At 32.3% G+C, this 82,063-nt stretch carries 68 protein-coding genes; 32 read left to right on the forward strand and 36 right to left on the reverse strand.

Annotation, left to right across the window (positions count from 1 at the left end):
• Positions 1-229: 229 nt before the first annotated feature.
• The 6 genes from ACM55I_RS08980 to ACM55I_RS09005 all read right to left on the reverse strand — a co-directional run bounded on the left by ACM55I_RS08980 (position 230) and on the right by ACM55I_RS09005 (position 13,806).
• Positions 230-3,016 carry a T9SS type B sorting domain-containing protein gene (locus tag ACM55I_RS08980; RefSeq protein ID WP_416846428.1) on the reverse strand — a complete coding sequence of 929 codons (2,787 nt, stop codon included), beginning with the start codon at positions 3,014-3,016 and terminating at the stop codon, positions 230-232.
• An 82-nt stretch (positions 3,017-3,098) separates the two neighbouring features.
• Positions 3,099-7,568 (reverse strand): T9SS type B sorting domain-containing protein, encoded by a 4,470-nt coding sequence (locus tag ACM55I_RS08985; protein WP_416846429.1) that lies wholly within the window; start codon positions 7,566-7,568, stop codon positions 3,099-3,101.
• A 24-nt stretch (positions 7,569-7,592) separates the two neighbouring features.
• A complete protein-coding gene (locus ACM55I_RS08990) occupies positions 7,593-9,908 on the reverse strand; it encodes a T9SS type B sorting domain-containing protein (protein ID WP_416846430.1) in 2,316 nt (771 codons plus the stop codon).
• 15 nt (positions 9,909-9,923) lie between these two features.
• The gene (locus tag ACM55I_RS08995; RefSeq protein ID WP_416846431.1) at positions 9,924-10,760 is read right to left on the reverse strand and encodes an ABC transporter permease; all 837 of its coding nucleotides are present in this window, start codon (positions 10,758-10,760) and stop codon (positions 9,924-9,926) included.
• 4 nt (positions 10,761-10,764) lie between these two features.
• Positions 10,765-11,679 carry an ABC transporter ATP-binding protein gene (locus ACM55I_RS09000; protein WP_416846432.1) on the reverse strand — a complete coding sequence of 305 codons (915 nt, stop codon included), beginning with the start codon at positions 11,677-11,679 and terminating at the stop codon, positions 10,765-10,767.
• A gap of 222 nt (positions 11,680-11,901) precedes the next feature.
• Entirely contained in the window at positions 11,902-13,806 is a 1,905-nt protein-coding gene (locus ACM55I_RS09005; RefSeq protein ID WP_416846433.1) for a sensor histidine kinase, read from the reverse strand.
• 267 nt (positions 13,807-14,073) lie between these two features.
• On the opposite strand from ACM55I_RS09005, the gene ACM55I_RS09010 reads away from it, so the two are divergent.
• On the forward strand, positions 14,074-15,138 hold the full coding sequence (locus ACM55I_RS09010) for a hypothetical protein (protein WP_416835323.1): 1,065 nt from the start codon (positions 14,074-14,076) through the stop codon (positions 15,136-15,138).
• Between the two features lie 22 nt (positions 15,139-15,160).
• On the forward strand, positions 15,161-16,042 hold the full coding sequence (locus ACM55I_RS09015; protein ID WP_416846434.1) for a hypothetical protein: 882 nt from the start codon (positions 15,161-15,163) through the stop codon (positions 16,040-16,042).
• Here the strand turns inward: ACM55I_RS09015 and ACM55I_RS09020 are convergent.
• Positions 16,025-19,756 carry a metallophosphoesterase gene (locus tag ACM55I_RS09020; RefSeq protein ID WP_416846435.1) on the reverse strand — a complete coding sequence of 1,244 codons (3,732 nt, stop codon included), beginning with the start codon at positions 19,754-19,756 and terminating at the stop codon, positions 16,025-16,027. The two genes, ACM55I_RS09015 and ACM55I_RS09020, sit on opposite strands and share 18 nt — an antisense overlap.
• A 24-nt stretch (positions 19,757-19,780) precedes the next feature.
• Between ACM55I_RS09020 and ACM55I_RS09025 the strand changes: the two genes are divergently transcribed.
• A complete protein-coding gene (locus tag ACM55I_RS09025; RefSeq protein ID WP_416846436.1) occupies positions 19,781-20,965 on the forward strand; it encodes a Pycsar system effector family protein in 1,185 nt (394 codons plus the stop codon).
• Here ACM55I_RS09025 and ACM55I_RS09030 read toward each other — a convergent pair.
• From ACM55I_RS09030 to ACM55I_RS09070, 9 genes are all read right to left on the reverse strand, one after another.
• Positions 20,962-23,331: a GAF domain-containing protein gene (locus ACM55I_RS09030; protein ID WP_416846437.1), complete on the reverse strand. Its 2,370-nt coding sequence runs from the start codon at positions 23,329-23,331 to the stop codon at positions 20,962-20,964. The genes ACM55I_RS09025 and ACM55I_RS09030 overlap by 4 nt on opposite strands.
• 376 nt (positions 23,332-23,707) lie before the next feature.
• On the reverse strand, positions 23,708-23,947 hold the full coding sequence (locus ACM55I_RS09035) for a hypothetical protein (protein ID WP_416846438.1): 240 nt from the start codon (positions 23,945-23,947) through the stop codon (positions 23,708-23,710).
• Between the two features lie 211 nt (positions 23,948-24,158).
• Complete coding sequence (locus ACM55I_RS09040; RefSeq protein WP_416846439.1) at positions 24,159-25,217, reverse strand: nucleoid-associated protein; 1,059 nt, start codon at positions 25,215-25,217, stop codon at positions 24,159-24,161.
• A gap of 86 nt (positions 25,218-25,303) precedes the next feature.
• Positions 25,304-25,843, reverse strand: a complete 540-nt coding sequence (locus ACM55I_RS09045; RefSeq protein WP_416846440.1) for an IS1096 element passenger TnpR family protein — start codon at positions 25,841-25,843, stop codon at positions 25,304-25,306.
• Positions 25,844-25,997: 154 nt separating this feature from the next.
• Entirely contained in the window at positions 25,998-26,603 is a 606-nt protein-coding gene (locus ACM55I_RS09050; RefSeq protein WP_416846441.1) for an HPP family protein, read from the reverse strand.
• Positions 26,604-26,609: 6 nt separating this feature from the next.
• Complete coding sequence (locus tag ACM55I_RS09055) at positions 26,610-27,890, reverse strand: chloride channel protein (protein WP_416846442.1); 1,281 nt, start codon at positions 27,888-27,890, stop codon at positions 26,610-26,612.
• A gap of 184 nt (positions 27,891-28,074) precedes the next feature.
• Complete coding sequence (gloA2, locus tag ACM55I_RS09060) at positions 28,075-28,464, reverse strand: SMU1112c/YaeR family gloxylase I-like metalloprotein (protein WP_416846443.1); 390 nt, start codon at positions 28,462-28,464, stop codon at positions 28,075-28,077.
• Positions 28,465-28,476: 12 nt separating this feature from the next.
• Positions 28,477-28,737: a hypothetical protein gene (locus ACM55I_RS09065; RefSeq protein WP_416846444.1), complete on the reverse strand. Its 261-nt coding sequence runs from the start codon at positions 28,735-28,737 to the stop codon at positions 28,477-28,479.
• Positions 28,738-28,746: 9 nt separating this feature from the next.
• Entirely contained in the window at positions 28,747-29,304 is a 558-nt protein-coding gene (locus ACM55I_RS09070; protein ID WP_416846445.1) for a sugar O-acetyltransferase, read from the reverse strand.
• 138 nt (positions 29,305-29,442) lie between these two features.
• Here ACM55I_RS09070 and ACM55I_RS09075 point away from each other — a divergent pair, with 138 nt between their 5' ends.
• From ACM55I_RS09075 to ACM55I_RS09105, 7 genes are all read left to right on the forward strand, one after another.
• Complete coding sequence (locus ACM55I_RS09075; protein WP_416846446.1) at positions 29,443-31,602, forward strand: TonB-dependent receptor; 2,160 nt, start codon at positions 29,443-29,445, stop codon at positions 31,600-31,602.
• A gap of 145 nt (positions 31,603-31,747) precedes the next feature.
• Positions 31,748-32,368 (forward strand): hypothetical protein, encoded by a 621-nt coding sequence (locus ACM55I_RS09080; protein WP_416846447.1) that lies wholly within the window; start codon positions 31,748-31,750, stop codon positions 32,366-32,368.
• A gap of 28 nt (positions 32,369-32,396) precedes the next feature.
• Positions 32,397-33,752 carry a histidine kinase gene (locus ACM55I_RS09085; protein WP_416846448.1) on the forward strand — a complete coding sequence of 452 codons (1,356 nt, stop codon included), beginning with the start codon at positions 32,397-32,399 and terminating at the stop codon, positions 33,750-33,752.
• Between the two features lie 47 nt (positions 33,753-33,799).
• Positions 33,800-34,099, forward strand: coding sequence for a 2TM domain-containing protein (locus tag ACM55I_RS09090; protein WP_416846449.1), 300 nt, complete (start codon positions 33,800-33,802; stop codon positions 34,097-34,099).
• Positions 34,100-34,115: 16 nt separating this feature from the next.
• Positions 34,116-34,469, forward strand: coding sequence for a 2TM domain-containing protein (locus ACM55I_RS09095; protein WP_416846450.1), 354 nt, complete (start codon positions 34,116-34,118; stop codon positions 34,467-34,469).
• A gap of 62 nt (positions 34,470-34,531) precedes the next feature.
• Positions 34,532-36,016 (forward strand): ArnT family glycosyltransferase, encoded by a 1,485-nt coding sequence (locus tag ACM55I_RS09100; RefSeq protein ID WP_416846451.1) that lies wholly within the window; start codon positions 34,532-34,534, stop codon positions 36,014-36,016.
• A gap of 50 nt (positions 36,017-36,066) precedes the next feature.
• Complete coding sequence (locus ACM55I_RS09105) at positions 36,067-36,834, forward strand: LytR/AlgR family response regulator transcription factor (protein ID WP_416846452.1); 768 nt, start codon at positions 36,067-36,069, stop codon at positions 36,832-36,834.
• A 105-nt stretch (positions 36,835-36,939) separates the two neighbouring features.
• Here ACM55I_RS09105 and ACM55I_RS09110 read toward each other — a convergent pair whose 3' ends face one another.
• The 5 genes from ACM55I_RS09110 to ACM55I_RS09130 all read right to left on the reverse strand — a co-directional run bounded on the left by ACM55I_RS09110 (position 36,940) and on the right by ACM55I_RS09130 (position 41,327).
• Positions 36,940-37,122 (reverse strand): CsbD family protein, encoded by a 183-nt coding sequence (locus ACM55I_RS09110; RefSeq protein ID WP_416846453.1) that lies wholly within the window; start codon positions 37,120-37,122, stop codon positions 36,940-36,942.
• Positions 37,123-37,362: 240 nt separating this feature from the next.
• Complete coding sequence (locus ACM55I_RS09115) at positions 37,363-38,136, reverse strand: CDP-alcohol phosphatidyltransferase family protein (RefSeq protein WP_416846454.1); 774 nt, start codon at positions 38,134-38,136, stop codon at positions 37,363-37,365.
• Positions 38,137-38,192: 56 nt separating this feature from the next.
• Positions 38,193-39,215 (reverse strand): COX15/CtaA family protein, encoded by a 1,023-nt coding sequence (locus tag ACM55I_RS09120; protein WP_416846455.1) that lies wholly within the window; start codon positions 39,213-39,215, stop codon positions 38,193-38,195.
• Positions 39,216-39,265: 50 nt separating this feature from the next.
• Positions 39,266-40,699 (reverse strand): CCA tRNA nucleotidyltransferase, encoded by a 1,434-nt coding sequence (locus tag ACM55I_RS09125; protein ID WP_416846456.1) that lies wholly within the window; start codon positions 40,697-40,699, stop codon positions 39,266-39,268.
• Between the two features lie 67 nt (positions 40,700-40,766).
• On the reverse strand, positions 40,767-41,327 hold the full coding sequence (locus tag ACM55I_RS09130; RefSeq protein WP_416846457.1) for an L-threonylcarbamoyladenylate synthase: 561 nt from the start codon (positions 41,325-41,327) through the stop codon (positions 40,767-40,769).
• Positions 41,328-41,397: 70 nt separating this feature from the next.
• Here ACM55I_RS09130 and ACM55I_RS09135 point away from each other — a divergent pair, with 70 nt between their 5' ends.
• From ACM55I_RS09135 to ACM55I_RS09145, 3 genes are all read left to right on the forward strand, one after another.
• Positions 41,398-42,369 (forward strand): WaaS/CpsH family glycosyltransferase, encoded by a 972-nt coding sequence (locus ACM55I_RS09135; protein ID WP_416846458.1) that lies wholly within the window; start codon positions 41,398-41,400, stop codon positions 42,367-42,369.
• A gap of 86 nt (positions 42,370-42,455) precedes the next feature.
• Positions 42,456-43,568 carry a glycosyltransferase gene (locus ACM55I_RS09140; protein ID WP_416846459.1) on the forward strand — a complete coding sequence of 371 codons (1,113 nt, stop codon included), beginning with the start codon at positions 42,456-42,458 and terminating at the stop codon, positions 43,566-43,568.
• A 21-nt stretch (positions 43,569-43,589) separates the two neighbouring features.
• On the forward strand, positions 43,590-44,411 hold the full coding sequence (locus ACM55I_RS09145; protein WP_416846460.1) for a polysaccharide deacetylase family protein: 822 nt from the start codon (positions 43,590-43,592) through the stop codon (positions 44,409-44,411).
• A gap of 69 nt (positions 44,412-44,480) precedes the next feature.
• Here ACM55I_RS09145 and ACM55I_RS09150 read toward each other — a convergent pair whose 3' ends face one another.
• Positions 44,481-45,551: a glycosyltransferase family 4 protein gene (locus tag ACM55I_RS09150; protein ID WP_416846461.1), complete on the reverse strand. Its 1,071-nt coding sequence runs from the start codon at positions 45,549-45,551 to the stop codon at positions 44,481-44,483.
• Positions 45,552-45,743: 192 nt separating this feature from the next.
• On the opposite strand from ACM55I_RS09150, the gene ACM55I_RS09155 reads away from it, so the two are divergent.
• Positions 45,744-46,508, forward strand: a complete 765-nt coding sequence (locus ACM55I_RS09155) for a lipopolysaccharide kinase InaA family protein (protein WP_416846462.1) — start codon at positions 45,744-45,746, stop codon at positions 46,506-46,508.
• Here the strand turns inward: ACM55I_RS09155 and ACM55I_RS09160 are convergent.
• Genes ACM55I_RS09160 through ACM55I_RS09175 form a run of 4 tightly spaced genes read right to left on the reverse strand, consistent with a single transcriptional unit; the run spans position 46,494 to position 50,230 of the window.
• A complete protein-coding gene (locus ACM55I_RS09160) occupies positions 46,494-47,282 on the reverse strand; it encodes a glycosyltransferase family 2 protein (RefSeq protein ID WP_416846463.1) in 789 nt (262 codons plus the stop codon). The two genes, ACM55I_RS09155 and ACM55I_RS09160, sit on opposite strands and share 15 nt — an antisense overlap.
• A 31-nt stretch (positions 47,283-47,313) precedes the next feature.
• Entirely contained in the window at positions 47,314-48,378 is a 1,065-nt protein-coding gene (locus ACM55I_RS09165; protein ID WP_416846464.1) for a glycosyltransferase family 9 protein, read from the reverse strand.
• A 20-nt stretch (positions 48,379-48,398) separates the two neighbouring features.
• Positions 48,399-49,379 carry a glycosyltransferase family 2 protein gene (locus ACM55I_RS09170; RefSeq protein WP_416846465.1) on the reverse strand — a complete coding sequence of 327 codons (981 nt, stop codon included), beginning with the start codon at positions 49,377-49,379 and terminating at the stop codon, positions 48,399-48,401.
• A gap of 35 nt (positions 49,380-49,414) precedes the next feature.
• Positions 49,415-50,230 (reverse strand): 2,3,4,5-tetrahydropyridine-2,6-dicarboxylate N-succinyltransferase, encoded by an 816-nt coding sequence (locus ACM55I_RS09175; RefSeq protein ID WP_416846466.1) that lies wholly within the window; start codon positions 50,228-50,230, stop codon positions 49,415-49,417.
• A 146-nt stretch (positions 50,231-50,376) separates the two neighbouring features.
• On the opposite strand from ACM55I_RS09175, the gene ACM55I_RS09180 reads away from it, so the two are divergent.
• The 5 genes from ACM55I_RS09180 (at position 50,377) to ACM55I_RS09200 (ending at position 53,750) form a co-directional block, all read left to right on the forward strand.
• Positions 50,377-51,111: a class I SAM-dependent methyltransferase gene (locus ACM55I_RS09180; protein ID WP_416846467.1), complete on the forward strand. Its 735-nt coding sequence runs from the start codon at positions 50,377-50,379 to the stop codon at positions 51,109-51,111.
• 99 nt (positions 51,112-51,210) lie between these two features.
• Positions 51,211-51,444, forward strand: coding sequence for a hypothetical protein (locus ACM55I_RS09185; RefSeq protein ID WP_416846468.1), 234 nt, complete (start codon positions 51,211-51,213; stop codon positions 51,442-51,444).
• A complete protein-coding gene (locus ACM55I_RS09190) occupies positions 51,434-51,715 on the forward strand; it encodes a type II toxin-antitoxin system RelE/ParE family toxin (RefSeq protein WP_416846469.1) in 282 nt (93 codons plus the stop codon). Before ACM55I_RS09185 ends, ACM55I_RS09190 begins: the two co-directional genes overlap by 11 nt.
• 1 nt (position 51,716) lies before the next feature.
• Positions 51,717-52,133, forward strand: a complete 417-nt coding sequence (gene ruvX / locus ACM55I_RS09195) for a Holliday junction resolvase RuvX (protein ID WP_416846470.1) — start codon at positions 51,717-51,719, stop codon at positions 52,131-52,133.
• Positions 52,134-52,253: 120 nt separating this feature from the next.
• Positions 52,254-53,750: a malate:quinone oxidoreductase gene (locus ACM55I_RS09200; RefSeq protein WP_416846471.1), complete on the forward strand. Its 1,497-nt coding sequence runs from the start codon at positions 52,254-52,256 to the stop codon at positions 53,748-53,750.
• A gap of 62 nt (positions 53,751-53,812) precedes the next feature.
• Here the strand turns inward: ACM55I_RS09200 and ACM55I_RS09205 are convergent, their stop codons facing one another.
• The gene (locus ACM55I_RS09205; RefSeq protein WP_416846472.1) at positions 53,813-56,023 is read right to left on the reverse strand and encodes an FUSC family protein; all 2,211 of its coding nucleotides are present in this window, start codon (positions 56,021-56,023) and stop codon (positions 53,813-53,815) included.
• 196 nt (positions 56,024-56,219) lie between these two features.
• On the opposite strand from ACM55I_RS09205, the gene def reads away from it, so the two are divergent.
• From def to ACM55I_RS09225, 4 genes are all read left to right on the forward strand, one after another.
• The gene (gene def, locus ACM55I_RS09210) at positions 56,220-56,807 is read left to right on the forward strand and encodes a peptide deformylase (protein WP_416846473.1); all 588 of its coding nucleotides are present in this window, start codon (positions 56,220-56,222) and stop codon (positions 56,805-56,807) included.
• Between the two features lie 90 nt (positions 56,808-56,897).
• Entirely contained in the window at positions 56,898-57,383 is a 486-nt protein-coding gene (locus ACM55I_RS09215; RefSeq protein WP_416846474.1) for a DUF5606 family protein, read from the forward strand.
• An 82-nt stretch (positions 57,384-57,465) separates the two neighbouring features.
• A complete protein-coding gene (mazG, locus tag ACM55I_RS09220) occupies positions 57,466-58,248 on the forward strand; it encodes a nucleoside triphosphate pyrophosphohydrolase (RefSeq protein WP_416846475.1) in 783 nt (260 codons plus the stop codon).
• 179 nt (positions 58,249-58,427) lie between these two features.
• Positions 58,428-59,876: an APC family permease gene (locus tag ACM55I_RS09225; RefSeq protein WP_416846476.1), complete on the forward strand. Its 1,449-nt coding sequence runs from the start codon at positions 58,428-58,430 to the stop codon at positions 59,874-59,876.
• 1 nt (position 59,877) lies between these two features.
• On the opposite strand, the gene ACM55I_RS09230 is transcribed toward ACM55I_RS09225, so the two are convergent.
• A complete protein-coding gene (locus ACM55I_RS09230; protein WP_416846477.1) occupies positions 59,878-60,558 on the reverse strand; it encodes a Crp/Fnr family transcriptional regulator in 681 nt (226 codons plus the stop codon).
• A gap of 110 nt (positions 60,559-60,668) precedes the next feature.
• On the opposite strand from ACM55I_RS09230, the gene ACM55I_RS09235 reads away from it, so the two are divergent.
• The 8 genes from ACM55I_RS09235 (at position 60,669) to ACM55I_RS09270 (ending at position 69,434) form a co-directional block, all read left to right on the forward strand.
• Positions 60,669-63,104 (forward strand): heavy metal translocating P-type ATPase, encoded by a 2,436-nt coding sequence (locus ACM55I_RS09235; protein ID WP_416846478.1) that lies wholly within the window; start codon positions 60,669-60,671, stop codon positions 63,102-63,104.
• Between the two features lie 116 nt (positions 63,105-63,220).
• The gene (gene ccoS / locus ACM55I_RS09240; RefSeq protein ID WP_416846479.1) at positions 63,221-63,412 is read left to right on the forward strand and encodes a cbb3-type cytochrome oxidase assembly protein CcoS; all 192 of its coding nucleotides are present in this window, start codon (positions 63,221-63,223) and stop codon (positions 63,410-63,412) included.
• A gap of 68 nt (positions 63,413-63,480) precedes the next feature.
• On the forward strand, positions 63,481-65,670 hold the full coding sequence (gene ccoN, locus ACM55I_RS09245) for a cytochrome-c oxidase, cbb3-type subunit I (protein WP_416846480.1): 2,190 nt from the start codon (positions 63,481-63,483) through the stop codon (positions 65,668-65,670).
• Positions 65,671-65,675: 5 nt separating this feature from the next.
• Complete coding sequence (locus ACM55I_RS09250) at positions 65,676-65,846, forward strand: CcoQ/FixQ family Cbb3-type cytochrome c oxidase assembly chaperone (protein WP_416846481.1); 171 nt, start codon at positions 65,676-65,678, stop codon at positions 65,844-65,846.
• Between the two features lie 27 nt (positions 65,847-65,873).
• Positions 65,874-66,812: a cbb3-type cytochrome c oxidase N-terminal domain-containing protein gene (locus tag ACM55I_RS09255; RefSeq protein ID WP_416846482.1), complete on the forward strand. Its 939-nt coding sequence runs from the start codon at positions 65,874-65,876 to the stop codon at positions 66,810-66,812.
• A gap of 4 nt (positions 66,813-66,816) precedes the next feature.
• The gene (gene ccoG / locus ACM55I_RS09260) at positions 66,817-68,235 is read left to right on the forward strand and encodes a cytochrome c oxidase accessory protein CcoG (protein ID WP_416846483.1); all 1,419 of its coding nucleotides are present in this window, start codon (positions 66,817-66,819) and stop codon (positions 68,233-68,235) included.
• Between the two features lie 38 nt (positions 68,236-68,273).
• Positions 68,274-68,723, forward strand: a complete 450-nt coding sequence (locus tag ACM55I_RS09265; RefSeq protein WP_416846484.1) for a FixH family protein — start codon at positions 68,274-68,276, stop codon at positions 68,721-68,723.
• Positions 68,724-68,732: 9 nt separating this feature from the next.
• Positions 68,733-69,434: a sulfite exporter TauE/SafE family protein gene (locus ACM55I_RS09270; protein ID WP_416846485.1), complete on the forward strand. Its 702-nt coding sequence runs from the start codon at positions 68,733-68,735 to the stop codon at positions 69,432-69,434.
• A gap of 73 nt (positions 69,435-69,507) precedes the next feature.
• On the opposite strand, the gene hemN is transcribed toward ACM55I_RS09270, so the two are convergent.
• From hemN to ACM55I_RS09310, 8 genes are all read right to left on the reverse strand, one after another.
• On the reverse strand, positions 69,508-70,872 hold the full coding sequence (hemN, locus tag ACM55I_RS09275) for an oxygen-independent coproporphyrinogen III oxidase (protein WP_416846487.1): 1,365 nt from the start codon (positions 70,870-70,872) through the stop codon (positions 69,508-69,510).
• A 138-nt stretch (positions 70,873-71,010) separates the two neighbouring features.
• Positions 71,011-71,484, reverse strand: coding sequence for a hypothetical protein (locus tag ACM55I_RS09280; RefSeq protein ID WP_416846488.1), 474 nt, complete (start codon positions 71,482-71,484; stop codon positions 71,011-71,013).
• A 118-nt stretch (positions 71,485-71,602) separates the two neighbouring features.
• A complete protein-coding gene (locus ACM55I_RS09285) occupies positions 71,603-71,950 on the reverse strand; it encodes a hypothetical protein (RefSeq protein ID WP_416846489.1) in 348 nt (115 codons plus the stop codon).
• A gap of 146 nt (positions 71,951-72,096) precedes the next feature.
• A complete protein-coding gene (locus tag ACM55I_RS09290) occupies positions 72,097-74,118 on the reverse strand; it encodes a DUF349 domain-containing protein (protein ID WP_416846491.1) in 2,022 nt (673 codons plus the stop codon).
• A gap of 325 nt (positions 74,119-74,443) precedes the next feature.
• Positions 74,444-75,193: a shikimate dehydrogenase family protein gene (locus ACM55I_RS09295; RefSeq protein WP_416846492.1), complete on the reverse strand. Its 750-nt coding sequence runs from the start codon at positions 75,191-75,193 to the stop codon at positions 74,444-74,446.
• Positions 75,193-76,590, reverse strand: a complete 1,398-nt coding sequence (locus tag ACM55I_RS09300; RefSeq protein WP_416846493.1) for a tetratricopeptide repeat protein — start codon at positions 76,588-76,590, stop codon at positions 75,193-75,195. The genes ACM55I_RS09295 and ACM55I_RS09300 overlap by 1 nt, the downstream gene beginning before the upstream one ends.
• A 250-nt stretch (positions 76,591-76,840) precedes the next feature.
• A complete protein-coding gene (locus ACM55I_RS09305; protein WP_416846494.1) occupies positions 76,841-78,028 on the reverse strand; it encodes an aspartate aminotransferase family protein in 1,188 nt (395 codons plus the stop codon).
• 82 nt (positions 78,029-78,110) lie between these two features.
• Complete coding sequence (locus tag ACM55I_RS09310; RefSeq protein WP_416846495.1) at positions 78,111-79,742, reverse strand: OstA-like protein; 1,632 nt, start codon at positions 79,740-79,742, stop codon at positions 78,111-78,113.
• A gap of 273 nt (positions 79,743-80,015) precedes the next feature.
• Here ACM55I_RS09310 and ACM55I_RS09315 point away from each other — a divergent pair, with 273 nt between their 5' ends.
• Positions 80,016-81,884 (forward strand): alpha-amylase family protein, encoded by a 1,869-nt coding sequence (locus ACM55I_RS09315; RefSeq protein WP_416846496.1) that lies wholly within the window; start codon positions 80,016-80,018, stop codon positions 81,882-81,884.
• The last annotated feature ends 179 nt before the right edge of the window (positions 81,885-82,063 follow it).

Below are 82,063 nucleotides of genomic sequence, written 5' to 3' on the forward strand. Positions count from 1 at the left end.
GAATGAGGTTTAAAAACTGGCTGCATAATCGCTGATTTTGGTACTTAAAAATACGAAGAATCAAAGTAATAAACAAAAAAAACTGCCCGAAAATTACTTTTCGGACAGCCTCTTTTTTATGATTTTATTTTTGCGACAGGGACTTTTTTTTGTACTCATAAAAATGTACGAATAAATTATTCTTAACACTTACAGATTACAAATATCTAGATTGTATATGATTTTGTTCTTATCTCTTTAAACTAAAATGCCCCTTTGCTTCTCTACCATCTTCTAATTTTAAAGTGAACCAATAATCGTCAGCTGGTAATGGTTGTTTGTGAAAAGTACCATCCCAACCCGGGCTTGAAGGGGATAATTGACGAATTAATTTTCCGTATCGGTCAAAAATGTATATAACTGCATTTTTGTAAAAAGGCGTATTTATTCCTTTTAAATTCCAATAGTCATTGTATCCATCATCATTTGGAGTAAAGAATTTTGGAGCATCTAAGACGGTAAAATTTTTTGTTTTTTGACCACATCCATTATTGTTTTCGACTATTAATTCATGAAAACCACCAGGGACATTTTCAAAAATAGGGGAACTTTGAAATGGGGTTTCAGTGCCATTTTGAAAATGAATCCTGTAGCTGTAATCATTTGGATTAACAACCTCAATTATAACTTGGTTTAAGGCCTGTAAATCTTGAATTATTATGTTGTTTATTTTTGCTAAATAGGATAATGTTACAATGTATTTTCGTGTTGTTGAACAGCCTGATTTGTTTTTTACAATAACACTATATTCGCCTTCTTTGTTTACTGCTATTGTAGGAGATGTTTCACCAGTTGACCAAGAATAGCTGAAATCACTGGTGATTGCGGGTGCTAAAATTCCAGCATCTAACAGTATCGAAGGATTTGTAATTCCCTCACATAGAATTCTATTTTCTAAAACATTAATTTTTGGAGTTGGTTCTACACTAATCTCAAAATGTCCAGTTCCGTAACAACCTTCATTATTCTCAGCTCGAAGAAATATTGTTTTTGAAGTTGAAATGTAATTTTCTTCCAGTTCATTGATTCCTAATGAGGCATCATCTTCATTGGCATAAAAGAATAAGCGTACATCTGAAGGTAAATTCAATTCAGTTTTTATTAAGTTTTTTTTCTCTTTCAAATTAAACAAACCTTTTCCTTCGCCAAGATCACATTCGCGCATTGTTTCAGGTACTATTAAAATGCTTTTATTGGCATGTAAAAGAACTGATCCTATGCTATAACAAGTTGAGTTGGGTTGAGTAACTTTTGCAAATATAATTTCATCAGCAATACTGTTGCGGTAATTTACTGGAATTGACAGGGTGTTCGTATTGTCATTATCTGCATCAACAACACTATGATAGTAATATACTTCAAAATCTTTTTGTCCTAAACTAATTGGTTCATTAGCTAAAGCTAAATTAAATGTAGCTAATCCATCTGTAGGTATATTATCTTGTGTGTCGCATTGGACTAATTTATAGGGTGTCGAAAGTATTTTGGGAACATCATAAATGGTGATTGTTTTTTCAAGCGGTTCCCTGTCTTCTCCATTTACAGTTTTTATTAACGTTACTTTATAATCACCAGTTTTAGTGTAGGTATGATACGCATCTCTATTTGTAGATGTAGAACCATCTCCAAAATCCCAAAGAACGGCATCTATCTTTTCGACAGAATTGATATAAAAATGTGTTGATTGGCCGAAACAATTAAACTCATAGCTAAACGCATATAAAAATAGGGAAGTAATAAATGGAGGTAAGCCTAATTTTGCTTTTCCAATGCCTAAGTCTATTTCATTTTGTAAATAATTACAATTACTACCATCTAATTCAGGATTGTTGATTACCGATAATTTATTGCTAACATTTGCTCCGAAAGGATATCCAGAGCGATATATTTTTTCATCAAGCGCTAATTGTAATGCACCTGCAACATTTGTGGATGAGTTGATTGTGGTTTTTGACCCAATAATATTTGAGCTTTTTAAGTTAAATTGAATTAATAAGCTTCCTAAAGAAACATCATCGTTACTGAACAGATTGGTAGTTACATATAACTTTTTAGATTTTGCTGAAAATTCTAATCCATATGGATTTACTCCGTTAAGAATTGAAAATCCATTGCTTACTTTTCCTGTAACGGAATCGAAATCGAATAGCCATACGTTACCAGTGTTTCTAATTATATTATTTTTTGGACCTAAATCATCATTCTGTTTTACTGATGTATTCGCTATAGCTATTTTTTTTCCATTTGGGGATGTTTTTAAATAACCAATAGCATTTGAAAGATAACCACCAGTAGGTACATTTAATGGTGTATTAGTTTGGATAGGTTTTTTATCAACGCCTTGATTGGTTATTTTGAAGGAATAAAAAGTATTTTTGAAATGAGTAATTACCCAAAAAGAAACACCATCTCCATGTTGTACTGCTGTAATTTTTTCGGAGCATTTAAATTTTACATCTTCGTCATTATTTGTATCATAGGTTATGAGGTGTATGTTTTTTTCTTTAATAGAAATATCTCCTAAACCATTATTTAATCTTAAATCAACTAAGGAGTAGTTTAGTCCATTATTAGGAGGATCCTCATTATTTAACGGGTTGTCATCTACATTTGCAGGAAGTGGTTGATCTACTGTGAAAATATAATATAAATTGGGATTGTTCGGTTTTGGAACTATAATCGCTGATTGTGTGCTTGAGTTATGTCCCAGTAAACCATAACCATTTGGCATTATATGATGTGATTTATCATATACAATCGAACCATCTGTATAAAAAAGTAAATTTCCATTTTTATCAGAAATAGTTGCACACCCTTCGGCAGTATTCAATTGACCGTTTATTAAGGCAACAGGGCTTCCAGAATTAAAATCTAAACCAGCTCCAGCACCAAAGTACCAGTTTGCAGCTTCTTTTTGTGCAAAAGTAGGCATTGAAAAAAACAGAAGAAAAAAGATAATTAGTGTACCGTATTTCATGGTTGTTTTAAACTAACAAATATAGTTAATATGTATATAAAAAATAAATTTTAACATAAAACGTGAATATTGTTTAATATTTTCATCTCTTTAAACTAAAATGGCCTTTTGCTTCTCTTCCGTCTTCTAATTTTAGCGTATACCAGTAATCGTCTGCGGGTAAAAGAAAACCATTGAAAGTTCCATCCCATCCTTGATTTGAAGTGTTTATTTGTTGGAGAAGTTTTCCATAACGATCAAAAATATAAATAATAGAATTTTTATTGAAACGGGCATTTACTCCTTTTATATTCCAATAATCATTTTGGCCATCACCATTAGGTGTGAAAAATTTAGGAACTCCAATTACAGCAACTGATTGGCTGACTATTCCGCAGCCATTTTTATCATTAATGTATATATCATGAATTCCGGCTGAGACATTATCGAAGAAATTAGATTCTTGAAAAGGTCCAAAAGTAGTATCCATGCTATATTCGTATTGCCCTTGTCCAGTTATATTTATCGTTATAGAATTTGAATCGGATAAATCAACTATATCAATGTTAGCAATTTTAGCAACATCCGAAGCGGTTACTTTTATCGCTCGTGTTCTACTACAACCGGCAAGCGAGCTAACTTCTACGGTATAATCCCCTTCTTGATTTACATTCAAAGTCGGTGCTGTTTCGTTTGGTAAAATAACTCCATCTTTCTTCCAAACATAAGTATAATTACTTGTTGGTGAGCCGTCTTGAATTCCGGAATCTAGTTTTACAAAAAAAGTAGGAAGGTTAGAACATACCAATTCATTTTCTTCAAAATCTTCGTTTGCATCAATATTAGGTTTTGAATTTACTTTTAATGTAATTCGAGGACTTAAACCATAACAGGCATTATCAGCGGTGCTTTCCACACGAACCCAAATTTTTTGTTCATTTGGAGAACCATCATTACTATAGTTTGTAGTATTTGTAATTTCATCGCTTTCAGACAAAGCATCTGTTTCATTTTTGTAATATTTTACAGAATAGGAAGAACTTGGTATAGGAAGAATTGACTGTATATCAGTTGTTGCACTACTGAAATCAAAAGTAGAAATTCCATCAGTATCGTCATTGGTAATGCCTAAGTCATCACAATTTGAAAAAGTGCGACTGAATGTGGCTGGCATTTGAGTAGTAGAGACTGCTAAGGTAATTTGGACTGTATTATAGCATCCATTGGCATTTTCTACTCTGGTCCAAACATTCATACCACTAACTGTTGTATTTTTAAAAGCGAAAGGGTTTGAAATTAAATTTGCTGTATCAGCTGTTTCAGCTCCTGAAAGGGTGGTATAATAGGTAAAAGTTTCGGAGGCAAAATTAGAGGAGATGGCATTGTTTTTTACCGTTAAATTAAAATTAGAAAAGCCGTCAGTATCATCGTCACATTGAACAATTGTGACTGTATTAATTATTGGTAAGGCATAAACTGTCAAAGTAGTTTCGGCAGAAATTAAGCCACAAGAATTACCATTTTTTTTCAGTTTTACTCTGTATTTATATCCGTTCATTGCATTTTTTATACTTTTTAAGGAAAGGATATTCGTGGTAGCATCGCTGTAAATTGCATTATCTGAAATGGTGTTCCAAGTAGTCCCATCAGTTGAAAGTTGCCATTGGTAGGTATTTCCACCATTATCAAGTACTGTAATTGTTGTGTTTTGTAATTCACATGCTGGACTTGCTTGCGGTTGTGTAGTGATTTCAATTGGTGCAGCAATAATGTAATTGTTATTAGGGCTACTATAACCTACGCTGCTTGTAACTTTACCATTTGTATTTACTGTAACAGGATTACTTCCTAATATCCCATCATTGTTAGGATCGTTAAAACCAGCCTCAAAAACATCAAAACAAATGTCATTATCACTGTCCAAATCTATGTAGTTAAAATTTCCATCTGAATCAATATCGGCAATGGTATAATTTAATTTACCACTGTCCGGACTCGTTTCAAGTCCATCAAACAAACCATTGGTACCAAAAGAAACAGGCAAACCATCTATAATTCCGTCTTTATTGGTGTCAATAGCATTACTTCCTGATTCAACCAAGTCATAAATGCCATCATTGTCACTGTCTAAATCAAGTAAATCATATACAACAGGAAATGTATTGAAGATATCATTGTCGGTATTAATTCGAATTAGTCCTGGTTCGAAAGCATTGTCCAATCCATTTTTATTGGAATCAATCCCTGAAAAAACTTTAAAACCTTTTCCTTGTGCTTCAATGGTATCAGGAATTCCATCATTATCACTATCTAAGTCAAATAAATCTGGTATTGTGTCAGAATCTGAATCAAAGTTTTCGGTATGACTAATCATGAAAATTGCTTTATTAGCGCTTATATCGGATAGATTTGTATGGGTAAATGTAACCGAATTAGTAAGATAAGATGAAAACTGGAAACTACCCAAACCTGGGGTTAATGGTATTGTGCTTTTTAATCGAAAACGGATTTCGAAAGAAGAAAATTCAGTCACTCCACTTTCATAAATCCCATCATAATTAGTATCTACCAGCAATTGATTTTGTGGATCTGTCAATGTAATGGTTTTATTTGCTGGAACTTGTAAAATAAAATCTCCCTCAGCATTTAAGTATTCGGAAACAGCTGTAATTTGGTTTGAATTATCCTGAGCTATATAATTAATGCTAATACTTTGAGGTTTTGTTAGGTTTAAAGTGTAGGAAACTGAATTGGTTATTCCAGCAGGAACCTGTGATACAAATCCATATAATGGTTTTCCTTTAATAGTTCCACTTCCGGTTATTGTGGCATTATAATCTGAACTTGTAATCGTATTTGACTGATTTAATAAGGAGATGTTTGCTTCAAGAGCATTTGTTACGCCATCATTATCCAAATCAATATCAATGTTATTATTAGTCCCATCATTATCGGAATCTAATGGACAATCACTTACTGGAATTTTATCTGAAAAAATAGGAATTATGCTTGAACAACCCAAAATACTTCCTTTTACTTGGTAATAGCCAGGTTGAGTAGGAGTGTATGAATTTGAATTTGCACCATTAATTGGATTATCATTGAAATACCATTGAAAGGTATCATAAGACGATAAAGTGCTGATTTTTAACTTTATATTTGGAATGCATGCGGAATTGGACGCTAAAATTTTATCAGTAACAATTTCTGGTTTTGTATCAAAACCGGAATAATAACCACCATAGGTTGCAGCTCCATTAGTTCCAAAATAAGAAACATAGAGTTGCCTGTTGGATTTTACTGCAATGTTTCCCACCAAATTACTTTCAGTATATCTTACATAGTTAGGATTTCCAATAACAGCAACTGGTAGGCTAGTTATTGGGTTATTATTTATGGTTACTGTTGCTCCGGTCTCAGTAACGATATTTAAGCCGCCATTATAAAATGTATTTCCTATAGATTCAATAGATGGAATATTATCAACAATGCTAGGTGTTGCACAGTTTAAAGGTGGTACAAAAAAAAGATTTTGATTAGCTGGAGATTCGGATCCTCCAATGCTTTGATAAGCAAAAACATTTTCAGAAGTAGATACGTATAAATTTCCATTAGTAAATTTACTTCCATCAATATCGGCATATTCTCCTTTGTTAATAGTTTTAAAAAGGGTGGAGCCGTCAATGAAAATTTTGGTATTATCTATATTCGCAATCAATAAAATACGTTCTAATTCATCAGTTCCAATCCCTTTGACAAAGATGTATTCCTTTCCAGTCTTTTCGAAAGAGACAATTTGGTCAAAACCTACATCTCTTCCAGCGGGATTTCCTTGAGCGTTTAAGCTTGTACTGTTGCTACCTGCAAATGAACCAGAATTGACAACTATAGGCTTATCAGATTCGACTAAGGCACCAATCATTTTGGAGCTATTAGAAATACTATTGTTGTAATTTTCTAAAGCTAAAACATAGCTTTCATTTTTGTTTAAAGTAACTACTATTGGCCCAGTAATAGTGGCACCATTTGACAGAACTGTACCAATAGGAATATTTGAAATAGTGACTTTTGTACTGTTTTCTGTCGAAAGAATGGATGCAAAATTTAATACAGTACTATCATAAAGAGGATTTAACATGGCACCTAATCGAAACGTTTTTCCAAGAGCGCTATTTCCTTTAGATACTAATCCTCCTGCATGAACGTATGCATTTGGGTTTGGCCCTGAATTGACTCTTACACTTGTATAAATTAAATCCTCAGCTTCAATTACATAGCCTTTGTTTGTTAAAATTCCGATGGTTGTTTTTGGAGTGAATAGTTGCGTATTATCTCCTTGTCCAATGGCATAAATATAGGGATTATTGTTATTGACAACGCCTGTTATTATACTACCTCCGTTTGGCATAATTTTAAAATTGACATTTGTGCTGCTTGGAGTAGAAATATAGATATAATGATCACCTGCCAAATTTGTTCCACAGGTTAAGGGCGGGATGTAATGTGTTTTACTAAATTGGGCAAAGCAAGTAATAGATAAAAAAGTAAAAAAAAGGAGTATTATTCTTTTCATTTTATAAAAATAGGAAATTAAGGTTTATCTTTTTAATGAAAAATGTCCTTTTATAATTCTTCCATCTTCAAAGGTTAAGTTAAACCAATAATCGTCTGCCGGTAATGTATATCCATTGAAAGTTCCATTCCAACCGGAACTTATTGAACTAAGTTCTTTTAATAATTTACCATAACGATCGAAAATCGTTATTTTAGATTTTGGTAACAGATTTAGATTTTTAATTTCCCAAATATCATTAAATCCATCTCCGTTTGGAGTGAAATAACGAGGATAATCTAAAACATAAATTTTAAATGGATTGGATAAACCACAACCATTTTTATCTCGGGCATAAACTAAATAATCTCCTGCAGCAACTGCGTTGAATAACGGATTATCTTGAAAAAATGATCCGTCAAGAGAAAATTCATAATTGCCTACTCCTGTATATTTAATTAAAACTGAATTTCCGTTTCCATCAAAATCATTTATTGTTGCTCCGGTAATAACCGCAATTCCTGATGCAGATATATCAAAAGTCTTTGTTGCCATACAACCATTTATATTAGTAACTTTTACCAAATAATTGCCGGGTATAGTAACATTGATTGTGTTCGCAGTTGCTCCCGTATTCCATAAATAACTTGAAAATCCGGCATTAACAACTAAGTCTACAGAACTGCCGTTGCATAAACCAGCCTTCTCTTCTTGAAAATTTGCTGGATTAAAAGTACTCACTACAAGTGTTTCTGGAGTAATTGCATAACAATCAGAACCATTTACAATTCGGGCATAAATGATTTGTTGGTTTGCAACAGTATTATTAAAAACGTTTGACAAAGGATTTTTTTGTGCAATAGCGTCAGTTGTATTCAAATAATATTCAACAATTAATCCGGCAGGTAGTCCATTCAAAACTTGTGGTGTTACTTGTGTATTTAAGTCAAAATGATACAAACCATCTTGAGTACTATCACCATCGCAGGTCGAAATTGGATTTTGAGGGGCAATACTATTGTTTGAAATTTGAAGAGTAACTTTGGCATAGTTCGCACAACCAAAAGAATTTGTAGTTCTGGCAAAGACTATTTGGTTTATTGCCTTATTTTGATAATTTGTTGAATTCGCAATTGGATTGAGTTGCGCTTGAGCATCTGCTAAAGATTCATAATATATAATGTTGCTTAAACCAGAGGCATTGTTTTTTACCAAAGCATCAGCTCGGGTCAAATCAAAAACAGTAATTCCATCATTGTTAGCATCGCACTGTGAAAGTGTAGTGTCATTCAAAATAATTTGTGGTGTATATTCTATTCTTATTTCATCCATGGTCATGCAAGTGGCGGGAGTGAAAGTAATTTCAACTTTATAGTTACCGGTATCAGTAACTGTCAAGGACGGGCTAGTTTCACCTACTATTTCATTTGAATCTTTAAACCATTTGTAGCTATAGCTGGCAGGTAAATTAGTATTAATAGTATAGCTTTCGCCAAAACAAATTGGGTTATTCGTTGCTAAGAGTTGATCAGGTCCTAAATCTATTTTTGGAGAAAAACTACCTGCCTTTAGAAAAACAGCGGAGTCATAATATTCATTACTATCATCAGCAATTACTAATTTTATATGATAAGTTGTTCCTGCTATGACATTTGTTTGAGCATTCAAGACTATTGTTTGTGCACTATAATTCGTGGGACTTGTTGCTGAGCTGTATCCACCAAAATAGTTTTCGTTTTTTGCTGGGCAACCACCACCTACGCCAAATGGTAAAATAAGAGGATGAACATTTTGTGATGAAACAGGGGTAGAAGTGCTGGCAAGAACAGCTAAATTTTGATAATTGATTACGCTCCCTTTTTCTTTTATTAAAAATGCAAATCCATCAGAATAACGACATGGAAAATCATCTTGGTATTCATTGGAAGCAAATATATAATCGAAACTTATGAAATTAGTTAAAGGTGTAAAATCGAATTCTAAGACTGTTGCATTTACCGTTTTAATACCTAATTCTTTATCTAAATCAGTATCACCTGACCAAGCAGGATCCCCTCCTCCTTTAGTTCTTACAAATGGGCCTGTTGAATTTTGACTGCTCCAAGTACTTAAAAGCACACCTTCAGTAAACGGAAAACTACCTCCTTCATTATTAAAATAGCCATAACTATTTTGCCCAGCAGTAAATGTATCTCCAGTTGCAATTGGGTTTGAAATGTTAGCACAAGAACTATTTACTAAAACATTTTCAACAAGTTGTTGTGCCGTATAAGAGTCGTTTACTGATATAGATTGCGCCGTTGCACTAAATATAGAGCAACGAATGAAGATATAAAATAAGATTATTTTTATACATTTCATAGTGCTGTAAAGATACTACAAATCTCTATTTTTTAATAAGCGATAGGATAAGAATGTAAAAATTCCAGTCCAACATAAAACGATTATTACAGAGGAGAAATGAACACCGTAATCTTTACCGTTTTCTATTCCAATTTGGTTTCCAATAGACTTAATAATTGATAATCTGGAGAATGGTTCCACAATTAAATTAGACATGGATTCCAGTGGAAAAAATTGTGTTACATACGATGCTTTATTGCTATCCGGAAATATTTTAAAAGTTAAAATTCCTTTGGCAATACCTTCAATAATATTCCAAACTAAAAGAAAACCAAGAGCAAATGCAGAACGTTTTACTAATATTCCTAAAAATAAGCAGAAAGAGAAAAATCCAATTAATTTTATAAAATAGGCCAAAATATATTCTAAATCAGAGAAAACAATGCCGATTTCAGTATATGAGGAAAAACTAAATCCTAAAATTAATGACATTATAAACACAAAAACGGTTGATACTGCAGCAAATAAAATTATGGTCAAAAATTTTGACATAATAAATTCTTTTTTACTCATTCCGTCTATCAGATTTTGTTTTAATGTCCCGTAACTGTATTCGTTTGCCATCATTGATACAATAACGATCGCCAGGAATAATTTTAAAATAGCGGCAATATAGGTATTGAAATGCCAAATGAAAGGGAAATTAAAAATACCCATTTCGGCAAGATGAAGTTTGAAAATTCCAAGATCAAATTTGATGGAAGCAATTAATGCAATAAAGGTTAGTAGAATAAAATAAGTCAAAGTCAAGACTCGGCTAGCTTTATTTTTCCATATTTTTTGTAGTTCTATTGAGAGAAGTCGTTTCATTGTTTTAGTTTTTGATAGTTGGTTTAGAGTTATTTGTTAATTCTAAAAATTGCTCTTCCAAGCTGTTTTTTCGTTTAACCAAATGACTTAATACAATGTTTTTTTCGAAAAGAAATTGATTCAATTCCCTTGCTTCCCAATCATGTTTTAAATAAACTAAAACTTTTTCACCCTCATTTGCAATATTTTTTACAGCAGGATGCGTCTTTAAAACGAATGCCAAATTTTCATTATCATCAGCTTGTAACTCAAAAAAACCTTCATTGGTAGACATACCACCAACTAATCCAGAATATAAAATTTCTCCTTTTCTTAAAACGAGTGCATGTGTACATACTTTTTCTACTTCGTCCAATAAATGGGATGCCAGTAAAATGGTAGTTCCTTTTGCTGCAATATGTTTGATTATATCTCGAATTTGATGAATTCCTTGTGGATCTAAACCATTCGTGGGTTCATCAAGAATTAAAATCTCTGGATCATTCAGTAGGGCAGAAGCAATTGCTAAGCGTTGTTTCATTCCAAGAGAAAACGTGCTGAATTTACTGTCTTGTCGGTCTATTAAACCTACTAATTCCAGTTTTTCATTTACTTTAGTATAATTGATGCCTTTTATTTTGCAAACCAATTCTAAGTTTTCTTTTGCCGTCATATACGGATAGAAATTAGGTCTTTCAATTATGGCTCCCACTTTTTTTAACGCTTCGTGGGTTTGCATAGTGCCGCCAAACCAGCTATATTCTCCGGAAGTTTTATTAACAACATTCAAAACAATCCCTAATGTTGTTGATTTTCCGCTACCGTTTGGTCCAAGAATCCCGTAAACATTGCCTTTGTGTATTTCGAATGAAACATCTTTCAACGCTTGTACACTGCCATAACGTTTGTTGAGATTTTTAATAGAGAGTATAATTTCCAAAGTGTCTTTTTTTAAGTTTTATATAGGACGAACAAGGTTAGTATTTGTTACTATTAAACCGGAATTAGTTTGTCTTATCAATTAATATTCAGACTGAATTCAATTTTGGTAGTTTTTTTAATTTATCTATTGTAAATGGAGTGTTATACAAAACTAATTTTTGACACAAGCAGATTCATCGATTTATCAATGCTTTTAGGGCTATAAATAACATAGGTCATCTTATTTTTCATTCAGATATATTTTAAAAATAGAACCGGAACCAACTTCGCTTTCTACTTCAATTTTACCGTCCATTGCCTCAAGTTGACTTTTTGTTATAAATAATCCAATTCCTTTGGCATCTTCATTACCATGAAAAGTTTTATACATTCCGAAAATTTTGTGGCCATTTTTCTTTAAGTCTAATCCTAATCCATTGTCTTTGAAAGTTATGACAACAAAGTTTTCATTGATTTCATAGCCAATTTCTAAAATAGCGTTGCGTTGAGGAGATTTATATTTTATTGCATTGGTAAATAGATTAAGTAAAATACTATCTAAATAAGCAGGGATTACATTGACTGTTAAATCATCTGGGATTGAATGTGTTATTGTTATCTGACTTTCTTTGATAACCAAACTCAATGATTTTTTTGTTTTTTCGATTTCATCCTTTAAATGAATCGTTGTTTTTTCAATATTAGTTTTTTGCTGAATCGTTATAATTTCATTTAAATATTCTATCGTTTCTGATAACTTTTCGGTTCCTTCTTTAAATAAATCAAAATAAGAAAGTTTCTCAGTAATATCGTCTGTATTTTCAATTACATCGACAACCATAGATAAATTACTGGTATGGGAACGAATATTGTGTGAAACAATATGGGTAAAGTTATATAGCTTATTGTTTTGCTGGCTGGTGACATCTAGTAAATGCTTAAGTTCAATCTCTTTTTCAATTCTAAGTGTAACATCTCTGCCAACACCAACAAAATTTATAAAATTATTTTGACTATCAAAAACGGTGGTAATATTCAATTCAAACCAGTACTTTTCTTTTTTCTTATTGTAATTCAGAATAATAATTTTTATACTTTCTTTATTTCTAAGTGCTTCCCGCATTGTGGCAGTAGTTTGTAAATCTGTTTCTGGACCTTTGGATAAATATCCGGGTTTTTGACCTAATATTTCATTCATACCTAATCCAGTTAGATCTAAATAGGCTTGGTTTGCCCATATTGCCTCTCCGTTTGTATTCGCAATTACTATTGTATCAGTAGTTTCTGAAGCAGCTAGGGATAACAGTTTTAGTTTTTGTTCCGTATTTTTTCTTTCGCTAATATCTCTGATGAAACAGACTAAATAGGTGATTTGATTGACCTGAAATTTTTTACCTGTTGCGATTTCTACAGGTATTGATTCGCCAGATTTAGATTTTATATAGGTTTCATTTACTATATAATCATCCTTTGTTAAATTATAAGTTAAAAAAACCCGGACTTGTTTTTTATATTCTAAAGGGAATAATTCCGAATTATGTAACCCTATTAATTCAGAGCTTTCATAACCGGTAAGAGAAGTAGTTCGGGGGTTACAATCTGTTATGATTCCATTAGAAGTGTCAATGATAATAATTGAATCATTGGCACTTGAGAAAATTGAAGAAAATTTTTCAACGTTTAATTGAAGTTCGTTGATTAAATTTTGCTCTTTTGTAATGTCTTGAAAAGTACCTAATAATTGAGTTGTTTTTCCGTCAATCAATTCAACTTGACAAATACATTCTATATATTTAATATTATTTTTAGCAGTAATGATTTGAAATTTATCTTCAAAAGATATTCCTTCATTGATTGCCTTATCAATTAATAATCTAATTTTATCTCTATTTTCGCCCTCCTTATAAAAATTAATTCCATTTCCATTTATTGGCTTGAAATCTTCAGGAACTTCTAGAATATCTTTTGTGACAGAATCCCAATAGACATTATCTGTTAGTAAGTTTAGCTTCCATACACCAATCTTTGCCGATTGTGCAGCTTTTAAATATAGCTCAGGCATATTTGTCATAGTAGGTATTAATTTAATCAGTTGAGGGGAGTCAAATATATAGTAAATATGTTGGGTTAGCATTCTTTTTAACATAAAAATGGAATTTTGATTCCCTTTTCGGAGTGTTTTTTAAATAATATTTAAAGGGAATATAAAAAATATTGATTTTAAGAAAAGCCTTTTCTAATCATAAAACGGCTAAACTGGTAACGCTTTTTTCTTGATGCAACGGTATTGTATAAATGGTTTTAGAAATTCCTTCAGAACAATAAAAACTATCATAGGTAGAGCGTTAAGAAGTTTGTAATTAGGAATTTTTAAACTCTTATTTATCGTAATTTTGCATTAAATATATTTTGAATGAGTGAGCCAATAATGCTTTTTAAAAAACCATCTTACCCCATAAATAATTCGCTTTTGGATTATTTGGAACGGTTTGACCGAATCTCCAAAGTGCCTATTTTTTATGATGATTTGTTGCGTTTTTCCGGTTCTATAAATGTGTATGATAAAAACGATCAGGATACGTTGTGGATTCGGGTGTATTATAATGAATTTGAAAGAAAAGAGATTGATTTGACTTTGATGAAAATTTATTCTCTTTTACATTCTGATGGTAATTTGGGAATTATTAAATTTCTGAATGTGGATTCAATCGATTATTGCACTTTTGGAAATTCAAAGCCATTTCGAATCAAAGTCAGAAACATTCTCAATGATAATTACACTCATTTTTATGTCAAGAAAGCTGATGCTTCCCGAGTTTATGGACTGGAACTGGAACACATTTTGTCTCCGGATAAAATAAATTTTTTAGTGTACAAAGACACTTTAATCGAAGAGCATATTATGGGAATTGCCGGGGATGTCTTTATTAAAACACTTCTCGCTGATTGTACTGAAACCGAAAAGTCTCAAATCGCAAAAGAATTTGTGAAGTTCAACGAGCGCTGTATGATTCGATTGTTAGGTGATATGCGTTCTTATAATTATGTAATTATACCCATTCACGATTTTGATCAGGTAGTTTATAGAATTCGTGCAATTGATTTTGACCAACAATGCTTTGAAGGAAATTTTAAAGTGTATCGTCCACAGTTTTTTAAAGAAAATTATCCAATGGTAAAGTTGGTTAAAGATAAATTACAACATAGTTCCATTGAGCAGTATAAAGATGAGGAACGAGCTGTTTTAGCTAAAAGGATTCATTCTGCCGAAAATCGTATCAAAAGGTTGTTGCAAATCATGGGTTCTGATGTTATTTCGACCGATGAACATTTGAATCAGTTGAAATTAGAGTTGTATAGTTATACCAATGATTTGAATTTTAAAAAAGCAAAATCTATGGGGAATGTAATGAGTGCGGCTTTTGAATTTATTACCAGAAACTTTAAAAACACTAATTTATTCAATACTGGATTTTAGTCTTTTTATAAAATTATATACTATGAGTTTAAAAAACTATATTTCGGTCGTAATTGCTTTTGTTTTTTTATCCTGCCAACAGGATTCGAATTCATTAACTACACTTTATTCTTTGCCTAAAAAGTTAAAAGAAGTTTCGGGAATTACCTATTTTTCAACGAACAATTTGCTTTGGACATTAGAAGACAGCGGGAATGCAAATTCAATTTATGGATTAAATTCGAATGGAGAAATAGTTAAAAATACAACCATCGAAAACACAGAAAATATTGATTGGGAAGATATTTCAAAAGACAAAGACGGGAATTTATATATTGGAGATTTTGGTAACAATGACAATTTGCGTCAGGATTTGTGTATTTATAAAATTGATAAAAATTCATTAGGTAACGAAAGTACAACGCCAGTTTACAAAATTTCATTTGCTTATCCGGAACAAAAAGATTTTCCACCCAAAAAAACTGCAATGTTCTATGATGTTGAAGGTTTTTTTGAGTTTAAAAATAATTTCTATCTGTTTACCAAAAATCGGAGTAAAGGTTTTGATGGAACTTCCTATTTGTATAAAGTACCAAATGCAGCAGGTTTTCATCAAGCAGAATTTATCGGAGAATTCAAGACATGCGGAGATTATAATCATTGTGCAATAACAAGTGCAAGCATAAGTCCGGATGAATCGAAAGTAGTTGTTTTAAGCCATGACAAAATTTGGATATTCGAAAACTTTACGGGAGATAATTTCCTCAACGGAATTAAAACAGAATTGTATTTAAACCACTTTTCTCAAAAAGAAGCTATTTGCTTTAAGGATAATGATACTTTGATTATTGCAGATGAAAAAACAAAGAAAATAGGAGGAAAGGTCTATGAGGTTTCTCTCAAAAAACTAAAATCCAAATCCTAATCCAAAAGCAATACGAGCTTCTTCATCAGCACTTTTGAAATAAGTGATTCTTGCAGTAATCACATTCAATCCATTGAGCCATAATCCGCCACCAAAAGATTGATGCCATTTATCTGAATTTTCTCCATTTACCCAAACACGACCATAATCAAAACCGCCTAAAATCCCGTAGGACATGGGAATAACACTTCGTTTTATTTTCCCCAAATTCCATCGAATATCATTACTTTGATAAAAAGACTGTTTTCCCAGAAAGCGCTCGTTTCTATATCCTCTTAAATCATAATCGCCTCCTAATGCGGCGCCTTGATAGAATTCGAAATTGTTGTTTAATAGTATTTTTGATTTTAAAATTGTTGCCAAAATGACTTTTCCATTAGCATCAATTTTATGATTGAAATTAATTTTACTTTCTAATGTAGGGAAATTTCTTTGTGCATCGTTCGTATTCATTTTCCAACTTCCAGCAACCGAAAATCCAAACCCCATAGTTGGAAATGAAGGAATGTCATAATTTTCAAAACTGTATTTAACGGTAGCTCCTGCAAATTGTTGGCTGCCAAAAACATCAGGATTTACAACTCCTGGTATATTTATAAAACGATTATTAGTTTCTTCGACACTGATTTTTTCGAAAGTGGTCGAAAAACTAATTTCACTTCCATATTTTCCTATTTTCTTAATAGACGGTGTTACTTTTAGTGTTCGAAGACGAACTCGATTATAATTCATTCCAAACGTTTCATCATTGTTTATGGTCTCATTTCCGGATCCAAAATAATTAATGGTAAAATTAGGGCTTGTGAATTTTGATTCTAAATCCAAATCCCATTTGCCTAAAGCTTTAGGGAAAGAGCCGTTGTAAATGAGCTCATATCCATTGGTTGCAAAAAAATAATTGGCTTTAAGAACGTGTTTTTGAGTGTATGGATTCTGATTAAATTTATTTACGGTATAATTTGCGATGAAGCCTAATTTTACTCCGTCATCAGGATTATAACCGCCAAAAGGCAATCCTGAAAATGCGTTGTATTTGGGTTTTTTATAATCGTAAAGATTAGTTTCATAATCATCCGTCAAAACAGTTTTAGTTTTAGAATCTAAAGCATAAGTGTTTTCTCTTGATTTAAAATCATATATTTTTATTTTCTTTCCATTTTCTATAGTATAAGAATCAATGTTTTGTCCGCCAATCAATCGAATATTTATGTTCGCTTTTGCGTTGCCTTTGACTTCAAAAAAATCATCATCATCTAAACCATAAATCCAAATGTTTTTGGTTGTACCAGCTGTAAAATTTTTGGTGTAAACCAATTCTTTCTCATTCTTTTTGATGCGGTAAACGGCAATCTCAAGATTGTTTTTCGCTTTATGGGTAATTATAAATTTGTCTTTTTTATCAGTACCAACAATCAAAACTGTTTTTTGAAGTACTTTATAATATTCAGAAGCATAGCGTTGTAATTGGGTTTTCCTTACTTTTAATTTATGTTTAATACTTTCAATAGTTTCATCTTGGATTGTTTCCGGTAGAGTATTAAAAGCAGTATCTATATCAGCATCAGATAAATTTTCTTGAATAAATTTAGCTTGGTTAATCCAATCTTTTTCATTGGCTGTTTTTAATAAAGCAATATCTTGTGGATACGGTTCGCGGTTGAACCATTTCACGTTTCGAATTGCCTCCTTAAAAGTTTGCATATGGCGTAATGCGGGCATATTCATTAAGAGCGAAAGCAGCGCTCCGTCGTATTTAGAAAAAGCTTGATCTCTATCTCTTGGAATGGGTTTGTAAACTATTTTTTCACCGTCTTTATATTCTCCCCAACGCCATTGATCACTATGTCTGTCCCAATCACCAATAAGCATATCAAATAATCTAGCTTTGATATAACCAGTTTCATCCACAGTATATTTCTCGTCTTTGCGTAGATTTTTTAATAAATCATCCGTTCCAATAATTGCATTTGGCTTACCAAAGGTGGTCAAGTCTTTCTGATTATCAGTAGGACGCTCCTCCACCATATACAATTCATCTCCAAAATCAGTATTGAAACCTTTTAAAGCCTTGTGTTTTGGGATGTAATATAATATTGGATTGGTATGGGCAAGGCCAATTTTTTCTGCTAAATTCCCCACTGCAAATGGAGTATAAGGATGAGAAGTGGTATAAAAGTCAAACAAAAAATTCTCGGCATACGTATCTTCAAATTCATTTACTACAAATTGATCCTTGAACGCTACATTTTGTATAAAACGGGATGCACTTTTCTTTAGAGCCCGCATAACATACTCTTTTCCATTTTTATCAACTAATTGTAATGATTTAGATTGGTGTCCACCTCCTGCTCTTTTGGGTTTTAATCCACCAAAAAGAGTGTCAATTGTAGTGGTTTGAACCGTTATTGGAGTACTGTATTGTTTTCTATAATGTTGCCCAAAGAGAAACTTATAAAATCCATTTTTATGGGTTTGTTTTTCAGAGTAAATTGCAGCAGTAGTCATTTTGGGAAATGAAGAAGGGAATATCTGGTTGTAATTCTCTTTAGAATTTAAAACTGAATGTTCAAAAAGTAATTTTTCGGTATTTTTTTCATTGCCATAAAATAAGACTTTTGCAGATCCATTTTCATAAATATTTAATGTTGCGAAGCCATTACCGCCATAAGAGAAATCAGTAGGGAAAACAGCCTTTGCTGCTTCTGATTTTGATCCTGCACCGCTAATAATCTGCTTGATATTGTCCTTGTCAATATATTGTAAATTATGATCGTGTCCAGAAACTACAATAACATTATCCTGACTTTGAATTAATGTTTTTACTCTTTTTACAAAAAGGGTATATTGTTTGTTTTGAATGTCTTGTGGACTTATTCCCGACGTTTTTCGTATCAAATTAATTAAAGAACCAATAACTGGTAACGGGATTTTTTCTTCTAATGGGAAAAGTTGTTTTTCTAATGAAAATTGTCCACCATGAGTTCCATTACTTAACAACGGATGATGTAAAGCCAGTAACACTGTTTTGTCCTGATTTTTGTTCAGAATGTTTTCTAGTTCTACAAAAAAATCTTCCCTTGTTTTGATGTTACAGTCATCATTTATAGTTGGGCTTTTATCCCAATCTTCTAAGAACCATTGACTGTCTATAGTGATTAGTGTCAGGTTTTTATTTATTTCTAAATCATCAATTCCACATCCTTTTCTGGGTAAAAATGATTTTTTATCGTTGAGATAATCCGTTACAAATTTAGCTTGTCGGTCTAATCCTTTCATACCGCTGTACCAATCATGATTTCCTGGTATGAAAATGGTTTTCCCTTTGAATTTTTTAGTAAGTTTTAGTTGATTTGTTAGCTTGTTTTCTGCAATAATTCGGTCATTTGGATGGTCAGTATTGGGCAGTCCTTTAGGATAAATATTGTCGCCTAGAAATAATAGTGTAGAATTATCAGTTGCTTTTTTTAATTGATTAGCCAGTAAATCAATTGTTTGCAGTGATTTCTCTTCATTAGCGTTACCGGCATCGCCTACTAAAAAAAAAGTATGCACAATTTTTGAAGTATCAGAAGCGTTTTCAGTTACAGGATTTTTTATGTTTTTTCCAAATTGCGCATGATGTGTAGCACAAGATTGTAATACCAAGAATATAAGAATAAAACCGAAATTTATTTTATTCCTATTTATAAAACGATTATCCAAAAACAATTCCATAATTTAGTAGTATAATTATTTCTTATGAATCTTATAGAACAAGCCGAAGATTTTGTTGCAAAACAACTCAAAGATAAACTTTCTAATTCATATACTTACCATAATATTCATCACACACGTGAGATGGTTGCAGCAGTTTTAAAACTTGCTGACGGTATGAGCGTAAATCCTTCTGATAAAGAGATTTTGCTTATTGCAGCATGGTTTCATGATGTTGGGTATATTAATGGTTGTACAAATCACGAAGATTCCAGCAGTGCTATTGCGACCCAATTTTTGAAAGAAAAAGGTAAGACAGAAGAGTATATTGCAAAAATTGTCAGCTTAATAAAAGCTACTGCAAAGGAATATGTGCCTCAGACTCTTCTTGAAAAAATAATTAAAGACGCGGATTATTACCATCTTTTTAGTGATGATTATATGTCCAGTTGTGAGGTTTTGAGAAAAGAATGGGAAAACACAGAGGATAAAACGTATTCTGATAAAGATTGGGCTACTGAAAATTTGGATTTTTTAGTAAATAAACATCGGTTTTATACTGATTTTGCATTGAAAAATTGGCAACCTTTAAAGGAGAAAAATATTAAAAGGATTCAGAAAAAAATCAATGTAACTGAAGATGAAAAGGACAAAAAATTGAAAAAAGAAGATAAAAAGAAAGAAAAAGAGGAAAAACCGGAACGTGGTATTGATACAGTTTTCAGAGTCACATTAGGTAACCATACGCGTTTGAGTGGTATTGCGGATAGTAAGGCCAATATTCTACTTTCTGTAAATGCAATTATTATTTCAATTGCACTTTCTACTATTATTCCAAAACTTGATAGTCCGAAAAATGCCCATTTGGTGATTCCAACCTTTATTATGGTAATATCTAGTGTAATCACAATCATTTTTGCCATACTTTCTACACGACCAAAAGTAACAAGAGGCATTTTTACTAAGCAAGACATTGAAAATAAAAAAGTGAATTTACTTTTCTTTGGTAATTTCTATAAAATGCCCTTGCAAGACTATGAATGGGCCATGAATGAAATGATGAAAGACAGAGAGTATATTTATAATTCGATGATTAAAGATTTGTATTTCTTAGGAATAGTTTTAGAGAAAAAATACAGGCTATTGAGAATAGCCTATAATCTTTTTATGATTGGAATTGTTATTTCGGTTCTTGCTTTTGTTATAGCATTCAAAATGGTTGGTGCTTAATTTAGCTCGTCCAGTAAATCCTGATAGGAATAATTTTCAGTAATTTGTTCTTTATTGTAATTGATTACTTTTACTCTAATGGCTCTTAGACCGGAAACTCCTTGTAATTCTTCGACTTCAAATTGCTCGATTGTTGGCTCCAATATTTTTTTGAATTGTAAAAATTTTATATAATTCAAATATTCTGTTTCTTCCTGATTATGGGAATATACAATCGTGATTTTTTCTTTTTGGGTAATTCTTTCTTTGGTTCCTTTAATGTTAGCTTTGTCAATGCGTTTTTTTACAACTTCATAACGGGCATTGTAGGTTCCATCAACATCAAAACGTTTTTCATCCATTCTAAATCGAATAGTAATAGGAGAACTGAATACTAAAATTAACGAGGTTACATCTAGCTCATAAGGCAATGAAGATTTGAGCAAATGATGTTCTAATTCCATTTCACATAAAGTCTGCAATTGCCATAATCTTAAATTATGAAGATACATACTGTCAAAAACTTTAGTTGGGGCAATTGAAGCGCCTATATAAAGATTGTGTTCTACACCATCCGTTTTGAATCTTTCATAATAATGTGGGAAAATATTTTGAGCTTCAACTTGCTTTTTATCTAAAATGGAAGCTAATTTTTTATTGATAATTGACATTGCATTATCGAATTTCTTTCTGGAATGATAAAACATTCCTGTTTTTTCATCCAGTTTTTTAAAATAATTCTCAACTAAAATTTGGCACTCATTATCCATTTTAGAATTATTTAAAATAGGATGGATTTCAGTTTCAATATAACGTTGAATTTGTTGCTCTGTATCAGCTTTCAGAGGAGAATTTAATTCCGTAAAAAACGATTGTAATTCAAATTTTCGTTGCTCCAATAATACAAGATTCGTATTTGATTTTAGACTTTCAAAAATTTCAAGAAGTGTTTTAAGTTGCTTTCTCAAATCCTCTTTTACAGTCTCATTTCTATGTTCAGAGGAACCTTTAATGTCGATTTGACCATACAAAGGATACACTTCCTTAAATGCAATTTCTTTGAAAATATAATCTTTATTAGGATTGTTAGTTTGAAAATATTTCTGGGCTTCTCTTCTAAATTTCCAATAAATGCTTGGGTGAATTGTAGTATATTCCCTTTGAATGATAGCTTCTATTTGGTGTTGCATATCATTTTTGTAACGCTCCAATGTATCTACTAAATATGGTAAAATCAAATCTAGGTTATTTACATTTACGCTGTTAAGTTCTCTAGGTTTTGCCGAAACTAATTCTATGATACCTAAAAGTTTATCGTTTTTTATTACAGGAGCTAGAATACAGCTTTGAATATTTAGTCTTAAAAAATGTTCGCCTAGTTTTTCATTTCCTGGTGTTGTAGCAAATTTTTTAACGTTTGAAATTACAAAAGGTTTATTTTGTTCTAAAATATTTTCCAATGAGCAACCGAAAAGTGCATTTTTACAATCTACTTCTGGCATATCGTTAAGAATAAAACTGCCTATTTTTTTGTCATCATAAGGAGGTTTTATAAATTTTTCATCTTCTTCATTATAAATGATTAAACCAATTTTTAAATCTGATATTTTAAAAATAGAACGAAAAATGGTTTCAAAATTTTGGTTGTTATCGGCTTGCTCAGTTTCTGATTTTAAAAGGTTACTTTTTAAGTTAGAAATGGCACTTTCAATAGAAGCATCAAATAGTGATACAATACCAAAACCTTTTAAAATCCAACTTTTATTGGGGAATTTTTCTTTCCATAAATCAATATTATCATAATTATCCATCAATAAATCGATGTCATCTGGAGTTAATTTTATCGCTTTATCAGTAGGAATAATTTCCATAAAATCAGCATTATATAGAATTCTGTAATGTTTCATTATGCCATTTGCATCTGGAATATCGTAAAACAAAGGTTTGTTGAAATCAAAATGCTGATTATAGAATGTGTTCAAAATCAAAATGCAATTCATGATGTAGAATTGATTGCCATCAAAATCCCGGATAGCCATGTCAAAAGTTGCTCCAGCATTATGAAGTATTTTTTTGAATCTTTCGGTATAATTAAAAGTGAAATTTTGAAAAGGAATGGTAACCGCTTTAATTTCATTATTTGTCAAAGCAGTAGGGAATAGGTCAGCTAATAAATATTTTATCAGTGTTTCGTTATTATGAATTAAATTAAAATCCTCAATTCCAGTTCTGAATTCTGGGAAAGGTTCTATTTCTTCTAATAAAGCTTTGGCATAATTAGAGCGATAATCCACATTGGTTGATGCAATTTCCTCTAATGTTTCAATGAGTTTATGAAACGAAATCAAGGTTTTGAATGGGCTTTCTTTGAAAAAATGATAATCCATCGGATAGTTTATTTAGAATACAAAATTACAGATAAACGAAATTGGATAGACTAATTTTGGTTGATTTTTTTAATTAGTTTAATTGAATTTAATGTGGTGATTTTTTGGAGCCTAATTTTAGTATCCTTAAAGAGATTTACGACAATCGTGTAATGGAAATGCTATTGTACTTTAATAATTTTTTTGGTTATTTTTTTGTCTCAATATCATTAACGACTTTATTAATAGGAGGATTAGCATCTTTTCAAGGCTTTAGTAGGTTAGCAATAGGGGGTATTTAATTCTTGAAAGCTTTTATTTAATGAAATTGACTTTAATAAAAAGCTACTAATTTAGAGCTTCGAAATAAAATAATTTTGTTAAATGGAAATGGGTTTTAAACAGCATGAACCCTTTTTTTATAAAACCCAATCAATGTTTCGTTTATTTCTTTTAGTTCTGGAGTGAGAAATGTTTTCTGACCATTTTCATCGTTAGTTAATTCAAGATGACAAACAGTACATTTAAATTCTTTGAAATGATTTGTGACATTCCGGGTTGTAATAATTTTATGTCCAAACAATGAACACAAAATGTTTTTCTTCAGAAATTTTTCTTTGATTTCAATTGTGTTCATAATCTGGGTATTAAGATTTGGGGATTTAAACTTAATTAATAATCGTTTAAATATCAAATAAAATCGATTAAACGCATATTTTGTTAATAAAAACATAAAATTTCTTACAAGTAAAATAAATTGCAACTCTTTTTTTGCCTAGTAAAGTCAAAAAAAATCCCCAACTACTTTAGTAATTGAGGATTGAGTATTAATTGTATTTTTCTGAAATCTATGATTTCTCTTCTTTATTGAAATAAACTAAATAATAATACATTTGTTTTTCTTCGTCCCAACCTTTTTCTACAAATTTCTCTGCACTTTCAGGATTGATGAAATCCATTTTTATTTGGATATGTGTATCTAAATTAATTACATTTTTGATTGATTTTCTAGCGTCAGAAACTGCAGCATTGGCAATAGGGAAAGAAGTTACATCTTCAATGCTATATTTTTCTCCTTTGTCTATTTTGTAATTTTTGAATTCTGGAATCAAATCAGGGTTATCTAAAACTTCATTTAAGAAATTAGTTTCTTCGAACTGATCATTTTTGGCAAAATAATTCACGGAACGATTCATGAACATCACTTCTTCTTTCTTGTCTTCGGCAGGGAAAACAACATCTTTGGCGAAGTTCTGACAGAATTTCAAATATTTTTTGGTAATGAAATTTTCATCCTCAAAAGCATCTACTGAAAGAAAATGTTCCAGCCAATATCTTGCATCGTAACGGTTGCTGTCTACCGTTAGGATTTTATAACCTTCTTCTTTTTTATAATTAAAAATCAAACAGCCTTTGTCTAATTTGTTTAAGCTGACGCCTTGTTGTAAAATCATTTCCAAGTGCGTTTCTTTTTCCTCAAATTGTAAGAAGTCAGCTTGTATCTCGCTTTTGAAAATTCCTATTGCATCCACCACATTATTATCAATGCTTACATTTGTTAAATACGTAACATATACCTCTCCATTCTTGATGTGAGGATGGTTGGATTGCTCAAACAAGTGCTTCGTGATTTTTTTTGAAGCCTCATGAATTGTACTTGGATTTTCAAAAATTTCCGTTGCAAATTTGAACATATCATTATAATCCAAATCGATTTCATGTGCAAATTGAAAATAATTTTCTTCTTTTTCTCTAAAAGGTTTAAAGAAAAATTCTTTCATCAAGGGTACAATTTCATCATTTAAATGAAACGGTTGCTCTGATAAAAAAAGGGCTTCGTTTCTACTTTTATTACCAACTCTATGGATTGATAAGTTCTCGATATGGGTATTGTATAAGTTGATCATGTTTTATGTTTTTAGATAAAAGAACCAAGATGAAAGACAGTAAAAGGTCTTTTATCTTGGCTCTTGATTCTTAATTTTCTAATTTTTTAATTCCAATTCTCCTCAAACCCATAGTCTTCAAAACTATCATCTCCTTCAAACATGTCTAAATCATCTTCGTCCAGCCCATCTTCAAATTCATCATTATAGTCATCGGCATTATCTGATTCAAAGTTTTTCTCCATCGCTTCATCAGGCATTTCACCGTGAGAAAATATCGTTTCAGGATATAAATTTCCAAGAACTTGGTCTTCTACTGCGGCTAATTCTACAAGGAAAGTCCACATGTTGATGAAATCATATACGTAGATAATTTTGGTATTTTGCTTATCTAAAATATCCGATAATTGATAATCGCTCATTACTTTTTGTTCCCCTGGAATATCTCCGGTATCAAAAAGCGAAATTTCATCTTCCTGATTCCAAGTTTCATCACAAGTATAAAATGAAGCTACTTCCATTCCGTCAAAACCAAAGGAATTAAAAATAGCATTGTGTAAATCTTCTAAAGTATCGTCTTCAAGTATTGCAATGTCTCTAAAAACATCATCTTCTGCGTCTAGAATTACTCTAAATTTATAAACCATAATCTTTGTTTTTGTTGAAAGGTCAAAGGTAAAATTTAATTTTAGATTTTAGATTTCAGATTTCAGATTTGTTGATAAGATTTTTGCGTATGATTCTGTAAGTAGAGTATAGGATTGATTGCCTTTTTTCTAAAATAGTGATGTGTTTTAGAAATTAAGATAAACTGTTTCTAAATTTATTGGTAATTCGTTTTCGAATGATGTGATACTTTTTATGATTTGGATAACTTCTGTTCGCGGTCATGTTGTTGAAAATTAATGCTACAACTAAAAGAATAAGGACACCACTTAGAACTGGATACAATACATACCAATAGCCAAGACTTGTAATTTTAGTAGAACCAATTATTGCAATTAATGCAGTTGCTCCTCCTGGTGGATGCAGTGTTTTTGTCATTTGCATCAGCACAATTGAAAATGATACTGCAAGAGGCGCGGTTAACCATATAATATCAGGTACAAATTTAGCGACCGTAACGCCCACAATTGCTGAAACTAAATGTCCACCAACCAGATTTCTGGGTTGAGCCAATGGACTTTGAATGATTCCATACACCAAAACACTCGAAGCACCAAAAGAGCCTATCAAGTAAATAACATCAGACTGTAGTAATGTGGTAGATTGTATGTAAGCTATTAACCCAATTCCAATAAATGAACCTAGAAAAGCCCAAAAATGTTCTTTGAAATCAACTAGGGTTTCTTTGTAGAGAATGTATTTGGTTTTGCGATAATTCCTTTTTAATCCTTGAATTGGCATAAACTATTATTTTGATAAACTGGCAGAATAGGAGTAAACCGTAAATGGATAAATCATTTTTGCGGTGTATTTTGAAATCAGACAAACCACCAAAATAGGAAGGAATAAAGTATAATCATTTGTTAATCCGCAAACTAAGAAAATCGCGGTAAAAGGCGCGTGAATACTGGCACTCAAAACCGCAGCCATTCCAATAACCATAAAGTTCACAGGAATTACATTGGCATTCAGATACCGGTTTAAAAGCAAAGCAACCAGTAATCCCAAAAAGGCACCGATGAAAAGGCTTGGCGCAAAAACGCCTCCGTCACCTCCAGAAGCAAGTGTTGCCGACGTTACGATTGGTTTTAGAAGTATTATTCCAATAAATGTAAGGACCAATGAAAAGGATAGTGTCACATCATTCGAATGAACAAATATTCCCTTGATCGCGTGATATCCTTCGCCATAAAGTTGGGGGAAAAAGAATAGGGAAACACTCAGGATTAGCGAACCTATTAAAATCTTATAATAATGAATTTTTATTTTTGAAAATTGAGCTTTAAAAAGCAAAACACAGCGGGTGAGATAAACGGAATTGATTCCGGCTAAAATCCCCAAAAGTATAAAATAAGGAATCGCTTTTAAATGCCAAGTGGTAATAGTTACGGCAAACAAAGGTTTTTCATCCAATAAAAAAACAAGTCCAAAAGCGATTGCAACCGCAATCAAATTACTGATTAAAAATGCTCGGGTTACCTTTCGGGAAATGACTTCAATTGCAAAAAGAATTCCGGCAATAGGACTACTGAACAATGCGGTAACTCCGGCTGCAACCCCTGCGCAGATCAATTCGGTTTTGTATTGTCTGAATACGTTTTGTTTTCTTTGGGCTACAGAACCAATCGTGGCCGAAGCAACAACGGTCGAAACTTCAATCCCTGTGGATCCTCCAAAAACAACCGTCAATAATCCGTTGATGAAATGGGATGGAATCTTGTAATTGGGTAAGTTTTTGGATTTGGAATTCGTGCTTTCAAAAATTTCTTTCATCCCTTTGTTTTCTTTTTTTCTAAAAAGATACTCTCGAAGGAAATAAATAATGGATAGACCAAAAACCGGAAAAATAATAATAAATATAGGGTTTAACGAAGCTTGATAAAAAAATATTTCCTCGTAATATTCGGTTATTTTTTTTAATGAAATTCCTAAAAAAGCCGAAAGAAAACCAATTAGAACAGAAACAATAACTAATTTTTGAAATTTAATTAATTGGTAATTTTTTTTAATACGAGTGGTATTGTTCATCTAATAATTGTTTTATAAACGTTAAATTCCAGATAAAATAAATTGATTTATTTGAAAAAATAAAGTTTTTAAGAGGATTACAAATTTAAAGAAAGAATCTTATATTTCAATTTAAAAACCCATATAATCGCTATTTTTTATGATTCCTTTAGGAATAGTGCTTTTTTGGTAGGTTAAAAGGGGCCTATTTTTCATAAAATTCAATCGGAAGATTATCTGGATCTGCAATAAAAGTAAAACGTTTGTTTGTTGTTGGGTCTAATCGTATCGCTTCTGAAGCAATATTTTTTGAAGATAAAAAAGCAATGGTTTGATCTATGTCATTTACTTCGAATGCTAAATGGCGTAATCCAGTAGCTTCTGGTCCTGAAGTACGCTGCGGTGGATTTATAAAGGAGAAAAGTTCAAGGATGTAAACGCCATTTAAAGCCAAATCAAGTTTGTAGGATTCTCTTTCCTCACGGTAAATTTCCCGAATAATTGTTAAGCCCAAAACATCGGTATAGAACGTTTTAGATTTTTGATAATCGGAGCAAATAATAGCTATATGGTGTACTTTGTTGATTGAAATCATAGTTGTTTTTGTTTATATTAAATAAGTCATTTCAGGAAGATTCGCATTTGGATCTTGCGATAAAGCATCTGTATGAAGTTTGTGAATTAAGGCTTTTGTTTTGTTGAGGTTATCAATCCTAAAGAGGAATTGTACTTCGTTTTCATCATCGGCATTTTGCCAAAGGTATTCTAAATACATTCCTTGGGATGCATGAAACGCTTTGTCTTTTTCTAAAATAGCTTTGATAGTTTCTAAAGGGACATTTTTGAGTTTTGCTAGAACGTGTGGCATAAGTTTAATTTATTCGTTAAGTTTCCGAATCACTTTTGCTGGATTTCCTACCGCAAGCGAATTGTCAGGAATGTCTTTTGTGACAACAGAACCCGCACCAATTACACAACCGTTTCCTATTGTAATTCCTGGGCAAATAACTGAATTCCCACCAATCCAACAATCATCTCCGATAGTTATAGGTAATGCATTTTCCAGTGTCTTTCTCAGTTCAGCATCAAGCGGATGTGTTGCGGTGTATAGTTGAACTCCCGGTGCAAAAAAAACATTCGAGCCAATAGTTACTTTGGTGCAATCTAAAACAACACAATTTACATTAAAATATACATTTTCTCCGCAATGAATGTTATAACCATAATCACAAAAAAAAGGCGGTTCAATATAAAGATTTGCTCCTGCATTAGGGATAAGTTCTTTTATTATTTCTCTGGCTTTTTTAGTAATTCTATACTCGGTAACATTTAATCTGTGAAGAAGATTTTTTGATTTTCGTCTGTCTTTTACTAAAACAGGATCACCAGCCAAATAATATTCTCCATCTATCATTTTTTCTTTTTCTGTTTTCATAAAATGAAATATAGTTTAGGTAAATATAAAAGAAATTGAGGATGATTACAACTCATCCTATAATTTCAACAGTTCAGTTAATTATTATTTTATGATTTTAATTACCGAAATATATTTGCTTCATCAAAATCAAATATTATGAAGTTTATTTATACTCTTACCATTTTACTATTTTCTGTAACGCTATTTTCACAGACAACGCTTTCCGGAAAAGTAGTTGATGAAAAAGGAAATCCAATAGCTGGAGCCAACATTTTTATCGAAGGAACTTATGACGGTACTTCCAGTAATGAAACTGGGGATTTCACTTTTATGACTACTACAACTGGGAATCAAACTTTGGTGGTGAGTTTCTTAGTGTATGAAACAACAAAAATGGTGATCGCTGTTTCAAATTTTAAAAATAAAACGATAAAACTAAGAGATAATGTCAATGCATTAGATGCTGTTATAATTACCGCAGGAAATTTGGAAGCAGGTGATAAAGCAAGAGTTTCGGTGTTGAAACCGCTGGATATTGTTACAACTGCGGGTTCGGCAGGGAATATTATTGCCGCTTTGCAAACGTTACCGGGAACACAAAATGTAGGTGAGGACGGACGATTATTTGTTCGTGGTGGCGAGGCTAATGAAACACAAACTTTTGTAGATGGGATTCGCGTAGCGCAACCGTATGGCGCTTCTGCTCAAAATTTACCTACGCGTGGTCGATTTTCGCCATTTCTTTTTAATGGAATATCATTTTCTACAGGTGGTTATTCTGCTGAATATGGGGAGGCTTTATCAAGTGTTTTGTTATTGAATACGCAGGATGAACCTGACCAAAACAAAACCGAAATTTCGTTAATGACCGTTGGTTTGGGAGTTGGAAATACTCAAAAATGGAAAAAGAGTTCCTTGAGTGTGAATACCGCGTATATCAATTTGGCGCCATATCAAGTAGCAATCAAACAAAATGTAGATTGGAATAGCCCGTATCAATCTTTGTCCGGAGAAACGGTATATCGCTATAATTTCAATAATGGAATTTTGAAATTATATGCTGCTTTTGATTCTTCTAAATTCGACATCAATCAGGAAAATATCAATTCGGCACAGAAGATTAGAGTCGATTTAAACAATACTAATTTTTATTTTAATTCTTCCTATAAAGGCGGTTTTGGAAACAACTGGCAAATTACTTCGGGGTTGAGTTATGGTTATAGTAAAAATAAAATAAAACTGGATTCTGATGCTGTTGCAAATGATGAAAACGCGGCTCATTTGAAATTAAAATTAACACAACGTTTTTCTGAAAGAGTGAAATTGTCTTTTGGGGCGGATTATTTTATTACCAAATTCAATGAGGATTTCAAGGAGAATTTAGGAACTACAACTACGAATGGATATAATTCAGCTATCGGAGCAGTTTATACTGAAGTTGATGTTTTTTTCTCCAAAAAGTTTGCTGCAAAAGCAGGATTGAGAGCTTCGTACAATGATTTACTAAATGAAACTGCAATTTCTCCCAGAATTTCATTGGCTTACAAAATGGCTAAAAATAGTCAGCTTTCATTAGCTTATGGAGATTTTTCACAAACGCCAAATGTGGACTACATCAAATATTCTAAGTTCCATCAGTTTAAAAGTGAGAAAGCGTCACATTATATTTTGAATTATCAATACAATAAAAATGGAAAAACTTTCAGAGCGGAAGCCTATTACAAAGATTACAGTAATTTGGTGAAATATGATACGCCATCGATACAATATAATTCGGTGTTTAATAACAATGGTTCCGGTTATGCCAAAGGATTAGATTTGTTTTGGAGAGACGGGAAATCAATTAAAAACTTAGAATATTGGGTTTCGTATTCCTACATCGATACGGAGAGAGATTATAAAAACTTTAGCGCTCAGGTCACTCCAAACTTTGTTGCCGATCATAGTTTATCGATTGTTACTAAATATTGGATTAACGATTGGAAATCACAAATTGGATTCACAAATTCATACAGTTCAGGGCGACCGTATAACAATCCAAATGAAACGAAATTCATGAACGGAAAAACCAAATCATACAATAGTTTAAGTTTCAACTGGGCTTATTTATTGACGACACAAAAGATTTTGTATTTCTCCGTTTCTAATATTTTAGGAAGCCAAAATGTGTATGGTTACGATTATGCAAAAAATCCAAATGCAGCCGGAGTTTATAACAGGGCAGCAATTACACCAACTGCGGATCGTTTTTTCTTTCTTGGGTTCTTTTGGACTATAAGCAATGATAAAAAAGAGAACCAGTTGAAGAATTTGTAGAGACGTTGCATTGCAACGTCTCGGTATTGCAATGTCCCTACAATTCATCCATCAAAATCAACAGTTCAGTAAATATAAATTTCAAAAAAGATAGAACCAATGTAAATTTGGTAAACAATTAATCAAGAACTAAAAATTAAATATCATGACAAAAGTTATCACCGCAATCGCATTATTTGTATGTAGTTTATTATCCGCTCAAGGACAATTTGAGCAAGGAATGGGAAAAGCATTCGGACTTTGGAAAGAAGGAAAAAGCACTGAAGCTTCTGATTTATTCGAAAGAATTGCTGGAGCAGAAAAAACAAGTTGGTTGCCTAATTATTATGTTGCATTAGTAAATACAACCACTGCTTTTGGAACACAGGATAAAGATAAAATGAATTTATTGCTTACCAAAGCTCAAAATGCATTGGATACTGAAATGGGTAAAAATCCAAATAATGCAGAATTATTAGTGATGCAAGCCATGATTAATACTGCTTGGATTGTTTTTGACCCAATGACAAACGGAATGAAATTATCTGGAAAAACAATGGAATTGTATGCCAAAGCGGAAGCAATTGCACCAGAAAACCCAAGAGTAGTTTTTGGTAAAGCAGAGTTTCAAATAGGAGGGGCAAAATGGACAGGAATTGACACTAAACCTTTATGCGCACAAATTGAAAAATCAATCGGACTTTTTGCTACTTTTAAACCAGAAACTCCTTTTTCTCCAAAATGGGGATTGGATAGAGCAACTGAAGCATTGAAAAACTGTAAATAAAATTTACTAGAAAAAATATAAACTGAAAATGGAAAATCAAAGGATACATACCTACACAGAATTTAAAAAAGGAACAATTGTTTCCTTTAAAATTGCTCTGATTTTCACATTTGTTTTTTCTTTAATTCAAGGACGTTATGATTTAGAAACGGTATTGACCACTTTTTGGGTAAGTTCGTTGTATTCTTTTGGAATTGGTTTTGGTAACGGAGTAATCAACTCCCTTCTGAATAAGAAATGGGATTGGCTGGAACAAACTAATTTGAGAGTGTATTTTGGGATAATTGCTACGGTGTTGTATACCGTTCCGGTTGTTTTAGCAATTGATTATTTGACCTTTGTGGTTTTTCAAAAAATGAACCCTAGTGAGTTTTTTAATGATAGAATGATCTGGGTTCATTTATTTTATATCATACTTTCTTTAGGTGTTTCGACTTTCATGCATGCACGAAGTTTTATGGCTAATTGGAAACGAGCATCAAGAAAAGAAGTAACGGAACAAAAAATAATTGCAGGTACCGCTTCGGCGAAGTTCGAAAGTTTAAAAAATCAAATTGACCCCCATTTTCTTTTTAATAGTTTGAATGTTTTAAGTTCTTTAATTGAAGAAAATCCAGATAATGCCCAACGGTTTACGACTTCATTGTCAAAAATTTATCGGTATGTATTGGAACAAAAAGACAAAGAGTTAGTTTCAGTTGAAGAAGAATTGGCTTTCGCCAAAACCTATATGAACCTGCTTAAAATGCGTTTTGAAAATAGTTTGTTTTACGAATTACCAACAACAAATAGTAATCCGGAAGCCAAAGTTGTTCCACTTTCTTTACAGCTTTTATTGGAAAATACCGTAAAGCACAATGTGGTTAGTGAACAAAGGCCTTTGCACATTCGCATTACAATTGAAGGCGATTATCTTGCTGTTCAAAATGATTATCAAAAGAAGGAAGTTTTGCAGGATCGCCAGGGTGTAGGATTGCAAAATATCATCAATCGCTATGGAATTATTACCAATAGAAAAGTATTGATTGAGCAAAATGAAAAAACTTTTACGGTCAAAATACCCATTTTAACTAAACAAATTTCAATTATGGAAACTAGTACTAATTATAGCGAAAATAGCGCGTATTACAGAGCTAAAAAACGGGTTGAAGAACTCAAAGGCTTTTATGGAAACCTAATTTCTTATTGTTGTGTTATTCCGCTTTTGATATTTATTAATCTTACGTATTCTCCGCAATTTCAATGGTTTTGGTTTTCGGCTGCAGGTTGGGGTTTTGGATTAATTATGCATGCTTTGAAGGTTTTTGGTTACAGTTCTAAATGGGAAGAACGAAAAATCAAGGAGATTTTGCAAAGAGAGGACAGTAACAAATCTTGGAAATAGTTTTGAGTTTAAATTTTAAAATTGAAAAAAAATATTAGAAAAATAGTATGGAAAATAGATATCAAAACGAAGAGCGTTACTACAGGGCAAAAAAGCAAGTAGAAGAAATAAAAGGTTTTTATGGCAACTTAATTTCCTACATTGTAGTAAACATAGGATTAGTGATTCTGAATTTAAACACATCACCCGATCATTTATGGTTTTATTGGCCGTTGTTGTGGTGGGGAATTGGCGTTGTTTTTCACGGTCTCAAGGTTTTTAAATATATGCCTTTTATAACAAAAGACTGGGAAGAGAAAAAGATTAAGGAGTTTATGGAAAAAGAGAACAAGGAAACTTGGGAATAATTTAATATTTATAGAGATGGGAAGATTTAGAGATAGAAGGCTAAATGATTATAATACTGAAACGTATAATCCTGACGAACGCTACAATTTAGCTTACAAAAGAGTAAAAAGAATCAAAGGTTTTTATATACATCTATTGGTTTATATAGGTGTAAATGCATTCCTTATTATTGGGAGTAACAACGAGAGTATATCTAGTAATCATCTTTTTTGGAGCTGGGAAACTTTTTCAACAGCATTGTTTTGGGGAATTGGATTGACTGCTCATGGATTATCTGTTTTTGGAAGAAATATATTTTTTGGTGTAAACTGGGAAGAGAAAAAAATCCATGAATTAATGGAAAAAGAAAAAAGCGAGAAATGGGAGTGAAAATGAGTATTCAGTCGCAGTTTTTAGTTGTGACTCTTTAAACTTTAAACAAGAACTTAACTTTGAAAAAGTATCTACCGGTCATAACTATTTTAGCGCTTATTAAATTGTCTATTCACTTAATTGGAAACCGGAATTATGGATTTCATCGGGATGAATTATTACACTTATCAGTAAGCGAGCACTTAGATTGGGGTTATTTTGAATTTCCGCCTTTCATTGCTTTTGTTGGTAAAATAGCCCATTTTATGTTTGGGTATTCGCTATCTGGTGTTCGTGTTTTTTCTACGTTAGCGGGAGTTGGGATTCTTATAATTTGTTGTTTGATTGCTAAAGAATTAGGAGGAAAGATAAAAGCAATTCTGTTAGCTGGAGTTTCAGTACTGGCTTTTGTTCCTTTTTATCGGAATCATATGCTATTTCAGCCGGTAGCTTTCGATCAGTTATTTTGGACACTTGGATTTTATTTTTTGGTCAAATATTTCAACACCGGAAATGTAAAATTTCTTCTTTTTCTTGGTGTTTCTTCGGGTTTTGGTTTAATGAATAAGTACACTGTATTCGTTTGGGGATTAGGAGTTGTAGCGGGTTTGTTATTTTATAAAAAAGGAAAAATATTCAAGAATAAATGGTTCTACTTTTCAGGATTAGTGACTTTTTTAATGTTTTTGCCAAATTTGATTTGGCAATTGAATCATCATTTTCCAGTAGTATTGCATTTACAAAAGTTGAAAGAAAGCCAGTTGGATGAGAATGGTCCTTTTGATTTTGCAATAGAACAGTTGAAGCATCCTTTTTCTTTAATGATAAGCTTAATTGGACTTTTTGCTTATTTTTTTGACAAAGATTTAAAAAAGTATAAAACGTTTGGAATTGCCGCTTTGGTGATATTTTGCAGTATGTGGATCACGCAATCGAAAGCCTATTATTTCTTTGCAATTTACCCTATATTATTTGCGGCTGGAGCTGTGAAAATTGAAAAATTGCTGAAAAAGAAGCCAAAATGGAATTATGCAGTTGCTTCTGTTCTGTTTCTTCCAATAATTCCTTTTTTGCCGCAGGCAATCGCCATTCTTCCAATTGAAACCTATGTTAATTACTCTGATTTAGAGTTACAAAAAAACGGACGTATTAAGCTCACAGATGATTATGCGGATATGTTTGGTTGGGAAGAACAAGTGAAATTAGTAGATAGTGTGTATCAATCATTACCCGAAAAAGAAAACTGCGTTATTTGGGCTAAAAATTATGGTGAAGCCGGAGCTATAGAAATCCTTGGGAAAAAGTATTCATTGCCAAATCCAATTTGTAGTAATGGCAGTTTTTGGCTTTGGGGAACTGGAACTACAAGTGGGCAAGTTTGTATCAGTATTGGTAATGAAAAAGAAGTTGTAGAGCGAGTTTTTAAAGATTGTAAATTGCTGAAAATTATAAAACACAAATATGCAATCGAAGAAGAAAATAATATCCCGGTATATCTTTGTCGAAATCCAAAAATAAATATTCAACAAAAGTGGAAATCATTGGAGAAACGGGTGTTTGATTAGTAAGCAGCAAAATAAAACGATTCCCTTTTTTGAAACCTTAAACCTAAATTATGACTACAATAATAATAGAAGACGAAAAACCAGCTGCCAGATTACTGCAAAGAAAACTCGAAAAACTAAATATTCAAGTAGGAGTGATGTTGCATTCAGTGGAAGAATCTATTGCTTGGTTTTCTAAAAATGAGCATCCGGATTTGATCTTTTTGGACATTCAATTATCGGATGGATTGTCGTTTGAAATATTTGAAAAAGTAGCCGTAAAAAGCGCTATAATTTTCACAACGGCTTATGATGAATATGCGTTGCGTGCCTTCAAATTAAACAGTATTGATTATCTTTTGAAACCCATCGATGAGGACGATTTAGAAGTGGCAGTTTCTAAATTTAAAACGCGGTTGCCAAAACAAGAAATTGGCTCCCGAGACTTCGGGATGGATTTTGAGCAAATCAAAAGAATGTTGACAAATCCATTTGAAAAAAATTACAAAAAACGCTTTACGGTGAAAATCGGGCAACATTTAAAAGTTATTCCTATCGATGAAGTAGAATGTTTTTTTAGTGAAAATAAAGGAACGTACATTCATACTTTCGATAACAGAAATTATTTAATCGAAAATACTTTGGAAGTTTTGGAACAAGAATTAGATCCGAAGGACTTTTTTCGAATCAATAGAAAATTCATTATTCCGCTTAAAGCAATTAAAGAAATCGTGTTATACAGTAACTCTCGTTTGAAGGTTATTTTGCCTTCTTATAAAGCCGATGAGGTGATTGTAAGCAGAGAAAAAGTTTCCGAATTTAAAACCTGGATTGGGTAATTAAAGCACAAAAAAAGCGGTTTCAAAAACGGCAAACAAAATCCAAAAACGAAGAATATTCAACGAGGCTTCTGAAACAGTTTTAGTGATTTTTAAATCCTAAAATTATTCAAATAGGGATCTGATTTCTTTTTCTGTTTTGCCTAATTTTTGTTGCAATTTCCCCCAAGTCTCCTCTTCTTTTCCTTCTTCAAATAACACATCGTCGTCTGTTAATTCTGCAAATTTTTGTTTAAGTTTTCCTTTTAGTTCATTCCAGTTTCCCTTAATCTCTTTTGAATTCGGCATAATGTATAGTTTTAAATTGATTATTATTTCTTTTACAAATCTGGTGATTGAAAGAGGAAAAACTATTACAGAATTAAGACGGTTTGTTGTTTAATTTTTGGCAAATTGTTCAGAAGCTTGAATGCTATTTTAAGTATTTTAACAATAAAATTTGTTTAAATTAAAGAGTAAAGTAATTGTGATTAAGTTTATGGTGTTGAATGAAATAAAATTTACATATAGATTATATCTATGATGGTTTTATACCTTGAAAACTGTTTTTCTAATTCCAATTAATGCGAAAATAAACAAAGAGTAAACAATAAAAAATGGAATGATGTATTCGATTAAATTTAGAGGTAACATAACGGCAATAATTAGCAACTGAAACCCTAATCCGTAAATTGAAAGGAAAGTCATAAACCAATGTGGAAATGTTTTTACCTTGTATGCCTCTTTGTCAAGTGTGTGAATTACTTTGTCAAAAGTACCGTAGACGATGGTGTAAATCTGAAATAAAATATCAACTGATTTTTGACTTTCTCCAGGCAAAGCTTTAGGGGATTTGTATTCGAAAATCTTGCTAGTTGTATCTCCTCCAATAGATTTATTTCTTAAAATGACATAGTAATAATTGTAAAGTGTACCCTGTAATTGGATGCAAATAAAAGCCAAAAGAGTGATCCAAAAACTCGATTGTGAGACATAACAAATCGTCATTAAAAACAGAAAATTAAGTATAAGATCAAACACACTGTCAAGATATCTTCCGGTGTAAGAAGGCGTGTTTTTTATCCTTGCCAGTTCCCCATCGGCTGCATCAATTCCTGATTTTAGAATGATGAAAAAACTGGCTAAAAAGTAATGATTTTGTAAAATGGAGTAAATTGCTATAAGGCCTGAAAGCCCAAAAAGCAGCGTAACATGAATGGGAGTAAATCGGGTATTCTTTAATTGATTGGCTAAAAATTTTCCGAATGGCCTTCCGTAATCGGATAAATCTAAAAATTTATCTTGAGCAGCAAGTTTAGACATTTAAGTTTATAAACAAAGAAATGCGACAATATAGTCAGGTAAAAATAGTAAAAAAATTATTTTGATAATCGATGTAATGTAAAAGTCATGGCCGTCAATAAGAAAAATGCACTAACTTGATGTAAGAGTCCTAACCACAAAGGAACGCCATATAACAACGTTAAAACACCTAATCCAAACTGTACAAAAACCAGTAATAAAAGCAATTTAATTCCTTTGGTTTGGAGTGTGTCTAAAGTAAAATTAATGCTTTTGAAGTACAATAAAACAATCATACCTACTACAAAATAAGCCAATGTACGGTGTACAAATTGAACCCCGCTTTTTCCTTCTGTAAAACTCAAAAACAGGTTTTTTTGTTCCAGAAAAACACTGTCATGGATAAATTGTCCATCACTCATTAATGGCCAGTGATTGTGAATTAAACCGGCATTTAAACCGGCAACAAAGCCACCATATATAATTTGCAGTAATAAAAAGGCTAGTGCTACCCGGGCAATAGTTCGTAATGATTTTTCAATTTTTTTCTTTTCAGGATAGAGTAAATCCAACGCTACCCAAAGCGTATAGGCAAAGGTGATAAACGCAAAAGTTAAATGCAATGAAAGTCTAAAATGACTTACATCCGGATTATTTACCAGACCACTTTTTACCATAAACCAACCCAAAAATCCTTGAAAAGCACCCATTCCTAAAAGAATGCCACATTTTTTTAAGGTTTCGCGGTCAATTTTTTTCTTAATTAAAAAATAAACAAATGGGATGATGAAAACAAAACCAAGAATTCGTCCTATAAAACGGTGAAACCATTCCCAGAAATAAATGAATTTGTAATCAGAAAGAGTAAAATCGTTGTGGATATTGATTTTTTGATACTCTGGAAATTGCTTGTATTTTTCAAAAGCTTCCTGCCATTTTACTTCCGAAAGCGGGGGTAAAGTATCGGTAACCAAATGCCAGTCGGTCATGGAAAGTCCTGAATTGGTTAACCGTGTAATTCCGCCAACAACAACCATTAAAAATATTAAAAAGCATCCTGAAAGCAACCAAATAATAACTGACTTATTCTCCTTTTTCATTTTTGAAACTAATTTTTGCAAAGATATTTTAAAAACAATTAATCCTTAATTCAACAAGCGTTAATCTTTAATCCTATTTTTTCGGCTCTTTTTAACATAAAACCATAAGCAGCTTGATATTCATTCGGAATTTCTCCTTCTAATATGGCTTCCTTGATGGCTTCTTTGAGCATCCCAATTTCTTTGGATGGCTTTAAATTGAAGATTTTCATAATTTCTTCTCCCGTTATTGGAGGTTGAAAATTCCGAACATTATCGCGTTCTTCTACTTCCACAATTTTCTTTCGAACAATTTCAAAATTATTATGGTATTTCTTGAATTTGCCAGGGTTTTTGGTGGTAATATCTGCTTCACACAGCGTCATTAGATTTTCTACATCTTCACCGGCGTCAAAAACTAAACGGCGCACCGCAGAATCAGTAACTGTATCTTGTGATAAAACAATCGGTCGCGAACTCATCATGACCATTTTTTGCACAAATTTCATTTTTTGGTTCAAAGGCATATGCAAACGTTCAAAGATTTTCTTTGCCATTTTTCCGCCAAGAAACTCATGACCATGAAACGTCCATCCTTGTTTTTTATTGAACCGTTTGGTTGGAGCCTTACCAATATCATGCAACAAGGCAGCCCAACGTAGCCATACATCATCTGTATTTGGACAAATATTGTCAACAACTTCTAATGTGTGATAAAAATTATTTTTGTGTGTGTGACCTTCAATTTCTTCGACCTGATTCAAAGCAGTCAATTCTGGAAGAATGATGTCTAAAAGTCCTGTTTTGAATAATAGTAAAAATCCTGTAGAAGGTTTATCTGTCAAAAGGATTTTATTCAGTTCGTCAACAATACGTTCCCCGGAAATAATTTTGATTCGTTCTGCATTTTTTGTAATAGAGTTCAAAGAGTTTTCTTCGATTTCAAAACCCAATTGGTTTGCAAAACGAATCCCTCTCAACATTCGCAACGGATCATCCGAAAAAGTGATATCCGGATCCAAAGGTGTTTTGATTGTTTTGTTTTTTAAATCTTCCAGCCCATTAAATGGGTCGGATAATTCGCCAAAATTTGAAGTGTTTAATGATAAAGCCAAAGCGTTTATCGTAAAATCACGACGGTTTTGATCGTCTTCAAGGGTTCCGTTCTCTACAATAGGATTGCGACTGTCTAGATTATAGGATTCCTTTCGGGCACCTACAAATTCAATCTCGGTATCTTCAAAACGCAACATTGCAGTTCCGTAGGTTTTGAAAACCTGAACTTTTGGGTTTTTTGGAAGTAAGTGTGACACTTTCAAAGCCAATTCGATTCCGCTGCCCACAGCAACAATATCAATGTCTTTTTTGAAATCTCTGTTCAAAAGCAAATCTCTCACGAAACCACCAATTACATAACTTTCAATATTAAGTTCTTGGGAAGCTTGAGAAATGACTTCAAAAATTTTATTGTTTAAGGCTTCTTTGTATGAAGTTTTGATGCTCATTTTAAAAAGGTTTAAAGTCTATAGTCCAAAGTTGCTAAACTGAAAACTAAAAACTGAATACTGCAAACTATTTACGAATCACTTTTACCTGTGAATCATTCGTAAGTTTAATTATTGTTGACGGTTTTCCGGCAATTTTTTCGCGATGCAAATTTACAACATAGTCGACGCCTTTTATAATTTCGGGGCTGATTTCTTTGAAACTTTTTGGAGTAGGTTGTCCAGAAATATTTGCTGATGTAGAAACCAATGGTTTTTTCATCTTTTCCATTAATTTGAAGCAAAAAGGTTCTTTCACGATTCGGATTCCTAAAGTGTTATCTGGGGCAATTAAATTAGGAGCCACATTTCTTGGTTTGTCCAAGACTAATGTCGTTGGGTTTTCTGATAAATCCATGATTTGCCAGGCAACTTCAGGGATATCCTTAAATACATTGTACATCATTTTTTCACCATTCATCAAAACAATCATGCTTTGGGTTTCGGCTCTTTGTTTGAGTTTGTATATTTTGGCAACAGCCTCAGGATTTGTGGCATCACAACCAATTCCCCAAACCGTGTCAGTAGGATATAGGATTATTCCTCCTTGTTTTATTACTTCGTAGGCATTGTGTACTTCTTGATTCATTATAATTTTAGGTATTTAAATATAACTTTCTATTTTTGCTAGAAATGATAATTTTACAAAGATAGCAATAATGATAAAAATTAAACGAATAGCAATAATAACTACGCATTCATTTGGTTATATTGACTTTTTAGTTGAAAAGCTTACTGCAGCGCAGAATGTTGATTTGACTTATGTTAATATTGATGCTATTCCATTTTCTTATAAAAATATTTTCTCTAGATTTATTAATTTTTTTTTGAAATTGATCAGCTTTCCTAGTTTAAAAGAAAAAAACAAGACAAATTATATAAAAAAAGTAATTCAAAATGGAGATTTATTTGATCAGATTTTAATTATTAGACCTGATAAATTGGAGCGTAAAGCGTTATTGTTGTTAAGAGATAATGCAATTCAAATGAGTTGTTTTTTGTTTGATGGTATTGAAAATTTTAAAGACCAAAAAAAGACATTATCTTTTTTTGATACGGTTTATAGTTATGACAAAAAAGATGTTGAGAAATATAATTTTCAATTTTTGACTAATTATATTTACGATGATCAAATTGAAACTAAAAAAATAACTAATCTAGTATTTAATATATCTTCATTTGATGGCAGATTTCCGTTTTTAGAAAAGCTTGCTAATTATTTTTCGCAGGAGCGAATTTCTTTTCGTTTTATAGTAAAGAAAGATAGGTTTTTTAAACATAAGAGTATTGAAATTTCGGACAGATATCTGCTAATAAGTGAAGTTAAAAATATAATTGCAAGCAGTTTAGTGTTAGTAGATATCCAGCAGAAGAATCAGGATGGGTTAACCTTTCGTATTTTTGAGGCCTTAGGTTATAAGAAAAAAATAATCACTAATAATCAGGATATTATTACTTATGATTTTTATAATCCTAATAATATTTTTGTCATTTCAGAAAGTAATTATGAAGTACCTTCTAGTTTTTTTGAAACAGATTTTGTAGAAATTGATAACGATATTCTTAGTAAATACAAATTAGACAATTGGATTTTTGAAGTTTTTAAAGTCAATATCGTGGAGAATAATTAAATGTTTAATTTTTAAGCTCTTTTTAAGTACTTTTTTTATTTTTGTATTTAATATTAAGACTATTTTTACTGATAAAATAATCATTAATGAAAATAATACATTTTACTACGTCTAATGTTTGGCGAGGTCATGAGCAAATGATTGTTGATTTATATGAATCATTCAGGGATAATAACTTTGTCGAGAATCAATTAATTATATGTCCTGTTAATTCTGAATTGTATAAAGTTGCCATAGAAAGAAATTTGCAGGTTCAAAATTTTGATTTTAAATCAGAATATGATTTAAAATTCGCAAAGAAATTTAAAAAAATTGTGGGCTCATATAATGCAAATGTTGTAATTATTCATAATAGTAAAGCGCATACGATAAGTGTTCTGTCATCTGTTTTTTTTGGTTTAAAAATTCCTTTAGTTTTATGTAGAACTTTAATTAAAAATATTGGAACTAATTTTTTCAGGAAATACAAATACAATTACAAAGGAATTAAAAAAATTGTATGTGTATCTGATGCCGTAGTTGAAATCCTTAAACCTTCTATAAAAAATCATGATTCTATGACTGTTATAGGAAGTGTTGTTGATACGGATAGGTTTATTAATAATAAAAAAAATGGATTCCTGCATAGAGAATTTAATATTCCATCAGACTATAAAATTATTGGTAATGTTTCTGCTTTTTGTAAAGTAAAAGATCATCACACTTGGATTGATACGGTAGAAGAGTTGTATAAAAGAGGGTTGAAAGCAAAATATATTTTAATAGGAGAAGGATCTTTAGAAGCGGAGATTAAGACTTATGTTAAATCCAAAGGATTAGAGAATGAAGTTATTTTTGCAGGATTTAGAGTAGATGTACATAAATGCCTTCCAGAATTAGACTTATTTTTGTTCACATCAAAATGTGAAGCTACAGGAGGAGTTGTACTCGAAAGTTATGCATGTAGAGTTCCTGTAGTTGCTGCAAAAGCTGGTGGAATCCCTACGGTCTTAATAGATAATGAGACTGGTTTATTAGCAGAAGCGGGAAATCCAATTGATTTTGCTAATAAAGTCGAAATTTTAATTAACAACAATGCTATGCGAAATAAATTTATAAACAATGGCTTTGATTTTTTGATGATGACATCTACACGTTTTATAATTGGCGAAAAATTTTTAGATGTTTTAAATGAAGTAATTAATAATAATTTGATTTAATTAAGTTTAAAAATTTATACCATGATTTATTTAATAATTATATTGTTTTCAATTTTATTTATTTTTTTGATTGTTCTGAATATTCAATTTAAATTGTTTTATTTTCCTTCAAAAAAAATTAGAATTTTAGAATATCACTCCATCTCTATAAATGGTTTTGAAGATCAAATAACCATTAGTAAAGAGAAAATAATTGAACAATTTGAATATTTAAAAAATAACAATTATACGACTCTTTGGATGTCAGAAATTGATGAATTAACAAACAAGAAACAGGATTTGCCTGCAAAAACTGTTGTTCTTACGTTTGACGATGGTTTTTTAGATAATTATACGGAGTTATACCCTTTGCTGCAACAATATAACTTTAAAGCAGTTTGCTTTATGGTTTTAGGTAGAATAGGACAAGATGTTGATTGGAACGGAAAATATGTCAATGAGAATATGAAGTTGATGAATAAACAACAATTATTGGAAATAGGGTCTCATATTGAGTTAGGATATCATACTTTTAAACATGATAATTATGCAAATTTAACTTTAGATGAGATAGAAAAAGATCTGCAATTATGTCAAGAAATTATTAAAAAAGAAGAGTTAAATGTTTTTCCTGCTTTGGCATATACTTTTGGGGGGTATTATCGTAAAAAAGGAGTTAATCAGAAGCTGTTTTTTGATTTATTGAAAAAGTATGGTATTAAATACGGGCTTCGAATAGGCAATAGAGTCAACATTTTTCCTTTGAAAAATATTTATGAAATACAACGTATTGATATTAGAGGTACTGATTCAATGAAAGATTTTAAAAAGAAAGTGATTTTTGGAAGAAAAAAAATATTTTAAAATATTAATCAGCAAAAATGTTTCAACGTTACTTTTGAATAGATTTTATTTTTTTGTGGAATAAAGTTTTTAGAAAAGACACTTCTCATAGACTTTTAAATAATCTGCTGCCGCTACTTTCCAATTAAAACTTGCGGCTCTTTCTTTCATAAATGATTCCATCATATTTTGATTGTTGTAGAAATGATTTAAACCTTCAAATAGTATGGTTTTCATGTATTCAGGGTCAAAATTATCCCAATAATAAGAATGTTCTCCGCCTATTTCTGGTAAGGAGGTTTTATTGGATAAGAAAATGGGTTTGCCAAAATGCATCGCTTCTATTGGCGGAAGCCCAAAACCCTCGCGAATTGAAGGAAAAAGAAAAGCATGACATTTTGATAAATAATATTGTTTTGCAATATCGTCCACTTTTCCAGTAAGAAAAACGCGATTTTGTAGGTTGTTTTCCGTGATGAATTTTGCTATTTCGATTCCATACGATTTATGGTTATTTCCGGATATAATCAAATTGAAATCAGGAATATGAATCATCATTTTTACTATAGATAAGAAATTTTTTCGTTCTAAAAAATCACCTATAGAGTATAAAAAAGGCTTCTCTAAAGGGATTTTAGAAATAAATTCAGAAGTGTCTAAAATGGTCGTAATAGGATTTCCATTGTAAATTACATATTCAGGAACATTGGGAACATTAAAATATTGATGGGTTTGTTTTTTTGCAAATTCTGAGATATAAGTAATCGCTGTAGCTTTTTCTAATTTTGCGAGAAAGAGTTTGTTTGCTTTATGATTCATGTCAGATGAAATTTCTTCCACAAAATTAACATCATGAACCGTTAATAAATATTTGTTTACGTGAAAAGGTTCTACTTTTGTGTTTTGATTAATGGAATGCCATAAATCATTTTTTTTTCTAGTTCGGAAGACTTTAAGTCTTGACAACTCACAGTATTTATGATAGTTAAACTTGTTTCCAAATTCGGCTTCAAGTACTTTAGGTTTTTTGGTATTTAATGTCAATTTTAAATGGTTGAAATCTAATTGCGAAAACCCTTTTATTAATTCATAATTGAATGTACCTAAGCCAGTTGCTTTATTTTTTAGATTGTGAGATTCGATAAAGACAAGCTTTGACATTTACGATTTTTTTTGATAACATTAAAAAACAGTGTTTATCTAGTTTAGTAATATCAATTATATATAATTAGACAATAAAAAGGATGAAAGGTTTAATCTGTTTTTTAATTTTATTTAAAGGAACACTGTTTTTTTCTAAAACTAAAAAGACATTTAACTATTTTTGTTAATTAAATTTATTCCAGACACTCTATGAGTTCAATAATTATTCATAAAAATTTTATTTCTAAAGAAAAGGAGATTAAAAAAAGCATTAGTGATTTTAATTCAAATGGAGTTCTTTTTGGTGATGGAAACCGAAATAAAATAAAACTATTTGATTTAGAAGAAAAAACGATTAATATCAAATCGTTCAAAATTCCTCACGTCATTAATCAAATAGCGTATAAATATTTTAGAAAATCTAAAGCCAGACGTTCATATGAATTTGCCAATAGATTACTGGAAAATGGAATTGGAACGCCACAACCTATTGCTTATGCTGAAAATTTTAAATTTTCAGGATTAGAAAATAGTTATTATATCAGTGAGCACCTTGAAGCGGAGTTAACTTTTAGAGAATTAGTGCTAGATCCAGATTATCCAGATCACGAAAATATATTGAGACAGTTTACTCAGTTTACTTTCGATTTGCATGAAAAAGGAATCGAATTTCTAGATCACTCACCAGGAAATACTTTGATTAAAAAGGGACTTCAAAATCAATATGAATTTTTCTTGGTAGATTTGAACCGCATGAATTTTCATGATATTATGGATTTTGATGCTCGCATGAAAAATTTTCATAGGCTTACGCCAAAAATTGAAATGTTGGCTGTAATGAGTGAAGAGTATGCAAGACTTTATAATAAGGACTACGAAGAAGTTTTTAGTAAAATGTGTTTTTATACCAATGATTTTCAAATGAAATTTCATAGAAAAATTGCCCGAAAAAAGAAACTGCTATTTTGGCGATAAGGGGTGTTTTTTATTCCAAAGCTGATTTAGTTCATTGTATCTAATATGAATGCAATACGCGTTCAGATAACAAATAATCACTCCTTTCTTTCCATCCAGAAAACCCAAACGGACAAAATAATTATATAAGAAATTATAGATTGGATGCAGAAGGTGAAGTAAATAATGCGATTTTTGTTTTTTAATAAACTTCTCTTGCGCCTTAAACTTTCCGTAACGGATTATTTTTGATTTATAGGAGTCATAATTAGCATAGGAATAATGGATGAGTTTGTTTTTAAGGATACCAATTTTTCCTTCTACTTTTAATTTTTCATGAATCAGTCTTTCAGAAGTATATTCTGCATGATTTTTATGGAAAAGCCTAAATATTTTATCACTTTGATTTCCGCTGAAATACAATATTTCGTTTTCAAACATAAAAGTTCTCGGGAATAGAAAAGCAGCGTATGATAGGTTGTTTTTTACAGTAATTAAAATTTCATTTTTTAATTCAGTAGTCAATCGTTCGTCAGCATCCAGAAATAAAACCCAATCATTTTTTGCTTGTGAAATCGCAAAGTTTCTTTGAGAAGAATAATTTTCAAATCTATTCTGAATGAATTTTACGTTTTCGAATGATTTACAAATAACCTCTGTATTATCTGTACTGAATGAATCTATAACAATAATTTCGTCAGCAAAATCCAAATCAGCCAAAAGGGCTTTCATTTGATTTTCCTCGTTTAATGTAATTATTAAAACTGAAATTTTAGTGTTGTGATTGTATTTCATTAATTTTTAGCTCATTTACAAAAATATAGCATTATTTCAAATGTGTTTCTAAAAAAGCATTTAATGCAGGGAAAATCAACCCAGGAGTAAATTCCTTATAGAATAAAACAGTTTCTTTTTTTATTATTTTAGCCGTTTTACCTTCAAATAAATTTGGTTTGAACTCTCTTAAATGTAGCGAAACATGATTAATTCCATCTTCAAAAGTAGCCCATCCTTTTTTATCAATCCAAGGAGAAAAAATAATGAATGAAGGTTTTTCTAATGCTTTTGCCATATTTATTGCCCCGCCATCATTACCAATTATCATATCACAATGATTCATTATGGCAATAAACTCTCGGATATTTTTTCCTAAAACAGAGAAATAAATCTTCTTTTTAGTGCTTTCTTTACAACTATTGTAGATTTTTTTTGCATCTTCAATTTGCTTTGGAAAATAATTAAAAAGAATATTTACATCACCTTTATCTGCAATGAAATCTACTAATTGCGACATGTATTCCAGCGGATAGGTTTTATCATCACTGCTGCCAATTATGCTGAGCATAATCGTTTTTTTGGATTGGTCTATTCCATGAGATTCAAAAAGTGTAGCAGCAACATCATTCTCTTCTTTTTTGACATAAATTCTGGGAAATGTTTCTAATTCAATATCCAGATGTAAAGGATTTAGTAATGCTAATCGTTGCTCAATTATTAGACCTAAATTGGTATAGGATGTTTTTTGTCTTTTTACAGTATCTGTATAAAGAAAGTCCCTTCCTTTTTTCCAATACGAAATTTTTTGTTTGGCACCCGAAAATAATACAACAAGCCAGCTTTCTAATTTGGAGTAGGCATCAATAACAATGTCATATTTTTCGGCTCGAATGGATTTCAATAATTTAGAATAGTCCCATTTGCTTTTTTGATGTTTTTCCTCAAAAAGAATGAGATTGTCGAAACTGGTGTTTCCTTGTAAAACTGCAAGTGTAGATTCGTAAACCATATAATCAATTTGCGCTTTTGGATAGGCTTTACGCAAATTGTCGCATAATATGGAGCTTACTAAAACATCTCCAATCATTTTTTGTTGAATTACCAGTATTTTCATTCGAAGTAAATTTGAAAAAATTATGATTTTGTTTTCAAGTAATTCATGGCACGAGGACTAATCCAGGTTTGCTGTTGTATAGCATTCAAATAATAAATGGATAGATTTTTAAGCATCAACCGATTCACTTTTAATTTTGGAATAAAAAATAAAAAGAGGCTTAAAAACGACAAAATTAATTTCTCACTAAGTACTCCTAAAATCAATACACTATGCAAATAGAGTTGTATTCCTGTTGAAAATTGATTGCTAATGTACACATGTTTAGAAATAATCACTTCCGTTTTTGTGAGTGCTTTTGTCTTGACATTTAATCGGGAGGCACCACCGTGTTGATGAAAAATAGTAGCTTTTCTCGTTACGGCAACTTTTCCTTTAGTATCAGAAATCTTTTTACAAAGATCAACATCTTCAAAATACAACCAGTAATCTTCATTCCAGCCTTTAATTTTGTTAAACCATTCCCTGCTTATAAAAATGACCGCTCCGGTAACCCAATCTGGGTAAAATAAATCATCCGTATTGTTAAAACGTTCTTCCAGTTTTGCTTTATTCAGCTTTCTAAAAAGAGATCTTGAAATTCCGAAAAAGTGTCCTAAAGCCGGAAATAAATTCTTCTGTTTGTAAAAAATATTGTTTTCATTTATTTGCAAACAGGATAAAATTCCAATTTCAGGGTTTGAAATAGCTGTTTCTAAAAGGGTCTCTAAGGCTTCAAGAGTAAGTTTTGTATCTGGATTTAAAAAAAGGAAATGGTTTCCCGTAGCAATACTTGCACCAAAGTTGCAACCATTTGAGAAACCATTATTACCAGTATTTTCTATAAATGTAAACTTGGAATATTTTTGTTTAAAAACAGGAAATTGTCCGTCATTAGAAAAATTATCAACGATGATGACTTCGAAAGAAAATGTCTCCGAAATAATTACATCAATAGATTCTAAACATTCGTCTAAGGCTTTCCAACCACGGTAATTGACAATAATTATTGAAATATCCAATAGGTCTTTTTATAAAATTTTTAAACGAAAACGGATTATACCGCTACGTCATATTCGCGTAAAGCATTGTTCAATGATGTTTTCAAATCAGTTGAAGCTTTGCGGGTTCCAATGATTAAAGCACAAGGAACTTGGAACTCACCAGCAGCGAATTTTTTAGTATAACTTCCAGGAATTACTACGGAACGAGCAGGAACATATCCTTTCATTTCTACTGGAGTATCTCCTGTAACATCAATGATTTTCGTAGAGGCTGTCAAACAAACATTGGCACCAAGAACGGCTTCTTTCCCAACGTGAACGCCTTCAACAACAATACAACGTGAACCAATAAAAGCTCCGTCTTCAATAATTACCGGAGCAGCTTGCAAAGGTTCCAATACGCCACCGATTCCAACACCACCACTTAAGTGTACGTTTTTACCAATTTGAGCACAGCTTCCTACGGTAGCCCATGTGTCAACCATAGTACCTTCGTCTACATAAGCACCAATGTTTACATAACTTGGCATCAAGATTACGCCACTTGAAATATAAGCACCGTAACGTGCAACTGCATTAGGAACTACACGAATTCCTTTTTCGGCGAAGTCTTTTTTTAGCAACATTTTGTCATGATATTCGAAAATACCAGAATGTAACGTTTCCATTTTTTGAATAGGGAAGTACATCACTACCGCTTTCTTAACCCATTCGTTTACTTGCCATCCCTCACCAACTGGCTCGGCAACACGTAATTTTCCGGTGTCTAATAATTCAATGACTTCTCTGATAGCGTCAGTTGTTGTTGTTTCTTGTAACAAAGCGCGGTTTTCCCAAGCTAGTTCTATAATAGTCTGTAATGGATTCATTTTAGTTAAATTTTTTGACAAAGATATGTTTTTTAGCTAAATGCCAAAAGGCAAATTGAGTTGAAAATGTTACAGATTTAACTTGCTTTGTGTTTAATGTTTTTTAAATGTTGTAAATTTGATGAATAAATGAAAATCTTTAGAATATGAAAGATAATTTCTCCAAACAAGCTGCTGAATATTCAAAATTTAGACCGCAATATCCAGACGAATTGATTGATTATTTGGTTTCATTTGTCAAAAGCAAGTCGGTCGCGCTCGATATTGCAACCGGAAATGGGCAAGTGGCACAACAACTTGCACGGTTTTTTGAAACCGTTTATGCGATTGATATTAGTCAGAATCAATTGGATAATGCGATTCCTTCGGATAATATAATTTATAAAGTAGCCGCTGCTGAAAACACCTTTTTTAAAAATCAGGAATTTGATTTGATAACGGTTGCGCAAGCGGTTCATTGGTTTGATTTTGATTTGTTTTATAAAGAAATTTATCGAATTTTAAAGCCAGACGGACTCTTTGCGGTATTAGGATATGGATTATTTTCGACCAATGAAGATTCGGATAAAATACTACGAAATTTTTATTACAATATAATAGGACCGTATTGGGATGCCGAGCGAAAATACTTGGATGAAAATTATAAAACGATTCCATTTCCATTTGATGAGATTGTTACGGAACCGTTCGTAAATCATTTTACTTGGAGCTTTGAAGAACTCATTGGATATCTGGAAACATGGTCGGCCACACAACATTATTTTTCGAAAAACAATAAAAATCCTTTGGACTTGATTTATGATGAGTTGAAAATTTCCTGGCAAAAAAATAATAAGAAAGTGCTATTTCCATTACTGCTAAGAATCGGAAAATTAAAATAGGTATGTTGCTGATATTTATATTGTAAGAATTTTGTAATGCTACATTAAAAAACATTGAATTCTGAAATTTTGTATATTTGTAATATCAATGCAATTATCATGGAAACAATTAGATTAGAATTTCAACCAAAAATAAAAGCCAAAATTCTGGAGTTATTGAGTTCATTCTCTTCGGATGAATTGAAAATAGTTCAGGAGGATCCTGATTTCGAAGAAAATAAACGAAAATTAGATGTTTCTTTGGCTAAGATTAAAAATGGAACAGCAAAATTTTATACTTTTGAAGAGGTAGATACTGTACTTGAAGAAACAATTTCTAAGCATGAGAATTAAGTTTCAGGATGAATTTTTATTTGAATTAAATGATCAGGTTTATTATATTTCGAAAGATAAATCCGTCGCAGCTAGAAAGTTTAAAAATGATTTATTGCGAAAAATTCGAAAAGATTTAAAAGAACCTTTCCTTTTTAAGAAATCTATATATTATAACGACGAAAATATAAGAGATTATGTTTTTAAAGTGTATACTGTTGTTTATTATATTGATAAGGTAGAAAACTCCGTATTTGTCTTCGGTTTTATTAAACACAAACACTCCTTATAAAATGCCAAGAATACTCTCCATAGACTACGGTCAAAAACGTACAGGAATCGCCGTTACCGATGAAATGCAAATCATAGCTTCGGGTTTAACTACCATTCCATCTGCAACAGCCATTGCTTTTTTGAAGGATTATTTTGCAAAAGAAAAAGTAGAAGCAGTGCTTATTGGCGAACCCAAACAAATGAATGGCGAACCTTCAGAAAGCGCTTCCATCATTAAAGGATTTGTTACTCATTTTACAAATCATTTCCCCGATATGAAAGTAATCAGGGTAGATGAACGATTTACTTCTAAAATAGCTTTCCAAACCATGATTGATAGTGGTTTAAGTAAAAAGAAAAGACAAAACAAAGGATTGATTGACGAAATTTCGGCAACAATAATGCTTCAAGATTATTTGACGCGAAAATTATTTTAAAATTGTTATTTCTAAGACGTTAAAAAGGCTGCGATATTTTCGTGATTTCCTACTTTTTAATAATAATTTGTTATAATTTTTATGGTTATATAAAGTATCTTTGCGCTTTAAAATTTTGTTATGCCTGATACAACCATTCGTTCAAATAGTGAAGTAGTTCTTATAGGAGCTGGAATAATGAGCGCCACACTTGGCTTAATCCTAAAAGAATTACAACCAGATATAAAAATTGAAATTTACGAAAGATTAGATATTGCTGCTGCTGAAAGTTCTGATGCATGGAATAATGCAGGAACTGGACATTCTGCTTTTTGTGAACTTAACTATACTCCCGAAAGTGCTGATGGTACTATTGATCCCAAAAAAGCAATTAGTATAGCAGAATCTTTTGAAGTATCCAGACAATTTTGGGCTTATTTAGTTCAACAGAAAAAAGTTTCATCTCCTGAAAATTTTATAAAAAGTATTCCCCACATGAGTTTTGTTTGGGGTGAAAAAAATGTAGCGTATCTTAAAAAAAGATATGAAGCATTACATGTAAATCCACTTTTTAAAGAAATGCTTTTTAGTACTGATTTTTCTCAGTTAAAGGAATGGATGCCTTTGGTTATGGAAGGTAGAAAGGATGCAGATCAAGTTGCTGCAACTTCAATGGCAATTGGGACGGATGTAAATTTTGGAGAATTAACCAGAAATATGTTTGATTATTTAACTCAATTGGACGGTGTTACTATGCATTTTCATCACGAAGTTCAAAAATTGAAACAACGTGAAGATAAATCGTGGAGAATAAAAATTACAGATTTGGCTACTGGCCAAAAAAGAAAAGCATATACTAAATTTGTTTTTATAGGAGCTGGTGGTGGTTCATTACCATTGTTAGAAAAAGCTGATATTCCTGAAGGAAAAGGTTTTGGAGGTTTTCCAGTGAGCGGACAATGGCTGAAATGTACAAATCCTGAGGTGATTGCAAAACATCAGGCTAAAGTATATGGTAAAGCCAGTGTTGGTGCGCCGCCTATGTCTGTGCCACATATTGATTCCCGAATGATAAATGGCGAAAAAGCATTGCTTTTTGGACCTTTTGCAGGTTTTTCTACACGGTTTTTAAAAAATGGATCGTATTCAGATTTGCCATTGTCTATAAAGCCAGACAATATTTTTCCTATGATTGCTGCTGGGATTAAAAATATTACACTTACAAAATATTTGATTGAGCAAGTGCGTCAATCACCAAAAGATAGAATTAATGCGTTAAGAGAATACGTTCCTGGAGCAAGATCTAAAGACTGGAAATTAGAACGAGCTGGACAACGCGTACAGGTTATAAAGAAAGATGAAAAAGAAGGTGGGATATTAGAATTTGGGACTGAAGTAATCACAACGGCCGATGGTTCGTTATCCGTTTTACTGGGTGCATCTCCTGGGGCTTCAACTGCAGTTTCAATTATGATAGATTTAATTGGAAGATGTTTTAAAGAAGAAATTGAAACACCGGAATGGCAGGAAAAATTAAAAAAAATGATTCCGTCTTATGGTCAGGCTTTGAATGATAATCCAACTTTATTGACCGAAATTAGAAAAGATACTGCTGAAATTCTAAAACTGAATAATTAGATTTTAAAATAATAAAAAGCGCTGGTTTTTAGAGTTTAATCTAATTCCAGCGCTTTTTTATTTTAAGATTGCATTAATTCTTTTGTGGTCTTTACTATGTTTTCGGATAAATTAGTCAACCAAATTAATTGTTCTATAACTAATTGAGCTTCTTGCATTTTCAATTGAAATGCTTCTTCATCAATAGGAATTCCTGCCTTTAATTCTTTTTCTCTAATGTTTTTTAACTCCGTAAAACGCATGGCTAAATCTTCTTTAGGAAGGCCTTCTTTTATATCTGAATCATTTTTCAAAAGAGAAATAGCGTTATCCAAATTTTTAATTACAGTATCAACCACCACATTAAATGCCTCAGAAGCGGATGTCGTTTTGTGCGATTGAATATAAGTTCCCAAGGAAGCTGAAGAGGAAAGTAAGGAATGGTTGAGTATGGCCAGTTTATATACTTGTGGCAGTTGTTTTTGTTTTGATTTGGGTTCTTGAATCATTCTTTGAAAAGAGGCCATTAAATTGCCTATTTCGATAAAAGCATTCTTTCGGGCTAATCGGTAGGAGGTAGAAATGGTTCCCTTCTTGTTATATAAAATTGAGATTTCCTTCAGGTAATTTTCATTTGCTTTTATGGATTTTTCCAAATAAATGGGAATATTTAAAATCTCCCATGAAGGCCATAAAAAGTGATTGGCAAGAAAAGCCAGAGCAGCGCCAACAATGGTGTCCAAAATTCTATATTGAATTACATCACTAATATTAGGAGTCAATATTCCATAAATAAAAACAATATACATCGTCACAAATGTTGCGCTGACTTTATAATTTGTTTGTGTAAAGGAGAATCCCAAAAGCATGCAAAGGATAGAAAATATACTGATTACAATGCTGTTGTGTGTGAATGTAAGAACTCCAAATGCAATTAAACCTCCTAAAATGGTACCGAAAATTCGATGGAAAGAACGTTGTTTGGTTAAGCCATATCCAGGTCGCATGATTACGATGATAGTCAACAAAATCCAATATACGTTGTGAAATGGCAGCACATTACCAATGATAAAACCTATTAAAATAGTTATAGTTAGTCGCAGTGAATGCCTAAAAATAGTAGAAGAGAAACTGAGATTTTCAATCAGAGTGCTCAAAGGATAATATTGCGGTGTTAGAAATTTTTCTAAATCTTTATCCTTTCCTTTAAAATCCAATGAATTGATAGCCAGGGTGAATGCGCGTTCTACAATTTTTATTTTTTCGACTTGTTTTTCAGCATATTGAAGCATAGTTGTCAGCATAAAAACACCTTCGGAAGCGGTAACTTTTCCTAAGTCATTTTCGTATTCTGTGATTGCAAGTTGTAAAGCATTTAAATCGCCAAGTAAATTATGTTTAGAAACATATTTAGTTCGGTTTTGTACACTTTTATATACTTGTTTTAAACTTGCTGCAAGATTGTAGGCCAAGCTTTGATATGTTAGTAACACGTTTGGATGATCGTCAAATTTTTGATGTAGCTTATCATGGTCGAAAGAAGTGGATAAGGCAAGTTCCAAAATTTCTATCAATGAAATAAAAACAATAAGCATTTTGCGGTTTTGATTTGAAGAACCGGAAGTAGTATGACTACTGATTAGTACTTCTCTAATGTTTTGTCGAATGGTATTCAATTCTACCTGAAGGTGTAATTGTTTTTCAATAATTGCTTTTTTATCAGCATTTATGGTCCATAAATCGCCTCTTAATTTTAAATATTTAGCCGTCAGTTTAATGCATTCAGCAATTTCTAATTCGATATAACGATGAGGACTCAAATAATGGAAAATAAGTGAGATTAGAAGGTAAAATAAGCCACCTACAAGAATTAATCCTGAATATTCAATCATTTCCCAACCGGTATGCAAATGTGCAAATGCCAATGAAACGGCAAGTAGCGCCGAGAAAGAAACCGCTGTGGCTCTTTTTTCATATACAGAAAGCATGGATATCAAGAAAATCAACACCGCTAAAAATGGATAAAAAATCCAAGAATAGGGATGCATAATATTCACTAACAAATTGAGACCGGCAACGAGAAAAGCAGTAACCAAAACACCATTGATTTTATGTTTTAAACTACTTGGAATATCGCTTGGATACGTAAAAAAAGCTCCCAGTGCTATAGTAAATCCCATTTCAAAATTACCAAGAAAAGAAAACAATAAAACAGGAATGACTGCCGCTATTGTTACCTTTAAGGCATTATTGAAATAAGTGCTGTCTGTAAATTTTCGGATTCTGTAAATCATATAATTGGATTACTAACAAAGGTAAGAATTGTACGAATTATTCAAAGGATAAAGAGATGTGTTTTGATCTTAATTGTAAAAAAACACTAATTATCAATGGAGGATTATTCATTGTCTATTTTTTTACTATTTTTGCAGACTGAATTAAATGGAGACATATTCAGATTTACAGTAGATAATACTTAATACAACAATAATGATTTTACCAATTATAGGATATGGTGATCCTGTTTTAAGAAAAGTAGGAGAAGTTCTTACACCGGAACATCCAAACTTGAAAGAAACGATTGCCAATATGTACGAGACGATGTATAACGCCTATGGTGTGGGACTTGCTGCACCGCAATTAGGATTGGCAGTTCGCTTATTTGTAATCGATACGACTCCTTTTAGTGATGATGAGGATTTAGAGGATGCTAAACAACAGGAATTGAAAGGATTCAAAAAAACTTTCATCAATGCAAAAATGATAAAAGAAGAAGGTACGGAATGGAGCTTTAATGAAGGATGTTTAAGTATTCCTGATGTTCGTGAAGATGTGTATCGAAATCCAACCATAACTATTGAATACTGTGAAGAGGATTTTGTAATGAAAACAGAAGTTTTCGACGGATTAATCGCCAGAGTAATCCAACATGAATACGATCATATTGAAGGGATTTTGTTTACGGATAAAATTTCGTCTTTGAAAAAACGTTTGATTCAAAAGAAGCTTAAAAACATCTTAGAAGGTAAAACTTTCCAAGAGTATCGAATGAAATTTTTTGGTAAAAAAGGAAGATAAATTCCCATTTATAGCCTTATCTTGGTATGATTTTTGGTTTTAAATGAAAAAAAATAAGTCAAATTCTTAATAAATAATTACAAAAAAAACATGAATTTAGAAAAAATATTAGCCATTTCTGGGAAACCGGGCTTATACGTATTAAGAGTACAAACGCGTACTGGGTTTGTTGCGGAATCATTATTAGACGGAAAAAAAATTACAGTCAATTTAAAAAGCAATGTGAGTTTATTGTCGGAGATTTCTATTTATACGTATGAAGGCGAAAAACCGTTAGCTGAAATCATGCAAAAAATTGCTGATAAAGAGAACAAAGGTCAAGCAATTTCACATAAAGAAGAGAATGCTGTTTTATTAGCTTATTTTAAAGAAATCTTGCCAGATTATGATGAAGAAAGGGTATATCCTTCTGATGTAAAGAAAATCTTGAATTGGTATAATATGCTTCAAGCAAAAGGGTTAGTTACTGATGAAACACCAGCTGCTGCAGTTGCAGAAGAAGTTGAGGTTATAGCAGAAACACCAGTAGCAGAAGTTGAAGCTCCTGTAAAAAAAGCAAAAGCTAAAAAAGAGTAATTTCAATTTTTAAATAATATTTAATCCTGTTCAGTCATTTTCTGGACAGGATTTTTTTATTTTTACAAAAAACCATTTCAATATGAATTCAAGAAAAGACCAGGTGCAAGCTTTCGAAAGATTATTAGATATTATGGATGATTTGCGGGAAAAATGTCCTTGGGACAAAAAGCAAACTATGCAAACTTTACGTCATCTTACTATTGAAGAGACTTACGAATTAGGAGATGCTATTTTAGATAATGATTTAAACGAAGTCAAAAAGGAGTTAGGTGATTTGTTATTGCATATTGTTTTTTATGCCAAAATAGGAAGTGAAACGAATGATTTTGACATGACCGATGTCTGCAATGAAATTTGCGAAAAGTTAATTCATCGTCATCCTCATATTTATAGTGATGTAGTGGTGAAAGATGAAGAAGAAGTAAAGCAAAACTGGGAAAAATTGAAACTGAAAGAAGGTAAAAAGTCCGTTCTTGAAGGTGTTCCAAAAAGTTTGCCTGCATTAGTAAAAGCCAGTCGAATTCAAGATAAAGTTAAAGGAGTAGGGTTTGATTGGGAAGAATCGCATCAGGTTTGGGACAAAGTTCAAGAGGAATTGGAAGAATTGCAAGTTGAGGTTGAAGCTGGGGATCAAGATAAAATTGAGGCCGAATTTGGAGATGTTTTATTTTCGATGATCAATTATGCCCGATTTCTTAATGTAAATCCCGAAGATGCTTTGGAACGAACGAATAAAAAATTTATTAAACGCTTTCAATATTTAGAGAGTAAAGCAGGAGAATTGGGAAAACCATTAATGGATATGACCCTTGCTGAAATGGATGTTTTTTGGGAAGAAGCGAAGCGTCTTCCTAATAAATAGGAATTGGAAATCTATGATTTCCAAATAACTCAATTTTGGGAAGAAGCGAAGCGTCTTCCTAATAAATAGGAATTGGAAATCTATGATTTCCAAATAACTCAATTTTGGGAAGAAGCGAAAAAAATTAGTGTTCAGTTTTTAGTGTTCAGTATTCAGTATTAAATAATTAAAATTACCCAATGCCAGAAAATAAAACCGAGTTAAAACGTTCTTTAGGATTAATTGATGCCACTAGTTTAGTTGCAGGTTCCATGATAGGCTCAGGGATTTTTATTGTTACGTCAGCAATGGCAAGAGATATTGGTTCTGCTGCTTGGTTATTAGTTATATGGTTAGTTACGGGTATTATAACAGTTGCTGCAGCATTGAGTTATGGTGAATTAGCTGGAATGATGCCTAATGCTGGAGGGCAATTTGTTTATATTCAACGCGCCTATGGAAGATTAGTCTCCTTTCTCTACGGCTGGACAGTTTTTACGGTAATTCAAACGGGAGTTATTGCAGCCATTGCAGTTACTTTTGCTAATTATGCCGCTATTTTTTTTCCTGTTTTAGACCATACACTTTTTAAAATAGGAGCTAGTTTTATTTTTTCGTACCAAAAAGTATTGGCAATTTCAAGTATACTATTGCTTACGTTTATCAATACGAAAGGAGTAGAAAGTGGAAAAACGGTTCAATTGGTTCTTACCTCCGCTAAATTAATAGCGCTATTCGCATTGATTATTTTGGGATTGTATGTTGGTTTACAAACGGATGTTTTATCCAATAATTTCACAAACATGTGGGAAGCCAGTAAAACAGTTGTAAATCCTGACGGAACAATTACGGTCACAAAATTAGCGGGAATGGCACTTTTAGGCGCCGCAGGAGCCACGATAATCAATTCGTTATTTTCTAGTGATGCATGGAATAATGTCACTTTTATTGCAGGAGAAATCAAAGAACCCAAAAAGAATATTCCGCGAAGTTTGTTTCTTGGAACATTGCTTGTTACCGTTATTTATGTTTTGGCAAATCTGGCTTATCTAGCTTTGTTACCGATGCATGGAACTCCAAATGCAACCGATATTGCCAGTAACGGAATCATGTTTGCCAGTAATGATAGAGTTGGGGCAGCAGCAGCAAGTATGATTATGGGAAATGTTAGCGTTTTTGTGATGGCTGCGCTAATCATGGTATCCACTTTTGGATGCAATAGTGGCTTGATTCTTTCAGGAGGAAGATTGTTTTTTGCAATGGCAAAAGACGGATTATTTTTTAAACAGGCAACGGAATTAAATAAAAATCAAGTTCCTGCCAAAGCATTATGGGTACAATGTATTTGGGCTTGCGTGCTTTGTATTTCGGGAAAATTTGGTGACTTGTTAACGTATGCGACTTTTGCATCGTTACTGTTTTATATATTGACGATTTTAGGTGTTTTTATCCTTAGAAAAAAAGAACCAGATGCAGATAGACCTTATAAAGCGTTTGGTTATCCATTTGTACCGGCACTTTATATTGTGGTGACTGTGGGGATTTGTCTCACCTTGTTGATTTATGATACGTTCAATACGGGATTGGGACTCTGTATTGTAGCGTTAGGAATTCCAGTTTATTATTTTGTAATGGACAAGAAGGATTAAGTTATTCGGCTAGTTTTTTTAGTTTGTTGATTTCTTTCAAAACTATCTTTTTTCCTGATAATTCAATTATTCCAAGTTTATTAAAATCAGATAATAATCGAATACAGCTTTCGGTAGCAGTACCAATCATACTGGCCAATTCGTCTCTTGAAAGTTGGATTTTTAAAGAATTATCTTCATTTTTTCCAAAGGTGTCATGTAAATAAATAAGCGTTTCCGCTAATCTTTCCTTGACTGTTTTTTGGGCTAAATTGACCATGAGATCATCGGCTTCTTTCAAATCTCCACAAATGGTTTTCATCACATTCATTGAAAACTGATTGTTTTTATCAAAGTATCCCATTACTTCCGACTTTGGAATAAAACAAACTTCCATGTCTTCAAGAGCGATGGCACTTAGATTTACAGGTTCGTCACTAATCATGGAACGTTGCCCTAATAATTCTCCTTTAGTTACCAATTTTACGATATGATCCTTACCATTTGGACTCAGTTTTGTGAGCTTGCAAATACCATCCTTAACACAATAGATACCATTGACGTTTTCACCTTCTTCAAAAATCACTTCTCCTTTTTTAATAGTGTGAGATGTTTTGCAGTCAGAAAGTTGTAGTAATTCGTCTTTAGTAAGTGCTTTTAAAGAGCTAAATTCTCTAACGATACATTGTTCGCATTTGCTCATAATTGGAAGGTATTTTAAATCTATTACAAATTTAGACATTTATATGACATATATCATATTTTTAACTCATTCAATTTGTCACCTTTGTTTCAGGTAAAATGAGCAAATTTATGGACACACAAAACTGTTTCCATTGTGGATTAGATATTATAAAAGAAGATGAAATTATTTTTGATGCCAAAAAATTTTGTTGCAAAGGTTGTAAAACCGTGTACGAGATTTTTAGCCTCAATGATTTGATATGCTATTATGATTTTGAAAAATCCCCAGGAGCAACCCCGCAAGAAATTAATGATAAATATGATTTTTTAGATAATGAGAGTATTGTATCCAAACTTTTGGAATTTGAAGAAAATTCAACCGCTATTATTTCACTTAGTATTCCTCACATACATTGTAGCTCGTGTATTTGGATTTTGGAAAATCTACAGCGTCTTCAAAAAGGAATAAACACTTCTCAGGTTAATTTTCATGAAAAAAGAGTCCGAATCACTTTCAATCCCGAAGTTGTTTCTATTAAAACTATTGTTTATTTATTGAGTTCCATTGGATATGAACCTTACATAAGTCTTGAAAACTATGAAACGGGGACTAATAATGTCGATAGAAGTTTGACCTATAAATTAGGGGTAGCCTTCTTTTGTTTTGGAAACATCATGTTGCTTTCATTTCCAGAATATTTTGAAGTTAAGGAATTTTGGCTGGACCAATTCCGAGACTTTTTTAGAGGAGCCATTTTTATATTATCATTACCCAGTTTTTTTTATTCAGCCAGTGGCTATTATGTTTCGGCGTATAAAAGTATCAAATCGAGAATGCTCAATATCGATATTCCTATTGCTTTGGGAATTATAGTGATGTTTGTGCGAAGCACGTTTGACATCTTTATGAATTACGGATCTGGATTCTTCGATAGCTTAACAGGATTGATTTTCTTTATGCTTTTGGGCAAAATGTTCCAAATCAAAACCTATAGTTTTTTGAGTTTCGAAAGAGATTTTAAATCTTATTTTCCAATAGCAATTACCAAGATTAATACCGATACTTCTGAAGAAAGTGTTGCTATTTATGAAGTTCAAAAAGGCGACCGATTACTCATTAGAAACCAAGAATTAATTCCTGTTGATGGGATTTTAATTTCTGAAAAAGCAGAAATCGATTATAGTTTTGTTACCGGAGAAGCGGTTCCTATTACCAAACAATCAGGTGATAAAGTATTTGCAGGTGGTAAAGAAATAGGTAAAGTAATAGAAATGGAGGTTTTACATTCCGTTTCACAAAGTTATTTGACACAATTGTGGAGTAATGATGTGTTCCAAAAAAATGTAGAACAAAAACACAAAACCATAACGGATAGCATTTCTCGTTATTTTACGCCCATACTTTTATTAATTGCGTTTGTTGGATTTGGATATTGGATTTCTATTGACGCTAACGTAGCTTTTAATGTGTTTACAGCGGTATTGATTGTTGCTTGCCCATGTGCATTGGCATTGACGGCACCATTTACTTTTGGAAACGTATTGCGAATTTTAGGAAAACAAAAATTCTACCTCAAAAACGCTTTAGTTATTGAACAATTAGCTAAAGTTGACACTATAGTTTTTGATAAAACAGGAACTATTACGACTAATAAAAAATCGAATATTTCCTATGAATCCTCCCCGAACCCCTCCGAAGGAGGGGAGCAAAAAACAGTAGAGACAGATGCAAATTTAATATTGATAAAAAACGCACTTCGTGGATCAAATCATCCATTGAGTAGAATGCTGTATGACTTTTTACCTGAAATGAAAAGATTAAAAATAGATGATTTTGAAGAGATTACAGGGAAAGGAATTAAAGTAAAAATAGAAGGGAATATAATTCAAATTGGTTCAGAAGAATTTTGTATACCTCCTTTATCTGTTTCGTCTCCCTCCCCTTCGGGGAGGGTTGGGGAGGGGAATACTTCTGTCCATATAAAAATTAACGGTATTTATTATGGGAAATTTATTTTCAACAATCAATATAGAGAAGGGTTAGAGGAACTTTTTAAAAATCTAAGCTGTAAGTATCAAATTAAGGTTTTGTCTGGCGATAATGAAGGGGAAAGGTCAACATTAGAAAACCTTTTGCCAAAAGGCACGGAATTAATTTTTAATCAAAAACCGGAAGAAAAATTAGAATTCATTAAAAAATTACAAGAAGAAGGTAAAAATGTGATGATGGTTGGTGATGGATTGAATGATGCCGGAGCTTTGGCGCAAAGCAATGTTGGAATCTCTATTTCTGAAAATGTGAATGTTTTTTCACCGGCCTGTGATGCTATTCTGGATGCCAGTGAATTTCAAAAATTAAGCTATTTCTTGAGGCTATCTAAAAATGCGATAACAACTATAAAGATGAGTTTTACGCTTTCACTTTTATACAATGTGGTTGGATTATCATTTGCTATTACAGGTAATTTATTGCCTTTGGTTGCAGCTATTATCATGCCGTTGAGTACCATAACCATAGTGAGTTTTGTAACGGTAATGAGTAGTTATTACGCAAATAAAAAATAGAATTGTATAAGTTTTGAGCTGCGATTTCACATAAATTTAACATATATCGATAAGTATGACAAATGTCATATTTTACTCCAAAACGTCAAAGTAACTTTGTTAACACAAATTAAGGTATGAGTGTCATTTATTTATTAATCTCCATCAGTATAATAGTCGCGATTGGTTTCTTTATTGCTTTTATACGAGCAGTAAAAACAGGTCAATATGATGATGATTATACGCCATCAGTCAGAATGCTTTTTGACGATGAGCTTTTGAAATCGACCCAAAAAGAAGTGAGACCAGAAAAACAAGATGAGAAGTAATTGTATCTGAAAACTTCAATAACTTTTAGCCTTAAACATTAAACTTTTAAATTAAAACATATTTAATTATGGAAATGCAGCAGTTTTATTATGACAACAAAATTGTAAAAAAATTCATTTACGCAACCATCGTCTTTGGAGTTGTAGGGATGTTAGTGGGGCTTACATTGGCCTTTATGTTCCTTTTTCCAAATGTAACCGATGGAATTTCGTGGTTGAGTTATGGTCGATTAAGACCTTTACACACGAATGCAGTTATCTTTGCTTTTGTAGGAAATGCAATGTTTGCAGGGATTTATTACTCTTTGCAACGATTGTTGAAAGCCAGGATGTTCAATGATTTTTTGAGTAATCTTCATTTTTGGGGATGGCAATTGATTATTGTTGCTGCAGCCATATCATTGCCTCTTGGGTATAGTTCTTCAAAAGAATATGCCGAATTAGAATGGCCAATTGATATAGCGATTGCATTAATTTGGGTTGTTTTTGGTATCAATATGATTGGAACCATTTTAAAACGTAGAGAGCGCCATTTGTATGTTGCGATTTGGTTTTACTTGGCAACTTTTGTTACTGTAGCAGTTTTACATATTTTCAACAGTTTAGAATTGCCGGTTTCACCCATGAAAAGTTATTCTGTTTATGCAGGAGTTCAAGATGCGTTAGTGCAATGGTGGTATGGACATAATGCAGTTGCGTTTTTCTTGACAACACCTTTCTTAGGGTTAATGTATTATTACGTTCCAAAAGCGGCGAACCGTCCTGTATATTCTTATAGATTATCTATTGTTCACTTCTGGTCATTGATTTTTATTTATATCTGGGCCGGTCCTCACCACTTATTGTATTCAGCGTTGCCTAATTGGGCACAAAATTTAGGAGTAGCTTTTTCTATCATGTTGATTGCACCATCTTGGGGTGGAATGATAAACGGACTTTTAACTTTGAGAGGTGTTTGGGATAAAGTGCGAGTAGATCCAGTTTTGAAATTCTTTGTTGTGGCCATTACCGGTTATGGAATGGCAACTTTTGAAGGTCCAATGTTATCGCTGAAAAATGTAAATGCTATTGCGCATTACACGGATTGGATTATTGCTCACGTTCACGTAGGGGCGTTAGCTTGGAATGGATTTATGGCTTTTGGTATGATATATTGGTTGATTCCCAGAATGACTAAAAGTACTTTGTATTCTCTTAAATTAGCTAATTTTCACTTTTGGATTGGTACTTTAGGGATCATTTTATATACAATTCCAATGTATGTTGCTGGGTTTTTACAAGCTTCTATGTGGAAACAGTTTAATCCAGATGGAACTTTAACTTATGGTAACTTCCTTGAAACTGTAACTCAAATTATGCCAATGTATTGGATGAGAGCTATAGGTGGAACTCTTTATTTAATTGGGATGTTTTCCTTAGTGTATAATGTTATTCAAACCGTTAGATTAGGTTCTAAAATCGAAGATGAATTGGCTGCTGCACCTGAATTAATAAAAATTAGCTCAGGAAGAGTTAAAGGAGAGAAATTTCATCCTTGGTTAGAAAGAAAACCTATTCAATTGACAATCTTAGCAACAATAGCTATTTTAATAGGTGGTGTTATTCAAATTGTACCTACGATTATGGTCAAATCGAATATCCCAACAATCGCCAGTGTGAAACCTTATTCTCCTCTGGAATTAGAAGGACGTGATTTATACATTCGTGAGGGTTGTGTAGGGTGTCACTCTCAATCTGTTCGTCCTTTCCGTAGTGAAGTGGAACGTTATGGACCACAATCTAAAGCGGGAGAATTTGTATACGATCATCCATTCCTTTGGGGGTCAAAACGTACAGGTCCTGATTTATTGAGAGTAGGAGGGAAATACAATGATAACTGGCATTTCAACCACTTTTGGAGCCCTCAAAGTATATCTGCGGGTTCAATTATGCCAGGTTATAAATGGCTGTTTGATAATAAACCGATGGATATTTCTCTAACTCAAAGCAAGATGAAAGCCATGGTTACACTTGGTGTTCCTTATACTGATGCTCAAGTTGCAAATGGGTTGAATGATTTAAGAGCGCAAGCAATTAAAATTGAAGAAAGCTTGAAAAACGATCCTGACTTTGTAAAAAGTTATAATGATAGCAAGAAAAAAGCAGAAGCAAGAGGAGAAAAATTCATTCCAATGAATGAAAGAGAAATCGTTGCAATGATTGCTTACATACAAAGACTTGGAACGGATATTAAAGTAAAAGATATAGCTAAAAAATAAAAGTCATGTTCGAACAAATTAAACACAATATGGAAACTATCGAAGGAGTTGCGATATATCCAATCGTATCTTTATTGATCTTCTTCGTCTTTTTCATTGGACTTGGAATTTGGGTTTTCTCTTATAAAAAGGATAAGATTACTGAATTAAGCCAAATCCCTTTGAACGACAATTAAATAGTATAATTTTTTAAAATTTAGAAAATGAAAAAATTAATTCCAGCATATGTAAGAGTTCCGGTTGTTTTCTTTGCTGTATTTGGAGCAATGGAGTATTTTATTGACTCAGGTGACAGACCGGCTTTTATAAAATTCCCAATGGTTGCTGTCTTTTTGTTTGTATTTCTATTCCTTTTAATAGCGATAGAAATTACAATGAAAGCAGTTGATAACATTAGCTATCAATTGATGACGGAAGAACAGAAACAAAAATTAGAAAATGTTATTTCGATTAGCTTTAAAGAAAAAGCATGGTTCATAAATTTGATGAAAAGCTTAACCAAGTCAGTACCATTAGAAAATGAAAATCAATTATTATTAGAGCATGACTATGACGGAATCAAAGAGCTAGATAACAATTTGCCGCCATGGTGGGTGTATTTATTCTACGCTTGTATACTTTTTGGGGTTGTTTATATGGTTCGATATGAGGTTTTAGGAGCCGATAATCAAGAGATGGAACTTAAAAAAGAAGTGGCTCAAGCCAAAATTGAGATTGCTGAATATATGAAAACTGCTCCAGATTTGATGGATGAAAAAACAGTTGTCTTATTGACAGAGCCTGCGGATCTAGTGGCTGGGAAAGAAATTTTTACAACGAATTGTGTGGCTTGTCACAGAGCTGATGCCGGAGGACAAATAGGACCAAACTTAACGGATAACCATTGGATTTTGGGTGGTGGAATCAAGAATTTGTTTCACACTATTACAAATGGAGGCCGCGATGGAAAAGGGATGATTGCTTGGAAAGGTACTTTGAAACCAAAAGATATTCAGCATGTTGCCAGTTATGTATTGTCTTTACAAGGGAGTAATCCAAAAGATCCCAAAGCACCTGATGGTGAAATTTGGGTTGATGAGAATGCTCCAAAAACCGATGCTACTGTTACTTTAAAAACAGATAGTACTCCAATTAAAAAATAAAAAAATGTCAAAATTACCAGACGAAGCTTTTAGAGATACTATCGGAACGATTGACGAAGAAGGAAATCGAAAATTTATTTTCCCTAAAAAACCTTCCGGTAAATTTTATGATTATAGAAAGTGGGTCAGTTACTTTTTGTTGATTGTTCTGGTTGCCAATCCTTTTATAAAGATTAATAGCAATCAATTCATGATGTTTAATGTGTTGGAAAGAAGATTTAATATTTTCGGATTTCCATTCTGGCCACAAGATTTTTATCTTTTCGTTCTTTTTATGATTGTAGGCGTCGTTTTCGTGATTCTTTTTACGGTGATTTTTGGACGAATATTTTGCGGATGGATTTGTCCGCAGACTATTTTTTTAGAAATGGTTTTCCGCAGAATTGAATATTGGATTGAAGGAGATCGTGGTGCTCAGATTCGTTTGGAAAAGCAAGAATGGAACGCTGAAAAAATCAGAAAAAAAGGACTTAAATGGACTATGTTTCTAATCATTTCCTTTTTTATTGCCAATGTATTTCTGGCGTATCTTATCAGTAGTGATAAGTTGTTTTTAATGATTGAAGAAGGACCTGAAAACCATGTGAGCACTTTGGTTTCACTGTTGATTTTTACTGGTGTATTCTATTTTATTTTTGCTTGGTTTAGAGAACAAGTTTGTATTATTGCTTGTCCTTACGGAAGATTACAAGGTGTTTTGTTAGATGATAAATCGATAAATGTTGCGTATGATTTTGTCCGTGGTGAGAAAGAATTAGGAAAAGCTAAATTCAACAAACAAGAAGATAGGGCTGTCACTGGGAAAGGAGATTGTATTGATTGCAAACAATGTGTGAATGTTTGTCCAACAGGAATTGATATCCGAAACGGTGTTCAATTAGAATGTATCAATTGTACAGCTTGTATTGATGAATGTGATACTATTATGGACAGCGTTGGATTACCAAAAGGCTTAATTCGTTACGCATCAGAAGATGAAATTGAGAAAAAAATCAAGTTCAAATTCACTCCAAGAATGAAAGGCTATTCTGCTGTATTGTTTATTTTGACAGGAATTTTAATAGGATTATTGTTTTTACGTACAGATGTTGAAGCTAGTATTTTGAGATTGCCGGGGCAATTGTTTCAACATAAAGGGGATAACATCAGTAATGTCTACACTTTTAAAATTATCAATAAAACCAACGATGATTTCAATGATATTCATTTCAAATTAGTTGGAATAAAAGGAACCTTAAAAGTAGTAGGAAAACAAGATTTCAAAATTCCTAAACAAGGTATGAATGGAGGAACTCTATTTGTGGAAATCAATCAAAATTTATTAGACAGCGATAAAACAAAATTAAAAATTGATGTCTATAACGGTACTGAAAAAATTGAAACAAGTACAACTAGTTTTTTAAGTCCGCGAAGTTTTGATTAGGAAATTAGTTTAGGATTAAAATATATAAATAAAATATCATGAAATTTAATTGGGGAACAGGAATCGTCATTGCATTTGGTCTGTTTATGACCTTCATTTTATATTTTGTTTTCAAAGTACAATCAGATTCAAAATATGATAATGAGTTGGTTGTAGAAGAATATTACAAACATGATGTTCATTTTGGGGATGAGATGATACGAATTCAAAACGCACATGATTTGGCTCAAAGACCAATAATAAAGACTACTTCAGATGGGGTTACAATTGTATTTCCGGATGTATTTGTTCCAAAAGACATTAAAGGAAAAGTGTCCCTTTACAGACCGTCTACTAAAAAATTAGATTTTGAAATTCCAATTTCGCTATCTAATCCTACTTTGCTCATACCTAAAAAAAGTTTGGCAGGCGGTCGTTGGGACATTAATATGGAATGGCAATATGAAGGTAAATCCTATTTGACTAAAGAAACAATTTACATCAATTAGACTTAAACAATGCTTTACACGGCTTTCATTTTCGGTTTAATAAGTAGTTTTCACTGCATAGGAATGTGTGGGCCTATTGCTATGATGTTACCTGTAGATAGAACAAATCAGGCAAAGAAAGTAACCCAAATTATCACGTATCATTTAGGGAGATTAACGGCGTATGCCACTATTGGGTTTGTTTTTGGTTTGGTTGGTAAAGGTTTTTTTATGGCCGGTCTGCAACAGAAATTATCGATATTCATTGGTGTAGCGATGATTATTATTGTCCTAACGCCAGATAAATTATTTGCTAAATATAATTTTTCGAAACCAGTTTTTAAAGTAATCTCTAAAATAAAAACAGCTTTAGGAAGTCAGTTCAAAAACAAAAGTTACAAATCATTATTCACTATTGGTTTACTTAATGGATTCTTACCTTGCGGAATGGTTTATGTTGCCTTGTTTGGTGCCATTGCGATGCAAAGTGAAAGTCTTGGAGTTTTGTATATGATCTTATTCGGATTTGGAACAGTTCCTATGATGAGTGGTGTAGTCTATATTAATTCATTTTTGACCATTCCTATTCGAAACAGCATCCAAAAAGCAATTCCTTATGTTGCTGTAGTTATTGGCGTATTATTTATCTTGAGAGGATTGGGATTAGGAATTCCTTATATTTCGCCATCCAATATGAGTTTGTTTGTACAGGCAAATCCTAATTGTCATTAATTTTTAATTCATAGTATATAAATAAAAGCACGCCATTAAGCGTGCTTTTATATTTTTTAAAGAGTAACAATCGCTAAATTGTCATCGAAAATAATTCGGTTTCCGGAGCTTTCCTTTTTAAACGCAAGTCAAATGCCATACAAATATTGCGAACATAAGGTTTTCCTATTTCGGTAACCTGAATTGTATTGTCATTTATAATTACTAATCCATCGTGTTCCATTTCCTTTAATTGAATTAAGACTTCAGGAATTTCATCAAAATATCCTTCGTTTTTCTGCCAGGAAGTTTCAAATTGACACATTAAATTCAAGATGTGTTTTCGTATGATAAGATCTTCATTGGTCAATAAATGACCTCTAAAAATAGGTAGTTTGTCCCATTCTAATATTTGATAATAGTCCTCCAGATTCTTTACATTTTGAGTAAAACTAAACCAACTGTCACTAATAGATGAAACACCCAATCCAATCATTAATTGGGTTTTTGAGGAACTGTATCCCATAAAATTGCGATGCAATTTCCCGTTTTGAAAAGCGTCATACAAACTGTCCGTTTTCAAAGCAAAATGATCCATTCCTATTTCATAATAGCCATTTTCATATAATAACTTTTTGCCAGTTTCGTACAACATTCGTTTTTTATCATCTTTTGGAATATCTTCATCATTGAAACCGCGTTGCCCATTTCCTTTAATCCAGGGAACGTGGGCGTAACTATAAAACGCCAATCTATCGGGCTGTAAAGATTTTGTTTTCTCAATGGTATCGATTACATCTTCAATTTCCTGAAATGGCAATCCAAAAATGATATCATGACCTATTGAAGTATAGCCTATTTCCCTTGCCCAAAAAGTAACTTTTGCCACATTATGAAAAGGTTGTTCCCTATGAATTGCTTTTTGAACTTTTTCAGAATAATCCTGAACACCAAAACTGACTCTACGAAAACCTAATTCATAGAGTTTTTGCAAATGCTCATGCGTAGTATTGTTTGGATGCCCTTCAAAACTAAATTCATAGTCTTTGGCTTTGTTAGCATGCGAGAAGATTCCGTTTATTAAATCCTCCAGATTTTTTGTAGAGAAAAATGTAGGAGTTCCACCTCCCAAATGAATTTCTTTTATAGTTGGTTTTTCCCCAAGGATAGTACAATAGATAGTCCATTCTTTTAAAAGTGCTTCAATATAAGGATGCTCAACACTATGATTTTTTGTAATACGCTTGTTACAACCACAAAAAGTACATAAGCTTTCGCAAAAAGGCAGATGGATATACAAACTGATTCCTTCAGCACTATTACTGGTTGTAAATGATTTTTTTAAACTTTCAACCCAAGTTTTTTCCGAAAAATCAGTTTCATCCCAATAAGGAACCGTTGGATAACTTGTATATCTAGGTCCAGGAACATTGTATTTTTGAATTAGCGAGTTTTTCATGATGAAGTCATTTTGCATAATCAAAAGTACCATTACTCCTAAAAATTTAAAATGATAATTATCATATTAAAAATAGCATTTATAAAAAAAGAGACTGTCTTTTTGAACAGCCCCTTTTAGCGAATAATAATTAATAGTTTAGGAAATACAATCTGTAATAATTTTTGTCCATTTTTGTGCCAATACATGGTCTTCGTATAAACATTCTTGGTCTATTATTTCGTTTTCAATAGTGTAGAATTGAACTAATTCTTTTTTATGGGCTTCTTTGTATCCAAATTCAAATTCTATTTTTATGATTTTGGCCGAATTCTTTTCAGTCGTCGCAACCAGTTTGCAAGAATCAATATCATTTAAATTAACAAAAGAGACTATTTCTTCCGGAGCGTTAAAATCCATTAAAAGAAAGCCTTTTTTTTTTTGGTCTAAAGCCAATACTTTTTTGTTTTGGGTTTCAGTTAATTCAAAATTGAAATGATTATTTTGATCGTATTTTTTCTTTATCTCCCTGATTTTATTCTTGTTAATGACATTTGAGCGAAATACAAAGAATAGCGGAATGCCTATTAAGATTGTTATTATAAGGCCTATTATAGTTACGGATGTATCCATTTTTTTTATTTTTTTTGAGTTATTTGTAAAGCATGATAAATTCGATTGAAAACCAAATGGAATTCATTCGAAAAAGAAAGATAAGTGTATCTTCTAATTACGGAATCAGGGCTTTAAATCACCAAAAATAATGGAAAGGAAAGAGTAGGAGCGAAACCATTTCACATCGATTGATGTCTTGTTTCGCATAACGAGAAAAGAATTTTAGGACTTTAAAATCTGGAATTGCAACTTGAAAATTTTCAAGATATTTTGCAATTGTATAATCGGTAGTTTTATAATGGAATCCAACTATATTGTTAGCATGTGGTTGTATAAAAACCGAAGAATGAATGCCGTCAGGAGAAAAGGAAGAACTGGTTTTTTCTATTTTAATTTTTTCAATAGGAGATTGGTTTGCATTAAAAGCAAATAATAAAACTATTGAAAGTCCAATAAAAACAACTGTTTTCTTAATCCAATTCATTTTGCAAATTTAAAATTAACAGCCGACTTTAGGTGGTTTTTTCTGATAAATGAAAGTTAAATTTTTAAATAAAGAAACTCTTTTGCATAAAAAAAAACCTCGCACTATTTAAGAGCGAGGTTTGTTATTTTAAAAAATATTGAAAATTATTCTATTTTCAAATTTCTCAATTGTTTTAGTTTTTCTTTCCAAACATCAAGACTTTCTTTGTGAATGGCAATATTTTTACGAACTTCTAATACAATGGAATTTTCTTTTTTTGCATTTCTGGTATTGGTGAAAAATTGAATGTTATTCTCCAGTTGGAAAATTTCATTTTGTACTTCCTCAATTTTACGCATTAGGAATATCTTTTCGTTATCCAGTTTGCGCGTATCATTACTCTCTGATAAATTGTCCATTCTATTGGAAAAACGGATCATGTCAGTGTCTTTTTTACTCAAACTCAATTTTTCAAAAAGAGCATCCAGAATTTTATTGAATTTTCCTTCAATATGTCTTCTTGGGAAAGGGACTTTTCCAAAGTTTTTCCATGTTTCAATATGTAATTTTATAGCATCTAAATCAGTTTTGTGATCACCAGTTAATTGGTATTCTCTTAACGTTTCTAAATAGGCTTTTTTATTATCAAAAGCTTCTACTTCTTCGCCGTTTTCTTCATTTTTTTGCTCTTTTAATTTGTCAAAATAATGATTACAGGCATCTTTAAACTCTTTCCAGATTTTATCCGAATATTTTCTAGGTACATGTCCTATTTGTTTCCACTCATCCTGAATTTGCTTCATGATGGGAGTAGTCGCAGCAAAATCAGTACTTTCTTGTAGTTCTTTGGCTTTAGCAACAAGCGCAGTTTTTTTGCTTAAATTATCGTTTTGATCTTTCTTAATGTCTTTGTAAAATGAATTTTTGAAAGAATTAAAATTTCTAACGGCAGTTTTAAAACTGGCCCAAGTTTCCTCATTTACATCCGATGGTACTTTTCCGGCTGAAAAGAAAGCAGCTCTTAAAGCTTCTACTTTTTCTATTTGTGCCAGCCATTGTGAATGTGCATTTACTTTCTCAGTAGCTAAAACTTCAATTTTAGCGATAATTTCTTTTTTCTTTTCTAGATTTTCAAGTTCCGTTCCTCTTTGATTTTCAAATAAAACTTCACGTTTATCATGCATTTGCTTAGTCAAATCACTAAACTTATTCCAGATTTCATCACGATGTTCTCTAGAAACCGGTCCAATGTCTTCTTTCCAGATTCTATGTAAATCCTGTAATTCTCGAAACGCTTTATTGACATCGGCTTCTTTTACCAATTCTTCAACACGAGCTACAATTTTTTGTTTTTGTTCTAGATTATGTTTGAAATCCAAGTCTCTCGCTTCTCGGTCAAGATGTAAATAGTCATAGAAATTTTCCACATGAAAATGGAAATTATTCCAAACGTGATTGTATTTATCTTTCGGAATTGGTCCCGCATTTTTCCATCGTTCTCTTAAATCATTAAAATGTTTTAAGGTGTCTTTGATGTTTTCCTGTGGATTGATTAATTCTTTCAATTCCTCAACAATAGCCAAACGATTTTCTAAATTGGTTTTTAGATTGGTTTGTAAACTCTTGAAATGTGTGTTTTTAGTATCTCTGAAAAGAGAATAATATTTGTCAAATTGGGTTTTTAATGGAGAATGGTATTGGAATTCTTCATTTGAATCTTGATTTTCAGCAAGAAATTCTTCTTTTTTCTCTTCAAGAAGATGGTTGTATTTAGCTAAGAATGCTTTTTTTATTTCTTCGATATGATCCTTTACAGACATCACTTTTTCATTGGTAACTAAATTTTTCAGTTCTTCTACCAGTTCTTCAAGAGATAATGTATCGTAATCCTGCATCGGGATATCATGGCGTTCTTTCAACGTGTCATCTTCGCTTTCTTCAGCATTAGCCTCCGTAATTGCGTTTAATACCGATTGGTTTTCAGTTTCTATAGTAGGTTCATCATTTGCCAATTCTTCCCCAGATAGGGTAACAACATTTTCGTCAATAGAATGAACAGCTACGCTATCGTTACTTTCGTCAATTGTTTCAGTTTCCATAATAGTATCTGATTGATTTAATTCAAGTGAATTATTCTCTAAACTTCCATCTGCTTCCAGCAGGTTATCATTCTTTTCTTCTAACATTTTTTCAATGTGTAAGGTTTTTATTTTTTGTATCGAACACGAAAGATAGTGAAGGAGCATGAAATTACAAAATAAATCCTTTATTTAGAGTCGTTTTATGTTAAAATTTTCTTTTTTTTGAAGCAATTTCCTGCTATTCGCTGTATCTTTTTTATCCGCCGAAAAAGCGAATAAAAAAGGATGCCGCTACCATCAGGGCTAGGGTTTTGGGAATTGATCAGGATTTTTTTATTTATTGCAGTTTAATATTTTAAACAAAAAGCCACTCTTCTTAAATGGCTTTTTTACTTACATAAGTGCGTGTACGAAAAATTAGGTTTTTCTATTATTTATTCCAAATTTTCCACGCTTTTTCAGCCTGAAAAATAAGCATGTCTAGACCATTTTTTATTTGGGCTCCTTGTGCTGCGGCTCTTTTAAGAAATTGAGTTTCAGCAGGATTGTAAATCAAGTCAAACGCAATGTGCTTATCGGTGAAAAACTCATACGGAATTAATGGAAATGCATCCACATTAGGGCTCGTTCCTACTGGAGTGGAATTTATTATGATTTGGTAATTATCGAATGTTGTTGTATTAATTCGGTCATAATCAATAGTGTCTCCCTTGGCTTCTCTGGAAACAAAAGTGTATAGAATACCTAACTCATCCAAAGCAAAAGCCACTCCTTTAGAAGCTCCTCCTGTTCCTAAAATCAATGCTTTTTTATGGTGTGGCTGCAATAAAGGCTCTAATGATTTTTTGAAACCATAATAGTCTGTATTGTAGCCTTTTAATTTTCCTTTTTTGGTAATTTTAATGGTATTTACCGCACCAATTTGTGCTGCGTTTTTAGATAATTTATCAAGAAATGGAATTACCGTTTCCTTGTATGGAATGGTAACATTCAGTCCTTTTAAATCCGAAGTGTTTTTAATTATCTCCGGAAAAGAGGATATTTCAGGAATATCGAAATTCTCATAAGTGCAACCTGTGAAGTTTTCGTTGTTAAATTTATCGGTAAAATATCCTTTTGAAAATGAATAATTAATGTTGCGTCCTAATAAACCAAAGCGTTTTCTAACTATGTCAACCATTATAATTTTTTATGTTTTGCAATATAATTTTGCACCATTTTCTTTGTCCAAACAACAGGAAATAAGTCTTCTAAAAGAATATAGTTGTCAAAATTCAATCGCAAAGCATTACTTAAATGGAACTTTGCTTTAGTGTTTTGTCCAATCATAAAATACAATCCTGCTAGACGATATTCTACTTCGTTCTCTTCCGGAAAATATTCCGAAGCTTGTAATAAAGTTTGAATAGCACTTTCAAATTCGCCTAAAAATTGTAGAATATCCACCCAAAATAACCAAGTATCCAATCCGTAATCACCAAATTCTACTGCTTTTCTATATCCAAACTCAGCTTCTTCAAAGAAGTTCATTTGTTTGTTAATAGTTGCATATCGTTTCCAATACAAGCGATTTTGATTATCAATAGCTAACGCTTTGTTGACAAAAAATAACGCTTTTTGGTAATTTTTTTGACGTACGTAAAAGTCAGTTATGGCAATCCATCCTTTGTCTAAAAGGGGATCTTCATGAACGGTTTGATTGAAATATTTCAATGCTAAAACTTTGTTTCCTAGTTTTTCATAGCATTTTCCCATACGGAGTAAAGCATACGAAGTAGCATCATCTAATTCGATGGTTCTACTGTAACTTTCGATGGCTTCTGCGTATTTTTTTAAACGTTCGTAAGCTTTGGCTTTTTCCATGAAAGCGCCAAGGAATTCGTCATCGATTAGAGTAGCATAATCAAAGGCGCGAATTGCATTTTCATATTCTTTTACGCCATAATACAAACGACCTAGTTGATGCCAGGCGATTTCGCTGTACGGATTTTTGTCAATGTATTTATTCAAATAGGCGATAGCCTCTTGATTTTGATCTAAAAATTCAAAACAATACACTACGTTGTATAATGCTGATTGGTCTTCCAGATCTTCTTCCAGACACTTGATAAAGCTTTCTTTCGCCATTTCAAGATTATCCATAAAAAGATATTCCATGCCTATTAAATTATAGACATCGGCATAATCATCAGTGTATTGTAGTGCTATTTTCAACATTTCAACGGCCTTCTCATGCTGGTCTCTTTTAGAACAGATATTGGCTTTTTGAATGTAAATTTCTTCATTGGTTGGTTCAATGGCGTACAACTCATTCAATAGCTTTTCGGCTAATTCGAGTTTGTCATCATAAACAAGCATTTCCACTTGGACTAATTTTAGTCCGGTAGATTTTGGATGTTGTTCCAATGCCAGTTTGAGTGCTTTTTTTGCCAAAGCGGCCTTACCCATATCGAGATAATGAAGAATAATTTCTTCAAATTCTTCGGAGTCAAAAAAGAGAACTTTGTTGGTTTTCAACATGGACTCAAATTTAGACAATGATAAGTTATAGTCTTCTTCTTCGTTGCTTAATTGCATACTGTGTGTTTTTAATTTGGCCTAAATAAATTTAGGAAATCGTGCGTGTACTGTGAGGGAAAGTTAGAATTGTTGTGAACAATTTAATTAACAAAAAAAGGGTTGGTTTAAACTGATGCCATAGCCCCGATAGAAGTGAAAATCCTTTCCTTACCTGAACTTGTTTTCAGGTTCCTGAAAACAAGTTCAGGTAAGGAAAGATTGCAACGGATAGCGGGAAATAGCTCCCCATTGTGATATTTTTAAATAATTAATTCTTGTTCAAAATTTCATCCATTACTTCAAGTATGATGCTGCAACCTTCTCGTATTTCTTCTTCAGAAATGGTTAGAGGAGGTGTTATTCTAATGGCGCATCCTTCAAATAATAACCAAAATAAAATTAGCCCTTTGTCTTGACATTTGAGAATCACTTCGTTTGTAATATCGGCACTTTCTGTCATTGCGGCCAGCATTAATCCTTTTCCTCTTATTTCTACTATCAAAGGATGTACCAAAAGTGTTCTGAATAGCTTTTCTTTCTCCATTGCTTCGGCCATGAGGTTGGTCTCAGTAATTTCCTGCAAAGTCGCCAAACAGGCTGACGCAATGACAGGGTGACCTCCAAAAGTCGTGATATGTCCTAGTTTTGGATTATCACTCAACAAATCCATCATGGCAGATGAAGCCGTAAAAGCACCTACAGGCATGCCGCCACCCATTCCTTTTCCCATTACCACAATATCAGGAACGACATTGTAATTTTGAAATCCAAAGAGTTTTCCGGTTCTTCCAAAACCCGGTTGGATTTCGTCGAGAATCATAATCGCACCCACTTCAGTGCAGCGTTGCCGCACTTTTTTAAGGAAATCATTGTGTGGCTGAATAAATCCGGCGCCACCTTGAATGGTTTCCAGAATAATTCCTGCGGTTTTGGTCGTTATTTTTTGTAAATCGTCTTCGTTATTGAACGTGATAAAATCGACATCAGGAATCAACGGGCGAAAAATTCTTTTACGCTCTTCAAATCCCATCACGCTCATCGAGCCCATGGTATTTCCGTGATAGGCATTATGGCACGAAATCAATTGGCTTCTTCCGGTGGTTCTTCTGGCGAGTTTTAAGGCGCCTTCGATGGCCTCTGTCCCTGAATTGACCAAATAGGTTTTGTCTAAAGGCGCTGGTAGGAGTGAGGCTAATAGTTTGCAATACTGAACTGCGGGACTTTGGGAATATTCCCCATAGACCATTACGTGTGAATATTTGTCTAATTGATCTTTGATGGCTTGATTGACTCTCGGGTGTTGATGCCCCAATGCACAAGCGGAAACTCCCGCCACAAAATCCAAGTATTTTTTATTATTGGAATCGTAAATATACGTACCTACGGCATGTGAAACTTCCATGCCCAATGGATACGGTGATGTCTGTGCTTGATATTTTAGGAAATCGGTATTCACGGTTATTTATTTAAATATTTATTCGTTTCTGGGAACTATTACTGAGCAACTGCGGCTGAAACCTGAATACTGCGACTGATCACTATTTTTTACCCTTTTTCTTATCATAGTTCAATGTTTCCTTTCGGATTTTCATTGGAACATCTTTCTTTGCTTCTTCGGCTTTAGTTGCTTTGGCTATTTTATCGTTGTCTTCATTTTCTTCAGGTGGAAAAATATCGTCTTTGGATTTTATTCTTTCATCGCCACGCCAGACTAAACCCCGAAGTTTTCGTGCGTTTTCAGGTAAATCTTTTTCGGGATAAATATCGCCATCCACTTGTTGGAAAAAGGTGATAGTTTCTATCGTTTTTTTATCAAAAATAATATTGATTTTACTACTCACATTTTTGTTGATTCCAATGAGTTCTTTCGCGTCGTTCCGCATATAATAAATAACTTCCGTGTTTTTTATGATATCTACATCATGCAATTTTCCTTCCTCAAATTTTCCAAATAGATTTTGTCCTTTTACCTGATTATAGCCTGTTCCCAGTGTATCTTTCGAGACCAGAAAAGTATTATTCAGGACTTTAAGTGAATCAAGCGCTTTAGTGTTATTATTTCCAATTAGATGCATGATGTCACCTGTAATCTGGTTTTCACCATTCCAAAGTATTGGATTTCCTATCAGTTTTGTTAAAGCTGTTTTTGAACTCGAATGTATCGAATCACATTTACCGCTCATATCCGTTTTGTAAAAGCGAACATTGTTGAAAGCCCGAATAATCCGATTTCCTTCTTTTCCGGTAACCATTAATTTTTTTCCATGAATGTAAACCGAATCATTTTCGACAAAGTTTACCGCCACGGCTCTTTTGGTGACAAACATAGAATCCTGATTTTTATATATTTCGGCGTAATTTCCTTTAACAATTCCGCGATTGATGGAATCCGTTATTTTTACATTCCGAGTTGCCGATGCAAATTCCCTGTTTCTGTCATAATACAAACTGTCTCCTTTTATAACCCGATCATCGTATCGTATATAGGATTTGTTGAGAAAATGCGCCAGATTTTTCTTGGTGTCATAAAACCCTTTTTCGGTATAAATGTAATTGGCTTTACTGGTAATTGTTGAAGGTCCTAAAAGATAGGAATGCCCTGAATTGCTGAAATAATCCAAATGATTTGTTTTTATCACATACTGTGGATTGGTAATGGTTACTGCCGTAAGAAATTGGAATTTTTTTTCAGCGACATAGTATTTTCCTGATTTACTTTTTAAAGTATTATCCTTATTTACGATTGTTCCCGGGGAATTATAAAATACTTCTTGTGTGTTTCTGTCAAAGTTGATGGTGTCTGTAGCCAATGTTGCATCCGGAGAACTCATCACTGCACTTCCAGTAGCATATGCTTTTTTTACATTTCCATTGTATTCAGCATATTTACTGTTTAAAAATAATGTATCTCCTTGAACTAATTGTACATTTCCAAAAGCTTTAATGTAATTTTCATTTTGAAAGTAATAGGCTTTATTGCAGGTTAAAACTACTCCATCATGGTTGACACGAACATTTCCGGTTAGTAAAACAGCATCGGGTATTTCAACTTGATTAACATCAAAATAATCAGAATGTTCTACAACAATTTTTTTGGGTGCTTGTGCCAAAACCAAATTAGTACAAAGTAAGAGTAAACAACAACGAATGAAAAATAGCAGTTTCTTCAATGGATTTATTTTTTGTCAAATTTATGAAAAAGGAGACAATCCTAATCCATATTAGGATTTATTTATAATTCCATAAAATTAGACATAAAACTATTGCTGCTTATTTTTAAAGTTATCAACAAATAGTGGTACTCTTTCGTTGTAGTGTCCGTTTTTAAAAACGATTCTTTTTAATTTCAAACGATAGCAGCTTCTTTACTCTAAAATATATTAAATTTAAAAATTGATTTATAAATTATAAAAAAAGAATGAAATCAACATAAATAATTTTGTATGATGAAAAAAATAACTATTGTTGCAGGAATAAGTTTGGTGTTTTTGACAACGGCTTGTAAAACGAAAGATTTAAAAATGAACACAGTACAGAAAGAGACCGTCTCAAATAAAAAAGAAGTTGTATATCAGGTTTTTACGCGATTGTTCGGCAACAAAAATACCAATAATAAACCTTGGGGAACTATTGAAGAAAATGGAGTAGGAAAATTTAACGATTTTACAGATACTGCATTACAGGAGATAAAGGATTTAGGAGTTACTTATATTTGGTACACCGGAGTTCCGCATCATGCCTTGATACACGATTACACAGCAATCGGAATTTCTAATGATGATCCTGAAGTTGTGAAAGGAAGAGCAGGTTCTCCTTATGCCGTAAAAGATTATTACAATGTAAATCCAGATTTGGCAATGAATCCAAGCAATCGTTTGCAAGAATTTGAGGCTTTGATTGCAAGAACCCACAAAGCGGGATTAAAAGTAATTATTGATATAGTTCCCAATCATATTGCGCGAAAATATGAAGGGAAGAACAATCCTAAAGGAGTAAGAGATTTTGGTGCTGATGATGATATAACTGTTGAATATAAAAGGGATAATAACTTTTATTATATTCCAAATAAACACTTTGAAGTACCCGATACAGATAAACCATTAAATGGAGAAAAGAATCCTCTTATTGACGGTAAATTTGAAGAATATCCTGCAAAATGGACTGGAAACGGGTCTCGTCTCGCAAAACCAGATCGTAATGATTGGTATGAAACGGTAAAAGTAAATTACGGAATTCGTCCTGATGGTTCGAAAGATTTTCCAGAACTTCCTGCCGGTTTTGATACAAAATCATACAAAGAGCATTTCGATTTTTGGAAAGGAAAGGATGTTCCAGATTCTTGGAAAAAATTCAGAGATATTGCCTTGTATTGGACTTCTAAAGGGGTTGATGGCTTTCGATACGATATGGCCGAAATGGTGCCTTATGAGTTCTGGAGCTATATGAATTCAGCTATTAAAGTTAAAAATCCAGATGCTTTTTTATTGGCAGAAGTCTATAATCCGAATGAGTATAGAAATTACATTCGTTTGGGTAAAATGGACTATTTATACGACAAGGTAGAAATCTATGATAAATTAAAAGATGTAATACGAGGCAAGTCATTGCCAGATGGATTATCGGACATACAAAACGGTATGGCTGATATTGAGCATCATATGTTGCATTTTCTAGATAATCATGATGAACAACGTTTAGCAAGTCCAGAATTTGCGGGAACGCCAGAAAAAGGAAAGCCCTTAATGGTAGTTTCTACCACAATTAGTACTTCGCCAACTATGATTTATTTTGGTCAGGAAGTAGGAGAAGCAGGAAATGAAAACGGAGGTTTTGGTACGCATTCCAGAACTTCAATCTTTGATTATGTAGGTGTTCCAAATCATCAGCGCTGGATGAACGCAGGGAAATTTGACGGAGGTCAATTATCACAAAATGAAAAAGACTTGCGTAATTTTTACAAAAAATTGCTGAATTTTTCTCTTAAAAGCTCCGCTCTAATGGGGAAATACCAAGAAATTCAAACGGTTAATCGCAATGAAACTCAGGGGTACGATTCAGGGATTTATGCTTTTGCCCGTTGGTCAGACAGTCAAAAATTAATAGTAGTCACTAATTTTTCTTGGCTTACCACAAGTAATTTCGAATTAAAAATCCCTAAAGATATTATCCAAAAATGGAATTTGAAAGATGGAAATTATACGGTAACGGATCAATTGTATAATAAAAGTGCCATTCAATTGCAGGTTATAAATGGGGAAGGAAAAGCCCATATTACAATTGCTCCATCCGAATCGTTTATTTATCAATTATAGAAAACAAAATAGCCAAATCATAGTTAGTTTATTATGATTTTCAAATGCCGAGAATGTTTTTAAAACAAAAAGAGGCTGTCCGAAAAGTAATTTTCGGGCAGTTTTTTTTGTTTATTACTTTGATTCTTCGTATTTTTAAGTACCAAAATCAGCGATTATGCAGCCAGTTTTTAAACCTC

This window comes from Flavobacterium algoris, from assembly GCF_048158525.1.
Lineage (GTDB): Bacteria > Bacteroidota > Bacteroidia > Flavobacteriales > Flavobacteriaceae > Flavobacterium > Flavobacterium algoris.

What these genes read in the sequence shown, in the direction of transcription:
- ACM55I_RS08980 (WP_416846428.1), bottom strand. Translation starts at nt 3,016, where the DNA reads ATGAAATACGGTACACTAATTATCTTTTTTCTTCTGTTTTTTTCAATG.
- ACM55I_RS08985 (WP_416846429.1), bottom strand. Translation starts at nt 7,568, where the DNA reads ATGAAAAGAATAATACTCCTTTTTTTTACTTTTTTATCTATTACTTGC.
- ACM55I_RS08990 (WP_416846430.1), bottom strand. Translation starts at nt 9,908, where the DNA reads ATGAAATGTATAAAAATAATCTTATTTTATATCTTCATTCGTTGCTCT.
- ACM55I_RS08995 (WP_416846431.1), bottom strand. Translation starts at nt 10,760, where the DNA reads ATGAAACGACTTCTCTCAATAGAACTACAAAAAATATGGAAAAATAAA.
- ACM55I_RS09005 (WP_416846433.1), bottom strand. Translation starts at nt 13,806, where the DNA reads ATGTTAAAAAGAATGCTAACCCAACATATTTACTATATATTTGACTCC.
- ACM55I_RS09010 (WP_416835323.1), top strand. Translation starts at nt 14,074, where the DNA reads ATGAGTGAGCCAATAATGCTTTTTAAAAAACCATCTTACCCCATAAAT.
- ACM55I_RS09015 (WP_416846434.1), top strand. Translation starts at nt 15,161, where the DNA reads ATGAGTTTAAAAAACTATATTTCGGTCGTAATTGCTTTTGTTTTTTTA.
- ACM55I_RS09020 (WP_416846435.1), bottom strand. Translation starts at nt 19,756, where the DNA reads ATGGAATTGTTTTTGGATAATCGTTTTATAAATAGGAATAAAATAAAT.
- ACM55I_RS09025 (WP_416846436.1), top strand. Translation starts at nt 19,781, where the DNA reads ATGAATCTTATAGAACAAGCCGAAGATTTTGTTGCAAAACAACTCAAA.
- ACM55I_RS09030 (WP_416846437.1), bottom strand. Translation starts at nt 23,331, where the DNA reads ATGGATTATCATTTTTTCAAAGAAAGCCCATTCAAAACCTTGATTTCG.
- ACM55I_RS09035 (WP_416846438.1), bottom strand. Translation starts at nt 23,947, where the DNA reads ATGAACACAATTGAAATCAAAGAAAAATTTCTGAAGAAAAACATTTTG.
- ACM55I_RS09040 (WP_416846439.1), bottom strand. Translation starts at nt 25,217, where the DNA reads ATGATCAACTTATACAATACCCATATCGAGAACTTATCAATCCATAGA.
- ACM55I_RS09045 (WP_416846440.1), bottom strand. Translation starts at nt 25,843, where the DNA reads ATGGTTTATAAATTTAGAGTAATTCTAGACGCAGAAGATGATGTTTTT.
- ACM55I_RS09050 (WP_416846441.1), bottom strand. Translation starts at nt 26,603, where the DNA reads ATGCCAATTCAAGGATTAAAAAGGAATTATCGCAAAACCAAATACATT.
- ACM55I_RS09055 (WP_416846442.1), bottom strand. Translation starts at nt 27,890, where the DNA reads ATGAACAATACCACTCGTATTAAAAAAAATTACCAATTAATTAAATTT.
- gloA2 (WP_416846443.1), bottom strand. Translation starts at nt 28,464, where the DNA reads ATGATTTCAATCAACAAAGTACACCATATAGCTATTATTTGCTCCGAT.
- ACM55I_RS09065 (WP_416846444.1), bottom strand. Translation starts at nt 28,737, where the DNA reads ATGCCACACGTTCTAGCAAAACTCAAAAATGTCCCTTTAGAAACTATC.
- ACM55I_RS09070 (WP_416846445.1), bottom strand. Translation starts at nt 29,304, where the DNA reads ATGAAAACAGAAAAAGAAAAAATGATAGATGGAGAATATTATTTGGCT.
- ACM55I_RS09075 (WP_416846446.1), top strand. Translation starts at nt 29,443, where the DNA reads ATGAAGTTTATTTATACTCTTACCATTTTACTATTTTCTGTAACGCTA.
- ACM55I_RS09080 (WP_416846447.1), top strand. Translation starts at nt 31,748, where the DNA reads ATGACAAAAGTTATCACCGCAATCGCATTATTTGTATGTAGTTTATTA.
- ACM55I_RS09085 (WP_416846448.1), top strand. Translation starts at nt 32,397, where the DNA reads ATGGAAAATCAAAGGATACATACCTACACAGAATTTAAAAAAGGAACA.
- ACM55I_RS09090 (WP_416846449.1), top strand. Translation starts at nt 33,800, where the DNA reads ATGGAAAATAGATATCAAAACGAAGAGCGTTACTACAGGGCAAAAAAG.
- ACM55I_RS09095 (WP_416846450.1), top strand. Translation starts at nt 34,116, where the DNA reads ATGGGAAGATTTAGAGATAGAAGGCTAAATGATTATAATACTGAAACG.
- ACM55I_RS09105 (WP_416846452.1), top strand. Translation starts at nt 36,067, where the DNA reads ATGACTACAATAATAATAGAAGACGAAAAACCAGCTGCCAGATTACTG.
- ACM55I_RS09110 (WP_416846453.1), bottom strand. Translation starts at nt 37,122, where the DNA reads ATGCCGAATTCAAAAGAGATTAAGGGAAACTGGAATGAACTAAAAGGA.
- ACM55I_RS09115 (WP_416846454.1), bottom strand. Translation starts at nt 38,136, where the DNA reads ATGTCTAAACTTGCTGCTCAAGATAAATTTTTAGATTTATCCGATTAC.
- ACM55I_RS09120 (WP_416846455.1), bottom strand. Translation starts at nt 39,215, where the DNA reads ATGAAAAAGGAGAATAAGTCAGTTATTATTTGGTTGCTTTCAGGATGC.
- ACM55I_RS09125 (WP_416846456.1), bottom strand. Translation starts at nt 40,699, where the DNA reads ATGAGCATCAAAACTTCATACAAAGAAGCCTTAAACAATAAAATTTTT.
- ACM55I_RS09130 (WP_416846457.1), bottom strand. Translation starts at nt 41,327, where the DNA reads ATGAATCAAGAAGTACACAATGCCTACGAAGTAATAAAACAAGGAGGA.
- ACM55I_RS09135 (WP_416846458.1), top strand. Translation starts at nt 41,398, where the DNA reads ATGATAAAAATTAAACGAATAGCAATAATAACTACGCATTCATTTGGT.
- ACM55I_RS09140 (WP_416846459.1), top strand. Translation starts at nt 42,456, where the DNA reads ATGAAAATAATACATTTTACTACGTCTAATGTTTGGCGAGGTCATGAG.
- ACM55I_RS09145 (WP_416846460.1), top strand. Translation starts at nt 43,590, where the DNA reads ATGATTTATTTAATAATTATATTGTTTTCAATTTTATTTATTTTTTTG.
- ACM55I_RS09150 (WP_416846461.1), bottom strand. Translation starts at nt 45,551, where the DNA reads ATGTCAAAGCTTGTCTTTATCGAATCTCACAATCTAAAAAATAAAGCA.
- ACM55I_RS09155 (WP_416846462.1), top strand. Translation starts at nt 45,744, where the DNA reads ATGAGTTCAATAATTATTCATAAAAATTTTATTTCTAAAGAAAAGGAG.
- ACM55I_RS09160 (WP_416846463.1), bottom strand. Translation starts at nt 47,282, where the DNA reads ATGAAATACAATCACAACACTAAAATTTCAGTTTTAATAATTACATTA.
- ACM55I_RS09165 (WP_416846464.1), bottom strand. Translation starts at nt 48,378, where the DNA reads ATGAAAATACTGGTAATTCAACAAAAAATGATTGGAGATGTTTTAGTA.
- ACM55I_RS09175 (WP_416846466.1), bottom strand. Translation starts at nt 50,230, where the DNA reads ATGAATCCATTACAGACTATTATAGAACTAGCTTGGGAAAACCGCGCT.
- ACM55I_RS09180 (WP_416846467.1), top strand. Translation starts at nt 50,377, where the DNA reads ATGAAAGATAATTTCTCCAAACAAGCTGCTGAATATTCAAAATTTAGA.
- ACM55I_RS09185 (WP_416846468.1), top strand. Translation starts at nt 51,211, where the DNA reads ATGGAAACAATTAGATTAGAATTTCAACCAAAAATAAAAGCCAAAATT.
- ACM55I_RS09190 (WP_416846469.1), top strand. Translation starts at nt 51,434, where the DNA reads ATGAGAATTAAGTTTCAGGATGAATTTTTATTTGAATTAAATGATCAG.
- ruvX (WP_416846470.1), top strand. Translation starts at nt 51,717, where the DNA reads ATGCCAAGAATACTCTCCATAGACTACGGTCAAAAACGTACAGGAATC.
- ACM55I_RS09200 (WP_416846471.1), top strand. Translation starts at nt 52,254, where the DNA reads ATGCCTGATACAACCATTCGTTCAAATAGTGAAGTAGTTCTTATAGGA.
- ACM55I_RS09205 (WP_416846472.1), bottom strand. Translation starts at nt 56,023, where the DNA reads ATGATTTACAGAATCCGAAAATTTACAGACAGCACTTATTTCAATAAT.
- def (WP_416846473.1), top strand. Translation starts at nt 56,220, where the DNA reads ATGATTTTACCAATTATAGGATATGGTGATCCTGTTTTAAGAAAAGTA.
- ACM55I_RS09215 (WP_416846474.1), top strand. Translation starts at nt 56,898, where the DNA reads ATGAATTTAGAAAAAATATTAGCCATTTCTGGGAAACCGGGCTTATAC.
- mazG (WP_416846475.1), top strand. Translation starts at nt 57,466, where the DNA reads ATGAATTCAAGAAAAGACCAGGTGCAAGCTTTCGAAAGATTATTAGAT.
- ACM55I_RS09225 (WP_416846476.1), top strand. Translation starts at nt 58,428, where the DNA reads ATGCCAGAAAATAAAACCGAGTTAAAACGTTCTTTAGGATTAATTGAT.
- ACM55I_RS09230 (WP_416846477.1), bottom strand. Translation starts at nt 60,558, where the DNA reads ATGAGCAAATGCGAACAATGTATCGTTAGAGAATTTAGCTCTTTAAAA.
- ACM55I_RS09235 (WP_416846478.1), top strand. Translation starts at nt 60,669, where the DNA reads ATGGACACACAAAACTGTTTCCATTGTGGATTAGATATTATAAAAGAA.
- ccoS (WP_416846479.1), top strand. Translation starts at nt 63,221, where the DNA reads ATGAGTGTCATTTATTTATTAATCTCCATCAGTATAATAGTCGCGATT.
- ccoN (WP_416846480.1), top strand. Translation starts at nt 63,481, where the DNA reads ATGGAAATGCAGCAGTTTTATTATGACAACAAAATTGTAAAAAAATTC.
- ACM55I_RS09250 (WP_416846481.1), top strand. Translation starts at nt 65,676, where the DNA reads ATGTTCGAACAAATTAAACACAATATGGAAACTATCGAAGGAGTTGCG.
- ACM55I_RS09255 (WP_416846482.1), top strand. Translation starts at nt 65,874, where the DNA reads ATGAAAAAATTAATTCCAGCATATGTAAGAGTTCCGGTTGTTTTCTTT.
- ccoG (WP_416846483.1), top strand. Translation starts at nt 66,817, where the DNA reads ATGTCAAAATTACCAGACGAAGCTTTTAGAGATACTATCGGAACGATT.
- ACM55I_RS09265 (WP_416846484.1), top strand. Translation starts at nt 68,274, where the DNA reads ATGAAATTTAATTGGGGAACAGGAATCGTCATTGCATTTGGTCTGTTT.
- ACM55I_RS09270 (WP_416846485.1), top strand. Translation starts at nt 68,733, where the DNA reads ATGCTTTACACGGCTTTCATTTTCGGTTTAATAAGTAGTTTTCACTGC.
- hemN (WP_416846487.1), bottom strand. Translation starts at nt 70,872, where the DNA reads ATGAAAAACTCGCTAATTCAAAAATACAATGTTCCTGGACCTAGATAT.
- ACM55I_RS09280 (WP_416846488.1), bottom strand. Translation starts at nt 71,484, where the DNA reads ATGGATACATCCGTAACTATAATAGGCCTTATAATAACAATCTTAATA.
- ACM55I_RS09285 (WP_416846489.1), bottom strand. Translation starts at nt 71,950, where the DNA reads ATGAATTGGATTAAGAAAACAGTTGTTTTTATTGGACTTTCAATAGTT.
- ACM55I_RS09290 (WP_416846491.1), bottom strand. Translation starts at nt 74,118, where the DNA reads ATGTTAGAAGAAAAGAATGATAACCTGCTGGAAGCAGATGGAAGTTTA.
- ACM55I_RS09295 (WP_416846492.1), bottom strand. Translation starts at nt 75,193, where the DNA reads ATGGTTGACATAGTTAGAAAACGCTTTGGTTTATTAGGACGCAACATT.
- ACM55I_RS09300 (WP_416846493.1), bottom strand. Translation starts at nt 76,590, where the DNA reads ATGCAATTAAGCAACGAAGAAGAAGACTATAACTTATCATTGTCTAAA.
- ACM55I_RS09315 (WP_416846496.1), top strand. Translation starts at nt 80,016, where the DNA reads ATGATGAAAAAAATAACTATTGTTGCAGGAATAAGTTTGGTGTTTTTG.